The following is a 115,343-nucleotide window of genomic DNA, read 5'->3' as shown; positions in this document are numbered from 1 at the left end:
TTATTAATAATACTTACCTGATCGATCTGTTAATCAAGTTTTCACTTGGCTTTATTGCAATATATACCGTTATTGCCATCGCTTACTTCTTGAGCGAAGGGTATAAAATATACACCGTTGGCGCGATCGCCTTATCGCTCTTCTCCTATCTGATATTGACCACTACGGTTAACCCTGATGGTTCGCTCGATATTCGCTTCTTTGACTCAAAAGGTCTGTTTACAGCGATATTTGTGGCGATTGCCAGTGTGGAAATATATCGGTTCTTTACTGAGAGAAAGCTGGTGATCAGAATGCCTGAAGGCGTGCCAGACTTTGTTTCTAGCTCGTTTGAATTGATCACGCCGACGGCATTTATTGCTGTGCTGTTTATCTCAATCCGCTACTTTGTTGCTGATTTCACTGGTGGTTTATTAGTACCAGAAATCTTGATGGAAGTGTTAGCGCCAGTGGTTGGTAGCCTAGATAACTTGTGGGTTGTGTGGTTTGTGATCATGCTGCGCTTGTTGTTCTGGTTCTTTGGTATTCACTCGGCAGTGCTTAGCCCAATCCTATCTCCTATTTTTGTTCAATATCTGTCAGAAAACATTGCAGCGAAAACATTAGCAGAGGAACTGCCTCACTTTGTGACTGGTGGTACTTTCTCAGCCTTTGTGAACTTTACCGGTTCCGGTGTGACACTAGGTTTAGTCATCGCGATGATGATTGCCAAAACGCAACGTTATCGAAAAGTGGGTCAGGTTTCTTTGGTGCCGAGTCTATTTGGTATTAACGAACCGGTGCTATTTGGTGCACCAATCATCTTAAACCCGATTCTATTTATTCCGTTTGTTTTTGGTGGCTCGCTTATCGGTATCTTCCCACTAGTACTGATGAAATATGGCTTCCTAGCAAAACCGTTCTTTGATCCACCGTATCTACCATTGTTCTTTGAAGGTTATTTAACCGCTTTTGACTGGAGAACACCGTTTGTTCAGGTGGTGCAGATTATGGCTTCTTTCTGTGTTTACTATCCGTTCTTCCGAATTATGGATAAACAAGAAATGATCCGTGAAGCGCAAGTTGAAGCGGAAAAAGAGAAAAAGTCGGTCTTCAGCAAGAAAGATGATGAGTTGCTCGATGAACTGGGACTCGATTTCTAACCCAGCTCGATAACTAACTTAGCTCGATAGCAAACCAATCTGATCTCAATGATGCTCTATCTGCGAGATCAGATTCTTTCTAAGCGGGGAGATGCGAATGCCTACATTCAGTCTAAAGCCGTACCAAGCACAGTTTGATGCGTTGCTGGTAAGCGATAACAATCACAAGCGTTACTTGAGTGGCTTTACCGGTAGTGGTGGTCACTTATTGCTGACCCAAACGGGCGCCGAGTTACTGGTTGCTGGTAAATATTGGCATCAAGTCGCGGAACAAAGTCCACATTGCTACCGAGAGTGTACCGATGACGCAGGTTGGTTACCAACCTTGCAACAGAGGCTGGATTTTCACGGTATTGAACGGTTGGGATTTGAATCACACGCGCTGAGTTATCAAGACTTCGAGTTATTGCAGCAAGGGTTATCTCAGCAACTAGTGCCAACGAGTGATGTCATTGCACCTTTGCGACGTTGTAAATCGAAGCAAGAGATTCGTTTGATCGCAAAAGCGTGTGAGATCACTGAAGCTGCAATTGAGCTTGCGTTGGCCGATTTTCATCTCGGGATGAGTGAGCACCAATTAGCGGCGCATCTTGAGTTTCATGCGCGCATGCTCGGGGCTGACAGCATTGATTTTTTGATTGTCGTCTCAGGAGAACGTGGCGCATTGCCTCATGGCCGCCCGTCAGATCGCCTTATTGCTGATGGTGAACTGGTCACCATTGATTTTGGCGTGGTGTATCAGGGTTACCATTCAGATGTTACGCGCACTTTCTGTATCGGCGCGATTTCTTCTCAGTTACACGATTTATTTACCGCTGTGCATAACGCGCAACGGTTGGGTGTTGAGATGCTTCGTCCCGGCATTCGTGCTGCCGCTGTTGATGAAGCTGTGCGGCACTATCTCACTCAGCTTGGCTATGGTGAGGCGTTTTGCCATGGCCTTGGCCATGGTGTGGGGTTGCAAGGGCACGAGTACCCGCTATTAACCGCAAGTAGCAACGCGCGACTTGAAGCGGGGATGGTGTTAACCATCGAACCAGGCGTTTACCTACAAGGTGTCGGTGGCGCGCGCGTGGAAGACACGCTGGTGATCACTGAAAATGGCTGTGAAAGCTTGACCAAGTTGCCGCGAAAATTACGCGATATTAGCAAAATATCTTGAATTAGCTGTGGTATAGCACAAATCGGCATGAATAAGCCGGGAGTATTAACAATGACAGATTTTAGTTTGTTGGCTCAACTTAATAATGCTCATGGTCCTTCTGGACGGGAAGATGAAGTGAGAAAAGTGATTTGTGATGCGCTTGCGCCGATCGCAGATGAGATAACGTTTGACGGTCTAGGCAGTGTGATTGCTCGCCTTAACCGCCATGCAACCGGTCCTAAGGTAGCAGTTGTCGCACACATGGATGAAGTGGGTTTTTTGATCCGTGAAATTCGCCCAGATGGTCTATTGAAAGTCTTTAAGCTTGGCGGGATTGACCCTGCTGTTGCGATCAATAGTGAGCTCGAAATCAAAACGCGCAGTGGTCAAAAATACACAGGCTTAGTCTGGAGTAATAAAGCGGCCGCGGAATTAACGATTGATGATTTGTGGGTCGATGTTGGTGCGAGCAACGCCGACGATGTATTGTCAATGGGCATTGAAATAGGTGATAGCGCGGTGTTTGCTACACGCCATTTTGATCTCAACAATAGCGGTAATCTTGTGGCTAAAGCACTGGATGATCGCATTGGTTGTTGGCTTGGTATTGAATTAATGCGCACCTTGGCAGATAAAGTCTTGCCATGTGATCTCTATTTTGTCGCGTCTGTACAGGAAGAAGTTGGCACTAAAGGCGGAAAAACGGCGATTGAGCAATTGCGACCGGATGTGGTTTTAGTGCTGGATGTTGCCACGGCGAAACATGTTAGCAGCAGTTCGGGTTCACAACGTATTTATGGCAATGGGCCATGTTTGGTGGTGGCGGATAAAATTGCTCTTGGCCATTACCCATTACTTAATTTTGTTAGCGATGTGGCCAAAGAGTTCGGTATTTCGGTGCAACGTGATTTTCTTGCGGGTGGTGGCACCGATAATGGCCCGGCAACATTGGTTGGCAGTGGCATCGCCGGACTGGCGATTATTTTGCCTGTCCGAAACTGTCACTCGGCGTATACCCAAGTCAGTCAGCACGACGCCACACAGTGTTTGAGCTTGTTACAACAGGTGCTCACTCAACTGGATGAAATGCAGAAAGCGCGCTTGTACCCCTACCACCAATAGGGCTCTCTGGCTCGTTTAACATTGCGAATGGGTCTTGCTCAGTTAAGCGTTGATGTAACTGAAAGACCGCACGCAGATGCTGAACATTATCAATATAGCTAATCATCATTATTTGTCTTACTGGTCGGTTGAAATTGTCGCAGATCGGCTTCGCAAGTGGCAGGTGAGCGATGGCAATGCGGCGTGAATGCGCCGCATTTTTACCATGACAAATCAGCAGCCCATGTTGGGCAAAATAAGCGTGGCTATTGGCATGCATCAATGTTTGTACGCCACTGGCGTAGTCTTTCGTTACCAACCCCATCGTTTCCATTTCACCACTCAACCAGTTTAAGATGGGTGTTAACTCTGAACTGGTTGGCATCTCTTTGTTGTTTCTCAGTGTCACCAGCAAATCATCTAACGCGGGTAGGGTACGGTCATCGATGATCTTATCGCCCATTTGTTTGATTAATTTAGCGACAAATTCTTCTGTATTGAGCTCTCGGCTGCAGCTTTTTGCTATTGATAGCAGTTTCTCCAGTGACATCGGATTTTGACTACGTGCTTCGATAGCCTTATGGATTAATCGCGTTAAGTAACATACCTCTTCATCGCGTAATGGCTCGACCAAATGGTGACCATTTTGGTCGGCAATGAGTTTGATGTGGTCAAATAACTGGCGGGAATAAAGGCTTTGTTCGCCTATTTGAGTATTGAGATTATTTTTAGCTCGATAGACGGCGGTAGTGAGATAAATAACCATGTCATTAAGCAATGTTGTATCGCTTAATAAATCCTCACCACAATAGCGACTAATATCGCTGACGAGTTGGAAAATAAAGCTTTCAGCCTGCAGGCGTTTTTCATAGAACCCATCAGTATTCATACCGCCGAGAAAGTATTCAGCTAAATGCAGCGCTTCAAATCGGTAGCACTCTTGTTGCCAATTCAGTGCGTTTTGGATGTAACCAAATGCCTTGGTGGACTGCAGAAACGAAGCGTTATTTTTACGATTGATCAGCACACCTTGCTGAATGCGAGCCAAGGTGATTATCAAATAAATAGTGAATAAATTTTTGAATTCGTGGCTCAATGAGCAACCAGCGTTTTCCTCGATCCGGCTGACGGCCGGAAAGGCGGGCTGTGGGTTATACTTTTCAATATATGCACGCACAATCGCCACAATATCACGTTCATAGAAATAACGTTTTTGTAGGTAATGCAGCTCATTATTTTTGCAATAGAGATACTTAGAGGCATAACACATCTGCAAGTAACGGATCTGCTTTTCTTTACCGGAAACAAACAGGTGTTGATCGATCACTTCCAATTCAAGATCTAACGCGCGAAAAATCTCGTTGGTATTACGCAGATCCTTATTCAAGGTTGGCCTACTAACGCGTAAGTAGTTTTGAATCTCACAAAGTGGTGTTTCTGGCGCGAACAAAGCCGTCGTCGCGAGGTATTCTTCTCGCTCATATTTGGAAAAGACAAAATTACTGGCTAGGCAATCGCTGAAAAAACGGCTCGGATCGTAAGGGTAATGCAACTCACCTTGCGTAAGTGCAATCGGTGTCATCTCGAGTTTTTCTAGGTAGTAATTGATGTTTTCGATGGCGTAGCGCAGATTACGTGTCGTCATATTAAACACCGCGGCAAGCGCATTGATGGTACTGCTTTGCATCGTCAGTGCCGTGACAATATCAAAGTGCTGTTTATTTAGACTCATCAGATAGTTAGGCTTACTAAAAAGTGGGCTAAGTCTAGCAATATGTGTTGGGTAAAGATGAGAGCTGAACTACGAAAATAAGCCCTTCAATACACGATGTTTCTTAGTGCTGTGAGCATTCTTCCAAATCACGGCTTGTATAGGCGTTGCTGGTAATACCGCTTTCTTCGGCTGTTTCGCGATTCGTACTGAATTGGCAATAGCAATTGATCCGTGCATTAGGAACCGGTTCTTCTCCTCAATGAAAACTCCTTTTCTCCAAAGCTTATCTCTGTTTAACAAATGCTAGTAACCTTGAATTTTCATTTGTTTTCATTTTCTTTTTTCCAAGTTTAAAAATAAAAAGTGAAAATCGAAATTTTTGAGCTAAACACCTACTTCTAACCAGCTATTGTTCGCTTGAGAATAAATGGAATTTACATGGGAAAATATGTGATCTTAATAGCATAATTTCATAAAAGGTATAACGTGTTATGTTAGTGTTATCTGGTTAAGTGGTTGTATTTTAAGTGGTTTATTCTTTTTGTATTATGTGACTGAGTGAGGGCGTCATTGCTTAGATGGAATGATCAAGTGGTTGAGATATAATGCCGATACTTGGATTGCTGAATATTGTGAGTTTAGTCAAGCTTACTATAAAAAGTAATTGCTCAATTAAAGAACATGAAAGAGAATTGCATCAAATGAAAGCAAATGAAAATCTAAGAGCAAGATTATGTGCGTCGAACCAGTTAAAGGGGACGCAACGATGAAAACAGCCATAGAAAGAAGATTAGAAATAGCAAACATGGTTGGCGTGCGTGGGAAAATGCACGTGGATGAACTTGCTGATTATTTTAATGTGACAGGGGCGACGATTCGGGCTGATCTTCGTTTTCTTGATGAAAATGGTTATATCGTTCGCTCACATGGATTTGCTTTAGTTAACCGTGCTGTTCTATCCAAACTTGCGATGTCGGCGACATCCAAAAGCCAAAATGCAAGTTCAGACTTTTATGATTATGTCGCTCAGTCATTTCATAGTGCGTTGGAAGAGAAAAGTACGATTTTCATCGATAGCAGTCCTTTGATAAGAAGAGCGTTGAAGCATGTAAAAGATCTCAAGAGTTCGACCGTGATTACCCGAGATCTCAATTTAATTCAAAATATCCCTCATATAACGGATTGTAAGTTTTTCGTTACCGGTGGGCGTGTGAATACCGAACAAATGAAAATGTCCGGCTCACATATGATTAATAGTTTAAAACAGTATCGATTTAATAATGTTCTCATTCATGTTGAAAGCTTTAATACTAAGTTAGGTGTTTTCTCTAAGAGTGAGTTTGATGCTGAAATGATTCGTTTGTTATGTAAGTTATCTGAGAGAGTCACAATTATTGCTGAGTCTTCAGCATTTATTCATAACGATTCATTTTGGGCATGCGAACCGAATGAAATAGATACTGTTATCACAGATTACGATTTGGATGACGAAACTAAAAAGTCATTGGAATTGAATAATGTAAAAATTTTGAAACTAAGTTCTAATAATTAATTAAGGATATATGCATGGCTAATATCGTTTTAGCACGTATTGATGAACGTCTAATTCATGGTCAAATTCGTTTGCAGTGGGGCAAGCATTCTGGCGCAAATACTATTCTTGTCGCAAATGATGAGATTGCACAAATGGAACCGCTTCAAGCGCCATTTAAAGCCTCAGCAGGAAGTGATTTTGCAGTTCTTTTCCGTACGATAGATCAAACGATAGCCAATTTGCCAAAAGCAGGGATGGACAGAAAGATTCTGTTGCTGTGTAAAAATCCAACTGATTTCTCAAGAATTGTCCAAGGTGGAATTAAATTACCAGAAATTAACATTGGTAATATGCATTTTCATGAAGGACGTGTGGCAGTTAATAAATATATTAACGTCGATAAACATGATATGGCTGCGTTTAATTCTCTGCGTGACCATGGAAGTGTAAGTACTATTCAGCATATGCCTGAAAGTGAAAAAGAATGCATTTTTGAAATGACGAAAGATTTACAAATCTAAGGTGAAATAAAATGTTAATGGAAGCTATTTTAGTCGCCGTTTGGGCGGCGCTGTGTGGCATCGATAAATTCGATGTTTTCACTGGTATTCACAGACCGTTAGTCACCGGTACCGTTGTCGGTCTAATTCTTGGTGATTTACAAATGGGCTTAATTGCAGGCGCGACATTTGAGCTTGCATGGTTAGGTCTTGTCGCAAACGCAGGTGTTCAGCCACCAGATACCACGGTTGGTGCAATCGTAGGTACGATGTTCGCAATCAAACTCGATATGACGCCTGAAGCTGCGATTGGTATGGCAATACCTTTTGCCTTGGCAATGCAAACTTGTGTTCTTTTCCTCTTTACTTCTTGTGCACCAATGATGCAAAAAGCAGATCAATACGCAGAGAGTTTAAACTTAAAAGGTATTGATAAGCTTATATATATCGGTTTGAGTGCGCGTGCATTGCTATACGGTGTGGTTGGTTTCTGTGCTATTTACTTTGGTGCTACTGGCGCTGAATTCATTCAAGAATACCTGCCTCAAAGTATCGTGAAAGGTATGGCGATTGCGGGCGGTATGATGCCAGCGGTCGGTTTTGCAATGTTACTTCGTACTATGTTTAACGTTGCTATTTTACCGTACTTCTTCTTAGGTTTTGTATGCTCGACTTATTTCAATATGCCGATTCTAGGAACAGCGCTTGTGTTTACCTGTGTTGCCGTCCTTGATTACATGAACAATAAAAAGTCTGACACTCCTCAAGCAGCTCAAACACAGGTATTTGATGATGAACTCTAATTCTGAAATGACGATGAATCCTGATCATTACCACGATGATTCAGTAAGTGCAGTAATTAGCAACACGGATAGCTACAGCGATAAAACGGCAACTAAAGTGATTACCAAAAATGATCTGTGGAAAATCGGTTTCCGTGGCTTGTTGATGGAAGGCAACTTTAACTTCAACCGTATGCAAGCAGGTGGTTTTTGTTACTCAATTAGTCCTGCACTGAAAAAGATTCACAAAAACCCAGAAGACCTTAAGAAGGCGTTAAAGAATAACCTTCAGTTTTACAATGCCAACCCGAAAATGTTTACTTTGCCACTTGGTCTTGCAATTGCAATGGAAGAGAGCAAAGAGAAACCATCAACGATTGCCTCAGTAAAAGCAGCGACGATGGGTTCAGTTTCAGGTGTGGGTGATGCGTTAGACCATTCGGTAATGCTGCCTTTAACACTTGCAATCGGTAGTTCGATTGCGTTGCAGGGTAACCCTCTTGGTGTTTTGGTTTTCTTTATTCTGTATCAGTCATACCGTATTCCAATGTATTTCTGGTTATTGTTCCTTGGCTATAACGCGGGTGTATCGGCACTAGAAAAACTGTCAGACCAAGCTGAGAAACTGGGTCGAGCAGCGAACATTGTCGGTCTTGGTGTCATTGGTTCGATGGTTGCGAAATATGTAAAAGTTTCGACGGTCATTGAGCTCGAAGCAGGTGCTGCAGATATTAGTTTGCAAACCGGTATGCTTGATAAGCTAATGCCAAATCTATTGCCAATGGCACTTGTTTGGTTGATGTATTATCTAGTGAAAAAAGGCAAGTCTCCAACGGCACTTATTTTCGGCACTCTATTTGCCGGTGTTGGTGGCCACTTACTGGGTATCTTCTAATAAGGGCTTATTATGATAGGTATTATTGTTTCCGGCCATATTCACTTCGCAACGGGTATGCAATCTGCGGTCGAAGCCATTGTCGGTGAGCAAGCGTCATTAGAGTTTATTGATTTTGTTCCTACAATGACAACAGAACAGTTAGAAGAGCAAATGATCTCTTCGATTGAAAAAATGAATGATGGTTCAGGAGTTTTAATTCTTACAGACGTTCCTGGTGGTTCACCATGTAATCGTGGTGTCGCCATTATGCTAAACCGTGATGATGTCCAAGTGGTTGCTGGTTGTAACTTACCAATGATCACTAATGCATGCTTCGAACGTGATGGTGTCTCTCTTGACGAACTAACGGATATCGTTTGCGAGATTGGTTCTCAGTCTATGAAAGATATGAAGAAAGAACTTGCTCAATTAGAGAATAATAATTCAGATTCATTCGAAGACGAATTGTAAAATCAAATAAGCTCCTAACTTAAATATAGGCACTACTGAGTTTAATTCAATTCTCCCCCCTGAGTTGGATTTGTTTAGTCAGGATAGTAGTGCCTTTTTTTTGCTGTTTAATAAAAGTGATGCCGATTTAATTAATATTAAATTAGTAGAAAAATAGATTAAATAAGGTTACATAATGAATCGTAATCCAATATTAGAACAAATGAAGCGAGTGTATTGTTGGCAGCGTGACAACAGAACTCGATACGTTACTCGTAGTACGGGTAAAAAACGCTTTTTGAAAGCAACGGATTGGGAGCGAGGTGTATTTTGGCTTTCCGTTGCGGATGCTTGGCAGGCAACTAATGACCACGAATACTTAGAAGGTCTTTTAGATTTTTCTCTACATACAGGATTCCGACCAGGGCCATTACCTCGCTTTGCTGATGACCATGTGTGCATGCAAGCGTATCTACCTCTATATCCTTTATTTGATATTCCAGAATCGATTGAATATGCCACTAAAGCGTTAGACCTTATGGTGAATGAACCTAAGCCCGGTCGTGAAGATTGGTGGTGGTGTGATTCGTTATTTATGGCTCCTCCGGTTTTTGCGGGTATGAGCGTTGTAACGGGTGACGACAAGTACCTGAACTACATGGATAAGGCTTGGTGGGATGCAGTCGACAATCTATTCGATCCTGAAACAAATCTTTATTACCGTGATAAACGCTACATCCCTAATGCTGAAGGAACCGAGTTTAGAGAAGCGAATGGCGAGAAGGTATTTTGGAGTCGTGGTATTGGTTGGGTACTGGCCGCTGTTCCTCGCATTCTTGCACACATGCCAGAAGATTTCCCTGCTCGTCCTCGATACATTCAAATGTACTGTGCGCTTGCACAAGAAGTGATCAAGTACCAGCAAGTAGATGGATTTTGGCGCACCAGTTTGTTGGATCCAGAGAGCTACCCAGCCAAAGAAAGCAGTGCTACTTCTCTGTTTTGTTATGGTCTGGCTTGGGGTATTGAACAAGGTTACCTTGATCGTGATACGTACTTACCCGTTGTCAATAAAGCATGGTCTGCACTGGAAGAGTGCATTCATGAAGATGGCATGATTGGTTGGGTTCAATTACCCGCATTTAATCCACGTGATGTGGAATTTGAACACAATATTGATTACGGCGCTGGCGCATTTTTACTTGCAGCTACCGCAGTTCTAGCTCTGACAAGTTAGCATATTGTATTAAGTATCTAAGGTTATTCTCCTAACAAAGTCAGTTGGCTCAATGACTATATTTCTAATAAATAAAACTGTATCGATGTTGGGATATATAAACGCAGGCATTTTGTTCTGTGTCATCAAAGAAGAGATTCGAAATGAAAATTGCTTTAACAATGGAAAATAGCCAAGCGGCTAAAAATGAAATTATCCTAAAAGAACTAGAATTTGTTACTGCGCAAAGTGGTGATGAGGTTTTTAACGTTGGTATGTGTGATGCTGAAGATCACCATCTCACTTATATTCATCTGGGTATTCAAGCGTCGATTCTGTTAGCGGCAAAAGCGGTTGATTTTGTTTTCACAGGCTGTGGCACTGGTCAAGGTGCTTTGATGTCTTGTAATGCTCATGCCAATGTCGTGTGTGGTTACGCATTAGAGCCGTCAGATGCTTTCTTATTCACGCAGATTAATAATGGCAATGCGTTATCATTGGCTTTTGCTAAAAACTTTGGTTGGGCAGCCGAGCTAAATGTTCGCGGTATTTTTGAAAAAGTACTGATGTCTGGTTGTGAAGCTGGACAAGGGTACCCAGTTGAGCGTGCTCTACCTCAACAGCAAAATGCGGCGATTTTGAATGATGTAAAACAAGCAGTAGCAAAAGACTATCTTGAAGGTCTAAAAGCGATTGATGTTGAACTTGTTCGCACTGCTTGTGCGGGTAAGCGCTTCCAACAATGTCTGTTTGAAAATGGTCAAGTGGGCGAAATTGCCGATTACGTACGTACAATTTTGAACTAGTCGTGGCTTAGAAATGTTGTAGCGAAAGACCAATCATTTGATTGGTCTTTTTTTTCAATGCTGAGGGCTATCACGGATTTATTTCGCTAGTCAGGAGGGAAAATGGCAAAGTATATTCCATCATCAGATCGGCCACATATACCGTGTGAGCATCCTGATCTATCAATGCGCTTACAATTGTTTAAGCAAAATCTAATTCGGCTTAAGTATAAAAATTCAAACTTCACTCAACGCGACAGCGAGATCCAGTCTATTTTTGCTCAGCCAGGGGAGCTGAAACATCAATGTGATTCACTGGTAAGTTATGTTGCAGAGGCTTTCCAGCATTATGCCGTATGGGATTATAGCCACGCTTATTATCCCGGGTATTGTAGTCAACAAACGGCAAGATTAGATGCTATGGAAGGGTGTAGCCGCGTACTACCAACCCTTGCTGCTTGGTTACATTCAAACAAAAGCAACAAGGCTGGTTTGTATTCACTGGATCATCAGCCTCTTGATATCGCGGATTGGATGCGACAAGCCTTCGTCGCCGGCACAGATCCAAAGCATGTAGGATATTGGGGCGCAATTGAAAACTATGATCAGAGAATTTGCGAAAGTGCGGATCTGGCGTTGGCATTATGGTTGAGCAAACCATTTGTTTGGGACCATTTTTCTTCGGAGCAACAGCAGCAAGTTGTTGTATGGTTTGAACAACTTAATCAAGCCAAAACAGTTGATAATAACTGGCACTTATTTCCTTTAACGGTTCAATTGGTTTTGAAGTCCCTAACGGGCAATGATCAGATTGATCATCAACGCTATGCCCGTGTTAAGGAATTTTATGTGGGTGATGGTTGGTTTAGAGATGGTGCTAAAGGGAACTATGATTACTATAACGCATGGGGCTTTCATTATTCACTTTATTGGCTTGACCAAATCGATCCTGCGTTTGACCCGAATTTCATTCGCACTGGTTTACGCTTGTTTAGTGATAATGCTCGTTACCTATTTACCGCGCAGGGTTTTCCTATGTTTGGTCGCAGTGCTTGCTATCGTCTCGCTGCCACGGCACCGTTAATCGCCACATTAGATGCTTGCCATGGGTCAATACCGGAGGATTATTTGGGCCAGTTTAAACGAGCGTTTAGAACCAATTTGGATTTCTTTATCACCAACGGTGCGCTGGAAAAAGGTCGTCCCACTCAAGGTCTTTTCGGTGATGACGTCCGATTGACAGATAATTACAGTGGCCCAGCAAGCAGTTTTTGGTCACTCCGGGCATTAAATATCGCGATTTATTGTGGTGATAAAGTCGGCTTGTGGGATGCAAAAGAAATGCCGTTGGAAATTGAAAAGGAGAGCTTTATGTTTTCTTTAAATGGCCCAGACATGCTGGTTGTTGGCATCAAAGAAACTCAGGAGGTAACGGTTTTGTTCAGAGAAGAACATTTACCACAACCTTCACCATTAAATCGGAGGTTGGAATCCCAGTCTTTGTTTAATGCACTGAAAGAGCGAATTTCCGGGCGGGCTGAAAGGCCGAAAAACAATTTGCTGCGAAAAGGAGTAACTTGTTATAGCTCGAAGCTATCATTGTTTCTCTAGCTGCAGGGGTTCTCTAGCAGCATGTTTGAGGGGAACGGCAGATACGATTGAGTCTTCCCCTCATGTTTATGACGTTTATTGATTGTTCACATCATAGCCTAACTGTCTTGATATGTTGTGACCTGCGGTTTGCAGCAATTCAACATAGTAAGAGAGTCGCTTTTGATCAAAACGAATGGTCGGGAATGAGATCGAAAGCCCTGCGATGACCTGACCAAAGCGATCATAAATCGGTGCGGCGATGCAGCGTAACCCAGGCTCTTGTTCTTCGTTGTCTTCGGCGTAATGCTGCTGGCGGACTAACTCAAGTTCTGTCAGTAATTGCGCAGTATTTTGTAAGGTTTTTTCGGTGTGTTTTACAAACGTTACATCGGCAAGCGTTCGCTCGACGAACTCTACGTCACGTTCAGCCAATAAAACTTTACCAATCGCAGTACTATACAGTGGATTGCGGCGACCAATGCGTGATTGCATACTGAGGTTGTAGCCAGAATCGATTTTATGGATGTAGATAATCGCGTCGTCATCCAATGCACCAAGGTGGAGCGCTTCATTGGTTTGCTCAGAGATGTAGCGCATCTCTTTGTCGGCTAAGGCGATAAGATCGACATACTCAAGCGATTTTGCACCCAATTCAAACAGTTTCAAGGTGAGGCCATATTTATCGGCTTCTTCCTCTTGGGAAACGTAACCCAACATTTTCATGGTTTGTAAGAAGCGATAGGTTGTCGCTTTAGACATCATTAAGCGCTGAGAAAGCTCAGAGACACCAATGTCTTTTTGTTCGCCTAACGCCTGAAGAATACTAAATACCTTCATTACCGAAGAGACGGCTTCAGGCTGAGTTGTCTTTTCCATTTTCCTACCTTTGCATATACCTGTGCATGTTCTTGCTCATGCAGAATAGCGCTCATTATACAGAGCGTGTTTGCTTCGGCTAGTTTTTTAAAAAGCCATTTCATTTAATTGAAACGTCGTTTTACTTTTTGGTGCAAAATTGTGATGGCGATAGTTATTTTTGAAACGCCATTTCAAAAATAACTATACAGCATTTTGATGTATTGTTATTTTGCTTGCATACAGTGAACAGGCGCTCAGAAAAGAGCCAGAATATTGCACAGCATTTAAGGAAATAACATGATTTTGGATTCATTTAATTTACAAGGCAAAGTCGCCATCGTAACGGGTTGTGATACAGGTTTAGGCCAAGGTATGGCATTGGGTTTAGCAAATGCAGGTTGTGACATTGTTGGGGTTAACATTGTTGAACCAACTGAAACAATCCAAATGATTGAGCAGACTGGCCGCAAGTTTATTGACGTTCGCGCGAACTTGATGAAGCTTGATGATATTCCAGCCATCGTTGACCGTGCGGTGACAGAACTAGGCCGTATCGACGTACTAGTGAATAACGCAGGTATCATCCGCCGCAACGATGCGATTGATTTTTCAGAACAAGATTGGGATGACGTCATGAATATCAACGTCAAGTCTGTCTTTTTCCTATCTCAAGCTGTCGCAAAACAATTTATTGCTCAAGGTGAAGGCGGCAAAATTATTAATATCGCATCAATGTTGTCTTTCCAAGGCGGTATCCGTGTACCTTCTTACACCACGTCTAAGAGTGGTGTGATGGGCGTGACTCGTCTCATGGCAAACGAGTGGGCGAAACACAATATCAACGTTAATGCGATTGCCCCGGGTTACATGGCAACCAACAACACCGCGGCTTTACGTGCTGATGAATCGCGTAACAAAGAGATTCTCGATCGCATCCCAGCAGGTCGCTGGGGTAAGCCTGCTGACTTGGCAGGTCCTTGTGTGTTCTTGGCATCAAATGCGTCTGATTACATCAATGGCTATACCATTGCCGTGGATGGCGGCTGGTTATCTCGCTAACGATTTAAAGTGACCGCTAAAGGCAATGAATAGAAAAGGCGTTAGTGATGATTGTCGATTTTATAAGTGACCAATCATTATTGGCTCAAACTTTTGGCTTGATTAGTTTTGCCTTAGGTTTATCGACGTTCTATCAAAAAAACGACCGTCGATTAAAGATCGTTATGCTGATATTAAACCTTAACCATCTTATTCACTATCTGTTGATGGGCTCGGCTGTATCGGCACTTAGCGCACTATTGTCGGCATTACGCACTGCTACAGCGATTTACATTTCTTCCGCTTGGGTCGCGTTGGGGTTCATTACGGTCAGCATGAGTTTAGGTTTTTCTCTTGCCGATTCTATATGGGATCTCTGGCCAATTTTGGGCACAGTTATTGGTACTTATTCGGTGTTCATGCTGCAAGGCATCGTGATGCGCTTAGCGTTTCTTGCCGGAGCAACATGTTGGCTGATTAACAATATTCTGATTGGGTCGATAGGAGGTACGTTATTAGAGGTGAGTGTTATCAGTATCAATGTCGTGACGATAATGCGCTTACTAAAAGATAAAAAGCAGTTAGTGGCCACTAATCAATAAGCCTGCATTAGTCAGTAATATAAACGCAAATTTTAGATTTATCGGGAAAATTCAAGCTGGCCTTTGAGCTGGCTTTTTTCTTGGTAGTACCAAATGCTATAGGGGTTGTATGAAGCATATTAAACGAGTCGCTATCATTGGCGAGTGTATGGTCGAGTTGAAAAAAAATAACGGTGTTCTCGAACAAGGGTTTGGCGGCGATACACTCAACACAGCCGTTTATCTTTCTCGTTTAACACAACAGCGAGGTGTAACAACGTCGTATGTGACTGGCTTAGGCCACGACCCATTCAGTAAAGAGATGTTGGCGTCTTGGCATCATGAATCATTGAATACCGATATGGTGTTTATTTCAGAAAACAAATTGCCGGGAATGTACGCAATTGAAACAGCAGAAGATGGCGAGCGTAGTTTTTTTTATTGGCGTAATGACTCTGCCGCTAAGTACTGGTTACGTGAACATACCATGACCGAGCTAAGCGAGGCGTTGTGTCAGCAACAGATGATCTATCTAAGTGGTATTAGCTTGGCGATTTTACCTGAGGATTGTCGCCGATCCTTGATTGAATTGCTGAGGAACGCTCGGGCTAAAGGTGTAAGCATTGCCTTCGATAATAACTATCGACCAACACTTTGGAATAATAAAGAAGAAGCAATACAAGCCTATAAGCAGGTATTAGCCCTGACGGATATCGCTTTCCTCACGTTTGACGATGAACAAGCACTCTATGGTGATGACCTAGAGCAACAAGCGATTGAGCGCACTCAAGCATTAGGTGTGCAAGAAATTGTGATTAAGCGTGGGGCCGAGGCGTGTTTGGTTATATCTAAACAGGGTATTGATTCGATTGCACCAATCCCGGTGACAAACATTATTGATACGACCGCCGCCGGTGATTCATTCAGTGCGGGTTATCTTGCGAAACGTATTTTGGGTGGTGATATGCAAGAATCTGCAAAGGCTGGGCATACCCTAGCGGGAACGGTTATCCAGCATCGTGGAGCAATTATTTCTCCAGACTTAATGCCGATGATTTAGTGGGTGGCGAATTGCATTCTCTACCCTTATTTAAATTACTCATGTTATGGAAATAAAGATGAAAACGCTTAATCAACAATTAACCGAAATACAAGTTGTCCCAGTCATCGCGATTAAAGATGCCTCAAAAGCGGCCAAACTCGCACAAGTTTTGATTGAAAATGGATTGCCGTGTGCGGAAGTGACCTTCCGTACCGAACAAGCGGTGCAAGCGATTAAAAATATGCGTGAAGCTTACCCTGAAATGCTTATTGGTGCTGGTACGGTATTAACTAGCGAGCAAGTCGATCAAGCAATAGAAGCAGGTGTTGATTTTATTGTTAGTCCTGGGTTTAACCCAACCACCGTAAAATATTGTCAGCAACGGGGCGTGGCTATCGTACCGGGCGTCAATAACCCAAGCTTAGTTGAGCAAGCGATGGAAATGGGACTCACCACATTGAAGTTTTTCCCTGCAGAGCCTTCTGGCGGCACGGGCATGCTCAAAGCTTTATCTGCGGTTTACCCTGTTAAATTCATGCCAACGGGTGGTGTGAGCCCTTCAAATGTTAAAGAGTACCTTGCGATCCCTTCCGTATTGGCATGTGGCGGAACTTGGATGGTACCCAATGATTTGATTGAAAATGAGCAATGGGATGAGCTAGCAGCGCTAGTGGCCGAAGTGGCCAATATCATTCGCTAGTAAGTATTAGTTAGAACATAGGTTCTGATTTTTCCCTGATGACACAGGGAGTGAATAAGGAAAATGATATGTTATTTGGAAATGTTGAACAGTTAGACTTAATTCCTTACGCTTCGAACAAATTGCATTCTATTATTGCTGAAGCAATAGCCTTAGTGAATGAAAACGCAGATGGTAAATACCCGTTAAGTGACGATGAAACGTTTGTTATTTTAGTCTCGGCACAAACTGAACCACGTGAGCAGCGGATGGCTGAGATCCATAAAAAATACGTCGATGTGCAAATTGTACTACAGGGCGAAGAGTGTTTTGGTTACTCAAATCGTTTAGCGGCAGAACCTTCGGCGTTGGTCGAGTTGGAGAATGATTTGTTGCTAATTGATGAGGTGGAGCAAGAGAACTTCGTTGATCTTCATGCTAATGATTTTGTGGTGTTTTTCCCTAATCAAATCCATCGTCCACTTTGTGCGGTTAACCAACCTCAAGCCGTACGTAAAGCTATCATTAAGATCCCGCATCATTTGCTAACAGCGCACTGATTTTTGTGCACTGCTTTTGATTACTAAAAAGGCTGAATCTGAGTAGCGATTCAGCCTTTTTTATCACTATCATGAATAATTTCAAAATTGTGCACGACTAAATTAAGTTCTGATTTAGTTTTTTCGCTACATTTAATAGCTCGATACGCGCGTGTTCGAGATCTTCAATATGATGATGGACTGTGTCGGAATTGAGTGTCATATATGGAATGGTGAGTACCGCTAATACATCCCCCTGTACGCCAATAATTGCGACGCTGATATTGGTTACTCCGGAAATTTGTGGGCTTGGCCCTGAGAAATACCCTTTGCTTATTGTTTCTTCGATATGTTGCAAGGTGTTGTTAATCTCATCGGCTGTGGCATTAGATTTTTGCAGAATGGATTGTCTTTTTTCTTCACTACTGTAGCTGAGCAATGCCACGCCAGAGCCTGAACCGCAAATATCTAATGAAGCGCCAAGACGTAATGCAAAACCCATTTTATAAGGGCTTTCTGAACGGGCGATAACAATCAACTCTCCATTTTCATAACGACTTAAGTGGCTTGACTGGTTGAGCTTGAGGCTTAGTTCGTCCATGAGTGGCTGAGCACGTTTAAGCAACTGAGCAATCGGAGGGTGCTGGTTGGAAAGCGCAAACATCTTCAGTGTTAGCGAATAGCTCGAGGTTTCAGGGTCGAATTCAATATATTGCTTATCGACTAAAACCGAGAGCATGCGAAAGATCTCATTAATGCTGCGATCGAGTTTTTCAGCGATCTGCTTTTTGCTTAGGGGGTCTTCTTCATTGGCTAACAACTCGAGAATTTCTAATCCTTTCTCTAGAGCCGGAGCGCGGTACTCTATTTTCTTTTCGTTGGTCATTTTATCTATTATGTCGCTTTAAATTGACGTTGAACTAAAGGTTGCTGGTGTGCCTGCGCCTTAGTTATAAAATTTCAGCCAGTAACAGCAAAGCCCCACACAAGTGGAGCTTTGCCTAAATGATTTATCTAATCAATTATTGAATTAGCCCCATCATTTCGGGAATGGTCATTGATATTGCGGGTATAAAAGTTACCAACATTAGCACAACAAAAATCACGAAGAAAAACGGCAGTAGCGTTTTAATGACGTCATCAATACTAATTCCACTGACCTTACAACCTGTAAACAATATTGGGCCAACAGGTGGTGTTATTGTGCCCAATGATAAGTTAAATACTAAAATAATACCAAATTGCACGGGGTCCATACCCAGGTTCATACAGATTGGTAGGAAGATCGGTGTGAAGATCAGTACCGCTGGTGTTGGATCCATAAAAGTACCAACAAACAACAAGACTAAGTTAATAATCAACAAGATAATAATTGGATTATCGGTCAATGATAGTAACGAGTCGGCAATCATTGCCGGGATTTGCGTGAACGCCATCACCCATGACATGATCGAAGAAGTCGCCAGCATGAAAATGACTATAGCGGACATCTTTGCTGTACTGAGGAAAATTTCAGGTAGTTTTCGAATGTCTAATGCACGGTAACCTAAACTGAGAGCCAAAGCATAAACAACCGCAATCGCCGAGGCTTCCGTTGCGGTAAAGACGCCACCAAGAATGCCGCCAATCACGATAACGATCAGAGAAAGGCTTGGAATCGCATCAACTGCGACTTTTGCACACTCAGCCAGAGTCATTGAATGTTTAACGGTGTAACCACGGCGTTTTGCCATGATACCTGCCACGATCATCACACCGACACCCCATAGAATGCCAGGTAAATAGCCCCCCATAAATAACGCAGTTACCGATACACTACCTGCAACTGTTGCATAGACGATAAGCGTGTTACTTGGAGGAATAAGCATTCCTGTTGGCGCAGAGGCAATATTTACCGCAGTACTAAATGCAGGGTCGTAACCTTCTTTCTTTTGAATTGGCGACATAATACCACCAACGGCGGCGGCTGATGCTACGCCAGAGCCACTGATAGAGCCAAACAGCATGTTTGAAACAACGGTGGTTTGTGCCAAAGAACCGGGTAAAAAACCACTAAAAATCTTGGAAAAGTTAATCAGCCGGATGGCGATTCCGCCATTATTCATGATATTTCCAGCTAAGATGAAAAAGGGTATTGCAAGTAAAGCAAACGAGTCGAGACCAACAAATAGGCGCTGGGCTGACGTGACCATAGCCCCTTGACCCGGAAGAATGGAAAGCATGGCTGCAAAAGAAGAGATCCCAACACTGATACTAATCGGTGCGCCAATCACTAGGAAAAAGAGCGTGCCGCTAAACAATATTAACGCGGCAATAGTTGCTGCATCCATTTCAATGAATCCTTATTTCAATTGTTTTAGACGACGTAGCAGGTTGAGTTCCTGATACAAGAAATAGAAAATGATCAGGCCACCACTAATTGGAATAGCGGCGTAAATGACACCCATCGGAATCTGTAAGGCAGAATCCATTTGCCACATTTGACGCACAGCGCTGCTGTGGCCGCCAATTACCATCACTAATAAAGCAAAGACCGCGGTAGAGAACTCAATAAACATATCAACGTAGATTTGTGTTTTTTCAGCGAATTTTTGTTTCACAAAGCTAATCGCCATGTGCTCGCGTAAACCAAATACGTAGGCGCTACCAATTAAAATCAACCAGATAAAAGCGTATCGAGAAAGCACTTCACTTGTTGCACTTGGGCTACCAAAAAAGTAGCGAGCCACGACTTGGTAGGTAACAAGAGTCGTCATTGCAGCAACAATAAAAATTAAAACGGCAGCAATGACTTTATCAACCCAAAGTTTGAGCGTGTCGAATTTGTCAAAAAGACCATTTGTATTATTAGACATAAGATAAATCCCAAAAAATCGGAGCAGTGCTTACCGCACGCTCCGTTTTTACTCATACTTAAGACATGTTTACAATTTTCTTAAACAGTTCTTTCTGTGCCGGTGTCTTGATCAGTTCTTCTTGCAGTGTTTGACAGCTTTTTTGGAAAGGTTTGATATCAACCTCGTTAAAGATTGCTCCTTTCTCTTGTGCGGATTTCTTCGCGCTTTCAATGTGTTGATTCCAAATGTTGAACTCAATTGGTGTACTTTCTTTTGCCAGGCGTCTTAGTGTCGCTTGGTCTTCTTCAGACATGGTTGAAGTGAAGTAGCTGCTCACTACTAGAAGATCTGGCACCATTAGGTGGCGTGTTGCGGAGAAGTAAGGAGCCACTTCATACTGCTTAAGATCGGCGTAAGTAATTTCGTTGTTTTCTGCGCCATCAAGAACCCCTTGTTGTACCGCAGAATACACTTCACCTTGGCTCATTGGCACGCCAGTTCCGCCCATACAATCCAGCATTTTGATCATGGTGTCTGATTGCATGACGCGAATTTTCTGTCCTTTCATGTCAGCGAAACTATTCACTGGTGCTTGTTTAGTGTACATACTGCGAGCACCGGCGGTGTACGCGGTTAGTACTTCAAAACCAAATTTTTGGGTCGAGGCAAATAGCGCATCGAGCTCACCTGAAGTGAAGACTTTTTCTTGGTGCTCAGAACCGCTATAGATGTATGGCATACCGATGACGCGGAAGGTTTCGTCGTAGTTTTCAACCAGAGGGTTAGCCACCATCGCCATTTGAATAGCACCGTTTTGCACTAGCTCAAGTGCTGCGCGTTGGTCGCCTAATAGAGAGTTCGGGTAAACCGTCAATTTGTAACGACCATCCGTTTCTTCGCTAAGTTTTTTACCAAATTCTTCTAGTGCCAAGTACTGTGGGTGGCTATCCGATTGGTTAAAGGCAGCTTTAATTTCAGTCGCAGCATTTGCAATAGCAGAAAAGCTTAGAGAGCTGGTTACGGCTGCAGCAATAGCGGCAAGTTTTAGAGTTTTAGTAGTCATTTTGTTATCTCCAGTGTAGGTACAGAGTTTTATTAACGAATGGAATTCATATCGATAAAGTCCATGTCATCAAATGTTTGGTTTTCTCCAAGCATTCCCCAAATAAAGCTGTAGTTTTGTGTTCCGCAGCCAGAATGAATAGACCAGCTTGGCGAAAGAACGAGTTGCTTATCTCGGACGACAATGTGACGTGTTTCGCTAGGTTCACCCATGTAATGGAATACCACTTGTGATGGCTTGATATTGAAGTAGAGGTAGACTTCCATACGTCGTTCATGGGTATGAGCAGGCATGGTGTTCCATACACTGCCGACTTGTAGATGGGTAATGCCCATACACAATTGGCACGTTGGTAGTACATCAGGGTGTACGTATTGATTGATAACGCGCGCGTTGGCGTTTTCTAAAGTGCCTAGTTCAACTTTTTTGGCATCCTGTTGAGAGATGATGCGTGATGGATAAGTATGGTGTGCAGGGGCACTCAAGCAATATAAAGCCGCTGGTTCATCGCCATTGAGTGATTCAAATTCTATTTCTTGTTCACCCATCCCTAAATACAATGCATCTAGGTATTCCAATTGATAGTGATTTCCTTTACAGCGAACTTCAGCTTTACCACCAAGATTGATGATGCCGAGTTCGCGGCGTTGTAGAAAGTAATCAGTGCCGAATGCTTTTTTATCGACGTACTCATCAAGCTTAAGAACGCGGCTTGTTGGTGAAACTCCAATCGCGACAACACGATCAATATGGCTGTAGATCATATTGATATGGTCTGCAGTAAATAACTCTTCGGTTAGAAACTCATCGCGTAAACGCTGGCTATCGTAAGACTTCGCGTCAACAGGATTGCTGTTGTAATTAATAAACATGGTGATACTCCTAATTGATGTCGAAATCTTAATTCTTATTTATATTTGATCAATAGTGATCATATATAAATGAAGTTGAGGCGTGATTAACTTCTCTATTTTTTTGAAACAGCGTTTAGTTTTTGTGATCTTGGCGGGTTTGTCGGTGTTTAGGTCGTTTGACGCAGCGGTGAAAAGTGGTTGAAATAACGAAATATGAAGGAAGGTGAGAAGCAGAATAGGGCCAATAAAGGCGTTGAGTTGTGCTAAAGGCGCTACTTACGGTAGGTAACAAAAAAGGAGCCGAAGCTCCTTTTTTAGTTTGTGTTAATTAGCGATAAATCAAATTAGACCAATGGGTTAGGCCTGCAGTGACTGAGCCAAAGTAGTTGCCAGCGATGATTTCAGTATTCGGTAATACCGACGCGACAGCGGCAGTCAGTACGGTGGAACGTGCTGAGCCGCCGGTCATGTAAATCACGTCGGGTTTGATACCACTCTGTGTGACGGCTTCTTCCACCAAATTACGGATTTTCAGCATTGGATTATCTATGGCGGCTTCAATTTCGCTGCGCTGGGTAATGATTTCAACGCGTTCAGAGATTAAGTCAATCAGCGCGGTGTAATCATCATGGTCAGATAAGGCTATTTTCGCTCGTTCCGCTTGGTTAATCACGCCGTAGCCCAAGGTTTCTTGGTGTAGCTTCAATAGGCGGCCTAGCTTTTTTGGCTCTGCGGCTTGTTTGAAAAACTCACGCAGTGGTTTTAGATTATCACTGCCATAGAAGCTACGCTGGGCTTGGACGTCGTTAATAGCCATTGCATTCCAATATTGGATTAGGGGTAAATCTAAACCGTTGAGTAATTTACTGCCAAGGCCAAACTCTTTCATAAAGCATTTAAAGGCAATAAAAATATCCAAATCGTTACCACCGACCATTTGGCCTGTGTGGGCGAGCAAAGAGTCATTCCGTTCCAGTTTGTTGTGCCAACTTGGCCCCATACGAATCATCGAACAGTCAGTGGTACCACCGCCGATATCGACCACGAGAACATTTTTGTCTTCGGTTAAGCTGGCTTCAAAATCAAGCCCGGCAGCAACGGGTTCATACTGAAATTCGACATCTTTAAATCCGGCACGTTTGGCTGCACGGGTGAGAATATCAACCGCTTGGATATTAGAGTTTTCACCACCACGGCCTAAAAAGTTTACCGGTCGACCAATGACGGTTTGAGTAATATCCGTTTGAATGGAATGTTCAGCACGACGCTTGATATTGCTCATCATGGCACAAACCAGATCTTCGAAGAAAGAGAGCTGAATATCACGCAGTCCCATTGCGCCTAAAAATGATTTCGGTGATTTAACGAAATAGGTGTCTTTTGGGTCTTCGAGATATAACTCGAGTGCTTGATGACCAAACTTTACATCGTCAGCTTGGACTTCAAGCCCTTCTTCACGGTTGATTTTTACCGCGCGGCGAAGGACGGCTTCGTTAGTCTCATCACTCGGTTTTATGTCTAAACAGCGAAAAAGATACTCAGAGACCGATTCTGCGTTTGGCGCACACAGTGTTGATGGGATAAAAGCATTTTCACCGACCAATGGGATTTGGGTGATTTTGCCATCAACAGTATGAGCGACGCTGCAGTTTGCAGTACCGAAATCGAAACCTATAGACATGTATACCTCAGAGACTAGAAACAAGGGGGCGCACACTAAACCTTAGATGCGTAGACGGGTCAAGGGCAATAGGTCATTTTTCTTAATTGCAACTAGGCGGCGTCATGATGATGTTCCCTTGGCGGTTGGAAAATTTCGCTCTTGAAAACAGAGAAACAGGTCTGAAGCAATAAGCTATTTGTCCACCCCAGTTTATCGTGCGGCTTCGGTGGCTATATATGTTTTGCTTCTTACTTGGTTGGATATCATATTTAGAAACTCGGGTCATTTGGTTGTATTTTGATTGCTTAATACCCAGATCGTCTGTGTAGAGCGGTATAACTTAAAAAGGAAAAGTCATGACAAATGAATACATCCCAGCAAAAGTATGGACAGAAGATACCAATACCGGCGGCACTTGGGCTAGCATCAATCGCCCAACTTCCGGTGCTCGCCATGAGCAAGAGTTGCCAGTGGGTGAACATGCACTACAACTTTATTCGATGGGTACGCCAAACGGTCAGAAAGTCACCATTATGCTCGAAGAGCTACTTGTTCTCGGTGTAACAGAGGCAGAGTATGATGCGTATTTGATCCGTATCAGTGATGGCGACCAGTTTTCTTCAGGGTTTGTCGCGGCGAACCCAAATTCAAAAATTCCAGTGTTGGTCGATCATTCAGTCACGCCTGCGATTAACGTCTTTGAATCCGGGCATATTTTGCTATATCTCGCGGAAAAATTTGGACAATTACTACCAAAAGAGCTTGCTCAGCGCACGGTCGCGATGAACTGGTTATTCTGGTTACAAGGTAGTGCGCCATATCTAGGAGGGGGATTTGGTCATTTTTACGCTTACGCACCAGAGAAACTTGAGTATCCAATCAATCGATTTACCATGGAAGCCAAGCGTCAACTCGATCTACTGGATAAACACTTAGCCGATAATCGCTATTTAGCAGGGGATGAATATTCGATTGCCGATATCGCTACTTGGCCATGGTATGGCAACTTGGTGCTGGGTAATTTGTATAACGCCGCTGAGTTTTTAGATGTGGAGCGTTATCCAAATCTGCTGCGTTGGGCGAATGAAATTGCCGAACGTGAAGCGGTACAACGTGGTCGTATTGTTAATCGTGCTTGGGGCGAAGAGTGGGAACAAGTACCAGAGCGTCATAGCAAGGCTGATATTGACCAAGTGCTGGCTAAGCATCCCAAATAACCAATGGTTTGCTCTCGATGTTTAATAGCCCTCATTTGAGGGCTATTTTGTTATATTTGCTAATAAAGCGGCACAATAAAATCGGCATCGGTAAGTGCGAACTTCGCGGCTTCGGTCTGGCTTTTTTGTTGACCAATTTTTGAGGCTTTCGGTAATACCACAAAAACAATTTCAGGTTTGGCGGTAATTCGTTTGCTGCGCTCGCCATCGGTGTTGAGTTTATAGCCGTCAATGTAGATGGTAAGAACAGTGTCGTTACGACTTCGTTGATGGACAAAAAACGAACCTAATTCATGTACGGCCCCCCAAACGATGGTCAGTGGGGCTTGTTGCACGCTGGGAAGGTAAATATCGTAGCTGCGGTTGGGGAAACCCGATCGGATGCTATTGGTGGTGACTTCTAGACGGCGTTTAATAAATTGCCCATCTTGAAAAGGCATTGCCTCTTTGGTGCGTTTATCTTGTGCTTCTCCGTTGCATTTTCGTGCTTCTGGTTTATGTGCGTAGTGGCGATAAGTCGCACAAGCAAACTCTTCAACTAAGGTTTGAATACCTTTAACTAAAGCTTTAGAAGCAAAAGCATCTAGCTCAAACTGCCCCATGACATCGATCTGTTTAAACAGGTCAGGTGCGGCATCTTTAAACTCGTTATCAAAGCGTAAAGGTATAAAACGATCTTGTTCTATGGCGGCTTTTAGTACGTTATCAGTGTCATAGACTCGCCGACCTTGGCTGTCCATGATTGACCATGCGAGGTTACTGTAGTCTGCGTAGAGCGGGTAACTGATCAAGCCAATAGTGAGGAAAATCAATAGACGCATGTTTCATTCCTTGAACGATTCGCGTTACTTTGAGTGTAGTTCCTTGTTTGATGGTCGCGCTAACTAAACGTCATCATTAGCCAGCGATTATCGCTGGCTTTTTATGCGCGCAGTTTTTCAATTTTGGCATCCCACCCACTGTCATAAAAAATTCACCATGATAACGATTGTGAAATGCCTGAAAATTCATCATATTGTAATTCCACTGTAACATTAAAAGAGGCGCATATATGGAAAGACAAGAAATGATCCACCCTTCTAACTTTGGTGTCATTAGCCGCACTTGCTTATTTTCTTTCGCTGGTTTGATTGGCGTATTTTTATTTATATAACCCTATTCTAAATAGGCCTTGTAGAGTTTGTGGGTACTAACTTGGTATGGTCATTTACCTAGCGCCCACCGACTTGTTCTGTTAACTTGCTACAATCTCAATGTGTAAATGGATTGTACATCGTGTCTAAAACCTTCCCTTGTTATTCAAATCGATTTGCCTCACTTCCTAATACTTTCTTTACTGCCGTTTCCCCTCAACCATTAGAAAATACCCGTTGGGTGAGTTGGAATGCATCTCTTGCCGCGCAATTTGGACTCCCAGATCAGGCGCCGATCGGAGAGTTAAAGCAGCAGCTTGCTGGGGAGCTTAGTCATCCTCAATTTATGCCGTTAGCGATGAAATACGCTGGCCACCAATTTGGTGTTTATAACCCTGAACTTGGTGATGGTCGCGGGCTATTGCTTTGTGAGCTGGAAAATAAACAAGGCAAAATATTTGATGTGCATTTGAAAGGCGCAGGACTGACACCCTATTCTCGCATGGGGGATGGTAGAGCGGTATTACGTTCGACGATTCGCGAATATTTATGCAGTGAAGCGATGGCCGGTTTGGGCATTGCGACTACTCGTGCGCTTGGTATGCTGGCTTCTGATTCCCCGGTTTACCGTGAGAAACAAGAGCAAGGGGCATTGTTATTGCGTATGGCTGAGAGTCATATCCGCTTTGGTCACTTTGAGCACTTTTTCTATACCAATCAACTTAGTGAGATCAAGTTGCTCGCCGATAAAGTGATTGAGTGGTATTGGCCTGAGTTGGCAGAGGCGGAGCAATCTTATGCGGCGATGTTTGAGCTGGTGGTCGATAATACCGCGTTAATGATCGCTCAATGGCAAGCGATAGGATTTTGTCATGGCGTGATGAACACCGATAATATGTCGATTTTAGGCCAAACTTTTGACTACGGACCTTTTGCATTTTTAGATGATTACGATGCCAGCTACATTTGTAATCACTCTGATTACCAAGGGCGTTATGCTTTTAACCAGCAGCCACGAATTGCGCTATGGAACCTATCAGCGCTGGGTCATGCGCTTTCCCCTTTGATTGATAAAGCACAAATAGAAGCGGCATTAGCGCAATTTGAACCACGATTGCAGCAATACTATAGCCAGCAGATGCGCGCTAAATTAGGTCTGCACAATAAACTTGAACAAGATGGTGAATTGTTTGTGATGCTGTTTGATTTACTTGAGCAGCACAAGCCGGATTACACTCGTTTTATGCGTGAACTATCGAACATCGATCGCCACGGATCGCAACCAATTATTGACTTATTTATCGATCGTGATGCTGCGAAGGCTTGGCTTGATCTTTACCTCGCACGATGTGAATTAGAGGTCGATGAGGATGAACAGATCGTCACCGCAGCGATTCGATGTGAGGCGATGCGTGCGAATAACCCGAAATATGTTTTGCGCAACTACTTGCTTCAGTTGGCAATCGATAAAGCCGAACAAGGTGATTATTCTGATGTGGAACAATTAGCGAGGGTATTGGTGACGCCATTTGACGAGCAGTCACACATGGAAGAGCTGGCAAAGTTGCCACCAGAATGGGGCAAGGGGATGGAGATAAGTTGTTCTTCGTAGATAAGCACGATTGAGCAATTGAGTCATAGTGCATTGCTCCTCTGGTTTGGGGCAGATCTTACTCATTGAGAAATCATGATGGGTGGTTTTCTACCCATCTCATAAACAGTTATGGGTATTTTTGATACCCCTCATCTCGCGTCATACTCTAAATGTTTGAGTTTAAAGTAATTTAAAATATTTATAATAAGTGGCTCGCTTATTGCCCTTAGTTAATTATCAACACCCAGTGATGGGGTTGTTTATTTAACAAGGAGAATAATAATGTTTAAGCCTTTGACCCTACTGTCTGTTTCCGTTCTTGCTACGACCAGTTTTAATGCCATGGCAGCGTGTGATCCCGGTGAAACCGTGATTAAGTTCAGTCACGTAACTAATACAGATAAGCACCCTAAAGGAATTGCAGCCTCACTACTTGAGCAGCGTGTTAACGAGGAGATGAACGGTAAAGTCTGTATGCAGGTTTTCCCTAATTCGACGCTGTACGATGACAATAAAGTGCTTGAGGCACTGCTCAATGGTGATGTGCATCTTGCTGCGCCGTCACTGTCTAAGTTTGAAAAGTTCACTAAAAAGTACCGCATTTTTGATCTGCCTTTTTTGTTTGAAGATGTGGCAGCAGTCGATCGTTTTCAAAACTCAGAGTCTGGCGACCAGCTTAAAAATGCAATGAAGCGTCGTGGTCTGCAAGGATTGGCATTTTGGCATAATGGCATGAAGCAGATGTCGGCCAATAAACCGCTGATCTCGCCAGCCGATGCAGAAGGTTTGAAATTCCGCGTACAAGCATCTGATGTGCTGGTGGCTCAGTTTGAGCAGCTTGGCGCAAACCCGCAAAAAATGTCCTTCAAAGAAGTTTATGGTGGCCTACAAACCAAGGTTATCGATGGACAAGAGAACACCTGGTCCAATATCTACGGTAAGAAGTTCTTTGAAGTTCAAGACGGCATCACCGAGACCAATCACGGCATACTCGATTACCTTGTGGTGACCTCGACCGATTTTTGGAACAATTTACCAGCGGATCAGCGCGATCAGCTCAACACCATAATTCAAGAAGTCTCGGTTGCGCGTAATGCCGAATCAAGCAAAGTAAACCAGCAAAACAAAACCAACATCATTGAAGCGGGTGGGGAAGTTCGTAGTTTAACGCCTGCACAGCGCCAAGAGTGGGTTGTTGCCCTGCAACCCGTATGGGCCAAGTTTGAGAAAGACATTGGTGCAGAACTGATTCAAGCTGCACTGGATTCTAACAATAATTAACCCGTTTTGGTTTGGCCCTCGACATCGGGACGAGGGCCTTTTGTCTGATCTTAAATTTTAGAAGCGAATTACTATGGAACAGTCGATTTTTGCTCGAGTGGGTAAGGTCACCGATAGTCTCGAAGAGGGCTTGATTGCGTTCTTTTTAGGTGCGATGACGCTGCTTACCTTTGCCAATGTTATTTTTCGATATGTCTTCAATGACAACATTCTTTGGGCATTAGAACTGACCGTCTTTATGTTTGCATGGATGGTGCTTGTTGGGGCGTCTTATGGTGTTAAAAAACATTTTCATATCGGTGTTGATGTGATTATCAATTTGGCGCCGGAAAAAATGCGCAAAGTGTATGCGTTAGTCGCCGCCGCCTGTTGTTTAACATTCTCGGTTTTACTGTTGATTGGTTCTTGGAACTACTGGTATCCATTCGTGACCGATCGAGCATGGTATGAAACGGACGATATCCCCATGCCGGAGATGCTGCAATTTTTGGCGGATTGGCTCAATGAAGGTGAGCGTTATGAAAAAATGCCTCGATTTATCCCCTATATGGCGTTGCCTATTGGTATGGCATTACTGACGTTGCGTTTTGCGCAAGCCACTTGGCAAATCATCTTGAATAAATCGGATCGATTGATAGCAGGTCATGAAGCTGAAGAAGATTTACAGGCGTTAAAAGCCGAGTTAGCGCAAGCTGGAGATGAGCTCGCGAACAGCCAGAACAAGAGCAATAAAAACGGCAAGGAGAGCGAATAAATGGATATCCTATTTCTGTTCATTATGGTGATTGGCTTTATGCTGATTGGCGTGCCGATCGCGGTTTCGCTGGGCTTATCTAGCATGCTGTTTTTAATGATGCATTCTGATGCGTCTTTAGCGTCGGTTGCTCAAACGTTATTTAATGCCTTTGCGGGTCACTACACTTTGTTGGCGATTCCCTTTTTCATATTGGCTTCTAGCTTTATGTCGACAGGTGGAGTGGCGAAACGAATTATCCGTTTTGCGATCGCAATGGTCGGTTGGTTCCGTGGTGGTTTAGCCATGGCATCGGTGGTGGCCTGTATGATGTTTGCTGCGCTGTCAGGCTCATCGCCGGCGACGGTGGTCGCGATCGGTAGTATCGTTATTGCAGGGATGATTAAAAACGGTTACTCAAAAGAATTTGCTGCGGGCGTGATTTGCAACGCAGGCACGCTGGGTATTTTGATCCCGCCGTCGATTGTTATGGTGGTGTATGCGGCGGCGACGGATGTATCGGTTGGACGAATGTTTTTGGGTGGTGTGATCCCCGGCTTATTGGCGGGTGTGATGCTGATGATTGCGATATATATTGCGGCTCGCATCAAAAAGCTCCCTAAACAGCCGTTTGTGGGTTGGAAAGAGATGTTTATTGCCGCCAAAGACGCCAGTTGGGGATTGTTGTTGGTGGTGATCATCCTCGGTGGTATTTATGGCGGTGTGTTTACCCCAACAGAAGCTGCGGCGGTTGCGGCGGTTTATTCGTTCTTGATTGCTAATTTCATCTACCAAGATATGGGGCCGTTTGCTGATAAAGAAAACACCAAGCCGGTGTTAGTTAAAGTGCTGCAAGCTTTTGTCCACAAGGATACCAAAAGCACCTTGTATGATGCGGGTAAGCTGACGATTATGTTGCTATTCATCATTGCCAATGCCTTGATTCTAAAGCACGTATTAACGGAAGAACGTATTCCGCAAATGATCACTGAGTCGATGTTGTCGGCAGGGTTAGGGCCAATCACCTTCTTAATTGTGGTGAACGTATTGCTCTTGATTGGCGGTCAGTTTATGGAACCGTCCGGCTTGTTGATTATTGTCGCCCCATTGGTTTTCCCAATCGCGATTGCATTAGGGATCGACCCGATTCATCTTGGTATTATGATGGTGGTGAATATGGAAATAGGGATGATAACGCCCCCCGTAGGCCTAAATCTCTTTGTGACGGCGGGGGTTGCCAAAATGTCGATGATGCAAGTCGTGAAGGCGGCACTACCATGGGTTGGTGTGATGTTCCTCTTCCTCATCATCGTTACTTACGTGCCGTGGGTATCAACGTGGTTGCCGACTACGCTGATGGGGCCTGAAATAATCACCAAATAGTTTCGTAGGCAATAGCTTCGTAGAAAATAGATTCGTATGAAATAGATTCATAGGAAAAAGGCGAGGAGGCGCTAAACCTCCTCATCGATATGCTTTTTTCCTTCGTTTCGCGGGTCACAACCCATTTGCCTGCGTTCGTAAAATCGCCATTTTGCTTGGCGATTTTTACGTCTATCTTCACCTGAACGCTGATCAGGTCGGTAAATGCCATTAATCAAAACCGTGTCGGCGATGACTTTTATTTTGGTTTTTTCTCCCATCGTATTCCTCCCCAGCTTTTTGTTTAAGTATTATCGATATTTCAATACTTTGCCAAATTTGGATGATATCAATGTGGTTTATAAACCGAGTGGAGTAAGTACATAGCTCAATCGTCAGGCTATTAAGCCGCAATCACTACTGGGTGTCCTAGGCTTGGGTGAGTGATGATCGACACCTTGTGCTGATAAACTTGTTCAATGACAGTAGAACTCAGCGCTTTTTCAGGAATATCATCAGCAACGATAGAACCATTATTTAAGATCACGATACGATCGGCGTATTGGGCGGCTAAGTTCAAATCATGCAATACCGCAACGACGGTAGCGCCTTGCTGTGCCCATTTTTGTGCGAGCGCGAGTGTGCTGTGTTGATGATGGATATCCAAAGCTGAGGTCGGCTCATCAAGGAGTAAAATCTTGTTCTTACCACTTTGTTCAAGTTGCGTTAGAACTCGGGCGAGATGAATGCGCTGCTTTTCTCCGCCTGACAATGTTGGATAATCTCGGTTGGCTAAATGGATAACATCGATCTGTTGCATATAACCATCAATCACACCATCTAGTTCCTCGCGTGACATCGACAGCCCCAGCCCTCCCAGTGCAACGACTTCACGCGCGCTAAAATTAAACGACAACGAACTACTTTGCGGTAATACACCAAAGTGTTTTGCGAGTTGATCAGAACGCCATTGTTCACGTGGCTGGCCGAATAATGCAAAATTACCTCGCGCGCTAATCTCCCCGGTAAGTGATTTCAGTAATGTACTTTTGCCAGTGCCATTAGGGCCAAGTAACGCGGTAAATTCACCTCGATTGAGAGACAGATTGACGTCATCTAGAATGGTTCGGCCACTTAAAGCGATGGATAAATTCTGTATGGCGACCGTCGTTTGCGCGCGATATTCGTCGATCGAATGGCCTTGAGTAGCTTGATCGGATGAAAACAGAGATAACATTATAAACGCCCCTTTTGTTTGATAAGTAACCAGATGAAAAAGGGCGCGCCCAGTAAAGCGGTTACAATACCTACGGGCATATCTAATGGGGCAACCACTGTGCGAGCCAGCATATCGGCGACTAAAAGTAACAAACCGCCCATAAGCAAGGTCACAGGTAGTAGAGAACGAAAATTGGGTCCAATGAGCATTCGAGCTAGATGTGGCACTATTAGCCCTATAAAGCCGATCATACCGGCTAGCGCGACGGTGACACCCACCCCAGCAGCGGCAAGAATGATTAAACGTCGTTTTAGTGATTGCACATTGATGCCCATATGGCGAGCTTCGGCTTCACCTAATAACATCGCATTGAGTTTATCTGCGTCGCGGTAGTATACGATGAACAGTATCGCTAGAGTACTGAAAGCCAGCCATAGACCACGAGGGTTCGCTCCCGCTAAAGACCCCATAGTCCATAATGACAGGTCACGTAATGCTTGATCGTCGGCAAAATAGTTAAGTAAACCTAAGGCTGCGCCTGCTAGGGCGGCGATCGCAACCCCTGCCAGTAACATCATGGTCACTGATGTGCCATTGGCGCCAGTTCCCAAGCGATAGACGACAAAGGTAATCACCGTACCTCCAAGGCAGGCAAAGACGGGAACCGTACCAAATAATAGTAAAGTCGGATAATGGGTCGCGAGTTCGCCAAACAGAACGATCGCGATTGCGGCTCCAAGCGCGGCACCCGATGAGACACCGATAATTCCCGGATCTGCTAATGGATTGCGAAATAAACCCTGCATTACCGCGCCGCTAATCGCTAAAATGCCGCCAACGGCGATCGCGAGCAAAGTGCGAGGTAAACGCACTTGTTGCACGACCATGGTGATATGAGCCGGTAGATCAGCCTTGGCACTAGAAAAAAAGAGGTTAGGTAGCAGTGATTTAATGCTATCAAAAAAGCCAATATTCATCGGGCCAACACTGATGGATGCGACCGTGGCAAAGTAAAGAGAAATCGCTGCGATAATACACAGTGATTTTGCGCTAAGTAGACGTGACGCTGTCATTGTGGAAACTACCATTGTGAATCGTTACTGTGATTCTTTGGGGTGAAACTGATTGAACAGGTCATCAGCCAGTACCAAGCTCTCGATACCCAGCCCACCGATAATTGCGCTGCCATTAACGGCAATAATACGATCTTGGCTGCCAGCGGGGGTCGCTGCTAATAATGGAAACTCTTGTAAAATACCTTCTTTACCGCCCAACGCTTGCCATGCACGTTTGGTGACCAAAAGATAATCGGGTTGCATTTCTACCATTGCTTCTTGTGAGACAGGTTTATATGAGCTCATCATATTTTTGGCTGGGTTTTGCCCACCAGCGAGCTGAACGATGACATCAATAGTGGTTTTATCACCAGCAATCGTTGCCGGACGTCCTTTGCTGAGCATCGCAAACAGAACCTTTGGTGCGTCTGTAACATCTCGTTGTTGCATCGCATCGAGTTTTGACTTAATTGAAGCTTTTAGGTCTACCGCATGGTCTTGTGTGCCGGTAATCGCGGCGATTTTATCGATGCGATTAAAGAGATCTTGCTCAGTATCACCAGATGGAACGGTTTCGACATCAATCCCGCCATTTTTAAGCAGTGTTAACGTGCTATCTGGCCCCATTTCATGCGAACCAATTAGGTGAGTTGGCGATAAGGCCATTAGCCCTTCGGCAGAGAGTTGACGGTGATAACCGACCAGTGGCAGCTTCTCATCCTGATTGTATTTTTTACTGGTTACGTCGAGTGCAACTAACTGCTCTTTTGCTCCTAAGGCAACGATAAGCTCAGTGATACTAGAGCCTGCGCTAATAATGCGATTCGTTTGCGCGGATTGAGACTCGGTGTGTTGTTGTGCCATTAGAGAGCTTGAGGCTACCAATAGGCCAAAAGCAAAAGCGAGCTTTTTCATTAATGTTCTTCCATAACAATGTTTGTGGCGGAGATATGATTTGTTTGCATAAAAGCGAGTAAGTTAAGCATGGATTCGACGTTGGCTTTCTTATCCGCTGCAATGACAATCGCTTTATCGGGGGTTTCATTGCGAGCTTTGAGTAGCGCCGCAGTAAACTGTTCCCAATCGTGAAATTCTGTGCCATCGACAGCCCACTGATTCGCCTGCTCAGAGCGGTCATCTGAATAGAGAATCGCTACAGAGATCACCGGCTTGTCAGGTCGGGTCAGTGTGTTGCTTTCTTCTGTTTTAGGAATGTCGACATTGAGTGTTTGCACACTAACATTGGCAGTAAGTAACAGAAAAACCATCACAATAAAAATGATGTCGAGCATCGGGGTTAAGTCGGGTTTAAATTCCTCATCACTGAATTGGGAATGTGATTGAATCATCAAACCACCTCTTCAGTGGTAGGCGTGATAAAGATTTTTTGCTTAGCGCATTCTTGTTTATCACAGCGACTTTCTGCACAAGGGTCTACCGAGATACCTTCGATATGTAAATTGCTATGATTGAGCGTGTATTCAATTTTGGCTAAGGTTTTCTCCACCCACATACTGAGCAGTTGCGCTCCCATAATAGCGGGTAGGGCAATCAATAAACCCGCGGCGGTGGTGGTCATCGCAAGGCCGAGACCATCGGCTAGATTTGCCGGAGAAATTGCCCCTTGAGTTGAAGTGATACCTTTGAACATCTCCATTAACCCCAACACGGTACCAAGTAAACCGATGAGCGGGCTAATAACACCAATCATCGATAGCAAACGGATACCAGAGCGAAATTGCTGGCGTTTCTTAAATAGCCAAATACTGACCGCCTCTTCACGCAAAGGTTTAGTGAAGTGACGATGGTTAAGTAGCATACGCATGGATTGGAATGCGAGCTGGCGGCCACTTAATTTTTGCGTAATAAAACGATCCACTTCATCCGCATTATTGAAGTCGAGTTTATGCACCTGCTGCAAAATTTGTTTGGTGTAGGTTCGACCATTGAGCAGCATGTAGAAGGTTCGCTCAATTAAGATAACCAGAGTGAGAAATGACATGGTGATAAGTGGCCATGTCATGATACCGAGTTGGCTTTGAATATGACTCAATGTTTGCATCATGATTTGTGGTACTACTGTAGTTTGAAATTAATCGGAATTTGCACACGATGAGCAATAGCTTGGCCTTGCTCTATTCGGCGTGAAAATTGCCATTGTTTGATGGTATTCAATGCTCGCTGATCCAGTATGGAATGGCCGCTGGATGAGATAATTTTCTGCTTAACCTGTTTTCCTTCTCTATCGAGCCATACTTCAATTAGTGTTTTCCCTTCGAGTCCTTTTTTACGTGCGAGCCTTGGATAAGAAACTGGAACAGGTTTGGCACTGAATTGCGGCTTACTTACGAGCATCGGTTCACGATTTTGTGCGGCGCTCTGGTGTGGTTCGGCGTTCATTTCATCGGCGTGTTCGATGGTTTTTTTTGCGTTTTCTTGCGGCTTCAGTTTTGGTTTAGCCGCTGGCGGAATGTCTTGCTTAGCGACTGATTTTTCAATCTTCTTCACATCGGTTATATGAGAATCTGGCTTGCTCTTTGGCATAACCGTTTTCTGATGCTTTAGAGGATCAGGTTTTGGTGTCTCCGTTTTTGCAGGCTCTAGCGTAGGCTTTTTTGCCACGACAGGTTTAGGCTTGCTAGCGTTCGTCTTCAGCTTGTCTTGTTGCGGCCTTTCCGGCTCTGTTGGGCGTTCGAGTTCTTGTTGCTTGCTGATGTCATCAAGGTGACTTTTTGTTTGTTCAATGGGTTTGGCAGCCGCTTGGGCAAGCAGTTGAATCTGCACGGCATTGATACCTTGGTCCATAGATACCTGCAGAATTTTCTCTTGTGGAGCATATGACAACGCCACGCCTTGAATAAGACATGCAATCAATCCAGCAATAAAGTAGCGAAGCTTTGCCATGAGGAAACCCACAAACAATTGACGTAATAAAATGGTGTGAGAAAGCAAACCGACACCGAACAACGAGACCTATTATCCATTAAATAATAATGAGATCAAATATCATTTGCATTATCACTTGCGATCTATATTATGTCGAGAATAATTCTTATTTACAACTTTATTTATAAGATTTCACCCACAAGTTTCACGTCGAACATGGCATGGCAGCAGGATGAGTTTCTCCACTAAGTGAGTAAGCAATCTGAATGCTTTTGCTGACATTTCGTCAATTTGTGTGCAGTGAAATAGGTGCCATGAAGACGCTATGAATCCAATCGCCTCAGGAGCTTCCCCTATAGAGGTCGCTCGCTTAGATGTGCCTGCTACTGACGTAATTACGTTTGATAGTCATGATGAATCTATCGTTGGTCGGAATACCCCCGATCCACTTCGTTTTGCTTTTAGCGGTAAAACTGGCCCTCATGTTGGTGGTGGCTCAGTACCTGTAGCGCAAAGTAAAACACAAGATAGCGTTTTAGATGCGCTCAATACGCCAGCGATGAACAAAGCACGCTGTCTCTATATTCATATTCCTTTTTGTCGAGTTCGTTGTACCTACTGCAACTTTTTTCAGTACGCCTCGAGTGAGTCATTGATCGCCGAATACTTTGCTGCATTAACGTTAGAAATTGAGCGTAAATCTGCATTTGTTTGGACACAAAGCCTGCCTTTTCAAGCAGTTTACGTCGGTGGTGGTACGCCAACGGATCTAAGTGCCGAGCAAATCAAACAGCTAGGCCAGATGATTCGCCAGTACTTCCCATTGACACCGGACTGTGAAATTACCTTAGAGGGCCGAGTAAACCGCTTTAGTGAGGCAAAGTTTGAGTCAGCGCTTGAAGGGGGATTTAACCGATTTTCTCTAGGTGTGCAGAGCTTTGATAGCAAGGTTCGTCGGGCGGCTAAACGTCTTGATGATGGCGACGTAGTCATTGAGACGTTACAAAAGATGGTGCGGTATAACGCTGCGCCTATCGTGATCGATTTGCTCTATGGTTTGCCGTATCAGACGCTAGACATTTGGCAACATGATTTGCAGATGTATCTCGAAACAGGCGTTGATGGTGTTGATCTCTACCAATTACTTGAATTGCAAAACTTGCCAATGGCACGTTTGATCGAACAAGGGAAACTTCCTCAACCCGCCAATACGGCAACCAAAGCTGAAATGTACAAAATGGGAGCGGACTTTATGGCCCGTTTTCATCAACGTCGCTTGAGTGTGAACCATTGGGCTTCAACGAATCGTGAGCGAAGTATTTATAACAGCTTAGCGAAAACCAATGCGGAAGTATTGCCTATCGGCGCAGGTGCGGGCGGTAATTTCAATGGCATAAGTGCGATGCAGCACCGCGATATGAATGCATACATCGAGGCTATTCAACAGCAGCAGTTCCCTGTTGGTATGGCGTTTAAAAGTGACCCAAACAATGCCTCTCTGAACCAATTCAAAGCCGCGTTTGACCGAGGAGTGTTGCTAAAACATGACTTTATCCCATGGTTTGAGCGATTGATGCCGCTATTTGAAGCTTGGCAATTACGGGGGCTTGTGACGATAACCGAACAGGCGGTTGCACTCACACAAGCTGGCCAATTTTGGTCGGTTAATTTGGCGACGAATCTCATTAAAGTTATCCAGAACGATCAAGCGAATCGCTTGGCTTTAGCTGGCTAACAACCGTTAGATAAATTCGAACCTAAGGAGAAAGCATGTACAGCACATGTTCAATGACAGAAGTAAAACAGAAAGTAACAGCAGCACTGGCTCTTGATGCCGCCACGCCAGTGTCTGAAATGTCTCAGCAACTTGCATTGAGCGAAGGCGCGATCACCTTTGCATTGCCAGAAGCGATGTTGACGCAGGTTGATGGACAGCATGCTCAAGCGATCTTAGAGCAATTGCCTGCTTGGGGAAACGTTACGACGATTGTCCACTCGTTTGGGTCAATATTTGAAACTAAAGCCCCATTTCCCAAAGGAAAGGAAGCCCATGGTTACTACAATCTTATGGGGAGAGAAGGTGAGTTGCATGGTCACTTGCGTCTCGACTTAGTTGCCCATATCGCGTTTGTTAGTAAGCCATTTCGTCGTATGGAAAGCCACTATATTGGTTTTTTTGATGCTGAGGGTAACTGCATTTTTAAAGTCTATGTTGGGCGTGACAAAAAGCGTCAACTACTCGTAGAACAAGTGATCGAATTTGGCAAAATGAAGGAGCAATTAAGCGCATGAGTTTAGAAAGTCAGCCAGAAAATAATCAAGACCAAACCTCTCAAAGAGAAGAGGTACGTCGAGAGCGTCTACAAAATCGTTTAGAGCCAGAAGTACAAGAATTTAGAGATTCTCGCCAAACACTTCAGCTTGCAACGATCAGCCCAGAAGGCATTCCTAATGCCACTTACGCACCGTTCGCTTTTGATAGCCAAGCCTATTATATCTTGGTGAGTGATATCGCCTCTCATGGGCGTAATCTCAAAACCAATCGCAATGTCTCGATCATGATGGTGCAAGACGAGAGTGAAGCAAAACAGATCTATGCGCGTAAGCGTTTAACATTCGACACCACAGCAGAATTGGTTGAAAGACACTCACCCACTTGGCAACGCGGTGTTGCAGCTTTACAAGCTCGTTTTGGCGAGATCATCGACAACCTAAGCGAGCTTGGGGACTTTAATTTGTATCGTCTGACGCCAGAGTCGGGACGTTATGTAAAAGGATTCGGCCAGGCATTTGAAATTTCGGGTAATGATTTACTGGATTTTGTTCATCTCACCGAAGGACACGTTCAAGCCGAAAAAGCCCGTACGGCATAATTGCGCCTTGCGGAATTCTCAGACTCCCTATTAATAATATTCTAAATCGAGGGAGTTTTTTAATCATTCTAAATGGATATATTGATGATAAAGCAAACTCAACTTGCGCTGTTAATCAGCGCTGTTTTATCTGCTCCAACATTGGCAGAAGAAGTCTACTCATTCGATGAAGTAGTGGTATCAGCGACACGTACAAACAACCAACTAGACGATGTTGCTGCCTCAGTATCTGTTATAACAGATACTGAGATTGAAAATGATATGGTTACAGGTCTTGATGACCTGTTCAAATATACTCCGGGTGTTACGGTGGAAACCAATGCTCGTCAAGGTGTGCAGGGCATTAATATCCGCGGTATTGAAGGAAACCGTATCAAAGTACTGGTTGATGGAGTATCACAAGGGAATCAATTTGATTCTGGTGGCACGTTTCTTAATTCATCAAGAGTTGAAGTGGATACAGATTTATTGAAATCTGTTGAAGTGGTTAAAGGTGCGGCTTCCTCATTGCAAGGTTCGGATGCAATTGGCGGTATCGTTGCTTTTGAAACCAAAGATCCTGCCGATTTCCTCCAAGGGCGAGATGTTGGTGGTCATGCGAAATTTAATTACTCCTCAGCGGATAGAACGTTTAGTGAATCTGTCGCTTTAGCGAACAAGGTCGGAGAATTAGAATCACTTGTGGCCTATACGCGACGAGATGGTAAAGAGCTAGAAAACTTTGGCAGTCCGGAATCGTTGGATAGTGAAGCTAATGACTTACTGGTCAAGTTGCAATATCAACTTAATCAAGCCAACAGAATCGAGTTCAGTGGTAACTATATTCGCAATGAGAGTACAGGGCCGCAGACTTACGAGTCGAATCGTTACTCAAGCTACTCAAATGCATCGAGTAATGACACAACTAAACAATATCAACTTGGCATCAAACATATTTGGGGGGGCGATCTTGTAATCGCTGATGCGATTGAATGGCAATTGAGCTATCTCAATAAAGATGAAAGCGCGCTAACAAATCGAACGGTTGAACCTAACAATCCAGGGGCCATTCCTATCGCTCAAACCAAAGACTATATCTACAGTGATAAAGGTTACCAGTTTGATATTCAGTTAGATAAATTCCTTTCACTAGGTTCGACCGAGCACTACATTGTTTATGGTATGTCTTACCAAGATAAAGACATAAAAAAACATCAATAAAGAACGCAATAATCCAGGCGTAGATAAAGAAATTTTCTATATGCCGAGTGCCAGTGAAAGTCGCTATGGTCTGTTCGTTCAAGATGAAATTACCATGGGTGATTGGATTATTACTCCAGGATTACGCTTTGACTCATTTAACACCGATCCAGGTGATGCAACTGCCAACCCAAGCGGCAATGCCCAAAGTGATTACACTAAGTTTTCTGATTCAGCAGTGACGGGGCGCTTAGGGGCGATCTACAAACTAAACCAAGAACACCGAATTTTTGCTCAAGTGAGTCAAGGTTTCCGCGCTCCAGAATTTAAAGAGCTCTATTACTCTTTCGGTAACCCGAATCATGGTTATATCAATAAGCCAAATCCGGATTTGAAAGCTGAAGAAAGTATCTCGTACGAATTAGGTTGGAGACACAATAACGATATTTCACAGAGTGAAATTGCTGTTTTCTACAGTGATTACGATAACTTTATTGAATCTAAACAAGTCTCTGGTGAAATGAGAAATCCAATGAATCCTGCAATCATTCAATACGTGAATGTCGAAGAGGCAGTGATTAAAGGCATTGAATTATCCAATCGTCTGTCTTGGGATGGTTTTATGCCTGTTGAAGGTTTCAGTTCGCGAGTTGCGGCCGCTTATACGGAAGGAAAAGATGGCGAAGGTAAACCTCTGAACGATGTCAATCCATGGAATGCCGTGATTGGATTGAATTATGATTCGATTAACCAGTGGGGAACTTCTTTAAACCTTAGTTATACCGCAGCGAAGAAAAAGAGTGATATCAATACTGACGAGTCCGATATTCTGCCTATCTCGAGCGCGACCGTGGTTGATTTAACCGCTTACTACAAGCCAATGGAGGATTTAACACTTCGAGCTGGTGTCTTCAACTTAACTGACGAAGAGTATTACAGCTGGAATGATGTTAAGGGTGAAACCGTTGTTGATAAAGATTTAACTCAAGCGAGCCGCAATTGGGCCGTTACGGTTAAGTATGATTTCTAGTCGATCTTAAGTCATTGTTTAGATAATTATTTTAAAGGGCACGTGGTGCCCTTTATTATTTATAATCATTCTTATCCAACCCATATTTCTGCATTTTATCGTATAAGGTTTTACGAGCTACCTGCAATTGTTGCATCGTCTCATTGATGCGACCGCCATTGCTGGTTAGCGCTTGTTCGATAGCCAATTTCTCAAATTCTGCCACTTGGTCTGTTAGCGTTGGCGCATTTAATTCGGCAGAATTCACGTTATCCAGTTGGCCTAAGTTGCCTAACAAAACAAATCGCTCCGCACTGTTTCTTAGCTCTCTGACGTTACCCGGCCAGTCATGGCTAAGTAACGCTTGCAGGTCCGCTTGTGGAATTGAGGCTGCGTCTTTGCCATAGCGGGCCGCGGCCACCAACAAAAAATGATGGAATAGGGCCGGAATATCCTCTTTTCGCCGACGGAGTGGCGGCAGATCTAATGTCACTACGTTTAGACGATAATAGAGGTCTTGGCGAAACTCCCCGCGCTCGGCAGCTAGTTTTAGGTCCACTTTCGTCGCGGCGATCACGCGAATATCAATCGGGATGAGCGAATTGGAACCCACTCGTTCGATGCTGCGCTCTTGTAATACTCGCAATAAGCGAATTTGTGCCTGCATCGGCATGGATTCGATTTCATCTAAAAACAGCGTTCCGCCATTGGCATGTTCGATTTTGCCGATACGAATGCTATCGGCTCCGGTAAATGCGCCTTTTTCATGGCCATAAAGCTCACTTTCAATTAAGTTTTCAGCTACGGCGCCGCAATTGATGGCAACGAAATTTTGCTCTCGACGTCCGCTTTGCTCATGAATTGAACGGGCAAACAGCTCTTTACCTGTGCCTGTCTCACCAAATAAAAGAATATCAGCTTGCGTATCAGCAATATGCGTAATGGTATCGCGGAGAGTGATCATCAATTGGCTATCACCGATGATACGAGGCCCTAAAGTCTGGCTTGCTTTGAGGTTGCGTTTTAATGCTTGATTTTCGAGAGTCAGATTACGCTTATCGAGCGCTCGCCGAGTGGTATCGATAAGACGATCAACCGAAAAAGGTTTTTCGATAAAGTCGTAGGCGCCGCTACGCAGTGCTTTTACGGCCATCGCGATATCGCCATGACCGGTTATTAAGATCACCGGGACATCGGTGTCTTGGTTAAGGACGGTTGAGAGTAGGTTTTCTCCAGAAATGCCTGGTAAACAAATATCGCTAATGACGACTTTTGGTAAGCCATCGGCTTTGATGGCCAATAACGCTTGCTCGGCATCGGCAAAAAAACGCGCAGAAATATTCTCCAGCTCGAAGCTTTGCTTGATGGCAATTCGGATATCGCTTTCGTCATCGATAAAAAAAACGTCGTCCATCATTCGTCCTTCATCGGTTGTGGGTTCGTTATATCAATGGTTTTCGCCGTGTGAGACGAAGCACTTTTACTCAGTAACAAGGTAAAACGCGCACCACCAAGTGCTGAAGAAGAGGAGGTGAGGTCCCCCTCCATGGCATGCATGATTTGTTGTGAGATAGACAGACCTAAGCCAAGACCATTCTTTTTGGTGGTGTAAAAGGGTTCAAACAGTTTCATTTTCGTTTTGTCATCAATGCCATCCCCATTGTCATCAATATGAACATGTACTTCAGTGTCTGTTGTTTCAATACTCAGTGCTATTTTGCGCTCGGCTTGTGTCTCAATGGCTTGAATGGCATTACTGACTAAATTAACCAGTACTTGTTCAAGCTGGATCGGGTTGACCTCAACCTTAATTGAATCATCAGTAAACTCGGTTGCTACCGCTATTTGTTTGGCTTTCAATTGAGGAGAAGTTAACGCCAGAGCTGCTTCAACCACAGGGATGAGGTTTAATGTGTGCCGCTCTGAACTGTCAGATTTACGGGCGAAGGATTTGAGTTGCTCGCTAATTTTTGCCATCCGTATTGTCAGTGCTGAGATGCGGCTTAAATTGTCATCTGTTCGCTCAGTTTCGCCTTTTGCTAAAAAGCGTCGACCGTTATCTGCAAAACTACGAATGGCCGCGAGTGGGTTATTGAGTTCATGGCTGATACTGGCCGACATCTGGCCTAACACCGCAAGTTTGGCTGCTTGAATTAGCTCATTTTGGGTTTGTCGTAATACTTGTTCGGTTTTTTCTCGTTCATGGTTTTCAGCATGCAACTCTGCGGTGCGTTCCATGACTAAAAACTCTAATTTTTGTTTGGCTTCTAACTGTAACTGTTCAAACTGGCGCTTTCTTTGATTTTGCTGATGGACGAGTTGTAAGGAGAGAATCGCAATGGTGAAAAACAGTGTCAGTACCAGTAAGAAGCTCAACGTAGGCCAAAGCACCGTTCGTTTTGGCGAGAGCACGCGAATGATGAGGTCGACATCTTTCAGTGCGCGGGACGACACAATATAGTCGCCTTGCCCTCCGCCTTTGGTTACGTCTTGAAATTCTGTTTGACCGAGGTTGAAATCACCTTGTAGGCCAAGTGAAGGGAGGGCAGAATCGAGATAGCGCCTAGATTGAACGATCTGTTGTTGGGTTTGCTGATCGATATCACTCAAGCTGTGAAATAGCCATTGAGGATTGCTCGACATAAAAATGACTTGATTGACGTCGGTGGCGACGAAGTAATTGTTCTCACTATTCCAGTTCGCTTCGATGGCGGTGAGATCCATTTTTATCACGATGACGCCAATGATTTCCGCGGCATAGACCACCGGATAACTGTAGTAATAACCACGTTGCCCAGAGGTGGATCCTAAAGCGAAATATTCACTGCTATCGCCCTGTATAGCTTGTGAGAAATACGGCCGCCATGCGAAATTACGTCCGATGAAACTGCGTGGTAAATCCCAGTTGCTGGCCGCTAAAGTTGTACCTTGGGCATCGAGTAAATAGCTATCGGCGGCATTAATCACTTGATTGACCTGGGCCAAGTAGCGATTGGTAATATCGACCTGTGCTGAGTTCTTCGGTTTGAGTAGGGCGGAAATAATTTCTTTATCTTGCGCGAGCAGCTGTGGCAAGTGGGCGTATTTATCCAGTTTGGTGTTAATGTGGCTAGCAAAGCGATCTAATTGTGCCTGATGTTGCTCAAGTTGGGCTTGATAGTTCAGGTTCCACACCCAACGACCTCCCAAGACTAGGCAGAGAAAAAACAGCACCAAAATGTAGAGATTCACGCGTCGAATAGCCAAGATGTAAAATCCTTATCAATCCTTTTAGCGTCAGCCTATCGGGTTTTGTTATCAAGGTGTTGTACCGCTTTGTGAAAATGGGCGATAAAACCGGACTTAGATCTCCTTTTATTACTCCAATTAAAAAAAACGCTAGTTTCTATTGAAAAACACATTAATGTCCCCATTTCTGTGTACATTGACTGCTTTATCGTTCGTTTTTGTAGCAGTTAAATGAGAATTTAGGATATTCCCTGAATGTTGGATGGGATCGGCTCGACAGCTATGGCCTAGGTCGTTAGAATGCTGCGTCTAAATTTATATCCTGAGACTAATCGGAGATACCTTTCGCTGGGTGCGCTGTGATGATAGCTGAAATGGCTTGAACGGCGATGAACAGAAAAGATATCGCTAATTAGTTCGATAGCGCGAATCAGTGTTGTCGATTCTCGAATCTAAATAGGTGCTCTTAGAGTACAAACAAGGATGCAGTTACCAAGCTTTGCTTCGGTAGCTCATACGCTCGGTTTAACCGAGCCAGTATTGAGGTTAATTTATAATGCAAGTTACTGTTGAAACGCTAGAAGGCCTAGAGCGCCGTCTAAACATTACTGTTCCAGCTGCAAACATCGAAGACGCTGTTACTGCTGAACTACGCAACATCGCTAAAAACCGTCGTTTCGATGGCTTCCGTAAAGGCAAAGTGCCAATGAAGATGGTTGCTCAGATGTACGGTAAAGCAGTACGTCAAGACGTGATGGGTGAAGTAATGCACCGTCATTTCATCGAAGCGATCGTTAAAGAAAAGATCAACCCAGCTGGTACTCCAACTTTTGCTCCTGTTGAGACAAAAGAAGGCGCTGATCTAGTATTCAACGCAACTTTTGAAGTGTACCCAGAGATCGCTCTTAAAGGTCTTGAAAACATCGCTGTAGAAAAACCACAAGCGGATGTACAAGATTCTGACGTTGAAGAAATGATCGACACGCTACGTAAGCAGCAAGCAACTTGGAAAGAAGTTGAAGAAGCAGCTGAAGAAGGCAAACGTGCATCAATCGATTTCGTTGGTTCTATCGACGGTGAAGTGTTCGAAGGCGGTAAAGCTGAGAACTTCCCACTAGAGATGGGCGCTGGCCGAATGATCCCTGGTTTTGAAGACGGTATCACTGGTAAAACAGCTGGTATGGAATTCGAAATCGATGTGACTTTCCCAGAAGATTACCACGCTGAAAACCTAAAAGGTAAAGCAGCTAAGTTTGCAATCAAAGTAAACAAAGTTGAAGCTCGTGAACTTCCAGAACTAAACGACGAATTCGTTGCTAAGTTCGGCGTAGTTGAAGGCGGCATTGACGCACTTAAAGCTGAAGTTCGTAAGAATATGGAACGCGAACTTAAGCAAGCTGTTAAGAACCGCATCAAACAGCAAGCAATCGACGGTCTAGTTAAAGAAAACGACATCGACGTACCTGCTGCGCTAATCGACCAAGAGATCCAAGTTCTTCGTCAACAAGCAGCTCAACGTTTCGGTGGTAACCCAGAAGCAGCAGCTCAACTGCCACGTGAATTGTTCGAAGAGCAAGCTAAACGTCGCGTAGTTGTAGGTCTTCTTCTAGGTGAAGTAATCAAGTCTGAAGAGCTTAAAGCGGATGACGCTAAAGTGAAATCTCTAATCGAAGAGATGGCGACTGCTTACGAAGATCCAACTGAAGTTGTTGCTTACTACGAGCAAAACGAGCAAATGATGAACAACATGCGCAACATCGCTCTAGAAGAGCAAGCTATTGACGCAATCATCGCTAAAGCTCAGGTTACTGAAAAAGCAGTTGGCTTCAACGAGCTTATGAACCAACAGCCTGCTTAATAAGCAATATCTTGCGTAGAAAAGTTGACTAAGCATTAACTATTCTGCTAACAATGGTCCGTGTGATATTCATCATCCGGGCCATTTATTTTAGGGACATCAGAATATGAGCTACCAAGAACAAAATACTATCATGAACGCACTAGTGCCGATGGTGGTTGAACAAACTTCCCGTGGTGAACGTTCTTACGATATTTATTCTCGCTTGCTAAAAGAACGCATCATCTTCTTGACAGGTCAAGTGGAAGACAACATGGCAAACCTAGTGGTTGCCCAGTTGCTTTTCCTTGAATCTGAAAACCCAGATAAAGATATTTTCCTTTACATCAACTCTCCAGGTGGCAGCGTTACTGCAGGTATGGCTATTTACGATACCATGCAGTTCATCAAGCCAAATGTGAGCACGCTATGTACAGGTCAAGCTTGTTCTATGGGTGCATTCCTCCTTGCTGGTGGCGCGAAAGGTAAGCGTTTTGCTTTGCCTAACTCACGTGTCATGATTCACCAGCCACTAGGCGGATTCCAAGGCCAAGCGTCAGATATCCAAATTCACGCCCAAGAAATTCTATCTATCAAAGAAAAGCTGAACAACTTGCTTGCAGAGCACACTGGTCAGCCGATGGATATTATTGAGCGTGACACTGATCGTGATAACTTCATGTCAGCGGCGCAAGCGGCCGAATACGGTATTATCGATCAAGTGTTAACCCACCGCGGTTAATGAAACTTGCTTTGAGTCCAGTTTAGCTGAATTGAGCGGAGGTTCTGCTCAATTCTGAGGGGAAAGTTACCCCAAACTGTTATACACTCAAAGCGTATAGAGTTAAGGCTAAGAGGTTAGCGAATGACAGATAAAAGCAAAGAGAGCGGCAGTAAGCTGCTGTACTGCTCTTTCTGCGGCAAAAGCCAGCACGAAGTTCGCAAGTTAATCGCCGGTCCGTCAGTCTACGTTTGCGATGAATGTGTTGATCTATGTAACGACATTATTCGCGAAGAAGTCAAAGATGTGCTTCCTAAGAAACAATCTGAAGCGTTGCCTAAGCCACGCGAGATTCGTGAGCACCTCGATGATTATGTGATTGGCCAAGATTACGCTAAAAAAGTGCTAGCCGTAGCCGTTTACAACCACTACAAGCGTTTACGTAATGGTGATACAACGAGCGAAGGTGTTGAGCTTGGTAAGAGTAACATTCTGCTTATCGGTCCAACCGGTAGTGGTAAAACACTGCTTGCAGAAACGTTGGCTCGCTTCCTAGATGTACCGTTTACTATGGCGGATGCTACCACCCTGACAGAAGCAGGTTACGTAGGTGAAGACGTAGAAAACATCATCCAGAAGTTACTTCAAAAATGTGATTACGACGTGGCGAAAGCAGAACGTGGTATTGTTTACATTGATGAAATCGATAAGATCTCTCGTAAAGCTGAAAACCCATCAATCACGCGTGACGTGTCTGGTGAAGGTGTTCAACAAGCGCTACTAAAACTTATCGAAGGTACCGTTGCTTCAGTTCCACCACAAGGTGGCCGTAAGCACCCTCAACAAGAATTCCTTCAAGTTGATACATCGAAGATCCTCTTCATCTGTGGCGGCGCATTTGCTGGCCTAGATAAAGTGATTGATCAACGTGTTGCAACCGGTGCTGGTATCGGCTTTGGCGCAGAAGTGCGTTCAAAAGACGAAAACAAAACCGTTGGCGAACTGTTTAAGCAAGTTGAGCCTGAAGATTTGGTTAAATACGGTCTTATTCCTGAATTCATCGGTCGTCTACCAGTAACAACGACACTGACTGAATTGGATGAAGAAGCGTTAATCCAAATTCTTTGTGAGCCAAAGAACGCACTAACGAAACAGTACGCTGCGCTATTTGAACTTGAAGATTCTGAATTGGAATTCCGCGAAGATGCACTACGTGCTATTGCTAAAAAAGCGATGGATCGTAAAACAGGTGCTCGTGGTCTACGTTCAATTCTAGAAGCTGTATTGCTTGAGACCATGTATGAACTGCCTTCAATGGACAACGTAAGTAAAGTTGTGATTGATGAATCAGTAATCAATGGTGAGTCTGAACCACTGCTAATTTACAGCAACACAGACAGCCAAGCTGCTGGCGCGGAATCGTAATTTCGTTACTAGCAACAGCCAATAAAAAAGGAGGATATGAAATCCTCCTTTTTTTTATTCCTCTATTGAATCCAATCAATTAGCCCCCATATATTTCTGATAAGACTAAGCGGAAGAGAGAATAATATGAACTTGGAACGTTCCGAACGTATCGAGATCCCCGTACTACCTCTACGAGACGTAGTAGTTTACCCGCACATGGTAATTCCTTTGTTTGTTGGCCGAGAGAAGTCGATTGCTTGCTTAGAGGCCGCGATGGAATCCAATAAGCAGGTAATGTTGGTGGCGCAAAAAGAAGCCGACACTGAAGAACCGACCAAAGACGATTTGTTCTCTGTCGGTACAGTGGCGACTATTCTACAGTTGCTAAAACTTCCAGATGGCACAGTTAAAGTGCTGGTTGAAGGTCAACAACGCGCCAAAATCCATCAGTTTATCGAAAACGAATTCTTCTTGGCCGACGCAGAATATCTGGTGACCAATGATCTGGATGAACGCGAACAAGAAGTGATTGTACGTAGTGCGATCAATCAATTTGAAGGCTTTATCAAGCTGAATAGCAAGATCCCGCCAGAAGTATTGACCTCATTAAACGGTATTGATGAAGCCGCTCGTCTCGCCGATACGATCGCCGCTCACATGCCGCTTAAATTAGTCGATAAGCAAAAAGTTCTTGAGATCCTTGATATCACTGAACGTCTTGAGTTCCTTATGGGCCAGATGGAATCAGAGATCGATATCCTGCAAGTTGAAAAGCGTATTCGCACTCGTGTGAAAAAGCAGATGGAAAAATCGCAGCGTGAGTACTATCTGAATGAGCAAATGAAAGCGATTCAGAAAGAGCTTGGCGAAGGCGAAGATGGCATTGATGAATTCGAAGTTCTGAAAAAGAAAATCGAAGAGTCAAAAATGCCGCAAGAAGCGCGCGAGAAAACCGAGCAAGAACTACAAAAATTAAAAATGATGTCGCCAATGTCAGCAGAAGCGACCGTGGTTCGTGGCTATATTGATTGGATGATCGGTGTGCCATGGTCTAAACGCACCAAGGTTAAAAAGAACCTTGCCAAAGCGGAAGAGATCTTAAATGAAGATCACTACGGCTTAGAGCGCGTGAAAGAACGTATTCTTGAGTACTTGGCGGTACAAAACCGAATTAACAAGCTTAAAGGCCCAATCTTATGTTTGGTTGGTCCTCCAGGTGTGGGTAAAACGTCACTCGGTCGCTCAATTGCTTCGGCAACGGGTCGTCAATACGTCCGTATGGCGCTGGGTGGGGTTCGTGACGAAGCGGAAATCCGTGGTCACCGCCGTACTTACATTGGCTCTATGCCAGGTAAACTGATTCAGAAAATGTCGAAAGTTGGCGTGAAAAACCCACTGTTCCTATTGGACGAAATCGACAAAATGTCATCAGACATGCGTGGCGATCCATCATCAGCACTACTTGAAGTACTTGATCCTGAACAAAATAATGCGTTCAACGATCATTACCTAGAAGTGGATTATGATTTATCAGATGTGATGTTCGTTGCAACATCAAACTCGATGAACATTCCTGGGCCGCTATTGGACCGTATGGAAGTGATTCGTCTATCGGGTTACACCGAAGATGAGAAGCTAAACATCGCGAAAAGTCACCTGTTGGATAAGCAGGTAAAACGCAATGGTTTGAAGCCTAACGAAATCACCATCGAAGATTCTGCGATCATCGGCATTATCCGTTACTACACACGTGAAGCGGGTGTACGTAGCTTAGAGCGCGAAATCTCGAAGATTTGCCGTAAAGCAGTGAAGAACATTTTGCTTAACAGCGAACTGAAGTCGGTGACTGTCTCAATCGATAACTTGAAAGAGTACTTGGGCGTGCAACGTTTTGACTTCGGCAAAGCGGATGACAGCAACCGTATTGGCCAAGTCACGGGTCTTGCATGGACAGAAGTCGGTGGCGATTTGCTGACGATTGAAACTGAATCTATGCCGGGCAAAGGCAAGTTAACTCAAACGGGTTCGCTTGGCGAAGTGATGCAAGAGTCGATTCAAGCGGCGATGACGGTGGTCCGTACTCGTGCGGAAAAACTGGGTATTAACTCAGACTTCTACGAGAAGCGTGACATCCACGTGCACGTTCCTGAAGGTGCAACGCCAAAAGATGGTCCAAGTGCGGGTATCGCAATGTGTACCGCATTGGTTTCTAGCCTAACGGGTAACCCTGTAAAAGCAGAAGTGGCGATGACTGGTGAAATTACCCTGCGTGGTGAAGTTTTACCGATCGGTGGTTTGAAAGAAAAACTGCTTGCTGCGCACCGTGGCGGCATCAAAACCGTGCTGATCCCGAAAGACAACGAACGTGATTTGGAAGAGATTCCTGAGAACGTGATCGCAGACTTGAAAGTCATTCCAGTACAGTGGATTGATGAGGTTCTGAGCGTTGCTTTGGAAAGAGATCCATCCGGTGTTGAGTTCACTACTGAAAAATAGTGATGTGCAGCAAAAATAAGTAAAAGATTACGCTGATTAGCTGAAAAATGCTTGTCAGCGTTTTTTTTGGAAGCTAACTTTAGCCACTGTAGCTTGAACCCTTGATAGATAAGGGGTAGAGCTGAATTTGAAACTAAATGGAACGAATAGCCGTCTTACAAAATAATAACAGACGGCCCAAAGGGGAAATACCGTGAACAAAACTCAATTAGTAGAAAAAATCGCAGAAAACTCAGACCTATCTAAAGCAGCAGCTGGCCGTGCCCTAGACGCATTCATCGAGGCGGTAAGCGGTACTCTACAATCAGGCGACCAAGTTGCTCTAGTTGGCTTTGGTACTTTCAGCGTTCGTACTCGTGCAGCTCGCACAGGTCGTAACCCTAAGACTGGCGCAGAAATCCAAATCGCTGAAGCGAAAGTACCTTCTTTCAAAGCTGGTAAAGCACTAAAAGATTCTTGCAACTAATCTAAACAAGCTACGCGTCAGTAGTTTGTTAGAACCGTTTTAATTTATGCGCATCCTACTGATGCGCATTTCTTTTTCTGATATCATCTCGCTACCGAAATTATTTTAAATAGAAGCCGTGTTGTCTCATGCCGAGACGATAACGGATCATTCGCGGAGAGTAACAATAGTATGATGGATCGATTACGCGAAGGCGTGAATAGCATCGCGGTTAAAATTATCCTAAGCCTGATTATCCTGTCTTTCGTATTTGCGGGAGTAGGTAGCTACATCGTTGGTGGTACTAACAACGTTGCGGCTAAAGTTGGGAATGTCGAAATTAGTCGTGGTGATTTCGAACAGGCTTACCAAAACGAACGTAATCGTATGCAAGCTCAGCTTGGTGATTATTTCTCAAACTTACTGGCTGATCCAAGCTACGTAGAATCTTTCCGCCAATCTGTTCTTGACCGTATGGTGAATGATGCCTTGTTAGAGCAACACGCTCAAACACTAGGTCTACGAGTGGGTGATGCACAGGTTCGTGCGCTATTGCTATCAATGCCACAATTCCAAGTTGAAGGTGTCTTCAACCAAGAAGTGTACCAATCAGCACTACGTCGTGCAGGCTTTAGCCCTGAGAGCTTTGCTCAATACCTACGTCGTGATCTCGTGCGTAACCAGTTAGTAACGGCAGTCCAAGCGAGTGATTTTTCTCTTCCAGGTGAAGTGAATGCGCAAAGCGAACTGCTGATGCAAACACGTGAAGTGAAAACCATCAACCTAGCGTTGGCGGATTTCGCACAAAAAGTGCAACTGACTGACGAAGAAATTGCCGAATACTACAAGCAAAATCCAGAGCGCTACACTCGTCCAGAACAAGTGAAGGTTGCCTACATTGAGTTGTCTGCAGAAGCGCTAAAACAAAACATTCAGATTGATGATGCTGACGTACAAGCGTACTACCAAGCGCATCTTGATAAATACTCATCTGAAGAACAGCGTGAAGTAAGCCACATCCTTGTTCAAGGTGACGACGAAGCGAAAGCGCAAGCGATTCTAGATGAATTGAATGCTGGTGCTGATTTCGCAACGCTTGCTGAAGAAAAATCAGAAGATGTTGGCAGTGCAGAAGAAGGGGGTTCACTTGGCTTTATCGAACGTGACACCATGGATCCTGCCTTTGAAGAAGCCGCTTTCGCGCTTAAAAATCCAGGCGACATCTCTGGCTTAGTGAAATCGAACTTTGGTTACCACATCATCAAGCTTGATGCGTTGAAAGATTCAGTGGCGAAGCCATTGGCTGAAGTTGCGGCAACCATCAAACAAGAAATGCGTGATCAGCAAGCGATCGACCAGTACTACGAGTTGCAAAGCGAACTTGAAAAAGTCGCTTTTGAATACCCAGATTCACTGGACGATGCCGCTGAAGCGGTTAACGCGAAGATCGAAACGACAGACTTTATTTCTCAAGTGGATGCGCCAGAAATCCTAAAATCACCAGCAGTGATTCAAGCGATTCTTAGCCCAGAAGTGAAAGAAGATGGTTTGAACTCTGAAGTGATCGAAATTGCACCAGAGCACGTTATCGTGGTTCGTGTTGAAGATGCACGTGATGAGACCGTTTTACCGCTTGAAGCTGTACGTGATCAAGTTGTCGCGCAACTATCAAAAGTGAAAGGTGAACAGAACGCGATTGAGTTGGCTAAGACAGTGGTTGCTGAGCTAAAAGCGGGCAATCAAGCAGTATTGGCTGAGAACGGCTTAGCGTTTGGTGATGTTGAAAACATCGACCGTGGTTCACACCTTGCTGACGTTGTGTTCGCGATGGCGAAACCTGCGGAAGGCAAAGTTGAATATGCACAAGCAAAAGTCTTCAATGGCGATGTTGCTATTGTTGAGTTGCTGTCGATTTCAGATATGTTTACCACGCAATACAACGACCAAATCGCTGAACAGATGGTACAAATGAATGCGCAACAAGACCTAAGTGGTTTGATTAGCATTCTGCGTAAAACGACGGATATCGAATACTTTGCTGTGACTCAATAAGTCTTATCAATGTAAATGATATAAATATTAAAACGGGTTGCTTTGGCAGCCCGTTTTGTTTCTCACTATTGCAATCAACAAATCCTTCTGAACTGATTATGCTGGCTATTCCACCACTATGAACATAAGGAATTGTCATGAATATCAAAGCGCTTGTTCTTTCTGTTGTACTCACTTTTTCGCTTCCTTTTACTGCCGTCTTGGCAGAACAACAACCAGATTCTCCACCTGAAAACCCAAAATACGATGGCATTGAAATTGTCGTTAACGTTAATCAAGCATCGGCACAAGAAATAGCGGATTTGCTCAAGGGCATCGGCTTAACTAAAGCGCAGGCGATTGTCGATTATCGTGACCAACAAGGGCCATTTAAGCGAATTGAAGAACTGGCGAAAGTAAGCGGAGTGGGTGAGGCTACTGTGGCCAAAAATGTTGGCCGGATTGAACTGTAAAGTGGCGAGTTGAAACGGTACTGACTGCTGAGATGTTCATCTTTCGGTGACGATGACCTCTGCGGTTATCACGGCTTAGGCCACGTTTCAGCAATCTATCAATCCAGATTGCCAGCAAAATGCCCAAGGGATAACCAATTTCCCTTGGGTTTTTCTTTTCTCTTTAAATGACCAACTAATTAGCTAAAACTTCCCTAGAACCTAGCGGCAAATAGCACTATAATTTCTCGCCGAAAGCCATAGCAGCATTGCAGTGGCGCAAACAACTTGGAGTAATTCATGTCCTCTCATACGCCGGTTATCACCGTTGATGGACCAAGTGGTGCGGGTAAAGGCACGCTTTGTATGCAACTCGCTAACAAGCTAGAGTTTCATTTGCTAGATTCTGGTGCTATTTATCGCGTACTTGCTTTGGCGGCAATTCACCACGGTGTTGATCTTGAAACTGAAGATTCACTGGTAGCACTTGCTACGCACTTAGATGTGCAGTTTATTGCTGAAGGCGAATTGGTTAAGGTCATCCTTGAAGGCGAAGATGTCTCGGGTGAGCTGCGTAAAGAGCAAACGGGCATGGCGGCATCTAAGGTTGCTGCGCTACCTCGAGTGCGAGAAGCATTGCTACGTCGTCAGCGTGCGTTCGCTGATGGTAAAGGCCTAGTGGCCGATGGTCGTGACATGGGGACAGTGGTCTTTCCTCAAGCTGAAGTGAAAATCTTCCTCGATGCAAGTGCCGATGAACGTGCTCAGCGCCGTCTTAAACAGTTGCAAGAGAAAGGGTTAGATGTTAACTTTGCTGACCTTTTAAGCGAGATCCAAGAGCGTGACGATCGTGATCGTAATCGCCCAGTGGCGCCGTTGCGCCCTGCAGAGGATGCGCTTGTGCTGGACTCTACGTCGATGGGTATCGACGAAGTGGTCGAAAAAGCACTACAATATATCGAATCTAAACTGACTGCGTAATTCGCGGGGTCAGCTCAGAGCGTCGGCCGCAAGGATGATGGCTGGCGAATTTAATAACCCCATGCGGTAGGATACCCGTGGACGTTTAATTTATTGAAGATCAAATAAATGACTGAATCTTTTGCTCAACTCTTTGAAGAGTTTCTGAACGAAACTGAATTCCAACAAGGCAGCATCGTTAAAGGTACTGTAGTAGCTATCGAGAACGGTTTCGTTCTTGTTGACGCTGGTCTTAAGTCTGAATCTGCTATCCCAGCAGAGCAATTCAAGAACGCTGCTGGCGAACTTGAAGTTGCTGTTGGCGACGAAGTAGACGTAGCTCTAGACGCTGTTGAAGATGGTTTCGGTGAAACTCAACTTTCTCGTGAGAAAGCGAAACGTCACGAAGCTTGGATCGTTCTTGAGAAAGCTTACGAAGAAGCTGAAACTGTTGTTGGTATCATCAACGGTAAAGTTAAAGGCGGTTTCACTGTTGAACTAAACGGTATCCGTGCTTTCCTTCCAGGTTCTCTAGTAGACGTACGTCCTATCCGTGACACTGCTCACCTTGAAAACAAAGAGCTAGAGTTCAAAGTTATCAAGCTTGACCAGAAGCGTAACAACGTAGTTGTTTCTCGTCGCGCAGTTATCGAATCTGAAAACAGCGTTGAACGTGATGAGCTACTTGAAAACCTACAAGAAGGCGCAGAAGTTAAAGGTATCGTTAAGAACCTTACTGACTACGGTGCATTCGTTGATCTAGGTGGTGTTGACGGTCTTCTACATATCACTGATATGGCATGGAAACGCGTTAAGCACCCATCAGAAATCGTTAACGTAGGTGACGAAATCCTAGTTAAAGTTCTTAAGTTCGATCGTGAGCGTACTCGCGTATCACTAGGTCTTAAGCAACTTGGCGAAGATCCATGGGTAGCAATCGCTAAACGTTACCCAGAAGGTCACAAGCTTTCTGGTCGTGTTACTAACCTAACTGATTACGGCTGCTTCGTTGAAATCGAAGAAGGCGTTGAAGGTCTAGTTCACGTTTCTGAAATGGATTGGACTAACAAGAACATCCACCCATCTAAAGTTGTTAATGTTGGCGACGAAGTTGAGGTTATGGTTCTTGAGATCGACGAAGAACGTCGTCGTATCTCTCTAGGTCTAAAACAGTGTAAAGCTAACCCTTGGCAGTCATTCGCTGAAGCGCAAGCTAAAGGCGACAAAGTGACTGGTAAGATCAAGTCTATCACTGACTTCGGTATCTTCATCGGTCTAGACGGCGGCATCGACGGTCTAGTTCACCTATCTGACATTTCTTGGAATGTTGCTGGCGAAGAAGCTGTACGTGAGTACAAGAAAGGCGACGAGATCTCTGCAGTTGTTCTAGCAGTAGACGCAGAGCGTGAGCGCATCTCTCTAGGCGTTAAGCAAATGGAAAATGACCCATTCAATGCTTACGTTGCAGAGAAGAAGAAAGGCGTTCTTGTTAACGGTACTGTTACTGCTGTTGATGCTAAAGGCGCAACAATCGAGCTTGAAGAAGGCGTAGAAGGTTACATCCGCGTTTCTGAAATCGCTCGTGACCGCGTAGAAGACGCATCTCTAATCCTAAGCGTTGGTGACAGCGTTGAAGCGAAATTTACTGGTGTAGACCGTAAGAACCGCGTAATCAACCTATCTATCAAAGCTAAAGATGAAGCTGATGAGCAAGAAGCAATGGCATCTATCAACAAGCAAGATGACGCTGCATTCGGTAACGCTATGGCAGACGCTTTCAAAGCAGCTAAAGGCGAATAATTTTATTCCCTTATAGCAAAAAGGAGCCGCAAGGCTCCTTTTTTATTTGTGTGGGCTAAAACCAATTTCTGCAACAACGAGTCAACAAGCTGAATCATACTTGCGCATGTTGTTCAAATATTGTCTAGAATTGATAGCAAGTGTTTGTTGGAATTGGTATTAGTTACTATAATAAGTGATAAATTACTCTACGAGGGAAATTATGACTAAGTCTGAATTGATTGAAAGACTTTGCGCTGAGCAAACACATCTTTCAGCAAAAGAAGTCGAAGATGCGGTAAAAGACATTCTTGAACATATGGCATCAACGCTTGAAAAGGGCGATCGCATCGAGATTCGCGGTTTTGGTAGTTTCTCACTTCACTACCGTGAGCCACGTACAGGTCGTAACCCTAAGACCGGCGATAAAGTTGAATTAGAAGGTAAATACGTACCTCACTTCAAACCAGGCAAAGAATTGCGTGAACGAGTGAACCTAGGTTAATTCGAATTGAATAATAAAAAGGCGGTTTGCTTCTAGCACACCGCCTTTTTTTGCCTATGGTAAGATAACCATGGAGTGTTTATAGGTTTTACTGCATAATCTTAGCAGCAGATTTTCGGATGGGTAATGGACTATGAAAATTATAAAAATCGTTATCGTATTAGTTTTGTTTCTAGTCGCGTTGGCGTTAGGCTCGCAAAATCAAGCGGTTGTGAATTTTAACTACCTGTTAGCTCAGGGAGACTTTCATCTATCAACCTTGCTTGGTGTGGTTTTTGTTACCGGCTTTGCAGTCGCATGGATTATTTTTGGCACTCTTCATCTGAAGTCACAGCTTCAGATCCGTAAACTGAACAAGCAGCTTAAAAAGCTCACTCCAGCCTCTACTGAGGTTGTACAGAATAAAGCGTAATCGAGATAGGTAGACTTTTTCCTCAATGCTAGAAATACTCTTCTTGTTATTGCCAATTGCCGCCGCTTACGGCTGGTATATGGGTAATCGTAGCGCCCAGCAAGACAAGCAGAAACACTCGAATCAAATATCCCGCCAGTATGTGATGGGTCTTAACCTGCTGTTATCAGATCAGTCTGATAAGGCTGTTGATCACTTTATCGAACTACTTCAAGTGGATGACGACACCATTGATACTCACTTGGCGTTGGGTAACCTGTTTCGCTCACGTGGTGAAGTAGACCGTGCGATTCGCATTCACCAAAATCTCATCTCTCGTTCTGGTTTGACGATCGATCAAAAAAATATTGCTTTGCAGCAGCTGGCTAAAGACTACATGGCCTCAGGCTTTCTTGACCGTGCTGAAAAAATCTTCGAGCAGTTGGTTGAAGAGCCGGATCATCGTGAAGCGGCACTGCAGCAGTTAGTCGCAATCTACCAGCAAACACGAGAATGGCATAAGGCGACGCATTATGCTCAGTTGTTGGTGAAATTAGGCCGTAAACGCATGCGTAGCAGCATTGCTCATTTCTATTGTGAAATGGCCATGCAAGATCAAGCTGAAGGCGACCGTCAAGAGGCGATTGCTCATTTCAAACGCGCTCTCAATGAAGATCCTAAATGTGTGCGAGCCAGTATCGCATTAGGTAAGTTATATCTTGAGAGTGAAGACTATCTGCACACCATCAAATATCTTACGACGGTGATTGAGCAAGATATCGATTTCATTAGTGAAGTGCTGCCAACGTTAGCTGACTGTTACCATCATCTGGGACAAGAAGATGAATTGCTTGAGTTCTTACGTCAATGTATCGCCAGCAAAGCTGGTGTATCTGCCGAATTGATGTTGGCACAACTTGTCGCTCAGCATGAAGGGCCAGGTGCAGCTCAAGAGCTATTAACTCGCCAGTTAGTTAAGAACCCAACCATGAAGGGCTTCTTCCGCTTGATGGATTACCACTTGATCAACGCTGAAGAAGGGCGAGCGAAAGAGAGTTTGGCGACCTTACAAAAGCTTGTGGGCGAACAACTTAAAGTTAAACCGCATTATCGATGCCGTAAATGTGGTTTCTCAACCCACTCAATGTATTGGCACTGTCCTTCATGTAAGGGCTGGGGCACGATTAAGCCAATCCGCGGATTGGATGGCGAATAATGGATTTTAATGCAGCTAATTTATTAGCTGCATTTTTTTAAATAAAAAACGTTTAAGCACAATAATAAGTTAATTAGGAGATGAAATGATCGACCAAAAAGTCATCGTAGCACTGGATTATGACAACCAAGCGGACGCATTTGCCTTTGTAGATCGTATTGACCCTGCGTCATGCCGTCTGAAAGTAGGCAAAGAAATGTTTACGCTGTTTGGTCCTGATTTCGTCAAAGAGCTGCATAAGCGCGGCTTCTCTGTTTTCCTTGATCTGAAATTCCACGATATTCCAAACACTTGTTCGAAGGCGGTACGTGCCGCAGCAGAGATGGGTGTATGGATGGTTAACGTACACGCCAGTGGTGGTGAACGTATGATGGCTGCGTCACGTGAAATCCTCGAGCCGTATGGCAAAGATCGTCCGCTACTCATTGGTGTGACGGTATTAACCAGTATGGAGCAAAGTGATCTTGCGGGCATCGGTTTAGATATGGCACCAAAAGATCAAGTGATTCGTCTTGCAAGCTTAACCAAGAATGCTGGTCTAGATGGTGTGGTTTGTTCAGCGCATGAGTCGTTGATGCTGAAAGCTGAGCTAGGCCAAGAGTTCAAATTGATCACTCCGGGCATTCGCCCTGCAGGCTCAGAACAAGGCGATCAGCGCCGAATCATGACGCCAGTAGAAGCGATTCAAGCCGGCTCTGATTACCTTGTTATTGGTCGTCCTATCACGCAAGCTATCAATCCAGCCCAAGTTTTGGCTGAGATTAACGCGACACTAGCGTAGTCGTACTGGCACTTAGCGAGATTAGATTGAAAAGAGGTCAGCGAGAGCTGGCCTTTTGTTATATCGGCTCTCTAAATGCTTATTAGAAATGATAAAAAAGGCCGCAGATGCGACCTTTGGTATGAGCTATTGAGAATAGTAGGGCAGTGTTTACCACTTCTTCTTTTCACCGAATAGAACGTCCATATCTTCTTCACGCTCTTTGTCAGCGATTTGCTGCAATTCGGTTGCGCTTTGATTCTGACGGCGCTTTTCAATCTCATCATACATAGTTTGCAGCTTTTCACGCGCTGTGGCTGAGTAAGCATCATTTTTGGTTGCTAGGACATCTAAGCCTTTACGCAACAATTGAATCGCCGTGCCCGGTTGACCACGAACAATCGCATCTTTGGAACGCTTTACCACGTTTTCGATGTTAATGCGTACTTGAATGCCTTCAAGGCGCGCATTTTCGGCGACGTATGCTTCGGTATCAAAGCGACCTTTGTTGTGTTCATTACGCACGGTGTCACGTAGACGTTTAACCAATTTCAGCATCACAATCGCTTGTTTATCGCTGCTTGGAACTTTGAATGCAGCGCTTTCGCCACCTTGAAAATTCGTTTTCAGGTTTTCGATCTGCTGCTTTACGTGTTCGACTCTTTGCTCAAGTTGCTTATTCTTAGGATCCAGCTCATGCATGTTTTGCACCGCGTCAAGAATACGGTTGTTGAGGCAAAGCAATAATTCTTTGCTGAAAGGCATGTGATGGGCGTGCCCAATCAACTCTTCAGTGGCATCGATGATTGCAATATAGCGCGCGCTTTCTTGTTTTCTCGCCGTAGCAACTTTTGCGTTGTATTGGAGAATGATGTTGTAACCGAGAACAAGTACCAACAAGATGGCGACTAAAGCAATGATTAAACCAATATTCATAAATTCCGTTATCTTTAGTTTATGATGGCTAGCCAGTAAGCATACACGATTCTGCTAGCCTAAGGCACCAAATATTCTGACACTCCGCTATTATTGCGTGTTGCTGGTTTGATTCATATTGAAAAGATAATTTCAGACGAGAAACTGAGCTTTCGATTGCAAAATTTGTGTTTATAAATTCAACATAGCCTTGTTAATCGGGGGAAATGGGCATTTTCGCTACCAATTTCATCTCAGAGGCGTTATAACTAAATATTATAATCTATGTAACGAATTCTTGAACTCTCTCACTATAGAGTGATGACTTTGTTATATTAATCTGCACGTCGATAAGGGATTACGAGGTCGAGAATGAAGTTACAACAACTGAAGTACATTGTTGAAGTAGTCAATCACAATTTAAACGTATCCGCTACCGCAGAGAGTCTATTCACCTCTCAGCCAGGCATCAGTAAACAAGTTCGTTTATTGGAAGATGAACTGGGTATTCAAATCTTTGAGCGCAGCGGTAAACACTTAACTCAAGTGACTACGGCGGGCGAAGATATTGTCCGTATTTCACAAGAAATTTTGGCTCGCGTTGAGAGCATTAAAGCGGTCGCTGGTGAGCATACTCACCCTGAGATGGGTACATTGAATATCTCAACTACGCATACTCAAGCTCGTTATGCGCTGCCAGATGTGATTAAGGGCTTTACTGCTCGTTACCCAAAAGTGTCGTTGCACATGCATCAGGGCACGCCAAGCCAGATGTCTGAGGCGATTGCCAAGGGCACCGCTAACTTTGCGATTGCGACTGAAGCGCTGCACCTTTACCAAGATGCGATTATGCTGCCGTGTTATCACTGGAACCGCTCAATTGTGGTGCCTAAAGATCATGCTCTGGCGCAAAAAGCCAAAGTGACGATTGAAGATCTTGCTTCGTACCCGTTGGTCACGTATGTATTTGGCTTTACTGGTCGCTCAGAGTTGGATACCGCGTTTAACAAAGTAGGTTTGACACCAAAAGTGGTCTTCACGGCAACCGATGCCGATGTGATTAAGACCTATGTACGTATGGGTATGGGCGTAGGTGTGATTGCGAGTATGGCGATCGACAAAGAACAAGATCATGATTTGGTTGCGATTGATGCTAGTCATATCTTCAGTGCCAGCACCACCAGTATTGGCTTCCGCCGTGGTACTTTCTTGCGCTCGTATATGTTCGACTTCATGGTGCGCTTTGCACCACACTTAACCCGTCCAGTGGTTGAACAAGCATTGTCGCTTAAATCGAGTGCAGAAATTGAAGAAATGTTCAAAGACATCGAATTGCCAGTGCGTTAATTCACTATAAAATCACGTCACTTCCCTCTAAACTTAGCGCCTCGCAACGTGGCTCATTAGAGGGAAGCATGCATACTCTATTTAACTCCATCGATACATACCTTCTTCAGCATCAAGATTATTGGCGCTTTGAGCCATTTTTTGTCTCACAAAATTCCGAGTTGCCTTGGCAGCAAAGTCACCCCTCTTTATGTCAATGGCTGAACGCTCTTACGGATGAACAAATTGAGTTCTATAAGCAAAACCAGCAAGCACTGGTTGAAGCGGTTAGCGGTTATTTTCCCGATTTAGCTAATTTTTTGGCGCAATTGGTGGTGCCTTCGGTCACGCTGCATGGCTTGTCGCTCACGCGTGGCGTGGATAACGGCATTCCCGGGCGTAAGCTGGCGCAAATTACCGCGATGGGTGAAGCTGCGCTGCAAAATCATCAAGCACAAGAGTGGCTGGAGTGGTGTTCTGGCAAAGGCTTCTTAGGGCGTATTTTGGCTAGTCAAAGCCAACAAAAAGTCACCAGCCTTGAGTATCAAGCGCCGTTGTGTCACTCCGGTCAGCAAGAAGCGGATAAGCAAGGGCTATCAATGACGTTTGTGCATGGTGATGCGCTGAGTGATGAAGTTGATAAAGTCTTTAACTCTGGGCAGCATGCGGTTGCGCTACATGCGTGTGGTGATCTGCATGCCACTTTACTTGAGAAGGGGGTTGCTCACCATCTGTCGGCGATGACTATTTCACCATGCTGCTATCACTTAACGGCTAGCGAGCACTACGGAGCGCTCTCAACGTTAGGTCGCCATTCTGCTCTTAGACTTAACCAATCAGAACTGCGTATACCATTACAAGAGTTAGTTACGGGAGGCGAACGAGTTAAACGCCATCGTCTTTTGGAAATGAGTTATCGTTTAGGCTTGGATATATTGTTGCGACAAGAGCTTGGTTTTGCGGACTATCAACCTGTACCGAGTATTAAAAAATCACAGCTATCTTCGGGCTTTGTGCCGTTTTGCCAATGGGCTGCAGAACAGAAAGGGTTTACTTTGCCGCAATGTGATTTTGACGCTTATTTACAGCAAGGCACCAAACGCTATTGGCAAATGGAAAAATTGAGCTTAATTCAGCAGTTGTTTAAACGCGCGATTGAGTTGTGGTTGGTGCTCGATAAAGCGCTCTATCTGCAGCAAAGTGGCTATAAGGTGACTGTGAGTGAATTTTGCAGTCGCGAAGTGACGCCAAGAAATCTGCTGATCCAAGCTCAGCGTGAATGATGACTCACCAAATGTGATGAAAATAACCTATTCGCAATAGAAAGAGAGGATAAATATAAACATTCACCCCTCTTTTTGTTGTTTGGATGTTAAAACTTGCTTCCAATTTGTTTTACTAATTGGTAATAATTAGTGATGCGCACAAAAAGTGTGCAGATATAACAAAAAATATTAGCCAGTATGATAGGCACACACAACATCCAAACCATTGCTTAAATCAAGGAGTTAAGATGAAAGCAGGCAAAGTCATCGCAACCGCCGTTCTTGCGAGTGCGGCATTACTCTCTTCTCAAGGCATCTTGGCGAAAACCGCCACGGTTGCTGTTTCACAAATCGTTGAGCACCCAGCACTAGATGCGACTCGTGAAGGTCTGATTGATGGCCTTAAAGCACGCGGCTATGAGCAAGGAAAAAACCTCGAATTTGATTATAAAACCGCGCAAGGTAATCCAGCTATTGCAGTGCAAATCGCCCGTCAATTTGTCGGTGAAAGACCTGATGTGTTAGTCGGCATTGCAACACCTACAGCACAGGCTTTGGTTGCCGCCACGCGTGATATTCCGGTTGTCTTTACTGCTGTGACTGATCCTGTTGGTGCTAAATTGGTTAATCAACTTGAGCAGCCGGGTAAAAATGTCACCGGTCTGTCGGACCTGTCTCCAGTAGCCCAGCACGTAGAACTGATTAAAGAATTACTGCCTGATGTTAAGACGATTGGTGTAGTGTACAACCCAGGTGAAGCAAACGCCGTAGCCTTGGTTAATCTACTTAAAGAAAGCGCTCAACAACATGGTCTTGAAATTGTTGAAGCGACAGCGTTGAAGAGCGCAGATGTACAATCAGCAACGCAAGTGATTGCCGCTAAATCTGATGTTATTTACGCCGCCACTGACAATACTGTTGCGAGTGCATTTGAAGGCATGATTGTCGCTGCAAACCAATCAAAAACACCCGTGTTAGGTGGTGCTACGTCTTATGTTGAAAAGGGCGCTATCGCTGCACTTGGCTTTGATTATTACCAAGTTGGTGTACAAACGGCCGCTTATGTAGCGGATATTCTCGAAGGTAAAGCGCCGGGGACTTTAGATGTTAAAGTTGCTAAAGGGTCGGATTTGGTGGTTAACACTCAAGTCGCGCAAGATCTTGGTATCGAGATTCCTCAGTCTGTTTTAGAGCGCGCAACCAGCGTTAAGTAAAGCATCGCAATGATGGGGCAATACTCGTGTTGCCCATTTTGCCAATCGAGGGTGATTTTAATCATCGTTTAGATTGGTATTAAGCAGAGAAGGGAGTTCGTATGTCTGCTTTTGCATTTTTCGGTGCGCTTGAAATTGGCCTGGTTTATGGCTTGGTAGCGCTAGGCGTTTACCTAACTTTTCGCGTACTTGATTTTCCTGACCTGAGTGTTGATGGTAGCTTTCCGATGGGCGCAGCCGTTGCGGCCACTGCGATTGTTGCTGGAATCAACCCTTGGCTTGCCACAGGTATGGCAGTGATTGCTGGCGCAATGACGGGTTGGGTGACGGCTTTTTTAGCGGTTCGCTGTGGTATTTTGCATCTTTTAGCTTCAATTTTGACGATGATCGCGGCGTTCTCAATTAACATTCGCATCATGGGGGGGCCGAATACACCACTACTTGGGCAAGAAACTATTTTAACCCCGTTTGAAGCACTGGCTGATCCGGTTTACATACGTCCATTAGTGGTCGGTGTGTTGGTACTCATTTCTGCCTGGTTTGTCGTGCGTCTGCTAAATAGTGATTTTGGCCTTGGTCTTCGTGCGACTGGTGTTAACGCGCGCATGGTTTCCGCTCAAGGCGGTAGTACGTCTTTCTATACCTACTTTGGCCTAGCACTTTCCAACGGTTTTGTTGGCTTTGCTGGTGCGCTATTTGCTCAAACCAATAGTTTTGCTGATGTAACTTCGGGTGTCGGTACGATTGTGGTGGGTCTCGCTGCGGTCATCCTAGGGCAAACCCTGATCCCAGGCCGTAAAATTTGGATTGCAGTGGTCGCGGTGATTGTCGGTTCGGTACTTTATCGACTCGCGGTTGCGTTTGCGTTGAGCTCTGGCATGTTTGGCCTTCAAGCCTCGGATCTGAATCTTGTCACGGCGGTTTTGGTCGCGCTGGCGCTGATTGCTCCAAAAGTGAGGAGTAATATGCGAGCAAAAAAGCGTAGCTCGTCCAGTGTGGCGACGACAGAAACCAAAGGATCAGGAGAAGTAGTATGATTCGACTAGAAGATATTCAAGTCACTTTTAATCCGGGTACCGTTCTCGAAAACAGAGCGTTGAAAGGGATTAATTTGGAAGTGCCAGAGCATCAGTTTCTGACGGTGATCGGCTCGAATGGAGCAGGTAAGTCGACTCTGCTTGGCGCTGTGACCGGAGAAACTCCAATTGTTGGAGGACGGGTGTTGATTGATGAGCTTAACGTTACCCGCCAAACCGTCGCTCAACGTGCCAATCAATGTGCGCGCGTGTTTCAAGATCCTCTCGCTGGTACCTGTGGCGATCTGACGATTGAAGAGAATATGGCGCTGGCTTACATGCGTGGAAAACGTCGTGGTTGGAGTCATTCACTTTCAACCAATCGCCGTAAATTGTTCCAAGAACGAATCAGTATTCTTGGCCTTGGCTTGGAAGATCGCCTTGGTGACAATATTGGTTTACTTTCTGGGGGGCAGCGTCAAGCGGTGAGCTTGGTGATGGCAACGTTATCAGAGAGTAAACTGTTGTTACTTGACGAGCATACCGCAGCACTAGACCCTCGTATGGCCGCTTTTGTGCTGGATCTGACGCGACGTATTATCAGTGAATTTAATCTCACCGTAATGATGGTCACGCACTCAATGAAAGATGCACTCGCCTGTGGTGATCGCACGGTGATGCTGCATCAGGGTGAAATTGTGTTGGATGTGACAGGTGAAGAGCGCGCGAACATGGCAGTACCAGATTTACTGGAGATGTTCTCCAAAGTGCGCGGTGAAGAGTTGGCTGATGATAGCTTACTATTAAGCTAAGCAAATAGAGTCATCAATTTGGTTAGAACATTGAGTTAGAACCATGAAAAAACCCATCATAGCGGGCGCGATGATGGGTTTCTTTTTATTGTTAGGCATTGATTCGCTATGGCGATCTCAATAACTTATGCCTGTAGACTGTCTCGGTAGTGCTTGATGCGTTCAACAATCGGCTCAGCTTTGTTGAAGGTGCGAATTTCACGGAATAAGTCTGCCGCTTCAGGGTATTGATTACGTAAGTAAGCGAACCACTGCTTGATGCGATTTGGGTAGTACAACCCTTTATCGCCTTTCATTTCATACTGCGAGTATACCAACATCAATTCGACCACTTCTGACCATGGCATGATAGTCGCGTTGTGTTTGACTACGTTACCTAGGTTTGGCACGTTAAAAGCGCCACGGCACACCATCAGGGAGTCGACCCCGGTGGTTTCAATGCACGCTTGTCCCGCTTGGTAATCCCAAATTTCACCGTTGGCAATCAGTGGAATAGAGCTACGTTGGCGAATTTGGTTAATGTAATCCCACTTAATTTCGCTGGCTTTATAACCACCTGATTTGGTACGAGCATGCACGGTAAGCTCATTCGCTCCCGCTGATTCAATCGCACTGACAATCTCAAAGCAATCATCTGGGTTTTCCCAACCTAAACGGATTTTTGCTGTGACAGGAATAGACTGATCAACCGCATCGCGACAGGCTTTAACGACGCTATGAATTAGCTCTGGGTGCTGTAGTAGCGCCGCTCCGCCTTTACTTTTGTTGACCAGCTTGGCTGGGCAACCGAAGTTAAGGTCAATACCACGAGCGCCAAGTTCAGCCGCCACTACCGCGTTTTCGGCCATCCAGTGTGGATCTTGTCCAAGCAATTGAATATGAACGGGCACACCCGATTTGGTTTGTGAGCCTTGATCTAATTCAGGACAAAGACGCTTAAAGACGTGTTCGGGTAAGCGCTGATCGACCACGCGCACAAACTCAGTGACACACAGATCGTAGTCATTGATGTCTGTTAAAATCTCACGCATTAGGTGATCTAAAACGCCCTCCATAGGGCCCAAAACAACTCGCATACAAAAACGCCTCCAGTTAGGGAGGCGTGATTTTAGAGGTTCACTTACTAAATGTCACTAAAAGGAAGGGCGCTCGGTTGTTTGATTTAGTTTTCCAGTCAGTGGTTCGTAATAGAGAATCGGTAATTTTTCATCGATTGAAAAGCTTGGTGTGTAGTAGTAGTAACATTCATCTGCACCAGTATACCAACTAACAATATCCGTAGAGGAAGGTAATACAACTCCTGAGCCTTCATGTTGAGCTCTTATGGTTAAATCGTTATTGGTTAAGGCATGCCATAGGTTGACACAATCCTCACCACGGATGGCATTCGAACTAGAGCTACCAGATGGGATTGGAGCATGACCAATAGAAATAGGAAAGCCTGTGGATGAAGGGTAGATATCGCCTTCACCATAGTCGACAACATTACTTGTTTCGCCTTCGGTTAACCATTTTGAGTGGTACATTTGCACGGCATTTTCAAAGCTTGCAAATGCCGCATCGGCACGAGCAAGATGAGCATCTCTTTGATAGCTGACAAAACGAGGAAATGCGACCACCGCAAGGATCGCAAGGATCACGATGACCACCACCAGCTCGATGAGCGTAAAGCCGGATTGATTATTCTTATTCATAGTATTTTCGCAGCAAGATATAAATGTAAATATTTGTTTCGGGCGGATAATGCGCTAATTTTGGACAAAATAAAAGTCAATCTTGTGTAAAATTTATTCAATTCAGCTGAGGTTCATTTACGTTTGCTAGGCTTGCTAATCAGTGACCGAAGAACGTCGGCAAGGTATAATCACCAGCTACGAATTTTAGAATGAATAATGTAATGAAATATCAACTAGCCTCATTAGCCCAAACCACTCATCAAGAATCGTCTATGTTTGTTGAAGGCGTAGTACTTGCCGCCAACATGGCCACCAAAGCATTACAACCAGAAACTTGGTTAGCCGATGTGTTTGGTGAGAGCAGTGATGAGCTTAACAAGGTGATCGTCGGCCAGATTAACCACCAATACAGTTTCTTGAAGTGCAACGAATATTCATTACTCGATTTAACTCAAGGTGAAGAACAGCAAGCGCAGTTGGCTGAGTTTGCTCAAGGCTTTATGACGCTATGGCCAACCATTGAAACTCAATGGCTTGAGACCAATATTAGTGATGGCACGATGCGCATGCTGCAAGCGCTACTTACCACCTTTATGCTGGCAATTGATCAAGAACAAACCCAAGCGCAGATGAAAGAAGCGGGTATTGAGACACCACCGGCGTTGGCGGACTTCATCGACCAACTGGATTTAATGATCAATGAAGTGGCACTAGCGGCAGATGAGTCGTTAGTGGGTGCCAAAGGCCAAAGTGTCAATCCATACAAAGAGATTGGCCGCAATGATCCTTGCAACTGTGGCAGCGGCAAAAAATTTAAGCAGTGCTGCGGGAAATAGTCGCAACAAAGTGGATTTTCTTCGGTCATAACTCAATTGCTGACACGCTAACACAGTCTTATTCGACGTCTTAGCGGTGTCGGTTGGGGCGATAACCATCAGTTGAACAAATTTCAGGAATGAAACCATGAAAAAAACATTACTACTGCTTTTGACTAGTTTCTCGGTATGGGCAACTCCGCAACAAGAGCTGAGTGACCGTCTACAAAAAACAGAGGGATTTAGTGCGGACTTCTCGCAACAGGTAGTTAGTCCTGAAGGGGAAGTGGTGATGGAAGGGCAAGGTGATGTAGAAATTGCACGCCCAAGTCTATTCCGTTGGACCACGACGTTACCGGATGAAAATGTGCTGGTTTCTGATGGTAAAACCTTGTGGTATTACAGCCCATTTATTGAGCAAGTGAGCATTTATTGGCAGGAGCAAGCGACACAGCAAACACCATTTGTATTGCTAACTCGTAATCGTGCCAGCGATTGGGATAACTACCACGTTAGCCAGCAAGGCGACATGTTCACGCTTACACCAACCGCATTAGATAGCAATCAAGGTCAGTTTAAACTGGAAATTGACACCAAAGGGGCGGTTAAAGGTTTCCAAGTGATTGAGCAAGATGGCCAAACAAGCAATTTTAGCTTTACTAATATTGATCTGAACAAGCCTAAGGCGGATCGCTTTACCTTTACTATTCCGCAAGGTGTAGAGGTGGACGACCAAAGGAACTAATCGTTGAGTAATTACTTATTTGATTTTTCAGGGGACGAAGATTTTCGTCCCCTTGCAGCACGAATGCGCCCACAAACGTTGGATCAATATATTGGTCAGCAACATATTTTGGGGGTGGGTAAGCCGCTGCGCCGAGCGCTAGAGGCGGGCCATATCCATTCAATGATCTTATGGGGACCACCTGGTACTGGCAAGACAACCTTGGCTGAAGTGGCGGCAAATTATGCCAATGCCGAAGTTGAGCGTGTATCTGCGGTCACTTCCGGTGTGAAAGAGATCCGAGCGGCAATTGAGCGTGCGCGTGAGAATAAACTTGCCGGTCGCCGTACCATCTTGTTTGTGGATGAGGTGCATCGCTTCAATAAATCTCAACAAGATGCTTTTCTGCCACATATCGAAGATGGCACAGTGACGTTTATTGGCGCCACCACAGAAAACCCATCGTTTGAGCTTAACAACGCATTGCTTTCTCGTGCACGAGTCTACAAGCTGACCTCATTGGCTACTGCCGATATTAAATTGGCGCTGCAGCAAGCGATTGGCGATAAAGAACGCGGTTTAGGCGATGTGCCAGCCTCGTTTGTTGATAATGTTCTCGATCGTTTAGCAGAGCTGGTCAATGGTGATGCGCGCATGTCGCTTAACTATCTTGAGTTGCTCTACGATATGGCGCAGGAAAATGAGCAAGGTGAAAAGCAGATTACCTTACCGTTGCTAGCGGAAGTGGCGGGTGAAAAAGTCTCACGCTTCGATAACAAAGGTGATATTTGGTACGATCTTATCTCTGCGGTACACAAATCGATTCGAGGCTCTAATCCTGATGCGGCTTTATATTGGTCGGCAAGAATGATCAGTGCAGGGTGCGATCCGCTGTATATCGCTCGCCGTTTATTGGCGATTGCTTCAGAAGATGTAGGTAATGCTGACCCACGAGCGATGCAAGTGGCCATTTCAGCTTGGGATTGTTTTACTCGACTTGGTCCCGCAGAGGGAAATCGAGCGATCGCTCAAGCGGTTGTTTACTTAGCGTGTGCACCGAAAAGTAATGCGGTGTATACGGCTTGGGCACAAGCTCTGACGGATGCACACAACTTACCTGAGTATGAAGTGCCGCATCATTTACGCAATGCACCGACCAATTTAATGAAAGATCTTGGCTATGGCGCGGAGTATCGTTACGCCCATGATGAGCCAGGAGCTTATGCCGCTGGCGAGCAGTATTTGCCGCCAGAAATGTTAGGCAGACGTTACTATCAACCGAGTAATCGCGGTTTAGAAAGCAAAATCGGCGAAAAGTTAGATTACTTGGCGAATTTAGACGCAAATAGCCCACAAAAGCGCTATGAAAAGTAGCCGTTTTTGGATACATTTATTCGGTTAAATTATATAACGCGTGTGTGTGGAACGTACGCGTGTTTTCACAACTCAAAGCATAGGATTAACAATGCTGGATTCTAAATTACTTCGTACAGAGCTGGATGATACAGCTGCTAAACTGGCGCGCCGTGGCTTTAAGCTAGACGTAGAGACAATCCGTACCCTTGAAGAACAACGCAAGTCGATTCAAGTCGAAGTTGAAAATTTACAATCCACGCGTAACTCGATCTCCAAGCAAATTGGCCAAAAAATGGCAGCTGGCGATAAAGAGGGTGCTGAAGAGATTAAAAAGCAAATTGGAACTCTTGGTAGCGATCTTGAAGCGAAAAAAGTTGAACTTGATGCAGTAATGGCACAACTAGACGAAATTACGCTATCTCTACCAAACATCCCTTCTGATGAAGTGCCAGATGGTAAAGACGAAAATGATAACGTTGAAATTTCTCGTTGGGGTGAGCCAAAAGCTTACGACTTCGATCTGAAAGATCACGTTGATTTGGGCGAAATGGCTGATGGTCTTGATTTCGCAAGCGCGGTGAAAATCACCGGTGCTCGCTTCATCGTAATGAAAGGTCAGTTTGCACGTCTACACCGTGCGATTGCTCAGTTCATGCTAGACCTTCACACTGAAGAGCATGGCTACACTGAAATGTACGTGCCTTACCTTGTGAACTCAGACAGCTTGTTCGGTACTGGTCAGCTACCAAAATTTGGTAAAGACCTATTCCATACAGAGCCGCTAACTGAAAAAGTGAATGACGAAGAGCCACGTAAATTGTCACTCATCCCAACAGCGGAAGTACCAGTAACCAACCTAGTGCGTGACACTATTTCTGACGAAGCGGACCTACCACTTAAGATGACAGCGCATACTCCTTGTTTCCGTTCAGAAGCAGGCTCTTACGGTCGCGATACTCGCGGTCTTATCCGTATGCACCAATTCGACAAAGTGGAACTGGTACAAATCACTAAACCAGAAGATTCTATGGCTGCGCTAGAAGAGCTGACTGGTCACGCTGAGAAAGTACTGCAGTTGCTAGAACTTCCTTACCGTAAAGTTGTACTTTGTACTGGTGACATGGGCTTCGGTTCTCACAAAACTTACGATCTAGAAGTTTGGGTACCAGCACAAGAAACTTACCGTGAAATCTCTTCTTGTTCTAACATGTGGGATTTCCAGGCTCGCCGTATGCAAGCGCGTTTCCGTCGTAAAGGCGAGAAGAAACCTGAATTGGTTCACACGCTAAACGGTTCTGGCCTAGCGGTAGGCCGTACTATGGTTGCTATCCTAGAAAACAACCAAGAAGCTGATGGTCGCATCCGCATCCCAGCAGTACTGCAGAAATACATGAACGGTGCTGAATACATCGGTTAATCATTGATGGTAGATTGAAAAACCGGCTTTCGTAGCCGGTTTTTTTGTGCCTGTTATACAGGGGCGGTTGAAAGCGCATCATGTGATGTAAATTAACTGTCATTTTTATCAATTTGCGAGGTGAAACATGGCTGAGTTCGGCATGTTTCACTATGCTCTGCCGGGAAATGACAATGACAATGACAAGTCAAATAAAGTGTGTGCTCAAGTAGTAGGAGAGCGATGATATGACTGAATACGAAAAAATGACGCAAGGTCTGCTATTTGATGGCGCAGATGAAAGTCTCAACCACGTTCGAGATAAGGCATGTGCTGCTTTAGCGAAGTTTAATCAAGCGTCGGACGATCTTCAACGTACTCAACATTTGACGGCATTGCTCCACTCGTTGGGGGAAAACAGCATTGTTCGCGCGCCATTTTCTTGCGAGTTCGGTCAGACCGTGTCGATTGGCAGTCATACCTTCATTAATATGAATGCCACGTTGCTTGACGGGGCTTCAATCACGATTGGAGACCATGTGTTAATTGGGCCTAATGCTCAATTTTATACTGCCAGCCACTCATTGGATTATCGCAGTCGTCGCCAATGGGAAACCTTTTGTTTGCCGATCGTGGTGGAAGATGATGTTTGGATCGGGGGCAACGTGGTGATCAACCAAGGGGTTACCATCGGGGCTCGTTCGGTGATTGCGGCAAATTCTGTGGTCAATAAAAATGTCGAGCCAGACTGCTTGTATGGCGGCACGCCAGCTAAACTTATTCGTCGTTTAGACCACGATTAATATTCAGCTTAAATACAGTGAACAAAAGTAATCCAGTACATTCTTAAACGGTGAGAATAGAATAACCACTCATCTCGCCTTCGCGGTACCAAACTGGCATCATCGCCCAAAATGAAGAATGCTGTCTTCGCACAATAACGAGTAAACCATTTTGAATGCAGAACGCAAAGCTGTCCTAATTTTAATTTCCGCAACGGTCTTGTCGGCGTTCGGTTGGATATTTTCCAAGGAAACCATTCAAGGCTTGCCGCCTTTTGGTTTTGTCGGTTTAAGGTTTACCGTTGCGTCGTTATGTTTGTTGCCGTTTTGCTATAAAGCGCTGCGTCGTGCCAGTTGGCATGATATGCGTTCAGCCGCGATGGTGGGCTGTCTCCTTGCTATGGCACTAATGAGTTGGATTCATGCGATTTCTATCAGCGAAACGCTAGGTGAAGGTGCGTTTATCCTCAGTTTGTCGATGTTGATGGTGCCGTTTGTTGCGTGGATATTGTTTAAACAAAAACCGAAGCGCATCTTTTGGTTCTCGTTACCGATTGCCTTTATCGGCTTGGCATTTTTATCACTGAAAGATGGCTGGCAAGGCTCAACCAGCCAGTTTTGGTTCTTGCTCAATGCCATCATGTTGGCGATTTATTTCAACATCAATAGTAAGTACTCGCAGACTTTGCCGATCATGCTACTCACCTGTATTCAGTTGTTTGTTACTGGAATGATTGGCTTAGCCGCGAGTGCGTTGTTTGAGACAGTGCCTGTGTCGGTTGAACCATCAATTTGGGGGTGGTTTGCCGCCAGTACTATTTTGGCGACCGCGATGCGCTATGTCATGCAGACGATGGCGCAAAAGCAGATTAACCCAGGCAATGCGGCGCTCATTATGATTTTAGAGCCGGTATGGACAGTGTTTCTGAGTGTCATCTGGTATGGTGAAGAACTGTCTCGAAACAAGTTGATTGGTTGTGGTTTGATTCTGTTTTCTTTGATTCTTTATCGCACCGATGGCAAGTTGCCGATCCGGCGCAAAAAGATCTAGCTAAGATTATTACCATTACATAAAGGCATCATAATTGATGCCTTTATTCGTTTAGCTTTTTAGTATTGGGTAGGTAAAAACAATCAGGTGTAAAAAATTAAAGGCAAAATGAGCGAGGACGGCAGCCCACAACCGCCCTGAGAGATGAAAGATTAAACCGTAGCCAATTCCTGCCAACGTGGCAAAAAGCATCAGTAATACGCCGCCCGAAAAGTGCGCGAGTCCAAATAGGGCGCTTGCAATCATCAGCCCAGCCCAAACGCCGAGCTTATGAGTCAGTTGTTGTTGAATGTAACCTCGAAAGAGAGCTTCTTCTGCAATACAAGTGAGGAGCAAGTTATTAAGGGCAAACAGCCACCACCACGTTGGAATTGAAAATTCGTACTTGAGAGCCCCTAGCATTGCGGCTATTGGTAACAAAGAGAACAGCGCCAATAAAATCGCAATGATCGCCGGCTTATTGCTTGTACGTGCATTGCCAAGCAAAGCTGGATAGGCAAGCAGTAAAGTAAAGAAGGCCAAAGGCTTATCAAGGTTTAGATACATTGAAAATGGTTGGCTCTGTGGGCCTGATAATGCGTTATTAAGCACTTGTAGATTATCAAACCCAGGAATTTGGTGAAGAAATAAAGCGATATTCCAAACCACTAAAAAAAAGACCGCAAAGGGTTTGTATCGGTGTGGATGTTGGCGTATTAGCCAGGCAATGACAAACACCACTGCTACGGCACCCGCGGTGATAAGAGTGAGGCGATCATAGTAAATAGCTGCAATTAACGCGCTAATAAGCAGACCAATGGTCGCGATATGCTGCTGAGCAAACGCGGCAATGATTGCAGCAGCCAACACCAGCCAGAGCCAAATAGAGAGGTCGTAAAGCATAAATTGATTCGCATTTGTATTTAGATGAATCATCATGCTTGGGAAGTGAAATTTCGACAACAAGATATCGCTATTTGAAGAAAAAATAGTGAGCTTGCTGCCATAAAAAAACCGGCAATAAGGCCGGTTTTTATGGTTTACGAAAGCCGGTTAGAGACTCATCTCACCGCGCAATACTTGCTGCATTTGCTGCTTAACTTGTTCGTAACTTAAGCCTTGGCTGAGTAGGTAATGCAGCTTGGCAAGCGCCGCTTCCGGTGTCATATCAAAACCGCTGATAACACCAGCTTCAGCGAGTGCACAGCCTGTTGCGTAGCCGCCCATATTCACCTTGCCCGCAAGACACTGTGTTAGGTTAACCACGATCACACCACGTTCAGAAGCATCTTTTAGGTGCGCCAGTAGATCTGGGTTTTGTGGCGCATTGCCAACGCCAAAGGTCAGCAGAATCATGGCATTAACCGGTTGCATTAGTGTATTACGGATCACTTCGTGCGAAATGCCAGGGTACATGGTGATCACGCCAATCGGTTGTGGGGTGATGTCATGAACTTTGAATTCGCCTTCAGGCTGGGCATCGACCGTAATGTCGTTACTGATTTGAATATTGATGCCCGCTTCAAGCAGTGGTGGCAAGTTTGGCGAAGTAAAGGCATTAAAACCATCGGCATGCGATTTGGTGCTGCGGTTACCACGCATCAATTTGTTATTGAAGAACAACGTCACTTCATTGATTGGGTAGTTCGCCGCGATGTGTAGGGCATTAAGCAGGTTAGCTTGGCCATCTGAACGCAGTTCAGCCAATGGGATTTGCGAGCCGGTCACAATCACTGGTTTGCTGAGGTTTTCAAGCATGAAAGAGAGAGCCGAGGCGGTATACGCCATCGTGTCGGTACCATGCAGAATGACGAAACCATCGTACTTATCGTAGTTGTCACGAATATCATCGGCGATTTGCTGCCAATCAGCTGGCGTCATATCTGACGAATCAATCAGAGGATCGTACTCGTGGATGGTAAATTCCGGCATCTCCGGGCGATGAAACTCTGGCATGCTTGCAAGCTGCTTTTCCATAAAGCCTGCAACCGGCACGTAGCCGTGGTCATGTGACTTCTGCATACCAATGGTTCCGCCAGTGTAGGCGATATAAATGTGTTTTCTTACCATTGCTCGAGACCAGTGAAGTGTAGGGGGAACAGAGCCGAGGATTATAACGAAATATTAGCCAATAAAAAGGGGCACTGCCTACAGCAAGTGCCCCTTTGTGGTTTAACTTATTAGTAAAATGTTCAATCGAACAAATTATGTACCGCTACTGAACTTGGCAATTTAAACAAAATGCGTATTGACCTTTCGGGTCATTGAAGCTTTGTAGCAAGCTTGCATCTTGGTTCAATTGTTGAGCGACAGGTTGTAATGATGACGGCAGTAGTGCAGTTACATCTAGGCCAAGTGATACTTGAACTTGGTTCATAAACTCTTGCATAAATTGCTGTGCTGGCGAAAGTGGCTCTTCGACCCAGTAGATGTTGTAGTTATCTAGCTTAGCGAGCTCTGCGGCTAATGCCACGGCGTCATCAAAATCCCCCATCTTATCGACAAGACCAAGGCGTAACGCATCTTGACCTGTCCATACTCGGCCCTCAGCAATGCTGTCCATCTTATCTAAGGCAATGTTTCGGCTTTGGCTGACCAAATTGATGAAACGGCTGTAACCATGCTCGATACCAAGTTGGAAGGCATCGGCCGCTTTTTCTGGAATACCGGTAGTAATTCCGATGCCTGAGAATGGTGAAGTGCCCACCCCATCGGTATAGACACCAATATTATTCAATCCTTTTTCGAAGGTCGTGATCACGCTGAAGATGCCGATTGAGCCAGTAAGTGTGGTGGGTTGGGCAACAATACGATCAGCGCTGGTTGAAATCCAATAGCCACCAGAAGCCGCTAGGCTAGACATCGACACAACCACCGGTTTACCGGCTTCTTTTAGTGCTTCAATTTCATTACGAATCACTTCAGAAGCAAAAGCGCTACCGCCTGGGCTATCGACACGAAGCACTACGGCTTTGACTTTGCTATCGTTACGCGCTTCGCGCAATAAATAAGCGACAGTGTCACCGCCAACCGAGCCGCGTGGTTGAGTGCCATCCATAATCGCTCCGCTGGCCACCACGACAGCGATGTCATCACTGTTGGCATTAAAGCTAGGTTGAACGGTAGTTGCGTATTGGTAGTAGTCAACGTAGTGATAGCTGTCTTCCCCATCGCTACCAAAGGCATCGATCATCGCTTTGCGTACTTGTTGGCGCGTTGCGAGCTCATCGACTAAGCCAGTTTTTAACGACAGTGCGGCAAGATCACCATTGGCGTCTTTTAACTGGGCAAGAAAATCATCCATAGTTGGATTGAGTGTTGCGACATCAATCGAGCGGTTGGTTGCGACATCATCGACATAAGCGCCCCACAATTGGCCTAACCAAAGTGAGGCCGATTCTTTGGCCTCTTGCGACATATCATCACGAATAAATGGCTCAATGGCCGATTTATATGTACCCACACGGAAGACGTGCGTATTGATATCGAGCTTCTCAAGCAAGGTTTTGTAGTACATTGAGTAAGCGCTATAGCCTTTAATCATCACCGCGCCATCAGGCGCAAGGTAGATTTTGTCAGCATAGCTAGCAAGATAATATTGGCTCTGATTGTAAAAACCACCGGCAGCGTAGATAGGTTTGCCGGTCGCTTTAAACTCATTTAACGCTTTAGCGATGTACCGTAACTTGGTTAGATTGGTTTCTGGCATATCACCGAGTGATAACACGATACCCGAAATCATCGGGTCATTTTTGGCATGACGCACGGTTTCCACGATATCGAATAGGACATTTTCACGTGGTAAATCATTGCCAAAAAGTGAGCTGCTCAGTGAATCGAGTGGGTTGTTGTAGGTTGATTGCTCAACAATCGGCCCGGATAGGTTCAGGATCAACGCAGATGGTTGTTGCTGCACCGGTTCTGGAGACTCTGCACTCGAGTAAATAAAATAGAGAGTCGCAATCACAACGAGAAAAAGCAAATTGGCGATGGCCAAACGAACAAAGGTAATCAGTTTCCAAATACCTTTAAAAAAGAGGCCTATATACTTAAAGATTGTTTTCATTATTTCTCCGCTGTGTGTGACACAGGTAACCCGCATTCCTTTTGCAACCCAGTAAACTAAATATCTGGGTGGCCAAGGTATTTATTCGTTAAACGACAGGTTGGTTGTCGTAAAACGCTTAGTTTATAAATACATCCTACTGAAACTCATAGATTCAAGCCAGATCGATTAAGCAGTTTCAAATATAAATTTAGTCAATCACTCACAGGTTGCGGGCGTGATTTGAAGAACAGCCACGATAATTTGACTAATGTTTCAAAAATGTAAACGCATGTTTGATTTTTGTGTTGCTTATGCATATTGTGGTCAGACCAGACAAATAAAGAGAGCCTCCGTTATGTATCCGAATTTGCTCAAACCACTCGATCTTGGTTTTACTGAGTTACGTAATCGCGTTTTGATGGGATCAATGCACACCGGATTGGAAGAAGATAAGCAAGGTCTCGATAAGCTCGCAGCCTTTTATGCTGAACGAGCAAAGGGTGGTGTTGGTCTTATTGTGACGGGAGGCTTCTCTCCGAATTTACGTGGCCGTTTACATCCATTTAGCGCCGAATTTAGTAAAGCAAAACATGCTGATGCTCATCGTATTGTTACGGAAGCGGTTCATCTACATGGCGGTAAAATAGCGCTACAGTTGCTTCATGCTGGTCGTTACGCAATGCATCCCTTTGCTCAAAGTGCCTCGGCAATCAAAGCGCCAATTGCTCGCTTCGCGCCAAGTGAAATGAGTGAACGACAAATAGTGAAAACAATTGATGCTTTTGCTAACAGTGCCAAGCTTGCTCAGCAAGCGGGATATGATGGTGTTGAAGTGATGGGTTCAGAAGGTTATCTGATCAATCAGTTTATCTGTCAACGCACCAATAATCGTTACGACCAATGGGGCGGCAGTTACCAAAATCGTATGCGTTTGCCGCTCGAAATTGTTAAGGCGATTCGTCAGGCAGTCGGCGAGCGATTTATTATTATATTCCGTTTGTCGATGCTGGATCTGGTCGAGCAAGGCAGTACTTTTGATGAAGTGGTGGAGTTGGCTAAGGCCTTGGAGCAAGTGGGTGTCACTATTATTAATACTGGCATCGGTTGGCATGAAGCGCGTATTCCCACCATTGCCACCCAAGTACCGCGCGGTGCGTTTACTTGGGTGACAGAAAAAGTCCGACCGCATGTTTCCGTGCCGATTGTGACTTGTAATCGTATCAACACCCCAGAAGAAGCGGAGCGTATTTTAGCTTCCGGTCAAGCTGACATGGTATCAATGGCAAGGCCATTTCTCGCCGATGCTGACTTCGTTATCAAAGCTGAAAAGCAACAAGCGCACTTGATTAATACCTGTATTGGCTGTAACCAAGCGTGCTTAGATAATGTGTTTAAGGGAAAAAGAGCCAGTTGCTTGGTGAACCCTTATGCATGCCGCGAGACGGAATTAGTGGAAGAAAGTGCTACCAGTTTGAAGAGCGTTGCCGTGGTGGGCGCGGGGCCTGCGGGGCTTGCTTGTGCAACGACCTTGGCAAGGCGAGGTCATCAAGTTGATCTGTTTGAGCGTAGCGATCGGATTGGCGGTCAATTTCGCCTAGCGATGCAAATCCCAGGTAAAGAAGAGTTTAGAGAGACGATTCGTTATTTTGCCAACCAGATTGATGAAACGGGCGTGAAATTGCATTTGGAAACCGAAGCCGACTTTGACTTACTCAAAGAATATGATGAAGTGGTCATTGCATCGGGGGTAAAACCACGCCATGTCGAAATTCAAGGTATCGATAATCCAGACAAGGTGATCGACTATCAAACGCTGATTAAAGAGAAAACTTTTTTAGGTAGCAAAGTCGCGATTGTTGGTGCCGGAGGGATTGGTGTTGATATCGCCACCATGATTACTGAGCCACAAGAAAATCAGCTCGATGACTGGTTGCATGATTGGGGGATTGATAAAGAAATTGCTCATCCTGGCGGTCTCTATCCATTCCCAGACACTTCGAGTGATACAGAAGTGTGGGTACTACAGCGCCGCAAAGGCAGAGTTGGCAAAGGTCCGGGTAAAACCACCGGTTGGATTCATAAGCGAACGCTTGAAAAGCGAGGAGTGCATCTGCTTGGCAGTGTGCGTTATCAGGCGATTGATGAGTCGGGTTTACATATAGAACAAGATGGCGAAGCCCAGTTGATTCCGGCGGATAAAGTGGTGATTTGCGCCGGACAAGAATCGGTACGTCCTTTCGAGTCTCAGTGGCCTGAATTTGGTGAAAAACTGCATGTGATTGGTGGCGCTGATCATGCCGGTGAGTTAGACGCTGTTCGTGCTATTCGTCAGGGAGTCGAATTAGGCTTGAAGCTGTAATTCAGAGTTTGATTTGATCCTAGTTGCTTGCAATCCCTCCGCTTGGAGGGATTGTTGTTTTTATTGGCGGATTATTTCGCCAACTCGTAGTTTTCGTGCATCTCTTTTGGCGCAATGCCATATTCGTAGTCGGCTAGGTAGCCATCTTTGTAGACCTTCATGCCTTTATCATCCCAACTGACCTTGATGACAGCCGTTTCACCATCGGTGCTGCCAAGAAGATCGAGCATCTGCTCATCAATCTTAATCGCCTTGATGGTGGTAATACGCTTAAATGACTGGAATTCAGTCGAGGTTGGTAGGCTACCGTAAGTTTCAACCCATACATTGGTTGGGATTAACCATTGGTTATAAACATCGCCCACGATAGGGGTGTGCATGCTAGCGACAATGACATCTTTGGTCATGACGTTATTGGTTTCAAGTGTATAACCACCCTTACCATCAGCGACATAAGTTGGAAAGTCTTGGCCGAGTTCTTGTTGTTTTGGCAGACGACCAAGGGTGGGTGCTTTTTTAACGTACAGTGGTGCCGTCTCAAACTGACTCATGATCTGGGGGATTTGTTGAAACTCAACTGGCTCGGCAGCAAACAATGCTGTAGGGAATGACAGTGCCGCTGAAACCGCAGCGATAAGGAATGCTTTTTTCATCTTGTGACTCGTTATTAATATAATTTTCAGTATGTTATTTTTACTATGTTGAACGATTGCTCGTGGCAAAAGTATCAACACAGCATCATGATATGCTGAGAACGCAAACGTTTCACTGATTTAAAAAGGGTTTTTCTCTGACGGTGGAAATATCAGCTGAACATCGGTTGAAATCTGTTCAGCTGAAATTCACATATGAAGGCGATTATAAGATGACGGTTTTATTGCCATAGACAAACACATGGTCGTTAACCACTTTATTTAATGCCTTACTCAATACGCTTTTCTCTACATCTCGGCCCGCTTGCGCCATGTCACGAGCACTGAACGTATGATCGACAGGGATAACATCTTGTTTGATGATTGGCCCCTCATCCAAATCGTTAGTCACGAAGTGTGCCGTTGCACCAATGATTTTTACGCCACGTTCAAACGCTTGTTGGTATGGTTTTGCGCCAATAAATGCCGGTAAGAAACTGTGGTGGATATTGATGATTTTGTGGTGGAACTTGTCGACAAAACTCGGCGTTAACACGCGCATGTATTTAGCCAGTACTAGGTAGTCGGCTTCATACTGCTCAATCACTTTCAGCATCGCTTGCTCATGCTCTTCACGCGAGAGGCCTTCGTGGCTGACACAGTGGTAAGGAATGTCGAACTTTTCCGTCAGGCCCTGCAGGGTGTCGTAGTTACCAACAACGGCGGCAATATCAATGTCTAAACTGCCATCGTAATTCTTAATTAAAATGTCACCCAAACAGTGGGCTTCTTTGGTGACTAAGATCACGACACGTTTACGGCTCGCGTCCATTAACTTACGTTTAGCTCCGGTCGGCAGGGCTTGGTCAAGATCGGCAAGGAAGGTTTGATCATTAAAATAGCCTTCCAACTCGGTACGCATAAAAAAGTGACCGCTTGGATTGTCCACATATTCGCTGTTGTGGATGATGTTCAACTGATGCTTGTAACAGATGTTGGTGATCTTCGAAATCAGTCCAGGGGCATCACTACAGTGAGTTAGCAGTGTTTTCTTTTCCATTTTGTAATTACTTCCGTGATTTATTTTTTTCGTATGGTGAATTTTTTCGGGGCTTCCGAACAGTGAGCTATCCCGCAATAATTGAGTAACAATTAAACTAATATCGACTTGAATTCAACAAATAATCTACTTAAAACAGAGTTGGTTATCGAGTTAGTTAAAGATTTCTTTCCTCATTTGAGCGTCTTAAGGTGGTAGGTATGGATAAAGAACTATTAGCCCGTAAGTTATATTCAGAACGAGTGAACGCACTGCTGGGTGATTGCGAATTAGATCAAACGATACTCACTGAAAAGTGGGATTGCAAAGCATCTCCGAGCGAAGCGGCGAGAGCAATGATCGACAGTCAAAATGATTTTGATGGTCCAGCTTGGTTAGCGCGCTACCTACACCGCCGATAATGTTATAATCGTCTATCGGCAAAGCGATATGCTCAGTATGCCGTTAAATAAACACGACAGGAAATTGTCTAAACGCGACTTCGAGTGAGTCGCGTTTTTTATTGCCAATGCTCAGTACATGATGAAGAAATTAGTGGCTCAATCGGCGGAGGAGTTGCGGGCCAATTGGTGCTTTCGTCAGCAGTCAATTGACGGTTCTCTCCATCGCGCTTTGATTAGGGTATACTGACTTTTTTCATCACATCACATTCGCATGATCTCAAAAACCTTTTCTCAAGATGGTGCTCTCGGTAAAGCGATACCGGGTTTTCAGCCGCGCCAAGCTCAGCTTGATATGGCGGAGTCAGTCAGAAAATCGATTCAAGAACAAGGTCAATTAGTGATCGAGGCGGGTACGGGTACCGGTAAGACATTTGCTTACCTTGTTCCTGCGTTGATGAGTGGGAAAAAAACCATTATTAGTACCGGTTCGAAAAACCTACAAGAACAGCTTTTTCACCGTGACTTACCTTTGATGACCAGCGCTCTGGGCTTTTATGGTCAAGTCGCCCTGCTAAAGGGGCGGGCAAACTATTTATGTTTGGATCGTCTTAGCCGTCAAATGATTGAGAGCCATGGTAATCATTCCGATCCCACCTTATTGGCGCAGTTAGTCAAGGTTCGTGCATGGTCTTCCGCCACCAAAACGGGTGATTTAGGCGATTGTGATGAAATCGCCGAAGATAGCCCTGTGATTCCCACGATTACGTCAACCAACGATAATTGTTTAGGCAAGGAATGCCCGAGCTATACCGATTGTTTCGTGCTCAAAGCACGTAAGCGTGCGTTAGACGCCGATGTGGTGGTGGTTAACCACCATCTGTTTTTTGCCGATTTGGCGATTAAAGAGACCGGTTTTGGCGAGTTGATTCCAGAGGCTGAAGTATTTATCTTTGATGAAGCGCATCAGTTACCCGATATTGCCAGCCAGTATTTTGGTCAGTCAGTGTCGAGTCGTCAGATCCAAGAGCTGAGTAAAGATATTGAGATTGCTTATCGCACTGAAGCGAAAGATATGCGCCAATTGCAAAAAGTGGCGGAAAAACTCAACCAGTCGGCGATGGATATGCGCATCGTGCTTGGCGAGCCTGGGTTTCGTGGCAACTGGCGTGAGGCGATTAAGTCGCTTCCGGTTGCTCGTGAGTTAGAGCGCGTTCGAGAGGCGATCGATTTTACCATCGAAGTACTAAAAATAGCGCTGGGTCGGTGCCAATTACTGGATACCGCTTTTGAACGTGCCCATACCATTAAAGGACGTATTGACCGTGTCTGCGATGTTTCGATTACCGGCTATTCTTATTGGTTTGATACTACGCCGCGCCATTTTAGTTTGCATATTACACCGCTGAGTGTGGCGGATAAGTTCAATGAACAAATTGAACTGAAGCAAGGTGCTTGGATTTTCACCTCGGCAACCTTGGCAGTGAATGGCGACTTTTCCCACTTTACCGATCGCTTGGGTATTAAGCCACAAGCACAGTTTTCATTACCAAGCCCGTTTGACTATCCCACTCAGGCGCGTTTGTGCGTACCGCGCTACCTACCAGAACCAAATAGTCCGGGGATGGCAGAAAAATTAGTCTCCATGCTTGCCCCTTTGATTGAGCAGAACCAAGGCCGTTGTTTCTTCCTCTGTACTTCGCATAGCATGATGCGAGAGTTGGGGGAGCGTTTCCGAGAGGTGCTTACTGTTCCTGTATTAATGCAAGGTGAGACCAGTAAGCAAAAAACCTTAGCCGAGTTTATGGAGCTAGGAAATGCTTTGCTGGTGGCAACAGGGGCGTTTTGGGAAGGGATTGATGTTAGAGGTGACACCCTTAGCTGTGTTATTATCGACAAATTACCGTTTACCGCGCCGGATGATCCGTTGCTTAAAGCACGTATCGAAGATTGCCGACTTAAAGGTGGCGATCCCTTTGCGCAGGTGCAATTACCCGATGCGGTGATTACACTCAAACAAGGTGTCGGGCGTTTAATACGTGACAAGAAAGACAAAGGTGCGTTGATCATTTGCGATAACCGATTGGTGACACGTGATTATGGTGGCGTCTTCCTTGGCAGTTTACCGCCAATCCCGCGTACGCGAGACTTGGGGGTAATAGAAGACTTTCTTCAACAGATTTCAGAAACAAATAACCAAGATTAGAGAATTGAATGAGCGCAAAAATTCTTGCCCTAGATACTGCAACAGAAAATTGCTCGGTTGCCTTACTAATTAATGACAAAGTCTACTCTCGTAGTGCTGTCGCCCCTCGTGACCATACTAAATTAATTTTGCCTATGGTCGATGAAGTGTTGAAAGAAGCGGGTATCAGTTTGACTGATCTTGACGCATTGGCTTTTGGCCGTGGCCCGGGTAGCTTTACCGGTGTACGTATTGGTATTGGTATCGCACAAGGCTTAGCGTTCGGAGCGGAATTGCCAATGTTGGCGATTTCAACGTTAGAAGCGATGGCGCAAGGTGCATATCGTTTAAATGGCGCAACCCAAGTTGCCAGTGCGATTGATGCGCGTATGAATGAAGTGTACTGGGGACGTTACGTGCGCCAAGAGAACGGCTCATGGATTGCGGTTGATCAAGAGTGTGTCATTGCACCGAATGAGTTGGTACAGCAGATCCAAGCGGATGAGTCTGAGTGGGCCACTGTTGGTACTGGTTGGGCGGCTTATCAAGAAGCGATGGAGACCTTACCACTGAGTTGTGTAGACGGTGGCGTATTGTATCCAGATGCGCAAGATATCGTGCACCTTGCTCAGTTTGCATTAGCCAATGGTGAAGCAGTGGCGGTTGAAGATTCCACGCCAGTTTACCTACGTGATAACGTCGCGTGGAAAAAACTGCCAGGACGCGAATAGTCGTTTTCGTGAGTTTTCGATAGAGGATAATGGCGAATAGTATGGTGTCGATTAATGGATTACCGGCTGCGATTCCTGGCCCAAAGAAAGCCAATAAGGCCAGTAAACAAAGCAAGATTAATAAGTCGCAAAGTCAGCAATCGACCAGCCAGCCATCAAAGGTGGCTAATGCGGTTGCCCATACCATTCGTCATGTTCAAGAATCCGATATTCACAAAGCCCAAATTCAATACGACCTTCCTGAAGGTCGCAGTCGTAAAGCACTAGAAGAGTATATGCGAGTGATGAATCAGGCTAAACGGGATGAACTGATCCAAATGCTCGGTGTCGATATCTATATCTAATCGGTATGAATATTCAATCCTCGGTACTATTTACTGAGATCTACTAAGAGTGACAGCAGTATGAACATTTCCCTTTTCGTTCGATTTTTCACCGTGGGCATACTCTCTCTAGCAATGCTTGGTTGTGCTTCTTTGCCAGTTAATTTGACCAGTGATAATCCTAACATTGTGACTGATTACCAAACTTGGCAAGCATCGCCTCAAGCGCCCAATGAATTGCGCTTAGGCGGGGTGATTGCGGCAGTGACGAATTTGCCTCAGCAGACGCGTATTGAAGTGGTCAACTTACCAATCAACGGCTCTGGTAAACCGGATATTAATCAAGAGCCAAATGGTCGCTTCGTTGCTTACGTCGAGGGTTTTGCCGATCCTGTTACCTTGAGTAAAGGCCGCCTCGTGACATTGTTAGGGGCCGCTGATGGTTCTGAACAGGGTAAGGTGGGGCAGTTTGATTATACTTTCCCAGTCATGCAAGCAACTGGCTATCATTTGTGGCGTATTGAAGAACGTGTGATTGTTGATGACATTGGCAGTTATATCTACCCTTGCCGCAGTATTCATTGCCGTGATATCCATTACAATACTCGCCAAGGCAGAGTGATCCAAGAAGTGAGATAGATGCTCCGATCCACTTGCTATACGACCTCATCAGGCTCAATTGCGGCGCTAGAGTATGGGGACGCGCAATCGTCTTCTTGCTCATTAGTGTTACTGCATGGATGGTTAGACAACGCTGCGAGTTTTCAAACGACCATTGAAGCGCTAATTACTCTCAATCCAAGCATGCATATTTGTGCGATTGATTTACCCGGACACGGTTTTTCCAGCCACAAATCTGCGGATAACTTCTATCTGTTTTTTGATTATTTAGATGACCTTTACCAGCTTTTGGTGAATATTTCGCCAAACAAGTTGCTGTTAGTTGGACATTCCCTTGGTGCTTTGTTAGCAAGTTGCTATAGTGCCGCCTTTCCTGAACAAGTTGCAGGATTAGTGCAGATTGAAGGCAATGGTCCATTAGCCGAAGAACCGCACAATTGTGTGACACGTTTACGGGCTGGAATTAAAAGTCGACAACGTATTCGCAATAAGCCTCTCCGTACTTTTTCTACCTTAGACGACGCCATTGCTTTGCGTGTTCGAGTGAACCATTTGCTGGCAGAGCAGATTGAGCCAGTGGTTAGCCGAGGTATGTGTGAGCGCGAAAATGGTTGGGCTTGGCGACACGATGTAAAACTGCAAAGTGATTCGTTGTATCGCATGGCCAGTGTGCATGCCGCACAGTTTCGCCAACAGATAGTTTGTCCTCAATTGATTATCTTGGGGACAACGGGCTATGAGCATCTTCAACAAGATAACGACAACTTTACCGATGTTGTCTACATTGAAGGTGGACATCACTGCCATTTACAGCAGCCACAAGCCGTCGCAGAGCGGATTTTTGGCTTAGTTAACAAAATTTAAACAAGTGTTTGAGTGTTTCGTGCTCGAACCCTTCGCCTGTGTTGTAATTAGCCATATAAATGACGTGCTATAAGCGCTGTTCATTCTCTATGTTATTACCACACCTGATTTTTTCGAGGAGTAGTTATCGTGGATAAACCTTGGTTGTCTCGTTATCCAAATGAAGTGCCTGAGCACATCAACCCAGATCAGTACCCATCACTGGTTGAAATGTTTGAGCAGTCAGTACAAAAATATGCTGATCAGCCAGCGTTCATGAATATGGGCTCTGTGATGACTTTCCGTAAATTGGAAGAGCGCAGCCGTGCATTCGCCGCTTACTTACAAAACGATCTGAAGCTAAAGAAAGGCGATCGTGTAGCACTGATGATGCCGAACTTGCTGCAATACCCAGTTGCACTGTTTGGTGTGCTTCGCGCAGGTTGTATTGCGGTTAACGTTAACCCTCTTTATACCCCGCGTGAGCTTGAGCATCAGTTAAATGACTCGGGCGCGAAAGCGATCGTGATTGTCTCTAACTTTGCTAACACCCTTGAGCAAGTAGTAGAAAATACGCCGGTTAAGCATGTTATTTTGACCAGTCTTGGTCAAATGCTGCCACGTGCAAAAGGCACGTTAGTAGATTTTGTGGTTAAGTACGTTAAAGGTATGGTACCTAAGTACGATTTACCTGGTGCCATTTCAATGCGTAAAGCGCTGCACAAAGGTCGTCGTCTACAATACGTGAAACCGTTCATGTCAGGTGATGATATTGCGTTCCTACAGTACACCGGCGGTACCACTGGTGTAGCAAAAGGCGCGATTCTGACTCATCGCAATATGGTTTCAAACGTGCTGCAAGCCAAAGGTGCTTATGGCCCAGTGCTTTCAGAAGGCCGTGAACTTGTTGTAACGGCATTGCCTCTATATCACGTATTTGCTTTAACGGTTAACTGTCTACTGTTTATTGAAATCGGTGGCAATAACCTATTAATCACCAACCCTCGTGATATTCCAGGCTTCATCAAAGAGCTACAAAAATACGCCTTCACTGCCATTACTGGGGTAAATACGCTGTTTAATGCTTTGGTGAATAATGAAGATTTCCACGAACTAAACTTCAAGAACATGAAGCTATCGGTTGGCGGTGGTATGGCCGTGCAACGTGGCGTGGCTGACAAGTGGAAGAAAATCACGGGTGTTCACCTGCTAGAAGGCTACGGCTTAACAGAATGTGCACCACTGGTGACGGGCAATCCGTACGACCTGACCGATTACACAGGGGCGATTGGCCTACCTGTACCTTCAACAGAAGTGCGAATTGTTGATGAAGAAGGCAACACGCTAGCCAATACTGAAGTCGGTGAGCTACAAGTTCGTGGCCCACAGGTGATGCAAGGCTACTGGCAGCGTCCAGAAGCGACCAAAGAAGTGTTAACCGAGGATGGTTGGCTATCAACGGGCGACATCGTTAAGTTTGATAGCGAAGGTTTGCTGTACATTGTTGACCGTAAGAAAGACATGATTCTGGTGTCTGGCTTTAACGTTTACCCGAATGAACTTGAAGATGTGGTGTCACTGCACGGCAAAGTGTTGGAAGTGGCAGCAATTGGCCAACCGCATGAAGTCTCAGGTGAAGTCGTTAAGCTGTATGTGGTTAAGCGTGACCCAAGCTTGACTAAAGAAGAAGTGATCGCTCACTGTCGTCAACATATGACAGGTTACAAGATCCCGAAATTGGTTGAGTTTAAAGATGAACTACCAAAAACCAACGTAGGTAAGATCTTGCGTCGAGTTTTGCGTGAAGAAAACGACGCAAATCTCGCGAAAGCGGCACAAGAAAAAGCGGCGCAAGCAAACGCTGAGTAAGCCAAGCAACCGCGAACATTTAGTGATAGAATGCCGGCTCATGTAGCCGGCATTTTTATGCGAGAATTAAGTGAACTATCAGATTATTACCCAGAGTACCGAGTTAGAAGTTGTCTGTAAGCAAGCAAGAACGGTAGAAGCCGTGATGCTAGACACCGAATTTGTCCGTACCCGAACCTTTTATCCTCAGTTAGGCTTAATTCAGCTATTTGATGGCCAAACGTTATCATTAATCGACCCTCTGGCGATCGATGATATGAGCGCTTTTGTCGATCTACTACAAGACACCTCTGTGACTAAGGTTTTGCATGCTTGCGGTGAAGACCTAGAAGTATTCAACAATAGCTTTGGTTGTTTGCCGCAACCTATGGTTGATACACAGATTATGGCGGCATTTTTAGGCAATGGCCTTTCAACCGGTTTTGCTGCGTTGGTCAATGCTAACTTAGGCGTAGAGTTAGATAAAAGCGAATCACGTACAGACTGGATGGCTCGTCCATTAACACAAAAGCAGCTCGACTATGCGGCGGCTGATGTTCACTACCTGAAGCCTTTGTACGAAAAACTACTCAGCGAGCTTGAACCTACCGGCTGGTGGCCTGCGGCAAAACAAGAGTGTGCTTTAATTGCGTCAAAGCGCATCAAACAAGTCGATACTGACAAAGCGTATCTTGATATTAAAGGTGCGTGGCAATTAAGACCGCGCGAATTGGCAATTCTTAAACCTTTAGCGGCATGGCGTTATAAAGAGGCGATTCGTCGTGATCTCGCATTAAACTTTGTCTTCAAAGAAAATGACTTATTGACCGTCGCGCGCTTGGGTATTCAAAATCGTCACCAAATGGAGCAAGAAGGGGTTGATCCTCGTTCAGCTCAGCGCCACAGCGCACGTATTATTTCATTAGTCAAAGCGGCTAAAGAAACACCGGCAGACCAATATCCAGAAAGCATTGAGCGTCTGATGGATATGCCGGGTTATAAGCAACTGTTCAAAGTGCTTAAAGATGAAGTGAAAAAAGCGTCTGACAAGAGCGGTTTAGCCACAGAATTTCTTGCGTCTAAAAAACAACTTAATAGCTTGTTAACTTGGGTTTGGCGCCGTAATCGTGATGAAGCCAAGCGCCCTGATTTGATGCAAGGCTGGCGTTTAGAGCTGCTCGGTGAAAAACTCGATAAGCTGGTTAAATAAGTTTTCTCGTCGAGTCTCTATTCAAATTGAATACATTACAGAAATGGCTAAGTGTTGAAGCACTTGGCCATTTTTTATAGTTTGAGTTTGTTAGTGCTGCTTTATTGTGCAATTGGTCAGTTTTTCTCAGTGCAATACGATAGCTGTGTCGCACGTCATGGATTTATGCGACTTGAAGCCTATACTGCGCATCTTATCTATTTGAATAAATACTCTTTCTAACCAACGAGAGCTTTAAGGTGTGTCATGTCAGAATTCGATAAAACGGTTTTTATTTCGGTTGATCCTCATGATCCCGACAGCATTGCAAGTGCGCTTAGTGAGTATCGTCAACGCTTAGTCGATGGCACCGCATTTCGACTTCATATGAATACCTTGTTTAACATAGAATTTGTTGATCCTTCTGGGCGAGCGTTAAAGGTGGATGATGCGGGGGCTAATCGTAATTTGGTCAATCGTGTCTTCAATGCGTATCGAATGCATGAAAAGAAAAAGTATGTGAGCGAGCCGGTGCTATTTGCTTGCGCACTCAACTTTCCGCAGTTACAGCCAGAGTTAGAGTTGACCGCGCAAGCAATGGTGGATTTTTCACGTAGCCGTAACGATTACGGTGACTTAATGCTTAGTGCTAATAATCTTTTTGGTATCGAAGCGCTGTTTTTGCTCGCCAAGGTGAATCCCGCTCATAGTTTTTATCTAAGTAGCTTTGTGGTGCCTTATTGGAATACCGAGTCTTGGACAGTGCCGTTTGATATGTTAATGGCACTGGTCGATGAACTTGGTTGGAGCCGCGATCTAATCAAAGCTTATATTTGGTCAGATGCAGAGAATCTTCGTCGTCATTTCTATATGGATCGTGATGGCTATCAACATCAAATGGATCTACTTAGCCACTTTGCTGCTCATCCTGAGGATTATCCATGGTTCAAGCAGCAATTGATCAAGCGCTTGAGTCAACAACCTTTACTATCAACGCCGGGGTGGGACTTAGAGCATCCGACATTGAGTTTTTATTACAGCTTAGGTCTTTGGCAGGTAGAAGCGCCGTATTATCAACACGAAGAGTATCAAGACCAAGTAAAGCAGCAGTTGATTTTAGGTTTGCGTGTTGATGAAGAAGCCATCGGTTTGCTTGAGCAAATAGAAGCGGAATATCCCGGGGTTAATTTAAGTCAGGTACCGGCATCGTGTCAGCAGGAGAACCGCTATGAACAATGGGAACATACTCGAATTCGTGATGAGGAACCAGAAGAGGAAGAGGAGACCCCGTTAGAAGAGGTATGGTCAGAACAAGAGTGGCGTTCATGTTATTTGCCGCTTAACCCCCGCTTAGAAAAACTAACGCAGAGTCGATTGGACAATATAGACGATAAAATAAAAGGTCTAGACGAGTTGATATCGGAACACTTGCCGACTCATCTTGGCGGGTGCCTTTATGCCACGTGGCGTCTCAATGATCATATGGAAAACGAGCCAGAAGAGTATGAATTGATTGAATGGCTTGAAGAGCATTTGCCAACGGCTTTAACCGATCCACTTATACGATTTTCCGAGTTAGATAAGGCACAAAAGGAGGAGGTGCGGACGTGGCTAACTCAAGTAGATTGCCCTAGCGATGATGCGCAAATGATCACTTTGTTGGGCAGCCGTTTATTTTGCGACGGCGGTCGAGCTGGCGATATGATTAGTCCAACGCAACCTGCCTATGCATTGCTAAACCATTACGATGGCTATCAGCGCGCCATCTTAACGCTATTTTGGTTAATGGAAGTCTTTGCCAGTGGCGAGCTTGAATCGGATTTAGCCATCTTAGCAAAACGCCATTGGCAATTATGGAATGCCATTGCTCCGCAGAGTGTTATTGAGCATGTCTTCAGTTTTTGGGCTGATTATCCTTTGTATGCGGTGGTGAACAGTGTCGAATTGGAGCAGCAGATTAGTGAGCGTTTGCACGCAACTGGGGTGCCTCAAGCGGATATCGATGTCTACCTATTATTGGCGTATCAAGATGTTGCTTCTTATCGACCTGCGGATGCTCGTTTTTGGCAGTACTATTGTGAACGTGTCAAAGCATTTGCTTGGGCCGAATCTGATGACAACAGTATGATAGGTCGACATCAATGGGCCGAACGAGAAAAACTGCTCAAATCCTTTGAGCGCTGTTACCCAAGTCAAATAGCCCTATTTTTTCAGCATGCAAGAGTGGTGAATCCGACGGTTGAGTTGCCGATTGAGAGTTGGTTCCAATCGACGTTAATCACCGCTTTGATTGAAAAGTTAGATGAAGAAAAAGCAACCAAGATTGGCGCTCAGATCCTTGATTATTTAGAGTCTGGTGAGGGGGTGGAGTCGTTGAGCCCAGAAGCACTTGGTGTGCCAAAGCTGCAAGGTTGGGACCCGTATGCCTCTTATCGAAAGCAAGTTGGGCCTTCCGATCTTATCTGGTTGCTACCCGAGAAAAAGGCGCAGCGTCTCGCAGTGTTCTTTAGTCAACTGGGTAAGCGAGGCTTACATTGGGTGTGTTGCCACACTGTTGAGGACGTTTATGTTGCTCAGCGTATTATCAATAGCGAGGTGAGTTTAACCGAGCGTTGGAGTGATGAGCATTTAGGCCATAATACCATCAGTAAAGAAAGCTATGGTATGGCGCTGCTTTATGCCCAAGAAGAGTGGGCGCTAGACTGGCTTGATCGAGCTGGTGTGAGTGAATTGATGTTGCTGCATTTTGCGACTCATGAGGCTCGTGAACCGGCGAATTTTGTTCAACGCTTAGCCAAAGAGGGAAGAATTCCTGATCTACAAGAGTGGTTAACCGTAGAGAATCGCCTAAAACTGATTGAGATGTTAGCGTCAGGCGATATCACCAGTTATCGAGCGAGCTTAGAAGCATTCCTGTGTGATGATTCGATCCAAGTGCGCAGGGCGGTAGAAAAACTGCTTAAGATTGAAAATTAATCCGTCAATCAAAAGAGCTTCCAAATGGAAGCTCTTTTGATATCTGGCTGGTGTTGTTTCGGCGCCCGATTTAGAGTTGCGTTTCAATCGGTAAAATGCCTGCTATCCACGCTCCAATGCGTAGCCAAATACTGGCGTCTGGTTCACTATCATAACGACGGTGGGTTTGATGATTGATCCAACGAAGGTCACCCTGGTTATCAATCATTAGCTGATAAGCGCTTTTGTGCAAAATGTCGTCCACATTCATCAGGGCATCAGTGACAAATTCAGGCGCGTTGATCAGTACACCCATTTCAGTGTTCAAGAATGCCGAACGGGGATCGAAGTTGAATGAGCCTGCAAAAATTTTACGCCCATCAATGACGAAAGTCTTCGCGTGCAGACTGGTGCGGGAACTGCCAAGCCAAGAGTAGTTCTTTTTCGCTTGTGGATCGGCTTTGACTTCGTACAAATTGATGCCTGATTCGATGAGTTGCTTGCGATATTTAGCATACCAACCATGAACGGCAAAGACATCATTGGAAGCGAGTGAATTAGTAATAATGGTAATGTCTAATCCTTCTTGCGCCGCTTTTGTGAGTAAATCCGTGCCCGCTTGAGTGGGGACAAAATAAGGGGAAACTAAGACAAATGAAGAGTCAGCCTGACTTAAAATATCGCCTAGCGAATGAAGCATCAACTGGCTTTGATCTGGTTGATAAACCTTACTTGGTTGATCATAGTAGACCTTTGCTTCGCCCCAATAGAGCGGAAGTGTTTTGCTGTTGAGCGCCCTCATTAGTGGCAGTTGATTGATATTGGCTGAATACTCTGAACCGTCGAAATGGTTTCTCAATTGGCGTTGCCACTGCGTCACTTGTTCAGCCGTCGGTGCTTGGCCCACTTCAACGAGTGCTTCTATAGGCGTGGCCGGAGTACTATTCCAGTAGAGATCAAATTGGTGACTAATTTCCGCGACGCTATTACCCGCTAACAGCAGGTCAAAATCGCCAAAATCAACATCATGATTGGCGGCAAAATATTCGTCACCAATGTTACGTCCACCCGCAATCGCAAAAGCACTATCGGCAATCAGTGCTTTATTGTGCATACGTCGATTCATTTGACTGAAGTTGGTTAGGAAGTCGAGCATGCGCAGTACGCGATTATCAAAGGCATTGAAGAGACGCAGTTCGATATTGTCATGCGCTGCAAGTGCAGCCATATCGCTATCGCTGCGTGATTGCATGTCATCAAGTAAGATCCTAACTCTTACACCTCTCTCTGCAGCCTGAAAAATAGCATGAGTGAGCAATGAGCTGGTGCTGTCATCACGATAGATGTAGTACTGTAAATCCAGAGATTGTTCACTGTTTTCAATCAACGCAATTCGAGCGAGTAGGGCTTCTTGACCATCACTAAGGGGGTAAAAGCCACTCTGATCTGCCGCGCTAGTTTGATTCTCATTCATGTAGTGGGTAGCTAACTGGCCTAGCTTGGTTTTTGGATTGAGTGGTAGCGTCGAGGATGATGCTTTGATGACCGAGTCAGGTCGTGAAAAATGCGCATAGAGCGCAGTCGCGACCAATACTGTGATGAGTAATAGAACGCCGGTTCGAAGATAAAACCCAAAGCGACGCGTTGGGCGAGAAGTGGTATGAAATATAGTGCGTCGTGATTTAAACATAACGGGGTAAGTCGTCCTGACTGGTGAATATTCAACGAAGCGAGTTCAGTAGTAATGTCGATTTAAGCATAACGTTAGCAAAAATGTTATGACGACGCGGTGAGTCTGAGACCCAGCAAACATTGTTGTTTCTGTTGTTATTCTTTGTAGGCCATTACAACAATAAAAAAGGCTTCCGTTGGGAAGCCTTTTAAAAATAGGATTGCAACTACAAAGCCATTCGTTAGCGAGAGGCTTAGCCGGCTGAACGCTTAGCCAGCAAGTACATCGGTAGCAACCTTGTAGCTTGGATCTTCTTTTACGTTGATCTCAACCAGGCTACCCGCTTTGTGCAGTAGCGCTCGGCAATCTTGGCTTAGGTGACGCAAGTGTAGTGTTTTACCTGCGGCAGCATAACGCTCGGCTAGCGTTTCGATGGCTTCAATCGCTGAGTGGTCAGTCACGCGTGAATGAGCGAAGTCGACAATCACTTCTGCTGGGTCATTCTTTGGATTAAATAGCTCTAGAAAGTTAGCCGCGCTACCGAAGAAGATAGGACCATGGATATGGTAAACCTTAGCACCTTCTTCATTGGTTTTGCTTGATGCGTAAATGTGCTTAGCGTGTTGCCATGCAAACATCAGCGCCGAGGCGATAACACCCACCGCAACGGCAACCGCAAGATCAGTCAGTACGGTGACAACAGTTACCAATACGATAACAAAGAAATCTTGTTTTGGTACTCGGCGAGCCAGCTTAAACGTAGCCCACTCGAAGGTGCCAATAACAACCATGAACATTACACCAACCAGAGCGGCAAGTGGGATCATTTCAATCAGTGATGAAGCAAACAAAATGAAGCAAAGTAGCGCGACTGCGGCAACGATGCCAGATAGACGACCACGGCCACCAGAGTTTACGTTGATCATTGATTGACCAATCATCGCGCAGCCGCCCATTGCTCCGAATACAGAACAGGTGACGTTCGCAAGACCTTGGCCCATACATTCACGATTAGACTGACCACGGGTATTGGTCATTTCATCCAATACAGTCAGAGTTAGCAGTGATTCAATTAAGCCGATCGCCGCAAGAATGATGGCGTAAGGCAGAATAATTTGCAGTGTTTCCAAGTTAAATGGAACCATCGGAATCGAGAACGTTGGTAGTGAACCTGCCAATGTTGCTGCTTCATCGCCAGACATGGTACGCAGGAAGTCCACCACAGTACGAGTATCTAAATCTAAACCCACGACTAGCGCGGTTACCGTTACGATGGCAACCAATGATGAAGGCACAGCAGTCGTAAACTTAGGTAGGAAGTGAATAATCGCCATCGTCAGCGCGACTAAACCTAGCATCAGCATCATTTGGTCAGTTGGTAACCAGGTTAATGCCCCGCTCATATCAGGCGCTTTGAATTGGCCTAGCTGTGCTAGGAAGATAACGATAGCAAGACCGTTAACGAAACCAATCATTACAGGGTGTGGCACCATGCGAATAAATTTGCCCAGCTTGAATAGGCCGGCGGTAATCTGCAGCAGACCTGCCAGCATAATAGCCGCGAAAAGATATTGCACGCCATGTGATGAAACCAGTGCGACCATTACCACGGCCATTGCGCCAGTTGCACCGGAAATCATACCCGGACGGCCGCCAAAAATAGAGGTGATAAGGCCAACAATGAAAGCGGCATAAAGGCCAACCATAGGGTCGACACCTGCAACGAAGGCAAACGCTACAGCCTCAGGAACCAATGCTAGAGAAACGGTTAAACCTGATAACACATCGTTTTTTACGGAGTGTTTTGAAAATTGAGGGAATTCAAACATATTTGCTCGGTTAGGCTAAGTGTTTAAAATTATTCTGAATTAGACTTGTCGGTTACTAGAGCAAACTGGATGTAAAAGAGCAGCGTAACGTAAGGTAAAATTCAGATCGAGTCGGCGCATGCTACCGAAAACTGTGATTAAGTTCAAGAATGAAGCAGATGTTAACCGATATATGTATGAAATAAATTCTTAGTTAAGAATGTGCTATTTCGATGAGTAGTATTTCTTGAAAGAGAAAAGGGAGAATAAAGAAAAGGCTGCTATTACTAGCAGCCTTTGTTCTTTTATGTTCGGATTAGAAGCTTGGCTTCGTCATTCCTGCGCCTGCTTGGTTCTTAGCAGATTGGCTACCAGCACCAATGGCTTGGTAACGTTCTGTGCGGAACGGTGCAGCGTGAACAGTAATCTCACGTAGTTCTTGAGGACCTGGCGCTTTCGCCATTGGTGAGCTTGCGTGGGCTTTAACTGTTACAACAGATTCTGTTGTTTTTGCTTCAACCTTAACTGGCTCAATCGTTTCTTCAATCACGATTTCTTCAACTACGACAGTTTCAGCTACGATAGCTTCTTCTGCGATAGGTGCTTCAACAGCGATTTCAGCAACGGTTTCTTCAACCACAACTTCTTCTACGATTGGCGCTGCGACTGGAGTCGCTTCTACAACCGTTTCAGTTACTGTTTCAACTGCAGTTTCCACAGGTGCTTCAACAACCGTTTCAACAACCGGTTCGGCGATCACTGCTTCTACTACTGTCTCTGTGATAGCCGCTGGAGAAGCGTTCTTCTCTTCGCGTTGGATAATCACTTTACCCATTGCCATTTCAGGACAAGCGAAACCACCTAATGTCTCTGTTGCTACCGTTGCTACTTCAACAACGACTGGCTCAGCATGTTTTTGCTGTGCGTGTTGAGAACGAGGCGCTGGTTTTGCTAGATCGAAACGAGGCATCACTTTACCCATTGCCATCTCAGGAGAGGCAACACCACCTTTACGTAGGCGGAATGGGTTAGGGCGACGATCACGTCCACGACGACGACGTTGACCACTTGCACGTAGATGACGAGGTGAACGACGGTTGCGACGTTGTTTGCCATTGTCTGCATCGTTGTCATTGTTGTCAGCTTTTGCTGTTTCAACCGCTGGCTCTACAGCAACAGGAGTTTCAGCCGTAGCGTCGATGATTAGCTCAACAATCTCTTCTGATTGTGCTTGCTGATCTTTCACGCGAACATGCTTAGCCATTTTACGACGTTGACGACGCTCTTTTACTTTCGCTGTTTTTTCTTCAACGCGAGGCTCGACAGCATCAACTTGAGCTTCTGCAGCAAGTTTTAGGCCTTCTTCAGCAACTTTGTTCGGCTTAACATCTTCACGCTTGTTACGGCGGTCTTGACGAGGCTTACGGTTTTGTTGCTTCGGTTCAGCTTGCTGTGCTTTTGGCTCAACATTCGCTTCTTCGCGATTAGGCTTATTACGCTTGTCGTCACGGTTGCGACGGTTGCGATCATTACGCTCGTTGCGATCACCGCGTTCGTTACGCTCGCCACGCTCATTGCGATCACCACGGTTATTGCGGTCATTGCGATTGTTGCGATCGTTACGGTTATTGCGACGATTACGATTGTTACGGTTTGGACGCTCGTTCTCTTTCGGCTCTTCTTTCTTCTCTTCTTCTTTGGTTGAACCAAATAGGAAGCTGCCAAGCGCTTTCACAAAGCGGCTAATCAGACCTGGTTGTGCTTCTGCTTCTGGTGCCTTTTTAGCTGGCGCAGCAGGTTTTGCTGGTGCAGCCACAGGAGCTGGGGTTGGCGCCGATTGAGAAGGTGCTGCAAAACCACGTAGAGCGGGTTCTTCAATCTTCTTCGGTTTGATTTCAGTGACCGGTAATTCCTTACCTTCCGCTTCTTTAATTGCATCGAGTTTCTTCGGTAGAAGGTAAGACAGCAAGTCAAACTCTTCGCCTTCACGAACACGAACCACTTCAAAGTGCGGAGTTTCCATATCTGAGTTAGGTACAACTAAGATTTTAACGTCTTGGTTCTTCTCAATATGGTTCACTGAACGGCGTTTTTCGTTCAATAGGTAAGAAGCAATTGGAACAGGCACAACCGCAAGAACTTGCGCGGTGTTATCTTTTAATGCTTCTTCTTCGATCAAACGCAGTACCGAAAGTGCCAGTGATTCGTTATCACGAATAACACCAGTACCAGTACAACGAGGACAAATGTGGTGGCTTGCTTCAGCAAGAGACGGGCTCAAGCGTTGACGAGACATTTCAAGTAGACCAAAGCGAGAAATACGACCAATCTGCACTCGAGCACGATCCATGCGAACCGCGTCACGTAGACGGTTTTCAACTTCACGTTGGTGACGGACAGGGGTCATATCGATGAAATCGATAACCACTAGACCACCAAGGTCGCGTAGGCGTAGCTGACGAGCAATTTCGTCTGCTGCTTCTAAGTTGGTATTTAACGCTGTTTCTTCGATATCGCCGCCTTTAGTTGCACGAGCTGAGTTGATATCGATAGAGGTTAGTGCTTCTGTTGGGTCGATAACGATCGAGCCGCCAGAAGGCAAACGAACTTCGCGTTGGAACGCGGATTCGATTTGGCTTTCAATTTGGTAGTGACTAAATAGCGGCACTTCACCGTCATATTTCTTCACACGGTTAACGAAATCAGGACGTACCAGACGAATGTGCTCAAGAGCGCGATCGTACATAGTGTTGCTGTCGATTAGGATTTCGCCGATATCACGACGCAAGTAGTCACGAATCGCGCGAACGATGACGTTACTTTCTTGGTGAATAAGGAACGGTGCTGGGTTGCTATCAGACGCTTGTTTGATGGCACTCCAGTGGTTAAGAAGAACGTTTAGGTCCCACTCAAGCTCTTCTGCACTCTTACCGACACCAGCTGTACGCACGATTAGACCCATACCTTGCGGTAGTTCCAAAGTGCTTAGTGCTGCTTTAAGTTGAGTACGCTCGTCACCTTCGATACGGCGAGAAATACCACCGGCGCGAGGGTTGTTAGGCATAAGAACTAGATAACTACCCGCAAGAGAGATAAAAGTGGTTAACGCTGCACCTTTGTTGCCGCGTTCTTCTTTCTCAACTTGTACGATTACTTCTTGTCCTTCCGTTAGCACTTCTTTAATGCTTGGACGGCCTTGGTAGGTATAACCTTGAGGGAAGTATTCGCGAGCAATTTCTTTAAGAGGGAGGAAGCCGTGTCGTTCTGCACCATAGTCAACAAAAGCCGCTTCAAGGCTTGGTTCTATGCGAGTGATACGTCCTTTGTATATGTTTGCTTTTTTAGATTCGTGACCTGGGCTTTCGATATCAAGATCGAATAAGCGCTGACCGTCCACTAAAGCAACACGCAACTCTTCTTTTTGAGTTGCGTTGATTAGCATTCTTTTCATTTATAAATCTCGTTGTCATTTTTTATTGTGCTTGTTGCTTTGTTGTCTCTTTCACGGTGCCAGATCCCATGGTTTATTCAGTGCAGCCTCCCGGCTGGAGGGATGCTCTGGGGCACTCCAGTTCTCACATGCAGTTAACGTGTGAGCCGCGATTTCGGCGGAATATACTCAACATGAAAGGAGATGAGTAGAGCAACAAGAAACCAACGGTGGAAAGGTCTTACGCCGTGTGCTGCGCTCTCTTTTCGTTAGCATTCTACTCATTATTTTGCGTCTAAATGATTTGATTTGTACATAATTAAATCAGATCACTCTTTGCAGGTGTGAACTATAGCAGTACCCAGTAAAGTCAGCAATCGGCTTTATTGTAAAAGGGCCAAGAATAGCCGTTTATGTTTGATAATATCGTGTTGAAACATGTTTTTTATTTACTTAAAGGCTTTTTAACAAGTGAGTGATGCCGATTTTACTGCTTATGGATGACAAATTGAGTGATCTCAGCGTTTGTGGCGAAGAAAATGTGAATTTGCTCTGAGTTGAGTGATAGAATGATGCAATGAGCGAAATTAGAACCCAAGTCCAGTTTGTCGATATCGATCAAGATATGGCAGGCCAGCGCATTGATAACTTTCTGCGCAATCAATTGAAAAGCATCCCGAAAAGCATGGTTTATCGTATCGTGCGTAAAGGGGAAGTTCGTGTTAACAAGAAACGCGTAAAAGCGGAATACAAATTACAAGCTGGAGACGTGGTGCGGATTCCACCGGTGACGGTAGAAGAGAAAGCGCCGGAAGTAGCACCAAGTACCAAGCTTAATAAAGTGGCTGAATTAGAAGATATGATCATCTATGAAGATGAACATATGTTGATCCTAAATAAGCCATCAGGTACCGCCGTTCATGGTGGCAGTGGCTTAAAGTTTGGCGCGATTGAAGCACTGCGTGCTTTGCGCCCGCAAGCGCGATTCCTTGAGCTTGTTCACCGCATTGACCGGGATACTTCAGGTATTTTGTTGGTGGCGAAGAAGCGTTCTGCGCTCCGTCATTTACAAGCTCAATTCCGTGAAAAGACGGTACAAAAGTATTATTTCGCGTTGGTGATGGGGGAGTGGAAAGCGAGCTGCAAAGTCGTTAACGCACCACTGCTGAAAAACGAAGTGAACAGTATCGTGCGAGTGAATCCAAACGGCAAACCGTCAGAAACGCGTTTTAAAGTGCTGGAAAGATTCCCTGACGCGACTTTGATTCAAGCCAGTCCAATTACGGGACGTACGCACCAAATCCGCGTGCACGTACAGTACGCTGGCCACCCAATTGGTTGGGATGATCGCTATGGTGATCGCCGTTTTGATGCCTACACTGCAAAAGTGGGTCTTGATCGTCTGTTCTTACATGCGGCCAACATTAAGTTCCAACACCCATCGAATGATGAGTGGATGGAAATTAATGCACCAATGTGTAGAAAGCTAGAAGGCGTGCTGGCTGGTTTAAGAAAGCTAGCGAAGAATTGAGAATTGAGAATTGAGAATTGAGACGCTAGCGTCGAGATTTTTTAATCGAGATTCGATAGATTGGGGGCGAATAGCTCCCTTTTTTATTTTATTGCATAGATTCCCTACAGGGCTGAAAGCCCGTAGTCTGCTTCTCGCTTCTCGCTTCTCGCTTCTCGCTTCTCGCTTCTCGCTTCTCGCCTCTCAAATCTCAAGCGAAGCGCCTTTAATTCTCGCTTTCTCAAAGCACAGCAAACCCTTGTGCTTCAAGCATATCAATAAGGTCAATCAAGGGTAGGCCAACCAATGTGTTGGGGTCTTTACCCTCTAAGCGTTCAAACAGTGCGATACCCAACCCTTCACTTTTGAAGCTGCCGGCACAGAAGAAGGGCTGTTCTTTATCAACATAACTTTCGATTTGCGCCGTGGTCAGTTGGCGAAAATGTACCACAAATGTATCAAGTTTAACCTTGGTTTCTTGGGTTTTGCTATTGTGCAGTGCGAGCCCGGTATAAAAAGTGATACTTTTACCACTTTGGCGGCGAAGTTGTTCGATAGCACGCTCACGAGTATGTGGTTTGCCAATAATCTCACCATCAATCACACAAACTTGATCGCTGCCGATGATTAATGTGGTCTTTTCTTCATCACTGATATCGCTAGGACAGGATTGCGCTTTGCCTTGAGCTAAGCGCAAAACTAACGCACTTGGTGACTCTCCGTCTAAAGGGGTTTCATCAAAATCAGGACTGGCGGTTTTAAACGGAATTGCTAGTTTATTGAGCAGTTGTTGTCTAAAAGGTGAGGTTGAAGCTAAAACTAGTTGGTAATTTGGCATTTTTATTTACAATCGCAATAGGCTTTGATTGAAGCATAATAGATATTATGGCGCTTATGATAGCGCTCTTGGTGGAAAGGAAAAAAAGTATAACTTTTTAGCCTTTTTCTTTGACTCTAAACAATTTGGAAGATAGAATTTGCGCCCTATGCAAAAGGTAAAAATACCGCGAACGGTTGATCCCGCGAGAACTGCTCAAAAGCGATTGGATATAGATGGTATCATTCAAACCAGTCTCCTAAAGCGTTTAAGTGCAACAACCGAAGGCGTAAAACGCGACGCGCAAGTCTCATTGTCATTTGGGCTTGATGAACAGCGACTCGTCGTTATCTCTGGTAAAGCTAACGTCGAAGTTGATTTAGAGTGTCAACGTTGTAATAAGGTTTTCGCACATCAGTGTGAAGTTCAATTCACTTATACTCCTGTTTACAGCGAGAAGAGTGAAGAAGAAGCACCGGAAGAGTACGATTTGGTAGATCTAAACGAGTACGGTGAAGTAGATCTTATTCAATTAGTTGAAGACGAGTTCATCCTTGGATTGCCTCTAGTAGCAATGCATGACGAAGCGGATTGTAGCGTTAACTCAAATAACATGGTGTTTGGTGAAATTCCTGAAGAAATTGAGGAAGAAAAGAAACCGAATCCATTTGATATCTTAAAAAGCTTAAAGCGCTAACTTATTAATAAGTAAGTATCTTTAGGAATTTACATAGGAGTAGGGTCAATGGCCGTACAAAAGAGCAAGAAATCACGTTCAATGCGTGGCATGCGTCGTTCACACGATGCGCTTACTACAGCTGCACTTTCTGTAGACGCAACTTCAGGTGAAACTCACCTACGTCACAACGTGACTGCCGAAGGTTTCTACCGCGGCAAAAAGGTTATCAACAAGTAAGGTTGACCTTTGCATAATATAACCGTTGCGCTTGATGCAATGGGCGGTGATTTCGGTCCCCGTGTTACAGTGCCTGCCGCCGTGCAGGCACTGTCGTATTTCCCAGAGCTAAAAGTGGTCCTACTAGGTGATCGGACTTCGATCACATCTCAATTATCTAATCTTGGTTATCAGCCAGATGCTCGGCTGAGCATTAAACACTGTGACCGAGTGATCTCCAATTCAGAAAAACCTTCTCTAGCATTACGTAATGGCCAAGACAGCTCTATGGGTCGAGCGATCGATCTCGTTTCAGTCGGCCAGGCTGATGCATGCGTAAGTGCGGGTAATACAGGCGCATTGATGGCGTTGTCACGCTTTCGTCTAAAGCTATTACCGGGTATCGAACGACCAGCATTAGTTTCTGCACTGCCAACCGTTTCTGGCAATCGAACGTGGATGTTGGATCTCGGCGCGAACGTGTCGAGTGACGCCGATTCGCTATTTCAATTTGCCATTATGGGCAGTGCTCTCGCTGAACAATACTTACAACGCCCGCCTAGGGTTGCGATTCTCAATATCGGCGCTGAAGAAATAAAAGGTAATGATCTTGTCAAGCGTTGTGCGGAAATGCTATCGCAAACCCAGTCGGTCAATTTTGTCGGCTATATTGAAGGTAATCAGTTATTGCATGATGCCGCTGACGTCGTTGTTTGCGACGGTTTTGTCGGTAACATCTGTTTAAAAACATGCGAAGGAACCGCGCAACTTTTTATTGATAGATTGAAATCGTATATGATGGCTTCATCAATAAAGGGCTGGATTGCAAGAAAATTGTTTTCTGGGTTATTTAATGAACTAAAAACATTGAACCCCGACCAGTATAACGGCGCAAGTTTGCTAGGATTGCGCGGCATTGTAATAAAAAGCCACGGAAGTGCTGATGTAGAGGCGGTCGTCAACGCAATTGGCGAAGCCCTGCATGAGGTCAAACGACAGGTACCAAGCCGTATTAGCGATCGTTTGGAAGCGGTTTTACTCGAGAGGCACTATTAGTCTTCATGTATAGCAAAATATTAGGTACTGGCAGCTACCTGCCATCTCAGGTGCGTACTAACGCAGACCTAGAGAAAATGGTAGACACATCAGATGAGTGGATTGTCGCTCGTACTGGTATTAAAGAACGCCGCATCGCTGCTGAAGATGAGACTGTTGCCGACATGGCTTACCATGCCGCGCTAAACGCGATCGAAATGGCCGCTATCGACAAAAACGATATCGATATGATCATCGTGGCGACGACCAGCAGCAGCCATACATTCCCATCGTCGGCATGTCAGGTTCAGGGCATGCTAGGCATTAAAGGTTGCCCAGCATTCGATCTTGCAGCGGCATGTTCAGGCTTTGTTTATGCTTTGTCTATTGCTGATCAACACATTAAAACGGGTATGTGTAAAAACATCTTGGTGATTGGTGCTGATGCATTGTCGAAAGCGTGTGACCCGACGGATCGCTCTACCATTATCCTATTTGGTGATGCTGCGGGTGCGGTTGTCGTTGGCGCAAGCGAAGAGCCGGGCATCTTGTCGACTCATATTAATGCTGATGGTGCGTTTGGTGATTTATTAAGTCTACCGGTTGCTGCTCGTGATGGTTCAGATGCTGATAAGTGGCTGTACATGGCGGGTAATGAAGTCTTTAAAGTGGCGGTAACACAGCTCTCTAAGCTTGTTAAAGACACGCTTGAAGCCAACAATATGCACAAGTCTGAATTGGATTGGTTGGTACCACACCAGGCGAACTACCGCATCATTTCAGCGACGGCTAAAAAGCTATCGATGTCACTAGACCAAGTTGTGCTGACGCTTGATAAGCACGGCAACACTTCAGCGGCGACAGTACCAACTGCGCTGGATGAAGCGGTTCGTGATGGTCGTATTAAACGTGGTCAAACGTTACTACTAGAAGCGTTTGGTGGCGGCTTTACTTGGGGCTCTGCGCTCGTTAAGTTCTAAGTCAACAGAATTCAAAATTAAGGTGCACATAGGTGCATCTTTTCTTTCTTACTTTGTTTTAAGGAAAAGAACATGAGCAAGTTTGCTATCGTATTTCCCGGTCAAGGTTCACAAGCATTAGGTATGCTTGCAGAGCTTGGCGCACAATATGACGTAGTTAAACAAACTTTTGCCGAAGCTTCTGAAGCACTAGGTTACGATCTTTGGGCTTTGGTTCAAGATGGTCCTGTAGAAGATTTAAACCAAACTTTCCGTACTCAACCTGCACTATTGGCATCGTCAGTAGCGATTTGGCGTGTATGGCAAGAGCTTGACCTAGAGCAGCCTGCAAACCTTGCTGGCCACAGTCTAGGTGAGTACTCAGCGCTGGTTTGTGCGGGTGTTATCGACTTTAAACAAGCGATTAAATTGGTTGAGCTACGTGGTCAACTAATGCAAGAAGCGGTACCAGCAGGTACGGGTGCAATGTACGCGATCATCGGTCTTGATGACGCCGCAATTGCAAAAGCGTGTGAAGAGGCAGCGCAAGGTGACGTGGTTTCTCCAGTAAACTACAACTCACCAGGCCAAGTGGTTATCGCAGGCAGCAAAGATGCGGTTGAGCGCGCAGGCGTATTGTGTAAAGAAGCGGGCGCGAAACGTGCACTGCCGCTTCCTGTTTCAGTGCCATCGCACTGTGCACTAATGAAACCAGCAGCCGACAAGCTTGCGATTGCACTAGAAGAAATCGAATTCAACACTCCTCAGCTACCAGTGATCAATAATGTTGATGTGATGGCTGAAGTAGAACCTGAAAAAATCAAACTTGCGCTCGTTCGCCAGCTATACAGCCCAGTTCGTTGGACTGAGTGTGTGGAACTGATGAGTGAGCAAGGTGTTGAAAAACTGTTTGAAGTTGGTCCTGGTAAAGTACTGACTGGTCTAACAAAACGTATTGTTAAGACACTAGATGCAGCAGCAGTGAACGACATTGCGTCGCTTGAAGCGGCAAAGTAAACACTGCTAAGAAATCGAAAGGAACGAAGATAATGATGAATCTAGAAGGCAAGATTGCCCTAGTGACTGGCGCAAGCCGTGGTATCGGTCGTGCGATCGCTGAGCTTCTTGTTGAGCGCGGAGCTACGGTAATTGGTACTGCAACGTCTGAAAGCGGCGCTGCGGCAATCAGCGAATACCTTGGCGACAATGGCAAGGGTCTCGCGCTAAACGTAACTGATGTAGAGTCTATTGAAGCGACACTAAAAACCATCAATGATGAGTTTGGTGTGATCGATATTCTTGTCAACAACGCTGGTATCACCCGTGATAACCTGCTTATGCGCATGAAAGACGATGAGTGGAACGATATTATCGATACCAACTTAACGCCTATTTTCCGTATGTCTAAAGCAGTACTACGTGGCATGATGAAAAAGCGTGCTGGTCGTATCATCAACGTCGGTTCGGTAGTTGGCACGATGGGTAACGCAGGTCAAACTAACTACGCAGCAGCAAAAGCGGGTGTGATTGGCTTTACTAAGTCTATGGCACGCGAAGTCGCTTCACGTGGCGTAACGGTAAACACTGTCGCTCCGGGTTTCATTGAAACTGACATGACTAAAGCATTAAATGATGACCAACGAGCAGCGACACTTGCTAACGTTCCTGCTGGTCGTCTAGGTGATCCTCGTGAAATTGCGTCGGCTGTTGCATTTTTAGCATCGCCAGAAGCGGCGTACATCACAGGTGAAACTTTGCATGTCAATGGCGGCATGTATATGGTTTAATAGCCAAGTTCGAAAAAGCTTTGCTGATAGTCCAGATTAACGTCTTTCTATCAGTAAAGTGTGAAACTTGCTATTGATTTGCACAACAATTGTGCATGACTTAAGTCAAAGTTGTATTGAATTTCGGTTAAAATCGCTAAAATTGTGGTTTGACCAGCAAGGTCCCCCTTGCAACTTTCAATAGTTCTAATAAACTACGGAATCATCGCATTAGGCGAAATCTGTAAAGGAAAAGAAAAATGAGCAACATCGAAGAACGCGTAAAGAAAATCATTGTTGAACAGCTAGGTGTGGACGAAGCAGAAGTTAAAAACGAAGCTTCATTTGTTGACGATCTAGGTGCTGATTCTCTAGACACTGTTGAACTAGTAATGGCTCTAGAAGAAGAATTCGACACTGAGATTCCAGACGACGAAGCTGAGAAGATCACTACTGTTCAAGCTGCAATCGACTACGTGAACAGCGCTCAGTAATATCTCCCCCAGGCGGCCTTCTGGCCGCCTGAGTTCTTTTTTAACTCTTCTATCTCTCTCATAGAATCATTTCATTTCCCGGAGAATAAAATCGTGTCCAAGCGTCGTGTTGTTGTCACTGGCATGGGTATGTTGTCACCGGTAGGCAACACTGTTGAATCATCATGGAAAGCCCTGCTCGAAGGTCAAAGCGGTATCGTTAATATCGATCACTTTGATGCTACTAATTTCTCTACTCGCTTTGCTGGCCTAGTTAAAGACTTTAACTGCGAAGAGTACATGTCTAAGAAAGATGCACGTAAAATGGATTTATTTATCCAGTACGGTATCGCAGCAGGCATTCAAGCTCTAGATGACTCTGGCTTACAAATTAATGAACTAAACGCTCCTCGTGTGGGTGTAGCGATTGGTTCGGGTATCGGCGGTCTTGACCTGATTGAAAAAGGTCACGATGCACTGATCGAAAAAGGTCCACGTAAAGTTAGCCCATTCTTTGTACCATCAACCATCGTAAATATGGTTGCGGGTAACCTATCTATCATGCGTGGTTTGCGCGGCCCTAACATCGCTATCTCAACAGCGTGTACCACTGGCCTGCACAACATCGGTCATGCGGCTCGAATGATCGCTTACGGCGATGCAGACGCAATGGTAGCAGGTGGTTCTGAGAAAGCGTCTACGCCTCTTGGTATGGCTGGCTTTGGTGCGGCAAAAGCACTATCGACTCGTAACGATGAGCCACAAAAAGCTTCTCGCCCTTGGGATAAAGACCGTGATGGTTTTGTTCTTGGTGACGGTGCAGGCATGATGGTTCTCGAAGAGTACGAACACGCGAAAGCGCGTGGTGCTAAGATTTATGCTGAGCTTGTTGGCTTTGGTATGTCTGGTGACGCTTACCACATGACTTCTCCAACGCCTGATGGCTCTGGCGGTGCGCTTGCGATGGAAGCGGCGATGCGTGACGCAGGCATTGTTGGTACTCAAGTGGGTTATGTAAACGCACATGGCACATCAACACCGGCAGGTGACGTAGCGGAAATCAAGGGTGTTAAACGTGCTCTTGGTGAAGAAGGCTCGAAACAAGTAAAAGTATCATCAACGAAATCAATGACAGGTCACCTATTGGGTGCTGCAGGTTCAGTTGAAGCGATCATTACTGTGTTGTCTCTTGTTGATCAAATCGTACCACCAACGATCAACCTCGATAACCAAGAAGAAGGTTTAGATATCGATCTTGTTCCACATGTTGCTCAAAAAGTAGATATGGAATATGCGATTTGTAACTCTTTCGGTTTCGGCGGTACGAACGGTTCACTGGTCTTCAAAAAGATTTAATCGCACTAACCCAAGATACCAGGACTCGCAGCGTTGTTCGCGGTAAGTCCAATTATCTTGGGTAAAGTTAGAAGATATGATAAAACGGCTCAATGCTTTTGGCATTGGGCCGTTTTTTATTTTAGGGACTGATTGTGTTTTGGCTTAACGGACAACCTGCAGATTCAATTTCTCTTCTCGATCGTTCTTTTCAATACGGTGACGGTGGCTTTACTACCGTGCTTACCGAGCATGGCAAGCTTTGCCAGTGGCCCTATCATAAACAGCGCATGCAAGCATGCTTAGCCGCGCTTGCAATTGAACAGCCGGATTGGCAGCAGGTCAAACAGTGGATGATGCAGGCTGCGAGCCTCGACTCAAAGGCTGGATTGAAATTACATATTAGCCGAGGTGAAGGGGGGCGCGGTTATAGCCCTACTCAAGTGAGTGCCGCTAATGTTACTATTAGCGACTTTGCCTATCCTGCACATTATCCGCAATGGCAACAACAGGGAATAACGCTTGGCGTGAGTCAGGTTAAGCTAGGGCTTAATCCACTTTTAGCTGGCCATAAGCATAATAATCGACTCGAACAGATTCTGGTTAAAGCGGATTTGGAGAACGCGGGTGCGATGGATGGTTTGGTGCTGGATCTTAATAACCATGTTATTGAAACCAGTATGGCGAATGTTTTCTGGCGCAAAGACGCTCAACTCTATACTCCAAGCTTGGCTATGTCGGGCGTGGCGGGTGTCGCGAGGAGAGTGGTGTTAGAATTTGTGCAAAGTGCAGATATGAGTGTTGCAATCGGCCAATATGATTTGAGCCATATATTAGATGCCGATGAAGTGTTTATTACTAATTCTTTATTGGGCGCAGTGCCTATTCGGGCGATTGAAAGTCATATGTTCCCTATAGGAACATTGACACGACGTATTCAGGAGATGTTAGCCTCGTGATTAAGAAGATCACTTTTTTGCTTATTTTACTTGCGGTGATCGCCGCAGGCGCCTTTTTCTATGTGACTAAGCAAGTTGAACAGTTTGTTAGCCAACCTTTGCAATTGTCACAAGAGCAAATTTTTACCGTTCAGCCAGGTTCCAGTTTTGCCCGCGTGCTTAATCAGCTTATTTCAGACAAACTGATTGAATCTAATGATGTGATGCCACTAGTGCGTCGTTTTCATCCTGAACTGACGCAAATTAAAGCGGGAACTTACCTGATCACGCCAGAGATGAATCTGACTCAGGCGTTATTGTTGTTTAAGACCGGCAAAGAGCATCAATTTTCCCTGACGTTTGTTGAAGGATCTCGCTTTAGTGAATGGCGAACCATTTTAGCAAATGCGCCATACCTCGAGCATAAAACGACAGACATGTCGGAAGCGGAAATCGCGAAACAGTTGGGTATTGAACACGATAAGCTCGAAGGTTTATTTTTGGCGGAAACGTTCAATTACACCTATGGAACGTCAGATCTCGATATTCTTAAACGTTCATCAGACAAATTAAAATCGGTACTCGATGAAGCATGGCAAGCGCGCCAAGAGAAATTGCCGCTGAAAACACCTTATGAAGCGCTGATCTTAGCGTCGATTATCGAAAAAGAAACTGCGGTGGAGTCAGAGCGTGAACGTGTCGCGTCTGTGTTTGTTAACCGCTTAAACAAGCGCATGCGTCTGCAGACCGATCCAACGGTGATTTATGGCATGGGCGATAAGTACGACGGTAATATCCGTAAGAAAGATCTACGCACGCCGACACCATACAACACCTATACCATCTCAGGATTACCACCAACGCCAATCGCGATGGCAGGTGAAGCGTCAATTTTGGCGGCATTGAATCCTGAAAACAGTAAATACTACTACTTTGTCGCGAGCGGCAAGGGTGGTCATGTATTTTCGAAAACGTTGGCCGAACACAACCGAGCGGTTCGCGCTTACTTAAAACAATTAAGAAGTAATAAATAACTCATGAGCCAAGCTAAATTTATCGTTATTGAAGGCCTTGAAGGGGCGGGTAAGAGCACTGCTATCCAAGCGGTCCTTGCAACACTGCAATCGGCGGGAATTGATTCTATCCAAAATACTCGCGAACCTGGCGGCACTCAGTTAGCTGAAAAACTGCGTGAGTTGGTGAAACAAGAGCATGAAGGTGAAACGCTGCAAGATATGACCGAACTGCTACTGATGTATGCAGCTCGTGTCCAGCTGGTTGAAAATGTAATTAAACCTGCGCTTGCTGCGGGGACTTGGGTGGTCGGTGATCGCCATGATATGTCTTCTCAAGCTTATCAAGGCGGTGGTCGTCAAATTGCTCGTGAAACCATGCAATCACTGCGCGATACTACGCTAGGGGCTTTTAAGCCTGACTTTACTCTCTATCTCGATATTGATCCTCGCATCGGTTTAGCACGCGCTCGTGGACGTGGTGAGCTCGACCGCATTGAAAAAATGGACATGAGTTTTTTCGATCGCTCTCGAGAGCGTTACCTAGAGATCGCGAATAGTGATGACTCTGTGGTCATCATTAATGCCAATCAAAGCATGGATGAAGTCGCAGCGGATATTCACTCTGCACTGCAACAGTGGCTGGAATCAAACTAATGTCACCGCTTTATCCTTGGTTCGCACCACTGTGGCAGCAATGGCAAGCGCACTTAGAGCAAGATCGTTTTCCTAATGCCGCTTTGTTGATCGCTAAAGCGGGTCTTGGGGTCGATCAACTGGTGAGTCAATTCAGTCAGGCGGTAATGTGCAGCAATTATGCAGCAGAGCCGTGTGGTTTTTGCCATAGCTGTCAGCTCATGGCTTCGAGCAACCATCCTGACTTTCATCGAGTTGTGCCGGAAAAAGAAGGCAAAGCCATTACGGTTGATCAGATTCGTCAATGTAATCGTGTTGCACAAGAGTCTTCTCAACTCGCGGGCTATCGCTTGATTGTCATTGAGCCTGCAGAAGCGATGAACGAATCGGCTGCCAATGCTTTGCTAAAAACATTGGAAACGCCATCAGCAAAGTGCCTATTTTTATTGGTCGCGACCTCCGCGAGTCAGTTATTGCCCACCATCACTAGTCGTTGCCAACAATGGCATGTTGGAGAGCCGGATTCAGTCGTGTTAACTCAATGGTTGGCTGAACAGACAGAGCTGCCGGTGCCTGTTTATGCCGCGCACCTTAATGGTCATTCACCGTTGCAAACCCTGCGCTTTATTGAAGGTAAAGAGCAAAGTCGCTACCAAGCCATTGAACAACAGCTTTTAGCGGTGACTCGCCAACAAGGTGACGTGGTGAAATTGGCTAAGGAGCTGGCAATTGAAACTGAACAGTCACTGAGTTGGTTGTGGTATTTGCTGACAGATGCACAAAAGTGTCATTTCGGTCTGGCTTTACCGACCGCGATCCCTGGGGCGAGTGCACTTGCACAACAGGTGAGTTATGACTTGCTCTATACTCAGTCAGAAGCATTACGCGAGTTGATGGAGCAGCTTACTACGCACTCGGGGCTTAACCGAGAGCTACTTATTCTAGATTGGCTAATTAAATTTAACGGGGAAGTATGTTTGTAGATTCTCATTGCCATCTCGATAAACTGGATTATCAAGATTTGCACCAAGGAATTGGTGACGTTGTGGCGAAAGCGAAGGCGGCGAATGTCACTGATCTACTGTCTGTTGGTGTTACCCTAGATGCGTTTCCTAATATGATGGAAATGATCGCACCTTACGATAACGTCTATGCGTCATGCGGTGTTCATCCTTTGGACGTTGAAAGTGATTTTTCATTTGAGTTGATGCATCAATACGCTTCTCACACCAAAGTGGTGGCGATTGGTGAGACTGGCCTTGATTATCACTATCAACCGGAAACCAAAGCACTTCAGCTGCAGCGTTTTGAGCAGCAAGTTGCGTTAGCGGTGGAGCTTAACAAGCCACTGATCATTCATACTCGCAATGCCCGTGAAGATACCCTCGATATTTTGCGTCAAGGCGGGGCAGAAAAGTGCGGTGGTGTGATCCACTGTTTTACTGAAGACTTAGCGTTTGCTCAAGCGGCGATGGAGCTGGGATTTTATATCTCCATTTCAGGTATCGTAACATTCAGACAGGCAACCGAGCTGAAAGAGGTAGTAAAAGCCCTGCCTTTGGATCGCCTATTGATTGAAACAGATTCTCCTTACCTTGCGCCGGTGCCACATCGTGGAAAACAGAATCAGCCTGCTTATGTGGTTGAGGTCGCGGCATACATTGCTCAACTGCGCGGTATATCCTTAAGCGAGATTGGCCAAAAAACCAGCGAAAATTTCCGAAATCTTTTTTTGAGATAGAAATCATTCATTGTTTAAAAAAGGAGCTGAAGCTCCTTTTTTTTGTGCTTGAAATCACAGCTAAACGTTTACACTCATCATGTTTACCAAAAATGTTGAATTTATTGGTCGCTTCACTATGAATTGTAAATTCGTTACAAAAAATAACAATTAGGTCTATTTTATTTACCCAGTAAAATTAATTATACACCCTATATTTTTCATAAAATTCAATTACTTGTGTTGGTGTAATCCATTCCATTTGCAAAAAATGCGTGTGATCTATCTATTACTTTGAAATTAAATTGACCAAGCGCCTAGAAAGTGCGGCGAGTATCAAGATATATTTAGAGCCGGAAAATATAACGTAACAAGTGGTTACATTTTCTATGGGTGCTAACATTTAGGCTACGGGGGTGTGCCGTTAGAGCCCAGATAACTCTAATAATTCTTTCAGGAGCATATACATGTTTAAGAACCTTTTTGCTAACCTGCAAAAAGTAGGTAAGTCTCTGATGCTACCAGTATCAGTACTTCCTGTTGCAGGTATCCTACTTGGTGTGGGTGCAGCCGATCTTAGCTTTATCCCAGATATCGTTTCTAATCTAATGGAACAAGCGGGTGGCTCAGTCTTCGGTCAAATGGCATTGCTATTTGCTGTGGGCGTAGCGCTTGGCTTTACAAATAACGACGGTGTAGCAGGTCTTGCTGCAATCGTTGGTTACGGCATCATGACCGCGACACTTGGCGTAATGGCTGGTGTGATGGGTGTTGAGAAAATCGACACAGGTGTACTTGGTGGTATCCTTGTTGGTGGTGTGGCTGCTTGGGCATTCAACCGCTTCTTCAAGATTCAGCTTCCTGAATACCTTGGTTTCTTCGCTGGTAAGCGTGCTGTGCCAATCATCACTGGTTTTACAGCGATCGGTCTTGCAGTTGTGCTATCTGTTGTATGGCCACCAGTTGGCGGTGCAATCTCAGCATTCTCTGATTGGGCTGCACACCAAAACCCACAACTAGCGTTTGGTATTTACGGCGTTGTAGAACGTACACTTATCCCATTCGGTCTTCACCACGTGTGGAACGTACCATTCTTCTTTGAAGCGGGTACTTGTGTAAACGCAGCTGGCGAAACACAAAACGGTGTTCTTACTTGTTACCTAGTTGCTGACGAAGTTTCTCGTGCAGCAGGCAATGGCTTCGGTCAGCTAGCTGGCGGCTACATGTTCAAGATGTTCGGTCTACCAGCGGCAGCAATCGCGATTGCTCATTGTGCTAAACCTGAAAACCGCGCGAAAGTAATGGGTATCATGGCATCAGCTGCTTTGACTTCATTCCTTACCGGTATCACTGAGCCAATCGAATTCTCATTCCTATTCGTAGCGCCAATCCTATACGCAATCCACGCGCTATTAGCGGGTTCTGCATACGTATTGGCTAACACGCTAGGTTTTGTACACGGTACTTCATTCTCTCACGGTTTGATCGACTTCCTAGTACTATCTGGTCACGCTCAAAAAATGGGTCTGATGGTTGCTTGTGGTCTAGCTTACGCTGCGATTTACTACATCGTATTCCGCACTGTAATCACAGCACTTGACCTAAAAACGCCAGGTCGTGAAGATGATTCAGAGGATGCAGTAGCAGTAACTGGTTCAGAAATGGCTGGTGAGCTTGTTGCAGCGTTCGGTGGTAAAGAAAACATCACTGGTCTTGATGCATGTATCACTCGTCTACGTGTTGCTGTTGCAGATACTGCAGCGGTTGACCAAGACAAACTTAAACAGCTAGGCGCAGCAGGTGTTGTTGTTGTAGCTGGTGGTGTTCAGGCTATCTTCGGTACTAAGTCTGACAACCTAAAAACTGACATGGATGAGTGGATTCGTAACCACTAATCGATATCAATACCTTCCCCTATAGGTATCAATATAAAAGGAGGCTTTAGCCTCCTTTTTTACGTCTGGGGATTGCCGTTTGTTGTGGTGGAAAATGCGATTTTTTGTTATTTTGAGTTGACTCCGTAGGGGCAACCAAACCACCCTAATGATCGCTTTCTCGCTTTCTCGCTTTCTCG

102 protein-coding genes and 2 pseudogenes (1 of these 104 running past the window's edge) are annotated in these 115,343 nt (G+C 45.0%); 74 read left to right on the top strand and 30 right to left on the bottom strand.

Features of this window, described 5'->3' with window-relative positions; all coding sequences use genetic code 11:
* From RH86_RS19350 to RH86_RS19340, 3 genes are all read left to right on the top strand, one after another.
* Nucleotides 1-1,142, top strand: partial view of a PTS sugar transporter subunit IIC gene (locus tag RH86_RS19350; RefSeq protein ID WP_006714162.1) — the 3' portion only. It extends 202 nt beyond the left edge of the window; the window shows 1,142 of its 1,344 coding nt (coding positions 203-1,344); its start codon lies beyond the left edge, outside the window; it ends in the stop codon at nucleotides 1,140-1,142.
* 97 nt (nucleotides 1,143-1,239) lie between these two features.
* Nucleotides 1,240-2,304, top strand: a complete 1,065-nt coding sequence (locus RH86_RS19345; RefSeq protein ID WP_009388109.1) for a M24 family metallopeptidase — start codon at nucleotides 1,240-1,242, stop codon at nucleotides 2,302-2,304.
* Between the two features lie 51 nt (nucleotides 2,305-2,355).
* Complete coding sequence (locus RH86_RS19340) at nucleotides 2,356-3,408, top strand: M42 family metallopeptidase (protein WP_009388108.1); 1,053 nt, start codon at nucleotides 2,356-2,358, stop codon at nucleotides 3,406-3,408.
* Here RH86_RS19340 and RH86_RS19335 read toward each other — a convergent pair.
* Entirely contained in the window at nucleotides 3,356-5,119 is a 1,764-nt protein-coding gene (locus tag RH86_RS19335) for a BglG family transcription antiterminator (protein ID WP_009388107.1), read from the bottom strand. The two genes, RH86_RS19340 and RH86_RS19335, sit on opposite strands and share 53 nt — an antisense overlap.
* A 748-nt stretch (nucleotides 5,120-5,867) precedes the next feature.
* Between RH86_RS19335 and RH86_RS19325 the strand changes: the two genes are divergently transcribed.
* The 8 genes from RH86_RS19325 (at nucleotide 5,868) to RH86_RS19290 (ending at nucleotide 12,856) form a co-directional block, all read left to right on the top strand.
* Nucleotides 5,868-6,653 carry a DeoR/GlpR family DNA-binding transcription regulator gene (locus RH86_RS19325; protein ID WP_223296369.1) on the top strand — a complete coding sequence of 262 codons (786 nt, stop codon included), beginning with the start codon at nucleotides 5,868-5,870 and terminating at the stop codon, nucleotides 6,651-6,653.
* A 14-nt stretch (nucleotides 6,654-6,667) separates the two neighbouring features.
* Nucleotides 6,668-7,156 carry a PTS sugar transporter subunit IIB gene (locus RH86_RS19320; RefSeq protein ID WP_009388104.1) on the top strand — a complete coding sequence of 163 codons (489 nt, stop codon included), beginning with the start codon at nucleotides 6,668-6,670 and terminating at the stop codon, nucleotides 7,154-7,156.
* An 11-nt stretch (nucleotides 7,157-7,167) separates the two neighbouring features.
* Nucleotides 7,168-7,938, top strand: coding sequence for a PTS N-acetylgalactosamine transporter subunit IIC (gene agaW, locus RH86_RS19315; protein WP_005594611.1), 771 nt, complete (start codon nucleotides 7,168-7,170; stop codon nucleotides 7,936-7,938).
* Nucleotides 7,928-8,812: a PTS system mannose/fructose/sorbose family transporter subunit IID gene (locus tag RH86_RS19310; RefSeq protein WP_005594613.1), complete on the top strand. Its 885-nt coding sequence runs from the start codon at nucleotides 7,928-7,930 to the stop codon at nucleotides 8,810-8,812. The genes agaW and RH86_RS19310 overlap by 11 nt, the downstream gene beginning before the upstream one ends.
* Before the next feature lie 12 nt (nucleotides 8,813-8,824).
* Nucleotides 8,825-9,265: a PTS galactosamine/N-acetylgalactosamine transporter subunit IIA gene (gene agaF, locus RH86_RS19305; protein ID WP_005594615.1), complete on the top strand. Its 441-nt coding sequence runs from the start codon at nucleotides 8,825-8,827 to the stop codon at nucleotides 9,263-9,265.
* Between the two features lie 175 nt (nucleotides 9,266-9,440).
* Entirely contained in the window at nucleotides 9,441-10,481 is a 1,041-nt protein-coding gene (locus tag RH86_RS19300; RefSeq protein ID WP_009388103.1) for a glycoside hydrolase family 105 protein, read from the top strand.
* A 143-nt stretch (nucleotides 10,482-10,624) separates the two neighbouring features.
* Nucleotides 10,625-11,266: an RpiB/LacA/LacB family sugar-phosphate isomerase gene (locus tag RH86_RS19295; protein WP_009388102.1), complete on the top strand. Its 642-nt coding sequence runs from the start codon at nucleotides 10,625-10,627 to the stop codon at nucleotides 11,264-11,266.
* Between the two features lie 102 nt (nucleotides 11,267-11,368).
* Nucleotides 11,369-12,856, top strand: coding sequence for a DUF2264 domain-containing protein (locus tag RH86_RS19290; RefSeq protein WP_009388101.1), 1,488 nt, complete (start codon nucleotides 11,369-11,371; stop codon nucleotides 12,854-12,856).
* 75 nt (nucleotides 12,857-12,931) lie between these two features.
* Here RH86_RS19290 and kdgR read toward each other — a convergent pair whose 3' ends face one another.
* On the bottom strand, nucleotides 12,932-13,714 hold the full coding sequence (kdgR, locus tag RH86_RS19285; protein WP_009388100.1) for a DNA-binding transcriptional regulator KdgR: 783 nt from the start codon (nucleotides 13,712-13,714) through the stop codon (nucleotides 12,932-12,934).
* Between the two features lie 279 nt (nucleotides 13,715-13,993).
* Between kdgR and kduD the strand changes: the two genes are divergently transcribed.
* The 5 genes from kduD (at nucleotide 13,994) to RH86_RS19260 (ending at nucleotide 17,596) form a co-directional block, all read left to right on the top strand.
* Entirely contained in the window at nucleotides 13,994-14,755 is a 762-nt protein-coding gene (gene kduD, locus RH86_RS19280) for a 2-dehydro-3-deoxy-D-gluconate 5-dehydrogenase KduD (protein WP_009388099.1), read from the top strand.
* 47 nt (nucleotides 14,756-14,802) lie between these two features.
* Nucleotides 14,803-15,336, top strand: coding sequence for a YgjV family protein (locus RH86_RS19275; RefSeq protein ID WP_009388098.1), 534 nt, complete (start codon nucleotides 14,803-14,805; stop codon nucleotides 15,334-15,336).
* A 109-nt stretch (nucleotides 15,337-15,445) separates the two neighbouring features.
* Nucleotides 15,446-16,375 (top strand): sugar kinase, encoded by a 930-nt coding sequence (locus RH86_RS19270; protein ID WP_009388097.1) that lies wholly within the window; start codon nucleotides 15,446-15,448, stop codon nucleotides 16,373-16,375.
* A gap of 58 nt (nucleotides 16,376-16,433) precedes the next feature.
* Nucleotides 16,434-17,057 carry a bifunctional 4-hydroxy-2-oxoglutarate aldolase/2-dehydro-3-deoxy-phosphogluconate aldolase gene (locus RH86_RS19265; protein ID WP_009388096.1) on the top strand — a complete coding sequence of 208 codons (624 nt, stop codon included), beginning with the start codon at nucleotides 16,434-16,436 and terminating at the stop codon, nucleotides 17,055-17,057.
* Between the two features lie 68 nt (nucleotides 17,058-17,125).
* Entirely contained in the window at nucleotides 17,126-17,596 is a 471-nt protein-coding gene (locus RH86_RS19260) for a YhcH/YjgK/YiaL family protein (protein ID WP_009388095.1), read from the top strand.
* 97 nt (nucleotides 17,597-17,693) lie between these two features.
* Here RH86_RS19260 and RH86_RS19255 read toward each other — a convergent pair whose 3' ends face one another.
* The 6 genes from RH86_RS19255 to yegD form a co-directional block, all read right to left on the bottom strand.
* Nucleotides 17,694-18,461 (bottom strand): IclR family transcriptional regulator, encoded by a 768-nt coding sequence (locus RH86_RS19255; protein WP_009388094.1) that lies wholly within the window; start codon nucleotides 18,459-18,461, stop codon nucleotides 17,694-17,696.
* Nucleotides 18,462-18,597: 136 nt separating this feature from the next.
* The gene (locus RH86_RS19250) at nucleotides 18,598-19,905 is read right to left on the bottom strand and encodes a TRAP transporter large permease (RefSeq protein WP_009388093.1); all 1,308 of its coding nucleotides are present in this window, start codon (nucleotides 19,903-19,905) and stop codon (nucleotides 18,598-18,600) included.
* 12 nt (nucleotides 19,906-19,917) lie between these two features.
* Nucleotides 19,918-20,430, bottom strand: a complete 513-nt coding sequence (locus tag RH86_RS19245; RefSeq protein ID WP_009388092.1) for a TRAP transporter small permease — start codon at nucleotides 20,428-20,430, stop codon at nucleotides 19,918-19,920.
* 58 nt (nucleotides 20,431-20,488) lie between these two features.
* On the bottom strand, nucleotides 20,489-21,475 hold the full coding sequence (locus tag RH86_RS19240) for a TRAP transporter substrate-binding protein (RefSeq protein WP_009388091.1): 987 nt from the start codon (nucleotides 21,473-21,475) through the stop codon (nucleotides 20,489-20,491).
* 32 nt (nucleotides 21,476-21,507) lie between these two features.
* Entirely contained in the window at nucleotides 21,508-22,347 is an 840-nt protein-coding gene (kduI, locus tag RH86_RS19235; RefSeq protein ID WP_009388089.1) for a 5-dehydro-4-deoxy-D-glucuronate isomerase, read from the bottom strand.
* 310 nt (nucleotides 22,348-22,657) lie between these two features.
* Entirely contained in the window at nucleotides 22,658-24,010 is a 1,353-nt protein-coding gene (gene yegD, locus RH86_RS19230; RefSeq protein WP_009388088.1) for a molecular chaperone, read from the bottom strand.
* Nucleotides 24,011-24,348: 338 nt separating this feature from the next.
* On the opposite strand from yegD, the gene yghU reads away from it, so the two are divergent.
* The gene (gene yghU, locus RH86_RS19225; RefSeq protein WP_009388087.1) at nucleotides 24,349-25,209 is read left to right on the top strand and encodes a glutathione-dependent disulfide-bond oxidoreductase; all 861 of its coding nucleotides are present in this window, start codon (nucleotides 24,349-24,351) and stop codon (nucleotides 25,207-25,209) included.
* A gap of 59 nt (nucleotides 25,210-25,268) precedes the next feature.
* On the opposite strand, the gene RH86_RS19220 is transcribed toward yghU, so the two are convergent.
* Nucleotides 25,269-26,030 carry a hypothetical protein gene (locus tag RH86_RS19220; protein ID WP_009388086.1) on the bottom strand — a complete coding sequence of 254 codons (762 nt, stop codon included), beginning with the start codon at nucleotides 26,028-26,030 and terminating at the stop codon, nucleotides 25,269-25,271.
* A 454-nt stretch (nucleotides 26,031-26,484) separates the two neighbouring features.
* Between RH86_RS19220 and RH86_RS19215 the strand changes: the two genes are divergently transcribed.
* From RH86_RS19215 to RH86_RS19200, 4 genes are all read left to right on the top strand, one after another.
* Nucleotides 26,485-27,954, top strand: a complete 1,470-nt coding sequence (locus RH86_RS19215) for a protein adenylyltransferase SelO (RefSeq protein WP_009388084.1) — start codon at nucleotides 26,485-26,487, stop codon at nucleotides 27,952-27,954.
* Nucleotides 27,955-28,218: 264 nt separating this feature from the next.
* Nucleotides 28,219-29,217 carry a TRAP transporter substrate-binding protein gene (locus RH86_RS19210; RefSeq protein WP_009388083.1) on the top strand — a complete coding sequence of 333 codons (999 nt, stop codon included), beginning with the start codon at nucleotides 28,219-28,221 and terminating at the stop codon, nucleotides 29,215-29,217.
* Nucleotides 29,218-29,290: 73 nt separating this feature from the next.
* The gene (locus RH86_RS19205) at nucleotides 29,291-29,971 is read left to right on the top strand and encodes a TRAP transporter small permease (RefSeq protein ID WP_005600299.1); all 681 of its coding nucleotides are present in this window, start codon (nucleotides 29,291-29,293) and stop codon (nucleotides 29,969-29,971) included.
* Nucleotides 29,972-31,333 (top strand): TRAP transporter large permease, encoded by a 1,362-nt coding sequence (locus RH86_RS19200; protein ID WP_005600301.1) that lies wholly within the window; start codon nucleotides 29,972-29,974, stop codon nucleotides 31,331-31,333.
* 71 nt (nucleotides 31,334-31,404) lie between these two features.
* Here the strand turns inward: RH86_RS19200 and RH86_RS19195 are convergent, their stop codons facing one another.
* The 7 genes from RH86_RS19195 to RH86_RS19165 form a co-directional block, all read right to left on the bottom strand.
* Nucleotides 31,405-31,593 carry a hypothetical protein gene (locus RH86_RS19195; RefSeq protein WP_009388082.1) on the bottom strand — a complete coding sequence of 63 codons (189 nt, stop codon included), beginning with the start codon at nucleotides 31,591-31,593 and terminating at the stop codon, nucleotides 31,405-31,407.
* 122 nt (nucleotides 31,594-31,715) lie between these two features.
* On the bottom strand, nucleotides 31,716-32,549 hold the full coding sequence (locus RH86_RS19190) for a heme ABC transporter ATP-binding protein (RefSeq protein ID WP_009388081.1): 834 nt from the start codon (nucleotides 32,547-32,549) through the stop codon (nucleotides 31,716-31,718).
* Entirely contained in the window at nucleotides 32,549-33,604 is a 1,056-nt protein-coding gene (locus RH86_RS19185; protein WP_009388080.1) for a FecCD family ABC transporter permease, read from the bottom strand. The genes RH86_RS19190 and RH86_RS19185 overlap by 1 nt, the downstream gene beginning before the upstream one ends.
* Nucleotides 33,605-33,628: 24 nt before the next feature.
* The gene (locus RH86_RS19180) at nucleotides 33,629-34,501 is read right to left on the bottom strand and encodes a hemin ABC transporter substrate-binding protein (protein ID WP_009388079.1); all 873 of its coding nucleotides are present in this window, start codon (nucleotides 34,499-34,501) and stop codon (nucleotides 33,629-33,631) included.
* Nucleotides 34,501-34,935 (bottom strand): ExbD/TolR family protein, encoded by a 435-nt coding sequence (locus RH86_RS19175; RefSeq protein ID WP_009388078.1) that lies wholly within the window; start codon nucleotides 34,933-34,935, stop codon nucleotides 34,501-34,503. The genes RH86_RS19180 and RH86_RS19175 overlap by 1 nt, the downstream gene beginning before the upstream one ends.
* Entirely contained in the window at nucleotides 34,935-35,651 is a 717-nt protein-coding gene (locus RH86_RS19170) for a MotA/TolQ/ExbB proton channel family protein (protein ID WP_009388077.1), read from the bottom strand. The genes RH86_RS19175 and RH86_RS19170 overlap by 1 nt, the downstream gene beginning before the upstream one ends.
* 11 nt (nucleotides 35,652-35,662) lie before the next feature.
* Nucleotides 35,663-36,490: an energy transducer TonB gene (locus RH86_RS19165; RefSeq protein ID WP_223296367.1), complete on the bottom strand. Its 828-nt coding sequence runs from the start codon at nucleotides 36,488-36,490 to the stop codon at nucleotides 35,663-35,665.
* Nucleotides 36,491-36,797: 307 nt separating this feature from the next.
* On the opposite strand from RH86_RS19165, the gene hutW reads away from it, so the two are divergent.
* From hutW to RH86_RS19145, 4 genes and pseudogenes are all read left to right on the top strand, one after another.
* Nucleotides 36,798-38,207, top strand: a complete 1,410-nt coding sequence (gene hutW, locus RH86_RS19160) for a heme anaerobic degradation radical SAM methyltransferase ChuW/HutW (RefSeq protein WP_009388075.1) — start codon at nucleotides 36,798-36,800, stop codon at nucleotides 38,205-38,207.
* Between the two features lie 35 nt (nucleotides 38,208-38,242).
* Nucleotides 38,243-38,764 carry a heme utilization cystosolic carrier protein HutX gene (gene hutX, locus RH86_RS19155; RefSeq protein WP_005595860.1) on the top strand — a complete coding sequence of 174 codons (522 nt, stop codon included), beginning with the start codon at nucleotides 38,243-38,245 and terminating at the stop codon, nucleotides 38,762-38,764.
* Nucleotides 38,761-39,345 (top strand): heme utilization protein HutZ, encoded by a 585-nt coding sequence (gene hutZ, locus RH86_RS19150; RefSeq protein WP_009388074.1) that lies wholly within the window; start codon nucleotides 38,761-38,763, stop codon nucleotides 39,343-39,345. The genes hutX and hutZ overlap by 4 nt, the downstream gene beginning before the upstream one ends.
* Nucleotides 39,346-39,429: 84 nt before the next feature.
* A pseudogene (locus RH86_RS19145) lies at nucleotides 39,430-41,554 on the top strand (TonB-dependent hemoglobin/transferrin/lactoferrin family receptor).
* A gap of 55 nt (nucleotides 41,555-41,609) precedes the next feature.
* Here the strand turns inward: RH86_RS19145 and RH86_RS19140 are convergent.
* Both RH86_RS19140 and RH86_RS19135 read right to left on the bottom strand, forming a co-directional pair.
* Nucleotides 41,610-42,947 carry a sigma-54-dependent transcriptional regulator gene (locus RH86_RS19140; protein WP_009388073.1) on the bottom strand — a complete coding sequence of 446 codons (1,338 nt, stop codon included), beginning with the start codon at nucleotides 42,945-42,947 and terminating at the stop codon, nucleotides 41,610-41,612.
* The gene (locus RH86_RS19135; RefSeq protein ID WP_050798551.1) at nucleotides 42,947-44,782 is read right to left on the bottom strand and encodes an ATP-binding protein; all 1,836 of its coding nucleotides are present in this window, start codon (nucleotides 44,780-44,782) and stop codon (nucleotides 42,947-42,949) included. The genes RH86_RS19140 and RH86_RS19135 overlap by 1 nt, the downstream gene beginning before the upstream one ends.
* 535 nt (nucleotides 44,783-45,317) lie before the next feature.
* Here RH86_RS19135 and tig point away from each other — a divergent pair.
* The 13 genes and pseudogenes from tig to pyrF all read left to right on the top strand — a co-directional run bounded on the left by tig (nucleotide 45,318) and on the right by pyrF (nucleotide 59,782).
* Nucleotides 45,318-46,619, top strand: coding sequence for a trigger factor (gene tig / locus RH86_RS19130; RefSeq protein ID WP_005595874.1), 1,302 nt, complete (start codon nucleotides 45,318-45,320; stop codon nucleotides 46,617-46,619).
* A gap of 106 nt (nucleotides 46,620-46,725) precedes the next feature.
* Nucleotides 46,726-47,340: an ATP-dependent Clp endopeptidase proteolytic subunit ClpP gene (gene clpP, locus RH86_RS19125; RefSeq protein WP_005595876.1), complete on the top strand. Its 615-nt coding sequence runs from the start codon at nucleotides 46,726-46,728 to the stop codon at nucleotides 47,338-47,340.
* A gap of 123 nt (nucleotides 47,341-47,463) precedes the next feature.
* Nucleotides 47,464-48,744 carry an ATP-dependent protease ATP-binding subunit ClpX gene (clpX, locus tag RH86_RS19120; RefSeq protein WP_005595878.1) on the top strand — a complete coding sequence of 427 codons (1,281 nt, stop codon included), beginning with the start codon at nucleotides 47,464-47,466 and terminating at the stop codon, nucleotides 48,742-48,744.
* 126 nt (nucleotides 48,745-48,870) lie between these two features.
* The gene (lon, locus tag RH86_RS19115; protein ID WP_005595880.1) at nucleotides 48,871-51,222 is read left to right on the top strand and encodes an endopeptidase La; all 2,352 of its coding nucleotides are present in this window, start codon (nucleotides 48,871-48,873) and stop codon (nucleotides 51,220-51,222) included.
* A gap of 181 nt (nucleotides 51,223-51,403) precedes the next feature.
* Nucleotides 51,404-51,688: pseudogene (locus tag RH86_RS19110) on the top strand (HU family DNA-binding protein); the annotation flags it as partial.
* Nucleotides 51,689-51,859: 171 nt separating this feature from the next.
* Nucleotides 51,860-53,719 carry a peptidylprolyl isomerase gene (gene ppiD / locus RH86_RS19105; RefSeq protein WP_009388071.1) on the top strand — a complete coding sequence of 620 codons (1,860 nt, stop codon included), beginning with the start codon at nucleotides 51,860-51,862 and terminating at the stop codon, nucleotides 53,717-53,719.
* A 137-nt stretch (nucleotides 53,720-53,856) separates the two neighbouring features.
* Nucleotides 53,857-54,171: a ComEA family DNA-binding protein gene (locus tag RH86_RS19100; protein ID WP_009388070.1), complete on the top strand. Its 315-nt coding sequence runs from the start codon at nucleotides 53,857-53,859 to the stop codon at nucleotides 54,169-54,171.
* 279 nt (nucleotides 54,172-54,450) lie between these two features.
* Complete coding sequence (cmk, locus tag RH86_RS19095; protein WP_005595886.1) at nucleotides 54,451-55,131, top strand: (d)CMP kinase; 681 nt, start codon at nucleotides 54,451-54,453, stop codon at nucleotides 55,129-55,131.
* A 108-nt stretch (nucleotides 55,132-55,239) separates the two neighbouring features.
* A complete protein-coding gene (gene rpsA / locus RH86_RS19090) occupies nucleotides 55,240-56,910 on the top strand; it encodes a 30S ribosomal protein S1 (protein WP_005595887.1) in 1,671 nt (556 codons plus the stop codon).
* 202 nt (nucleotides 56,911-57,112) lie between these two features.
* Complete coding sequence (ihfB, locus tag RH86_RS19085) at nucleotides 57,113-57,394, top strand: integration host factor subunit beta (protein ID WP_005595888.1); 282 nt, start codon at nucleotides 57,113-57,115, stop codon at nucleotides 57,392-57,394.
* Between the two features lie 133 nt (nucleotides 57,395-57,527).
* Nucleotides 57,528-57,806: a LapA family protein gene (locus RH86_RS19080; protein WP_009388069.1), complete on the top strand. Its 279-nt coding sequence runs from the start codon at nucleotides 57,528-57,530 to the stop codon at nucleotides 57,804-57,806.
* A 25-nt stretch (nucleotides 57,807-57,831) separates the two neighbouring features.
* Nucleotides 57,832-59,001 carry a lipopolysaccharide assembly protein LapB gene (gene lapB, locus RH86_RS19075; RefSeq protein WP_009388068.1) on the top strand — a complete coding sequence of 390 codons (1,170 nt, stop codon included), beginning with the start codon at nucleotides 57,832-57,834 and terminating at the stop codon, nucleotides 58,999-59,001.
* 85 nt (nucleotides 59,002-59,086) lie between these two features.
* Nucleotides 59,087-59,782 carry an orotidine-5'-phosphate decarboxylase gene (pyrF, locus tag RH86_RS19070; protein ID WP_009388067.1) on the top strand — a complete coding sequence of 232 codons (696 nt, stop codon included), beginning with the start codon at nucleotides 59,087-59,089 and terminating at the stop codon, nucleotides 59,780-59,782.
* Nucleotides 59,783-59,932: 150 nt separating this feature from the next.
* On the opposite strand, the gene RH86_RS19065 is transcribed toward pyrF, so the two are convergent.
* The gene (locus RH86_RS19065; RefSeq protein WP_005595896.1) at nucleotides 59,933-60,697 is read right to left on the bottom strand and encodes a hypothetical protein; all 765 of its coding nucleotides are present in this window, start codon (nucleotides 60,695-60,697) and stop codon (nucleotides 59,933-59,935) included.
* Nucleotides 60,698-61,048: 351 nt separating this feature from the next.
* Here RH86_RS19065 and cysB point away from each other — a divergent pair, with 351 nt between their 5' ends.
* The 5 genes from cysB to RH86_RS19040 all read left to right on the top strand — a co-directional run bounded on the left by cysB (nucleotide 61,049) and on the right by RH86_RS19040 (nucleotide 66,309).
* A complete protein-coding gene (gene cysB, locus RH86_RS19060; protein WP_005595897.1) occupies nucleotides 61,049-62,023 on the top strand; it encodes an HTH-type transcriptional regulator CysB in 975 nt (324 codons plus the stop codon).
* 68 nt (nucleotides 62,024-62,091) lie between these two features.
* A complete protein-coding gene (locus tag RH86_RS19055) occupies nucleotides 62,092-63,285 on the top strand; it encodes a methyltransferase (RefSeq protein ID WP_009388064.1) in 1,194 nt (397 codons plus the stop codon).
* 230 nt (nucleotides 63,286-63,515) lie between these two features.
* Complete coding sequence (locus RH86_RS19050; RefSeq protein ID WP_009388062.1) at nucleotides 63,516-64,481, top strand: ABC transporter substrate-binding protein; 966 nt, start codon at nucleotides 63,516-63,518, stop codon at nucleotides 64,479-64,481.
* 101 nt (nucleotides 64,482-64,582) lie between these two features.
* Nucleotides 64,583-65,518 carry an ABC transporter permease gene (locus RH86_RS19045; RefSeq protein WP_009388057.1) on the top strand — a complete coding sequence of 312 codons (936 nt, stop codon included), beginning with the start codon at nucleotides 64,583-64,585 and terminating at the stop codon, nucleotides 65,516-65,518.
* Complete coding sequence (locus tag RH86_RS19040; RefSeq protein ID WP_005595903.1) at nucleotides 65,515-66,309, top strand: ABC transporter ATP-binding protein; 795 nt, start codon at nucleotides 65,515-65,517, stop codon at nucleotides 66,307-66,309. Before RH86_RS19045 ends, RH86_RS19040 begins: the two co-directional genes overlap by 4 nt.
* A gap of 125 nt (nucleotides 66,310-66,434) precedes the next feature.
* Here RH86_RS19040 and dusC read toward each other — a convergent pair whose 3' ends face one another.
* Complete coding sequence (gene dusC, locus RH86_RS19035) at nucleotides 66,435-67,385, bottom strand: tRNA dihydrouridine(16) synthase DusC (RefSeq protein WP_009388055.1); 951 nt, start codon at nucleotides 67,383-67,385, stop codon at nucleotides 66,435-66,437.
* A gap of 57 nt (nucleotides 67,386-67,442) precedes the next feature.
* Nucleotides 67,443-68,003 carry a type II secretion system protein gene (locus tag RH86_RS19030; protein WP_009388053.1) on the bottom strand — a complete coding sequence of 187 codons (561 nt, stop codon included), beginning with the start codon at nucleotides 68,001-68,003 and terminating at the stop codon, nucleotides 67,443-67,445.
* A 203-nt stretch (nucleotides 68,004-68,206) separates the two neighbouring features.
* Here RH86_RS19030 and RH86_RS19025 point away from each other — a divergent pair, with 203 nt between their 5' ends.
* The 6 genes from RH86_RS19025 (at nucleotide 68,207) to RH86_RS19000 (ending at nucleotide 74,109) form a co-directional block, all read left to right on the top strand.
* On the top strand, nucleotides 68,207-68,821 hold the full coding sequence (locus RH86_RS19025; protein ID WP_005595909.1) for a YecA family protein: 615 nt from the start codon (nucleotides 68,207-68,209) through the stop codon (nucleotides 68,819-68,821).
* A 127-nt stretch (nucleotides 68,822-68,948) separates the two neighbouring features.
* Complete coding sequence (gene lolA / locus RH86_RS20340; RefSeq protein WP_009388051.1) at nucleotides 68,949-69,545, top strand: outer membrane lipoprotein chaperone LolA; 597 nt, start codon at nucleotides 68,949-68,951, stop codon at nucleotides 69,543-69,545.
* Between the two features lie 3 nt (nucleotides 69,546-69,548).
* Nucleotides 69,549-70,898: a replication-associated recombination protein A gene (locus RH86_RS19015; protein WP_009388050.1), complete on the top strand. Its 1,350-nt coding sequence runs from the start codon at nucleotides 69,549-69,551 to the stop codon at nucleotides 70,896-70,898.
* A gap of 91 nt (nucleotides 70,899-70,989) precedes the next feature.
* Nucleotides 70,990-72,297, top strand: a complete 1,308-nt coding sequence (gene serS / locus RH86_RS19010) for a serine--tRNA ligase (protein WP_005595918.1) — start codon at nucleotides 70,990-70,992, stop codon at nucleotides 72,295-72,297.
* A 227-nt stretch (nucleotides 72,298-72,524) separates the two neighbouring features.
* Nucleotides 72,525-73,079, top strand: a complete 555-nt coding sequence (locus RH86_RS19005) for a sugar O-acetyltransferase (RefSeq protein WP_009388048.1) — start codon at nucleotides 72,525-72,527, stop codon at nucleotides 73,077-73,079.
* A 151-nt stretch (nucleotides 73,080-73,230) separates the two neighbouring features.
* Nucleotides 73,231-74,109: a DMT family transporter gene (locus RH86_RS19000; RefSeq protein ID WP_009388046.1), complete on the top strand. Its 879-nt coding sequence runs from the start codon at nucleotides 73,231-73,233 to the stop codon at nucleotides 74,107-74,109.
* A 51-nt stretch (nucleotides 74,110-74,160) separates the two neighbouring features.
* Here the strand turns inward: RH86_RS19000 and RH86_RS18995 are convergent, their stop codons facing one another.
* The 3 genes from RH86_RS18995 to sppA all read right to left on the bottom strand — a co-directional run bounded on the left by RH86_RS18995 (nucleotide 74,161) and on the right by sppA (nucleotide 78,154).
* Nucleotides 74,161-74,991: a CPBP family intramembrane glutamic endopeptidase gene (locus RH86_RS18995; RefSeq protein ID WP_038219964.1), complete on the bottom strand. Its 831-nt coding sequence runs from the start codon at nucleotides 74,989-74,991 to the stop codon at nucleotides 74,161-74,163.
* A gap of 150 nt (nucleotides 74,992-75,141) precedes the next feature.
* Nucleotides 75,142-76,158 (bottom strand): asparaginase, encoded by a 1,017-nt coding sequence (gene ansA, locus RH86_RS18990; RefSeq protein WP_005595923.1) that lies wholly within the window; start codon nucleotides 76,156-76,158, stop codon nucleotides 75,142-75,144.
* 145 nt (nucleotides 76,159-76,303) lie between these two features.
* Entirely contained in the window at nucleotides 76,304-78,154 is a 1,851-nt protein-coding gene (gene sppA / locus RH86_RS18985) for a signal peptide peptidase SppA (protein ID WP_009388041.1), read from the bottom strand.
* A gap of 337 nt (nucleotides 78,155-78,491) precedes the next feature.
* Between sppA and RH86_RS18980 the strand changes: the two genes are divergently transcribed.
* Nucleotides 78,492-80,495 carry an NADPH-dependent 2,4-dienoyl-CoA reductase gene (locus RH86_RS18980; RefSeq protein ID WP_009388040.1) on the top strand — a complete coding sequence of 668 codons (2,004 nt, stop codon included), beginning with the start codon at nucleotides 78,492-78,494 and terminating at the stop codon, nucleotides 80,493-80,495.
* 71 nt (nucleotides 80,496-80,566) lie between these two features.
* Here RH86_RS18980 and RH86_RS18975 read toward each other — a convergent pair whose 3' ends face one another.
* Together RH86_RS18975 and purU are read right to left on the bottom strand one after the other, a co-directional pair.
* Entirely contained in the window at nucleotides 80,567-81,148 is a 582-nt protein-coding gene (locus tag RH86_RS18975) for a hypothetical protein (RefSeq protein ID WP_009388037.1), read from the bottom strand.
* 205 nt (nucleotides 81,149-81,353) lie between these two features.
* A complete protein-coding gene (gene purU / locus RH86_RS18970; RefSeq protein WP_009388036.1) occupies nucleotides 81,354-82,187 on the bottom strand; it encodes a formyltetrahydrofolate deformylase in 834 nt (277 codons plus the stop codon).
* A gap of 200 nt (nucleotides 82,188-82,387) precedes the next feature.
* Between purU and RH86_RS18965 the strand changes: the two genes are divergently transcribed.
* From RH86_RS18965 to RH86_RS18925, 9 genes are all read left to right on the top strand, one after another.
* Nucleotides 82,388-82,588 carry a hypothetical protein gene (locus RH86_RS18965; RefSeq protein WP_005595931.1) on the top strand — a complete coding sequence of 67 codons (201 nt, stop codon included), beginning with the start codon at nucleotides 82,388-82,390 and terminating at the stop codon, nucleotides 82,586-82,588.
* Between the two features lie 253 nt (nucleotides 82,589-82,841).
* Complete coding sequence (locus tag RH86_RS18960; RefSeq protein ID WP_009388035.1) at nucleotides 82,842-84,773, top strand: ATP-dependent DNA helicase; 1,932 nt, start codon at nucleotides 82,842-82,844, stop codon at nucleotides 84,771-84,773.
* 8 nt (nucleotides 84,774-84,781) lie between these two features.
* Nucleotides 84,782-85,483, top strand: coding sequence for a tRNA (adenosine(37)-N6)-threonylcarbamoyltransferase complex dimerization subunit type 1 TsaB (tsaB, locus tag RH86_RS18955; RefSeq protein WP_009388032.1), 702 nt, complete (start codon nucleotides 84,782-84,784; stop codon nucleotides 85,481-85,483).
* A 41-nt stretch (nucleotides 85,484-85,524) separates the two neighbouring features.
* A complete protein-coding gene (locus RH86_RS18950; protein WP_005595937.1) occupies nucleotides 85,525-85,827 on the top strand; it encodes a hypothetical protein in 303 nt (100 codons plus the stop codon).
* Nucleotides 85,828-85,887: 60 nt separating this feature from the next.
* Nucleotides 85,888-86,445 carry a Slp family lipoprotein gene (locus tag RH86_RS18945; protein WP_005595939.1) on the top strand — a complete coding sequence of 186 codons (558 nt, stop codon included), beginning with the start codon at nucleotides 85,888-85,890 and terminating at the stop codon, nucleotides 86,443-86,445.
* Complete coding sequence (locus RH86_RS18940) at nucleotides 86,446-87,291, top strand: alpha/beta fold hydrolase (protein WP_009388031.1); 846 nt, start codon at nucleotides 86,446-86,448, stop codon at nucleotides 87,289-87,291.
* Nucleotides 87,292-87,420: 129 nt separating this feature from the next.
* Nucleotides 87,421-89,139, top strand: coding sequence for a long-chain-fatty-acid--CoA ligase FadD (fadD, locus tag RH86_RS18935; RefSeq protein WP_005595942.1), 1,719 nt, complete (start codon nucleotides 87,421-87,423; stop codon nucleotides 89,137-89,139).
* Nucleotides 89,140-89,209: 70 nt separating this feature from the next.
* Nucleotides 89,210-90,328, top strand: a complete 1,119-nt coding sequence (gene rnd, locus RH86_RS18930; protein ID WP_005595944.1) for a ribonuclease D — start codon at nucleotides 89,210-89,212, stop codon at nucleotides 90,326-90,328.
* Between the two features lie 246 nt (nucleotides 90,329-90,574).
* Nucleotides 90,575-93,283, top strand: coding sequence for a hypothetical protein (locus RH86_RS18925; protein WP_009388029.1), 2,709 nt, complete (start codon nucleotides 90,575-90,577; stop codon nucleotides 93,281-93,283).
* A gap of 70 nt (nucleotides 93,284-93,353) precedes the next feature.
* On the opposite strand, the gene RH86_RS18920 is transcribed toward RH86_RS18925, so the two are convergent.
* The 3 genes from RH86_RS18920 to rne form a co-directional block, all read right to left on the bottom strand.
* Nucleotides 93,354-94,952, bottom strand: a complete 1,599-nt coding sequence (locus RH86_RS18920) for a phospholipase D family protein (RefSeq protein ID WP_009387991.1) — start codon at nucleotides 94,950-94,952, stop codon at nucleotides 93,354-93,356.
* Nucleotides 94,953-95,203: 251 nt separating this feature from the next.
* Nucleotides 95,204-96,763: a SulP family inorganic anion transporter gene (locus RH86_RS18915; RefSeq protein WP_005595948.1), complete on the bottom strand. Its 1,560-nt coding sequence runs from the start codon at nucleotides 96,761-96,763 to the stop codon at nucleotides 95,204-95,206.
* Between the two features lie 295 nt (nucleotides 96,764-97,058).
* Complete coding sequence (rne, locus tag RH86_RS18910) at nucleotides 97,059-100,193, bottom strand: ribonuclease E (RefSeq protein WP_009387990.1); 3,135 nt, start codon at nucleotides 100,191-100,193, stop codon at nucleotides 97,059-97,061.
* A 556-nt stretch (nucleotides 100,194-100,749) separates the two neighbouring features.
* Between rne and rluC the strand changes: the two genes are divergently transcribed.
* Complete coding sequence (gene rluC, locus RH86_RS18905; protein WP_009387989.1) at nucleotides 100,750-101,703, top strand: 23S rRNA pseudouridine(955/2504/2580) synthase RluC; 954 nt, start codon at nucleotides 100,750-100,752, stop codon at nucleotides 101,701-101,703.
* 220 nt (nucleotides 101,704-101,923) lie between these two features.
* Here the strand turns inward: rluC and RH86_RS18900 are convergent, their stop codons facing one another.
* Nucleotides 101,924-102,520, bottom strand: a complete 597-nt coding sequence (locus RH86_RS18900; RefSeq protein WP_009387986.1) for a Maf family protein — start codon at nucleotides 102,518-102,520, stop codon at nucleotides 101,924-101,926.
* A 148-nt stretch (nucleotides 102,521-102,668) separates the two neighbouring features.
* On the opposite strand from RH86_RS18900, the gene yceD reads away from it, so the two are divergent.
* From yceD to ptsG, 14 genes are all read left to right on the top strand, one after another.
* Entirely contained in the window at nucleotides 102,669-103,196 is a 528-nt protein-coding gene (gene yceD, locus RH86_RS18895) for a 23S rRNA accumulation protein YceD (protein ID WP_005595954.1), read from the top strand.
* 48 nt (nucleotides 103,197-103,244) lie between these two features.
* Nucleotides 103,245-103,415: a 50S ribosomal protein L32 gene (gene rpmF / locus RH86_RS18890; protein WP_004737376.1), complete on the top strand. Its 171-nt coding sequence runs from the start codon at nucleotides 103,245-103,247 to the stop codon at nucleotides 103,413-103,415.
* A 9-nt stretch (nucleotides 103,416-103,424) separates the two neighbouring features.
* Nucleotides 103,425-104,450 (top strand): phosphate acyltransferase PlsX, encoded by a 1,026-nt coding sequence (plsX, locus tag RH86_RS18885; RefSeq protein WP_005595956.1) that lies wholly within the window; start codon nucleotides 103,425-103,427, stop codon nucleotides 104,448-104,450.
* Between the two features lie 5 nt (nucleotides 104,451-104,455).
* The gene (locus RH86_RS18880) at nucleotides 104,456-105,409 is read left to right on the top strand and encodes a beta-ketoacyl-ACP synthase III (protein ID WP_005595958.1); all 954 of its coding nucleotides are present in this window, start codon (nucleotides 104,456-104,458) and stop codon (nucleotides 105,407-105,409) included.
* A 72-nt stretch (nucleotides 105,410-105,481) separates the two neighbouring features.
* Nucleotides 105,482-106,405: an ACP S-malonyltransferase gene (gene fabD / locus RH86_RS18875; protein ID WP_009387985.1), complete on the top strand. Its 924-nt coding sequence runs from the start codon at nucleotides 105,482-105,484 to the stop codon at nucleotides 106,403-106,405.
* A gap of 35 nt (nucleotides 106,406-106,440) precedes the next feature.
* Nucleotides 106,441-107,175, top strand: coding sequence for a 3-oxoacyl-ACP reductase FabG (fabG, locus tag RH86_RS18870; RefSeq protein ID WP_038219961.1), 735 nt, complete (start codon nucleotides 106,441-106,443; stop codon nucleotides 107,173-107,175).
* Nucleotides 107,176-107,414: 239 nt separating this feature from the next.
* Entirely contained in the window at nucleotides 107,415-107,648 is a 234-nt protein-coding gene (gene acpP, locus RH86_RS18865) for an acyl carrier protein (protein ID WP_005595964.1), read from the top strand.
* A gap of 93 nt (nucleotides 107,649-107,741) precedes the next feature.
* Nucleotides 107,742-108,983: a beta-ketoacyl-ACP synthase II gene (gene fabF, locus RH86_RS18860; RefSeq protein ID WP_005595966.1), complete on the top strand. Its 1,242-nt coding sequence runs from the start codon at nucleotides 107,742-107,744 to the stop codon at nucleotides 108,981-108,983.
* A gap of 134 nt (nucleotides 108,984-109,117) precedes the next feature.
* Nucleotides 109,118-109,921, top strand: a complete 804-nt coding sequence (gene pabC, locus RH86_RS18855; RefSeq protein ID WP_009387984.1) for an aminodeoxychorismate lyase — start codon at nucleotides 109,118-109,120, stop codon at nucleotides 109,919-109,921.
* Nucleotides 109,918-110,934 (top strand): endolytic transglycosylase MltG, encoded by a 1,017-nt coding sequence (mltG, locus tag RH86_RS18850; RefSeq protein WP_009387983.1) that lies wholly within the window; start codon nucleotides 109,918-109,920, stop codon nucleotides 110,932-110,934. Before pabC ends, mltG begins: the two co-directional genes overlap by 4 nt.
* Nucleotides 110,935-110,937: 3 nt before the next feature.
* Complete coding sequence (tmk, locus tag RH86_RS18845; protein WP_009387982.1) at nucleotides 110,938-111,570, top strand: dTMP kinase; 633 nt, start codon at nucleotides 110,938-110,940, stop codon at nucleotides 111,568-111,570.
* Complete coding sequence (holB, locus tag RH86_RS18840; RefSeq protein ID WP_009387981.1) at nucleotides 111,570-112,532, top strand: DNA polymerase III subunit delta'; 963 nt, start codon at nucleotides 111,570-111,572, stop codon at nucleotides 112,530-112,532. The genes tmk and holB overlap by 1 nt, the downstream gene beginning before the upstream one ends.
* The gene (locus RH86_RS18835) at nucleotides 112,523-113,290 is read left to right on the top strand and encodes a TatD family hydrolase (RefSeq protein ID WP_009387980.1); all 768 of its coding nucleotides are present in this window, start codon (nucleotides 112,523-112,525) and stop codon (nucleotides 113,288-113,290) included. Before holB ends, RH86_RS18835 begins: the two co-directional genes overlap by 10 nt.
* A 446-nt stretch (nucleotides 113,291-113,736) precedes the next feature.
* Complete coding sequence (gene ptsG / locus RH86_RS18830) at nucleotides 113,737-115,164, top strand: PTS glucose transporter subunit IIBC (RefSeq protein WP_009387979.1); 1,428 nt, start codon at nucleotides 113,737-113,739, stop codon at nucleotides 115,162-115,164.
* The last annotated feature ends 179 nt before the right edge of the window (nucleotides 115,165-115,343 follow it).

The organism is Vibrio sp. N418 (assembly GCF_000222565.1).
GTDB classification, from domain to species: Bacteria; Pseudomonadota; Gammaproteobacteria; order Enterobacterales; family Vibrionaceae; genus Vibrio; species Vibrio scophthalmi.
This window is presented reverse-complemented; position numbering and strand designations above follow the sequence as displayed.

What these genes read in the sequence shown, in the direction of transcription:
- RH86_RS19260 (WP_009388095.1), top strand. Translation starts at nt 17,126, where the DNA reads ATGTTATTTGGAAATGTTGAACAGTTAGACTTAATTCCTTACGCTTCG.
- fabD (WP_009387985.1), top strand. Translation starts at nt 105,482, where the DNA reads ATGAGCAAGTTTGCTATCGTATTTCCCGGTCAAGGTTCACAAGCATTA.
- RH86_RS19240 (WP_009388091.1), bottom strand. Translation starts at nt 21,475, where the DNA reads ATGACTACTAAAACTCTAAAACTTGCCGCTATTGCTGCAGCCGTAACC.
- RH86_RS19200 (WP_005600301.1), top strand. Translation starts at nt 29,972, where the DNA reads ATGGATATCCTATTTCTGTTCATTATGGTGATTGGCTTTATGCTGATT.
- RH86_RS18995 (WP_038219964.1), bottom strand. Translation starts at nt 74,991, where the DNA reads ATGCTTTACGACCTCTCTATTTGGCTCTGGCTGGTGTTGGCTGCTGCA.
- RH86_RS19270 (WP_009388097.1), top strand. Translation starts at nt 15,446, where the DNA reads ATGAAGCATATTAAACGAGTCGCTATCATTGGCGAGTGTATGGTCGAG.
- kduI (WP_009388089.1), bottom strand. Translation starts at nt 22,347, where the DNA reads ATGTTTATTAATTACAACAGCAATCCTGTTGACGCGAAGTCTTACGAT.
- RH86_RS19045 (WP_009388057.1), top strand. Translation starts at nt 64,583, where the DNA reads ATGTCTGCTTTTGCATTTTTCGGTGCGCTTGAAATTGGCCTGGTTTAT.
- cysB (WP_005595897.1), top strand. Translation starts at nt 61,049, where the DNA reads ATGAAGTTACAACAACTGAAGTACATTGTTGAAGTAGTCAATCACAAT.
- RH86_RS19300 (WP_009388103.1), top strand. Translation starts at nt 9,441, where the DNA reads ATGAATCGTAATCCAATATTAGAACAAATGAAGCGAGTGTATTGTTGG.
- RH86_RS19175 (WP_009388078.1), bottom strand. Translation starts at nt 34,935, where the DNA reads ATGATTCAATCACATTCCCAATTCAGTGATGAGGAATTTAAACCCGAC.
- RH86_RS19290 (WP_009388101.1), top strand. Translation starts at nt 11,369, where the DNA reads ATGGCAAAGTATATTCCATCATCAGATCGGCCACATATACCGTGTGAG.
- RH86_RS18975 (WP_009388037.1), bottom strand. Translation starts at nt 81,148, where the DNA reads ATGAAAAAAGCATTCCTTATCGCTGCGGTTTCAGCGGCACTGTCATTC.
- ansA (WP_005595923.1), bottom strand. Translation starts at nt 76,158, where the DNA reads ATGGTAAGAAAACACATTTATATCGCCTACACTGGCGGAACCATTGGT.
- RH86_RS19100 (WP_009388070.1), top strand. Translation starts at nt 53,857, where the DNA reads ATGAATATCAAAGCGCTTGTTCTTTCTGTTGTACTCACTTTTTCGCTT.
- RH86_RS19275 (WP_009388098.1), top strand. Translation starts at nt 14,803, where the DNA reads ATGATTGTCGATTTTATAAGTGACCAATCATTATTGGCTCAAACTTTT.
- rne (WP_009387990.1), bottom strand. Translation starts at nt 100,193, where the DNA reads ATGAAAAGAATGCTAATCAACGCAACTCAAAAAGAAGAGTTGCGTGTT.
- cmk (WP_005595886.1), top strand. Translation starts at nt 54,451, where the DNA reads ATGTCCTCTCATACGCCGGTTATCACCGTTGATGGACCAAGTGGTGCG.
- RH86_RS19025 (WP_005595909.1), top strand. Translation starts at nt 68,207, where the DNA reads ATGAAATATCAACTAGCCTCATTAGCCCAAACCACTCATCAAGAATCG.
- RH86_RS19165 (WP_223296367.1), bottom strand. Translation starts at nt 36,490, where the DNA reads ATGGCAAAGCTTCGCTACTTTATTGCTGGATTGATTGCATGTCTTATT.
- RH86_RS19295 (WP_009388102.1), top strand. Translation starts at nt 10,625, where the DNA reads ATGAAAATTGCTTTAACAATGGAAAATAGCCAAGCGGCTAAAAATGAA.
- rpmF (WP_004737376.1), top strand. Translation starts at nt 103,245, where the DNA reads ATGGCCGTACAAAAGAGCAAGAAATCACGTTCAATGCGTGGCATGCGT.
- RH86_RS18940 (WP_009388031.1), top strand. Translation starts at nt 86,446, where the DNA reads ATGCTCCGATCCACTTGCTATACGACCTCATCAGGCTCAATTGCGGCG.
- acpP (WP_005595964.1), top strand. Translation starts at nt 107,415, where the DNA reads ATGAGCAACATCGAAGAACGCGTAAAGAAAATCATTGTTGAACAGCTA.
- RH86_RS19005 (WP_009388048.1), top strand. Translation starts at nt 72,525, where the DNA reads ATGACTGAATACGAAAAAATGACGCAAGGTCTGCTATTTGATGGCGCA.
- RH86_RS19170 (WP_009388077.1), bottom strand. Translation starts at nt 35,651, where the DNA reads ATGATGCAAACATTGAGTCATATTCAAAGCCAACTCGGTATCATGACA.
- kdgR (WP_009388100.1), bottom strand. Translation starts at nt 13,714, where the DNA reads ATGGAAAAGACAACTCAGCCTGAAGCCGTCTCTTCGGTAATGAAGGTA.
- RH86_RS19255 (WP_009388094.1), bottom strand. Translation starts at nt 18,461, where the DNA reads ATGACCAACGAAAAGAAAATAGAGTACCGCGCTCCGGCTCTAGAGAAA.
- ppiD (WP_009388071.1), top strand. Translation starts at nt 51,860, where the DNA reads ATGATGGATCGATTACGCGAAGGCGTGAATAGCATCGCGGTTAAAATT.
- yceD (WP_005595954.1), top strand. Translation starts at nt 102,669, where the DNA reads ATGCAAAAGGTAAAAATACCGCGAACGGTTGATCCCGCGAGAACTGCT.
- holB (WP_009387981.1), top strand. Translation starts at nt 111,570, where the DNA reads ATGTCACCGCTTTATCCTTGGTTCGCACCACTGTGGCAGCAATGGCAA.
- clpX (WP_005595878.1), top strand. Translation starts at nt 47,464, where the DNA reads ATGACAGATAAAAGCAAAGAGAGCGGCAGTAAGCTGCTGTACTGCTCT.
- RH86_RS19030 (WP_009388053.1), bottom strand. Translation starts at nt 68,003, where the DNA reads ATGAATAAGAATAATCAATCCGGCTTTACGCTCATCGAGCTGGTGGTG.
- hutX (WP_005595860.1), top strand. Translation starts at nt 38,243, where the DNA reads ATGTACAGCACATGTTCAATGACAGAAGTAAAACAGAAAGTAACAGCA.
- RH86_RS19320 (WP_009388104.1), top strand. Translation starts at nt 6,668, where the DNA reads ATGGCTAATATCGTTTTAGCACGTATTGATGAACGTCTAATTCATGGT.
- RH86_RS19345 (WP_009388109.1), top strand. Translation starts at nt 1,240, where the DNA reads ATGCCTACATTCAGTCTAAAGCCGTACCAAGCACAGTTTGATGCGTTG.
- RH86_RS19055 (WP_009388064.1), top strand. Translation starts at nt 62,092, where the DNA reads ATGCATACTCTATTTAACTCCATCGATACATACCTTCTTCAGCATCAA.
- hutW (WP_009388075.1), top strand. Translation starts at nt 36,798, where the DNA reads ATGAATCCAATCGCCTCAGGAGCTTCCCCTATAGAGGTCGCTCGCTTA.
- RH86_RS18960 (WP_009388035.1), top strand. Translation starts at nt 82,842, where the DNA reads ATGATCTCAAAAACCTTTTCTCAAGATGGTGCTCTCGGTAAAGCGATA.
- RH86_RS19185 (WP_009388080.1), bottom strand. Translation starts at nt 33,604, where the DNA reads ATGACAGCGTCACGTCTACTTAGCGCAAAATCACTGTGTATTATCGCA.
- RH86_RS18950 (WP_005595937.1), top strand. Translation starts at nt 85,525, where the DNA reads ATGGTGTCGATTAATGGATTACCGGCTGCGATTCCTGGCCCAAAGAAA.
- RH86_RS19195 (WP_009388082.1), bottom strand. Translation starts at nt 31,593, where the DNA reads ATGGGAGAAAAAACCAAAATAAAAGTCATCGCCGACACGGTTTTGATT.
- yghU (WP_009388087.1), top strand. Translation starts at nt 24,349, where the DNA reads ATGACAAATGAATACATCCCAGCAAAAGTATGGACAGAAGATACCAAT.
- RH86_RS19310 (WP_005594613.1), top strand. Translation starts at nt 7,928, where the DNA reads ATGAACTCTAATTCTGAAATGACGATGAATCCTGATCATTACCACGAT.
- RH86_RS18925 (WP_009388029.1), top strand. Translation starts at nt 90,575, where the DNA reads ATGTCAGAATTCGATAAAACGGTTTTTATTTCGGTTGATCCTCATGAT.
- rpsA (WP_005595887.1), top strand. Translation starts at nt 55,240, where the DNA reads ATGACTGAATCTTTTGCTCAACTCTTTGAAGAGTTTCTGAACGAAACT.
- RH86_RS18880 (WP_005595958.1), top strand. Translation starts at nt 104,456, where the DNA reads ATGTATAGCAAAATATTAGGTACTGGCAGCTACCTGCCATCTCAGGTG.
- lon (WP_005595880.1), top strand. Translation starts at nt 48,871, where the DNA reads ATGAACTTGGAACGTTCCGAACGTATCGAGATCCCCGTACTACCTCTA.
- tsaB (WP_009388032.1), top strand. Translation starts at nt 84,782, where the DNA reads ATGAGCGCAAAAATTCTTGCCCTAGATACTGCAACAGAAAATTGCTCG.
- pyrF (WP_009388067.1), top strand. Translation starts at nt 59,087, where the DNA reads ATGATCGACCAAAAAGTCATCGTAGCACTGGATTATGACAACCAAGCG.
- tmk (WP_009387982.1), top strand. Translation starts at nt 110,938, where the DNA reads ATGAGCCAAGCTAAATTTATCGTTATTGAAGGCCTTGAAGGGGCGGGT.
- agaF (WP_005594615.1), top strand. Translation starts at nt 8,825, where the DNA reads ATGATAGGTATTATTGTTTCCGGCCATATTCACTTCGCAACGGGTATG.
- serS (WP_005595918.1), top strand. Translation starts at nt 70,990, where the DNA reads ATGCTGGATTCTAAATTACTTCGTACAGAGCTGGATGATACAGCTGCT.
- clpP (WP_005595876.1), top strand. Translation starts at nt 46,726, where the DNA reads ATGAGCTACCAAGAACAAAATACTATCATGAACGCACTAGTGCCGATG.
- RH86_RS19265 (WP_009388096.1), top strand. Translation starts at nt 16,434, where the DNA reads ATGAAAACGCTTAATCAACAATTAACCGAAATACAAGTTGTCCCAGTC.
- tig (WP_005595874.1), top strand. Translation starts at nt 45,318, where the DNA reads ATGCAAGTTACTGTTGAAACGCTAGAAGGCCTAGAGCGCCGTCTAAAC.
- RH86_RS19210 (WP_009388083.1), top strand. Translation starts at nt 28,219, where the DNA reads ATGTTTAAGCCTTTGACCCTACTGTCTGTTTCCGTTCTTGCTACGACC.
- rluC (WP_009387989.1), top strand. Translation starts at nt 100,750, where the DNA reads ATGAGCGAAATTAGAACCCAAGTCCAGTTTGTCGATATCGATCAAGAT.
- RH86_RS18915 (WP_005595948.1), bottom strand. Translation starts at nt 96,763, where the DNA reads ATGTTTGAATTCCCTCAATTTTCAAAACACTCCGTAAAAAACGATGTG.
- purU (WP_009388036.1), bottom strand. Translation starts at nt 82,187, where the DNA reads ATGGAAAAGAAAACACTGCTAACTCACTGTAGTGATGCCCCTGGACTG.
- ihfB (WP_005595888.1), top strand. Translation starts at nt 57,113, where the DNA reads ATGACTAAGTCTGAATTGATTGAAAGACTTTGCGCTGAGCAAACACAT.
- ptsG (WP_009387979.1), top strand. Translation starts at nt 113,737, where the DNA reads ATGTTTAAGAACCTTTTTGCTAACCTGCAAAAAGTAGGTAAGTCTCTG.
- sppA (WP_009388041.1), bottom strand. Translation starts at nt 78,154, where the DNA reads ATGAAAACAATCTTTAAGTATATAGGCCTCTTTTTTAAAGGTATTTGG.
- RH86_RS19065 (WP_005595896.1), bottom strand. Translation starts at nt 60,697, where the DNA reads ATGAATATTGGTTTAATCATTGCTTTAGTCGCCATCTTGTTGGTACTT.
- RH86_RS19050 (WP_009388062.1), top strand. Translation starts at nt 63,516, where the DNA reads ATGAAAGCAGGCAAAGTCATCGCAACCGCCGTTCTTGCGAGTGCGGCA.
- yegD (WP_009388088.1), bottom strand. Translation starts at nt 24,010, where the DNA reads ATGTCTATAGGTTTCGATTTCGGTACTGCAAACTGCAGCGTCGCTCAT.
- RH86_RS19340 (WP_009388108.1), top strand. Translation starts at nt 2,356, where the DNA reads ATGACAGATTTTAGTTTGTTGGCTCAACTTAATAATGCTCATGGTCCT.
- hutZ (WP_009388074.1), top strand. Translation starts at nt 38,761, where the DNA reads ATGAGTTTAGAAAGTCAGCCAGAAAATAATCAAGACCAAACCTCTCAA.
- RH86_RS18980 (WP_009388040.1), top strand. Translation starts at nt 78,492, where the DNA reads ATGTATCCGAATTTGCTCAAACCACTCGATCTTGGTTTTACTGAGTTA.
- RH86_RS19180 (WP_009388079.1), bottom strand. Translation starts at nt 34,501, where the DNA reads ATGAAAAAGCTCGCTTTTGCTTTTGGCCTATTGGTAGCCTCAAGCTCT.
- fabG (WP_038219961.1), top strand. Translation starts at nt 106,441, where the DNA reads ATGAATCTAGAAGGCAAGATTGCCCTAGTGACTGGCGCAAGCCGTGGT.
- RH86_RS18900 (WP_009387986.1), bottom strand. Translation starts at nt 102,520, where the DNA reads ATGCCAAATTACCAACTAGTTTTAGCTTCAACCTCACCTTTTAGACAA.
- lapB (WP_009388068.1), top strand. Translation starts at nt 57,832, where the DNA reads ATGCTAGAAATACTCTTCTTGTTATTGCCAATTGCCGCCGCTTACGGC.
- RH86_RS19325 (WP_223296369.1), top strand. Translation starts at nt 5,868, where the DNA reads ATGAAAACAGCCATAGAAAGAAGATTAGAAATAGCAAACATGGTTGGC.
- RH86_RS18835 (WP_009387980.1), top strand. Translation starts at nt 112,523, where the DNA reads ATGTTTGTAGATTCTCATTGCCATCTCGATAAACTGGATTATCAAGAT.
- RH86_RS19245 (WP_009388092.1), bottom strand. Translation starts at nt 20,430, where the DNA reads ATGTCTAATAATACAAATGGTCTTTTTGACAAATTCGACACGCTCAAA.
- agaW (WP_005594611.1), top strand. Translation starts at nt 7,168, where the DNA reads ATGTTAATGGAAGCTATTTTAGTCGCCGTTTGGGCGGCGCTGTGTGGC.
- RH86_RS18920 (WP_009387991.1), bottom strand. Translation starts at nt 94,952, where the DNA reads ATGTTTAAATCACGACGCACTATATTTCATACCACTTCTCGCCCAACG.
- RH86_RS19250 (WP_009388093.1), bottom strand. Translation starts at nt 19,905, where the DNA reads ATGGATGCAGCAACTATTGCCGCGTTAATATTGTTTAGCGGCACGCTC.
- RH86_RS19140 (WP_009388073.1), bottom strand. Translation starts at nt 42,947, where the DNA reads ATGGACGACGTTTTTTTTATCGATGACGAAAGCGATATCCGAATTGCC.
- kduD (WP_009388099.1), top strand. Translation starts at nt 13,994, where the DNA reads ATGATTTTGGATTCATTTAATTTACAAGGCAAAGTCGCCATCGTAACG.
- RH86_RS19040 (WP_005595903.1), top strand. Translation starts at nt 65,515, where the DNA reads ATGATTCGACTAGAAGATATTCAAGTCACTTTTAATCCGGGTACCGTT.
- RH86_RS18945 (WP_005595939.1), top strand. Translation starts at nt 85,888, where the DNA reads ATGAACATTTCCCTTTTCGTTCGATTTTTCACCGTGGGCATACTCTCT.
- RH86_RS18965 (WP_005595931.1), top strand. Translation starts at nt 82,388, where the DNA reads ATGGATAAAGAACTATTAGCCCGTAAGTTATATTCAGAACGAGTGAAC.
- RH86_RS19190 (WP_009388081.1), bottom strand. Translation starts at nt 32,549, where the DNA reads ATGTTATCTCTGTTTTCATCCGATCAAGCTACTCAAGGCCATTCGATC.
- RH86_RS19205 (WP_005600299.1), top strand. Translation starts at nt 29,291, where the DNA reads ATGGAACAGTCGATTTTTGCTCGAGTGGGTAAGGTCACCGATAGTCTC.
- dusC (WP_009388055.1), bottom strand. Translation starts at nt 67,385, where the DNA reads ATGCGAGTTGTTTTGGGCCCTATGGAGGGCGTTTTAGATCACCTAATG.
- RH86_RS19335 (WP_009388107.1), bottom strand. Translation starts at nt 5,119, where the DNA reads ATGAGTCTAAATAAACAGCACTTTGATATTGTCACGGCACTGACGATG.
- lolA (WP_009388051.1), top strand. Translation starts at nt 68,949, where the DNA reads ATGAAAAAAACATTACTACTGCTTTTGACTAGTTTCTCGGTATGGGCA.
- RH86_RS19220 (WP_009388086.1), bottom strand. Translation starts at nt 26,030, where the DNA reads ATGCGTCTATTGATTTTCCTCACTATTGGCTTGATCAGTTACCCGCTC.
- RH86_RS19080 (WP_009388069.1), top strand. Translation starts at nt 57,528, where the DNA reads ATGAAAATTATAAAAATCGTTATCGTATTAGTTTTGTTTCTAGTCGCG.